Origin of the sequence: Nitrosopumilus sp. b2 (assembly GCF_014078535.1) — an archaeon.
Lineage (GTDB): Archaea > Thermoproteota > Nitrososphaeria > Nitrososphaerales > Nitrosopumilaceae > Nitrosopumilus > Nitrosopumilus piranensis.
This window is the reverse complement of the sequence record NZ_MU078702.1, coordinates 287,273-401,581: the sequence shown is the minus strand read 5'-3', so window position 1 is coordinate 401,581 and position 114,309 is coordinate 287,273. Positions and strand designations below refer to the sequence as shown.

The following is a 114,309-nucleotide window of genomic DNA, read 5'->3' as shown; positions in this document are numbered from 1 at the left end:
GAGTAGTATGGACACTAAAACCAGAACTTACAACCTAGGTATAGATTTTGAACGATATTCCAATCTCAGAAAAGATTCCTGAATTAGATATTGCAATCAAGGCAGCTCAAGAGGCAGGAGATGCAATTTTGGAGATTTACAAAGGTGAATTTGAAGAATTCATCAAAAAAGATGATTCTCCAATTACAGAGGCAGACCTAAAGAGCAATGAGATCATCAAAAAAATTCTTTCTCAAACAAAGCATAAAATTTTATCTGAAGAGGACAATGATGATCAGAGTAGATTATCTGAAGAAATAATTTGGATAGTGGATCCATTGGATGGTACTTCAGATTTTATTGATAAAACAGGTGAATTTACTGTAATGATTGCACTTGTAAAAAATAAAAAACCAATTCTTGGTGTAATAGGTTGGCCCACTGAAAAAACATTATTTGTGGCACAACAAGGAAATGGTGCATTTCGATATTCAAATGGAGAATGGAAAAAAATCTCAGTAACTTCGATAGAGGAAATCCCAAAATGCAGAACTATAGGTTCAAGACATCATTTATCAGACAAAGAAAAGGCATTTATCAAAAAATTAGGAATTGATGATTTTACTAGCATAGGTAGCTCATTAAAAGTTGGAAAAATTGCATCAGGTGAGGCTGAAGCATACATCACAACTACAGATAAAATGAAAGAATGGGATTCAGCAGCATCATATTGTATAATTTCAGAGGCAGGTGGAAAAATGACAGACATGTTAGGAAACGACATCACATACAACAACAAAGAAGTACATCATCAAAATGGAATTCTAGTTACAAATGGAATTATTCATCAAACAATAGTTGATGAATTTAAAAAATTAGAGTAGATTTCTTGATTTAAGAAATTCCTTTACTTTGTTTGCGCTATCAGCAAGTGATTCATTTTCTGTATCAACTATGAGATCAGCTTTTTCAGGAGCTTCATAAGGATCGTCAATTCCTGTAAATCCTTTGATTTCTCCTTTTCGTGCTTTAGCATACATGCCTTTGACGTCTCTTTCTTCACACTTTTCTAATGAACATTTGACATAGCATTCTGCAAACTGATCACCTGCATCAATAATCTTTCTGGCATTTTCTCTGTTTTCAAGATATGGTGAAACTAAAGATACTGCACTTGGAACACCATGTTTTAACAATAGTTTTGCCAAGTGAGCAACTTTTTTGTTGTGCTCATCACGCCCTGCTTTTGAAAAATCTTTTGGAGAAAACCATTCTCTTAATTCATCTCCGTCAAGCATTGCCAAATTTGGAATATCTTTTTGCAAGTCTTTTACGATGGTAGTCTTTCCAGAACATGGAAGACCAGTCATCCAAAGTACAAAAGGCTTCATGAGAGAAAAACTTCAAGTAGCCCATAAAGAGCTTACGTTAGTTTTTGAACCAAGGTTGATTCTCCAAAAAATCAATTTCTTTAATCATATCCTCAACCTTCTTGACAACTGCAAATATTGATCTGTATTGCTCATACATGTCTGTTTCTTCTTCTTTTGATAATACATTAGCTTCTGCATCATCAAAAAATTTATTTTCTTTATTTAGATGATCGTTTAGAAATATTGCATATGTTTTAAGATATCTAGAAACAGGTTCTCTTGCATCTTGTCCTGCTTTCCATCGTTTTAGATGATGATGAATTTTTCTTGCAACATTTCTTCCAAACTCATGTTCAACTAGAAATTTATGAATTTCATCTTTTAGAGAATCATAGCTTGCAACACATGGAAAATAGGAGTCCTCTTCTCTAGAGTGGTGAATTGTATCTACAAATTCAGATATGATGATAGTAATCTTTGTAAGATCAGAAAGCGGAATATCAGCTCCATCTTTTAATTCTTCAGCACATTTGAAAACAATTTTTTCAAGACGTCGTACCTGTACATGATCTGCTCTAAGTTCGTTTGTAGCACTCATTCAAGAAAAGATTGTTTAGGTTGATTTAATGTGTATCTAAAATCACTACAAAGCCTAAAATGATAAACCCAATCTAGTTTAATTTTTATCCCAAGATATCGAGATGCAATCAGAATTGAATCCCATAGTATTATCTATCTTAAATTTGATTAGAGGACAATTTGGAGAAAATCCATTGGCTAATTTGGATTCAAGTTTTATTTTAGAAAAATTTACAGAATTACAAAGTTCGGTTGAAATAATATCTATTCAAGATGATGGAATTATTGCTCCAGCTCATGTAATTTTGCTTGCCGCAGGTGTTGTCATATTTCTTGGAGTTGCAGGTGAGGCATTTTTTAAGAAAACCGGAATTCCCGATGTTGCATTCTTAATGATTCTAGGAGTAATAATAGGACCAGTTTTAGGTTTGATTCAACCTGAGGCCGTAATTCAAGTGGTGCCATACTTTGCAGCACTTGCATTGATAATTATCATGTTTGATGGTGGTTTGAATTTAGATATCAAACATGTCATAAAGACTGCTCATTTTTCATCTACTCTAGCTATTCTCGGATTTATTTTATCTGTTGCAGTAATAGCAATTGCAGCTCATTATGCATTAGGGTGGTTATGGTTGGAAAGTATTTTGTTGGGTTCAATTGTAGGTGGAAGTAGTTCTGCAATTGTTTTTGGATTAGTTAGAAATGTCAAGATATCTGAAGAAGCAAAATCAATGCTAAGTTTTGAGTCGGCTCTGACTGATATTTTGGCTACAATTATTGCATTCATTTTATTTGAAGCAGTACTTGCAGGAACCTTTGATCTTCAAACATTACAAGAGACTATTGGAAGAGCAGTTGTTGTAGGTCTAATTCTAGGATTTGGTGTTGGAATTCCTTGGATGTATGTATCAACAAAGCTTGGAAATGCTCAACACGCATACATGCTCACATTGGGAATTTTGTTTGTCTTGTTCTTTTTGGCAAACTCATTTGGTGAATCAGGTGCTTTGACTGCACTAGTATTTGGATTAATGCTTGGAAATAAGAATCACCTTTCACGAATACTGAAGTTTAAGCTACCAAGAATTGAGATGGATGATCCAACTCACAACCAACTCACGTTTTTGGTAAGAGCATTTTTCTTTGTATTTGTTGGATTAATGGCTAGTTTTGGACAAATAGAATATGTTGTGTTTGGAATATTAATTACAATTGTAGTTTTCTTTGGAAGAGCAATTGTTGCAAAAGTGACATTAACAAAAAGATTCTCCAGATTGGATAGAGCTGTTACAAATTCTATGATTCCAAGAGGATTGGCTGCAGCAGTACTTGCCACATACCCAATAACTATGGGTCTCTCAAATGCAGAAGCATACCCACAGATTATTTTCTTTATCATTTTATCATCTGTAATTATTACAACAATTGGAATGGGAAGAGCAAAAAACATCCCCCCTCCAGAATCTAAAGAAGGGGGATTTGTAAAGCCACCTGAAGATTCTGATGAGGGTGTATCTTTAGATGAATCAGCAAAGATTGAAGATTTGGGGGATGAATCAAATGAAGGCGGATTTGTAAAAAAATCTAATTCTCAAGAATAACTATGCAGAACTATCAGTTTTAGAAATTATAGTTCTAATGATTCTTTGAGACCCTTGTACCTGTTTCTGATAGTAACTTCAGTCACGTTTGCAGCCTCTGCAATATCTCTTTGAGTTTTATCCTCGCCATTTTTGACACAAGACAAGTATAATGCGGCAGCTGCTAATCCCATTGGATCTTTTCCTGCTGAAACTTCGTTTTCTTGAGCTTTTTTGAGTACTTTGACTGCATATCTTTTTGTTTTTTCTGCAATTCCAATTCTACTTGCAATTCTTGCAACACATTGAATTGAATCAGTTACTGGCATTTTCAAGTCAAGTTCTTTAACAAGCAATCTATAGCATCTTGCAATATCTTTTCTTTTGATGTTTGCTGCTTGTTCAACATCTTTTAGATTTCTTGGTGTTTCTGTATCACGACATGCAGCATATAGTGCTGATGCCATCAAAGCTGAAATCGAACGTCCCCTAACTAGTCCTTTGTCTAGTGCTTTTCTGTAAATATAAGCTGCCTTTTCAATTACAGCATCTGAAATTGCTAATTTGTCTTTTAGCCTGTTTAATTCGCTAAATGCCTGTCTAAAGTTTCTATCAACGGGTTCATGAACCTGACTTCTACTATCCCAAGTTCTTAATCGCTCAATGGTACTTTTCATAGATGCTGTAAGTGGTCTTCCAGAAGCATCTTTGTTTACTGGATTAATTATTGTAGCAAGACCCATGTCATGCATAGTCAATGAGGTAGGAGCTCCTGCTCTTGCTCTATCACCATGTTCATCTTGTGTAAAGGATCTCCATTCAGGACCTGCTTCTTGTAATTTCTCAGTGATTACAAATCCACATTTAGAGCAAAACATTTCTCCGGATTCATTATCAGTAACTAGTTTTCCCTGTGCACATCGTGGACAGAGTTCTTTTGTTTTACTTACCATGATTATTTCTAGAATCCTCCGTTGGTTGGTATTTATGAATCAACAAGTTTTTTGCAAAAATTTTGAGCCTAATAATAACACAGAATAGGGATTATGGAGTTATTTTAGGTAGGAAATGAAGACAATTTGGGCTATCCCTCTACTAATTGGAGTCTTTGTGCTAATTCCAAATGTTCATGCAGAAACTCTAGTTCAAAATCTCGAAGGTGGGATGGATATTGAGATTACACATCCTGATGAAATTGTGTTAGGACGAGAAGGGATTATCTCTATTTTAGTAAAAAATAACGGATGGGAAGAAAAACAAGATATTTCATTTCAGTTCTTGGTATCAGAGATTCCAGGATTGGGAGTAGATCCAAAAAATGTTAGAATTGATAAATTAGCTGAGGGTGGATCATATGGAGAAAATGTCAATCTAAAAATAACAAATGATGCTAGCCCAGGAATTCATTTTCTTAATATAAAATATTCTCAAGTTCTTGTTTCAAATAATGAAACACCACAAAAACCATTCTTTCATGACATTGCAATTCCAATTATAATAAAAGAAGATCCAAATGTAAAAATTCATACAAAGACTCCTGAATCAATTTTTGCAAATGCAGAATTTCCTATTGATGTCGAAGTAATATCTGAAGATATTGATATTACAAATGTAAAAATCAAAATTATTCCACCCAAAGATATCGAGTTTAGAGGAGAAACATTACATTCCTTTTCTAAAATACAAAAAAATACACCTATAGGAATAACATCACGAATTATCACACCAACTGAAGAAGTAAACACGGAATACAAGATTCCGTTTGAAATTATTGTGCAATATACAGATGATGTTGGAGAACAAAAAGAAGATTCACAAACTGTTTCAATAGTTCTACGGCCTAGAACATTTATGGAATTGACAACTGATGGTGGTATATGGATTGGAGATTTTTTTATTGCGCCCTATGTTAGTCTTGGAACAATTATAGGAATTCCGGCAGGCACTATCCTATCACTATTAGTAAGAAGAAGGACATCACCAAAAAAACGTTCAAGAAAGAAAAAAGTCTAAGACTCTAGTTTTTCTTTTATTAATTGAATATATTTTTGACTATATTTTGTAAATAATTGAATTTTAAGTTGTGATAAAGCCATAGCGCCAGGTCTGCTATTTACATGGGCCTCTGCAGCTTTTTGTTGCTCTAGTAGTTTTTCAAGATTTTCTTTTGATTGTGATTCTAGTTTAGATTGTAAGGTTGCAAGTTCATTTTCTAAATTTTTTTGTGTATCAGGGATTGCAGGTGGTTCAGCACCAATGATTTCTTTTGTTGTGATACTTCCAAATACTTTTTCATCTAAATAATGCAACAGCCAAAAATGGATTACTAGTATTATAAATTTAATTTGAAAGAAATTCAAAAACTGTGTTGCAGTGCAATCAAACCTTTTATTTTTGAATAATTTTAGATTTCATTGATGACATATTGTATTGGTAAATGCAAAGAGTACAAAGCCCTAAAACCATCTCAAATTGGAAGATATGCTGCAGGGCAAAAGAGATGTAATTATTGTGAAGTGTTTGTAGAATATGATGGATTGGCGTGTCCATGTTGCAATAGACAATTAAGGTGTTTACCTAGAAGTAGAAAAGGAAAAGAAAAGTATCTATCTCAAATTGTTTTAAAAAAACAACTACTGAATTGAGATTGTTTTCTTTTTTTGTGGGTTTAGATTTTGGTAGTGTTATATCTAAAACCCCATCACTAAGATCTACTTATAAGAAATCAATACTAGTAAAATTATGGCAATACCTTCAGATATAGAAGAATTTGTTGAAAAGCACATCAAGTTAATGATATCTCAGACAGAGTCATATTTGCCATTTATCAAAGTTGCATTTCCATACTCAAATAATATTGCAGATGGAGTATACAATTTAATCATTGGAAGTGCTTTGTCTGTATTTGTCAATCAATATGCAATGAGAATGAAAAATCCAACTGTAGAAGATTTTTCAGATTTTGGAAAGATTGCATTAAAGTATAGAGATCAAATTGATCATTTTTTTGCATAACTATGACAATTCGCCTAGAAAATGAACAGTATCATTTGTAACAATTACAGTTCGATCTTTTGGGACATGAAATAGTTTTTTTGAACCATTGGATTGGACAATTAATTTTGAAAATGGATCTTTGAGTGATTTGTACAGTATACCTTTATCGCCTAGTGATTGTGACCAATGAGTACCTTGAACAAATGAAATTGTTTGAAATTTTACGACTTGATATGAGTAAACCATTACTAATCAATTAGAGATTATTGCACTCATTAATGATTTTCCTCCAATTAGTGCTCCAATAGATAATCCAATATTGGCAACAATATTGGCTGCAAGTGTTCCATACTGATTATTTTCTAATAAATTAGTAGAATCAAGCGCAAATGAGGACATTGTTGTAAGAGAACCACAAAATCCTATTGCCGCAAAAAGAGAATATCTTCCATCAAGATTCCATTGTTGTGAAACAACAATAAACGCACCAAGAATAAATGCGCCAATCACATTTACTATCAAAACGTTTAGTGGTAATGTATTGAAAATCAAAGGAGATTCTGTAATTTTGTATCTTAGAAATGCGCCAAGAACAGAACCTGCTGCAAGGAAGATAAACTCTAATCCTTTCATATCTGAATCAAAATACCAGACATTATTAGTGCTATTTGAGACATTTTAGGTTCAAAACGCCTAATTTCGTTTTGGTGTGGAATACATGTCTATAGTTTTTATAGGTTCAATATTTGTCCCAGACTGAATGACCCTCAAACTAAGATGCGAAGACTATGGTTTTGAATGTCAATATGAAATTGATGAAGAAAAATCTGTCAGCACAATTGAGAAACTAAGAAATCATTTTGAAGAAGAACACGGAATCGATTATACTGTAGAAGCAGTTACACAAATGATTCAAAATCGTGGCCATTCTTTAGAATCAATTAGAAAATAATTTCTTTTTCATTTTTAACATTTAATACAATGTATGATGTATAACTTTCAGGAAGTTATTTTTCTAAAAAGATTAGGAATTTTTGGTTTGCAAAGTTTAGTTTTGATTACAAATTTTCCTATAACACTTTGTTTTTATTTTATGTTGACCAATAATAGGCAACAGTGGTAGAAAATTATTCAAATGATTATGATGTCAAGTGTAAACTAGACGCTTGCAAAACCTACCCTGCAATAACAGATTCTGAAAGAGGAGAAATTGTTTGTGGGGGTTGCGGTCTTATCCTAGTGCAAAACTTAGCTGACGCATCATATGAAAACAACGGTTACACTCAGGAAGACTTTATGAAGCAAACGAGAACAGGTCCTGCAACATCACTAACGATGTTTGATAAAGGACTATCAACTATAATTGGAAACAACAAAGATTCTTCAGGAAATGCATTATCAAGTAAAACAAAATATGAATTCAATAGACTCCGAACATGGGATCAAAGGAGCAAATCAAGAAAAACTGCTACTTTGAGCAAGGCATTTACTTTGCTTCATTCAATGAAGACAAAGTTGGGAATACCAGACAATGTTGTGGAGAGTGCTGCCTATATTTACAGAAAAACAGTTAGTGCAAAATTAACACGAGGTAGAACAATGACATCATTGATTTCAGCCTCTTTGTATGCAGCATGTAGAGAAAACAATATTCCACGAACATTAGACGACATTGCAGATGCTGGTAATGTAGAAAGAAGAATACTTTCCCGAGATTTGAGAACCATAATCAAAAGGCTTGGATTGAATCTTAATCAGTATGACACATCCTCATTTATCTCAAAAATTTCAAACAACATGAATTTGAAAGAAAAGACCAAACGAGGAGCGTTTGAAATACTAAAGTGCTGTGAGGAAAAAAAGATCACTGCTGGAAAGCATCCAGTTGCACAGGCTGCTGCATCATTATACATCTCATGTATAATTAATGGTGAGAAAATCAGTCAGAAAAAATTCTCATTAGAGGCAGGAGTAAGTGATGTTACAATACGAAACAGAGCTATGTTGATTAAGAAAACATTAAAGCTTAATGAGTAAAAAGTCCAAAATATCCTACATGTTAATTGTAGGAGAAATTATTTTTTCATAAAATACTTCTTTTAGTTGATTTACTAAATCCATAATTACACGAAGTTGCTCCATTGTAATTTCTTTTAGACTCTTTATCTTTTCTTGTAATTCAGATATTTGGGCTTGCAAACCCGATTTTTCATTCTTTAGAGTAGAGATCTGGCCTTGAAGATTCTTGTTTTGTTGTTTGAGTTTTTCATTTTCTTCAGTTAGCCTTTGAATTTTTTCTGATTCAGTTTCTTCAGGAAATGGATTAGGGGCAGGTTCTGGTTCTGGTAGCGGTATTGGTTTGGGTTCTGGTGAAGGTCCAGGAATTTCTGGAGGTTCTGGTTCTTGCTCAGTTTCAGCTGCAAACAGTGGTTGCATGCCAAATGACATCACTATAACAGATAATCCAAACACAAAACTAATTTTCATTTTTTATCCCAAAAAGATTAAAGTAATTTTGTATATGAATATGATTATTCATTGTTAATAATGAAAATGAAGGTTACTTGTAGAAATCAGGCTCTTGATCTCTTTTTTGTTTTGGGAGATCATCCATTACGGCTTGAACCACTTCGTTGTGATTGTATGTTAAGTGTCTAAGAAATTTTGCAGATTCATCTGCCCTAGTTTTTTCATCAGCAAATAACATCTCGGGACTGCTTAGCTCTGCCATCATGGTATTACATTCTTGGCATGGGTCAAAATCAAGATACAGTTTCATGTTTTTTCTCATTTTCTTTAGTATTTAGACTATTTTATGGAAGTAGTGGGTGGGGCCTCTTTCTTTTGAGGCTTTACTTTATCGATTGCGTCAATTAGTTCTTGCTGAGATATCTTGATATCTTTTACATTTTGTGTGTTTCCGCTAACATATTTCTTAAGTGCTGTAATTGCTGCTCTATTTGCAACTGCTGCAATCTCTGCACCACTGAATCCATCTGTCAACTCTACAAGTTTTGCAATGTTTACATCACTTGCAAGAGGCTTCTTTTTGGTATGAATTTCAAAGATATGTCGTCTTCCTTTAGAATCAGGATTTGGAACTTCAATGATTCTGTCAAATCTTCCAGGTCTAAGTAGGGCTTCATCTACAATATCTAACCGGTTTGTTGCACCAATTATCAATACGTTATGTAGTTCTTCAAGACCATCAATCTCAGTTAGAATTTGAGACACCACACTTTCTGTTACATGTGATTCAGAACCGCCGCTACCTCTTCGTGGTACAAGTGCATCAACTTCATCTAAGAAAATTATACATGGTGCAGCTTGTCGTGCTTTTCTGAAAATCTCTCTGACTCCTTTTTCGGATTCACCTACCCATTTTGAAAGCAATTCAGGTCCCTTTATGCTGATAAAGTTAGACTCGGTCATTTTTGCAAGTGCTTTTGCAATCAATGTCTTACCAGTTCCAGGTGGACCATGGAGTAAGATTCCTTTTGGTGTTTCAACATCAACATAGTCAAATGCTTCTTTGTGTTTAATTGGCCATTCAATTGCTTCACGCAATTCTTCTTTTAGTTCATCAAGACCACCAACATCATCCCAACCAACATCAGGAATTTGCACTTGGACTTCGCGTAGTGCACTAGGTCTTACCTCTTTTAGTGCGTCCCTAAAGTCCTCACTTGTAATCTGAATCTTTTGAAGAAGTTCTGATGAGATTTTTTCTTCATCAAGATCAATTTCAGGAAGAATTCTGCGAAGTGATCTCATGGCAGCTTCTTTGGATAATACTTCTAAATCAGCTCCAACAAATCCATGTGTCGTCTTTGAAATTTGTTTTAGATCAACTTTTTCATCAATTGGCATTCCACGTGTATGTATGGATAGAATTTCAAATCTTCCTTCATCATCAGGAATTCCAATTTCAATTTCTCTATCAAATCTACCTGGCCTTCTAAGAGCTGGATCAATAGAGTCTGGTCTGTTTGTAGCTGCAATCACCACCACTTTACCTCTAGATTTCATTCCATCCATCAGTGTCAATAATTGAGAAACAATTCTCTTTTCAACTTCTCCAGAGACTTCATCTCGTTTTGGGGCAATAGAGTCTATTTCATCAATGAATACAATACTTGGAGAATTTTCTTCAGCTTGCTTGAAAATTTCTCTAATTTTTTCTTCACTTTCTCCATAATATTTACCCATGATTTCAGGACCACTTAGAGAGATAAAGTGGGCATTAGTTTCTCCTGCTACTGCTTTTGCAAGAAGGGTTTTTCCAGTACCAGGTGGACCATATAGTAGGACTCCTTTTGGCGCTTCTACACCTATTTTATCAAATAGTTCAGGATGTCTCATAGGTAGTTCAATCATCTCACGAATTTTTTGTACTTCATTTTTGAGACCACCTAATTCATCATAGGTTATTCTTGGAACAGATGCATCAACTGCCTTTGTCATTGTTCCAAGCTTGAATGCAGTGCTTTCAGTAACAATTACTGGTTTTGATGGCTTTGTGCTAGTTACAATAAATTGAACTCGTCCACCCATCTGCGTATTAAGAGATAGTGTATCTCCAGTTGTAAAAACGTGATTAAGATAATTATAAGTCATATACTCTTGTAGTCCTTCGGCTGAAATTTTTTCAGTAGGAGATAAAACAATTTGTTCTGCATTTGCAGCTGAAACTGATTTTAATGAGATTTTATCACCAATACCTGCACCAATATTTTGCCTTGTCATTCCATCAATTTTGATAATTCCAGTTCCATAATCTTCAGGATTTCCTGGCCAAAGTTTTACATGTGTTTTTTTATTATATGTTAATTCTAAGATTTGTCCAGTATTCCAATTTTGATCTTCAATAATTTTCGGATCAACTATGGCTCTTCCTCTACCAACATGTTGTTGTGGAATTTCATCAACTTTTAAAATAATTTCACTCATTTTCTCACCTCAAAAATTTTTGGGGGGTTTATTCAACCTCCACCTTTTTACCCGTAGGTTTTTCTTCAACTAATTTGAAGACTAGTTGTAGAATTCCGTTTTTGTAGGAAGCCTTTGCAGAATTCTCATCAACTTTGTGTTGTAGTGGAACTTTTGCATGATATTTCTTATCACCATGTTCTGCAGAAAGATCTACAACCTTGTTGTCAACAACAATTTTGACATCAGTCTTTTCAACTCCTGGCATCTCAGCTATGAGTTTTACGACTTTGTCTTTTTCATCAACAATTGTGTCAACGATTGGTTCTCGTGCATCAGAAGTTGGAAGTTGGCTTGGTTTGACATTTCCATATTCCTTTACAATTGGTTTCCCATCTGGACCTACGGTCATGGTGTAACCATAGTAAAATGGACCCGATTCAGAACCATTTCTATTGAATTCCTCAAAAATGTCATCTGTATCAAAAAAAGATCTTGACATTTTTTTGAAGATTCTATCAATTTCGCTATCAAAGAACATTGTCATATTCACCTATAATATGTAATGTATATGACATTATATAAAGATTATTGGTATTTCTTTGATTTCTTACATAATGCTATTATAACTGACATTATATAATAATCTTAATGAGAGTTGCCAGTATGTCTGTGCCTGAAGTAGTCAGAGAGATAATCACTAGAAATCGTTCAATTTATGATTGTATGAAGATGGATTTGATAAATTACACAGCATTAGCAGTAAAGATCCAACCAGAGATAGAAAGAATTCTTGGAAATCGTGTTAACCTCAATACAATTGTTGTAGCAATTAAGAGATATGCAGATTCATTTGAAGTTAAAGAAGAGGTAAAGGAAGAGTCGGTTTTGAAGAATGCTAGATTGGCATTAACTGATGGAATAATGGATATTAAATTTTCAATTAAAGATTCTAATCAAATGGATCCAATGGTGATTTTGGATAAATTCTCAAAGATTACTAATAATTATGAATTTTTTAGAATGTCTGACTCCTTTAGGTTTCTCACAGAAGATATGGAAGACATTAGGCAAATTTTTGATAATGTTTCAGATAGAGAAAATGTGTTCAGTACAGGTCTTGCAAAAATTAAGATCACAATACCAAATTCACAGAATCAGTCAGATGTGGTTTCTTATGTCGCAGAAGTTTTACATGCAAATGGCATCGAACTAGTTAATGCTTTTTTCAGCCAGGATAACATCATAATTATTCTGAATGAAAAAGACGCATCAAGGGCATATGAGATTTTACATTCAGATATTATGAGGGCCTAATAACAGGTACGCACTCATATTTTATGAGAAATAAACTCATAGGATATATTCAGTATTTTTATGGGTAAAGCAAATGGCCCGAAATAAGAAGAAAATTGTTATTCTAGGAGGGGGTTTTGCAGGCTTGCAATGTACTAGGCAATTAGAGGAATATTTCAAAAATGAGTCAGAAATTGAGATTGTTTTAGTAAGTGAAGATAATTTTCTTTTGTTTACTCCAATGCTGCCCCAAGTAGCATCTGGAATGATTGAAACTAGACATATTGTAATGCCAATTAGAACAATTACAAAAAAAGCAATTTTCTATGAAGGCAGAGTCAAAAATATTGATCCCTATGGGAAGATTGTAAATTTGTGGGGAAGTGGAAATAAGAGAGGCATTTCACTTCATTATGATTTTCTTGTTGTAGCATTAGGAAGTGAAACCAACTTTTTTGGAATGAGTGATCTTGAGAAAAATGCCTACCAGATGAAGACGCTCAATGATGCAGTCATGGTTAGAAATAGAATGATAGACATGTTGGAGCAGGCAGAAAATGAAACTAATCCAATTCTAAAACATAGTCTTCTAACATTTGTTGTTGTTGGAGGGGGGTTTGCAGGGATAGAGACAGCAGGAGAAATAATGGATCTTTTGTTAGATGTTAGAAAATATTACCCAAATATCAAAAAAGAAGATATTCGAGTTGTTGTGTTAGAGGCATTACCAAACATTTTACCTGGTTTTTCTGAAAGCCTTGCAAAATTTGCACAAGAAAAACTAACAGAACATGGAATTGAAATAAAGTTGCAAACAGCTGTTACTAGTTTTAATGGTGATGAAGTCATGATAAAGAGGTTAGATGTTGATAAAGATGCAGTAGATGATTCGATCGTAAGTTCAATTCAATCAAAGACTGTAATATGGACTGCAGGTGTTACACCGGTTAATACTATCAAAAGATCATTATTCAAAACAGACAAAGGAAAAATTATCATTGATAAGAATTTGGAAGTAAATGATTTTCCAGGTGTTTTTGCAATTGGGGATTGTGCATTATTTATGGACCCTAACACTCAAAGACCATTTGCACCAACTGCACAAATTGCAGAAGCTCAGGCAAAGATTGCAGCAAAAAATCTTTATGCCCTGATAAGAAATAAGGAAAAAACAGAATTCTTGTATAAATCAAAAGGCCAGATGGCAATTATTGGAAAGAGAACAGGTATTGCATCATTTTTAGGGATGAATATTCACGGTATCTTTGCATGGTTCCTTTGGAGAAACATTTACCTCTCCAAAATTCCAACATGGGATAAACGATTTAGAGTATTTTTAGACTGGACAGCTGATGCAATTTTTGATAGAGATATTTCTAGACTAAAATTCATGAGACGTGAGCCAGAAAAAGAATACAAAGTACTTGATGAAGTCGATGATGTTTGGTAGTTAGTTTAATTTTCTAATTTTATAGATGATTATTGCAGGTGCAGCAAAATACATTCCAATATTCATTAGAATAATGCTTACACCATAAGAGATCATTTCTTGTTCAGAATTAATTTCAACATAATTTAGTAGTGAAAGAGTAGACAACATCGGAGTGATTGATAATTTTACAATTTCTTTGAATAGTGGGGATTCACGCTCTAAATCAGATATCATAGGAGAAAATGAATAGTACAGTTGGTTAAATCCACTCATAAATGTAGTTCCTGACTCTGTTGCAAGAATAGTGTTATCTCTAAGTTCTCTTAGTTTTTGAACCTGTGGCGCCATTTCAGAACCAAATGTAGCAGTTGCAATTAGACACCCACCATTTTCATCAGATCCATTAGTTGGGGATTCCTCAGATAATTTTTTAAAAGAATTTATTGTTTCATCAAATCTTTCAAGTTGAGAATCAAAATCATCTATTCCATTACTATATGAAAAAGTGTAATAATCATCTGAATCATAAATCATCACTTCCTTAAATTTTACATTGTAAGTTTGATTGTTAGCAGAAAAGATCCCTTCTGCATTAATTACATATGCATCATTTCCATTAATTGTAGTTTGTTCCTTTGAGATTAGATTCAATTGTCCCGTTTCAATAACTTGGGTTAATTGTTCAATTTTTTCAGAAATTAGATCATCCATACTTTTTTGATTAGTAGGGATAATTGTAAGAGAAAAGACAGGGTTCATTTCTCCAATTTTAGGCCCTACTGCAACAAAATCAGGTGAGTTTTCTTGTGTTTTTTCTGGTTGTTGTAAGAGCCAGCCTTCAGGCATATTAAACGTAATATCATACTCTTCACTTTCAAATTGTTGGTTTCCAGTAGGTGGTAAAACACTAGTTTGTATTCGCTCAGGCTCTGTTAATTCAAGTATATCAGGAATTTCAGAACGTGGCACAACTGAAACTTTGGTAATTCTAACTTGTTCTGGATTTAGAGGAATGTCTTTATCCCCAGTAGGAACAGATGCAATTTTATCAAGTGTTTCAAAGCTTTCCTCAGTTACAATTCTTCCAAATACACTATATTGTTCATCAAGAAAATTAGAATCTTGATGAACTATAAAAAACTGTGAGCCTCCACTATTTGGATCAGCAGATCTTGCCATAGAAACAATTCCACGATTATGTTTTATTGTGTTAAATTCAGCATCCAATCTTTCTTCTGGACCGCCAGTTCCCCATGTACTTGGATCACCATCAATAGTATTTGGATCACCACCTTGAATCATAAATCCTGGAATTATTCTATGAAAAAGTGTATTGTCATAAAATCCTCCTTGAGCTAATTTAATGAAATTTTGTACATGATTCGGAGCATCGTTTGGGAAAAATCCTATTACAATTTTTCCAAGTTCAGTTTCAATAACTACTACTGGATCCATTATTTGTATATGATTAAGTTCGATTTGAGCCCAACCTTGAGTTCCAAATCCAATAAAAAATAATGAAATAGTTATTGTAAGAAATATCTTATTCAATATTTTTTGTCTAGGTGCCTTACTTAAAAGCCAATTGTATTAGTTTTTAACAAAGTCAGATAGATTAGACGATATGCAACCTGATGAAAAGATTCAGGCACATATTGTCTCAGTGTGGAGAGAATCAAGGAAATTTTTCTCGGTTGGGGGCAAAGAAGGGATGTTAGTTCTAACGGATAGACATCTAATGTTTATTCATAAAACTGAAGCTAAGATGAAATGGTGGAAGGCAATTACTCAAAGACAAGTAATCAATTTTATCAAATCAAAAAATACAATGATTCGTCATGATGGATATGATGAAGAAGAGTTGATGAATGATGTAGAGGACGAAAGAAATGTAGAGTTAGTGTTCGATGATATTTCCAGTATTAGTTTTGAGGAAAAAACTTGGGGTAGTGTTTTACAGTTAGAATATGAAAAAAATGGGAAAAAAGAAAAATTTCAGTATTCAATTGCACAAGATTGGGTAAAATATCCTGCAAAAGAGCCTACAAAATACATGAAGGTAGACTGGGCACCATTTGTGCAATATATTAAAGACAGGCAGAAGTTTACAAAGTAAAATTGGGAAAAGTTTTCGCTTTAGGTGTAGGTCCAGGCTCACCGAAATATGTAACTGAAATTGTCAAAGAGATTATTCAAAAATGTGACATTGTAATTGGTTACAAATATACTCTAAAAACAATTGAGCATCTTCTTCAAGACAAAGAGGTTCATGAAATTACTATGAGTGATCAGGAAAAATCATATCAAAATATTCTTCCAAAATTAGGAGATAAAACTTTGGTAATACCATTTACTGGTGACGTAAATTTTTCAGAATCTGAAGTTGTTGATAGATTAATTGAAATTTTTGGTAAGGTGGAGATTATTCCAGGAATCAGTTCAATCCAAGTAGCAGCATCAAGAGCACAAGTACCACTTGATAAATCCAAAGTAATTACAATGCATGTAACAACCCAAATTGAAGATAAAAAACTAGAGCTACAAAAAGCATTGATTGATGGATTTAGTGTTGTTTTAGTTCCAAGACCTTGGCCAAAACAACCAGACAAACATTTCATGCCTTCAGAAATTGCAGTCTACCTTCGTGAAAATGGCTTTGATACTGCAAAAATAAAGGTCCATGTTTTTGAAGCCATAACCACCGAAAACGAAACTAATTTTGAGGGAACTGTAAAAGATTTGGAAGGAAAAGAATTTTCGGATTTGTCAGTAATGGTATTTAATCAAACAAGTCTAGATTCATACATTAATTATAGATGGCAATGGGAAAACTAATTTCCTAGATTCTGACCTTGTCTAAGAAGTAAATTATCTGAATCGGGAAATACATATGCTATAATTCTCATCCAACTATAATCTGGATCAATTAATCTATAGAATCCTGTTTCACCAAATGTTATGTTGACTGATTTTCCTGGTGCGATCATACCAGTATCTACTCGTTCATCAACAACAAAATCACAATTGTAAACTTCTGAACGTTCGCCAAAAGTACTAAATCCTTTAGCGAGAGATGTATCAACATCTCGACAAATATTTCCGTTATTAAGATCTCTTTCTGAGCCTACTATAATACCACTAACTAAACTGTGGGGTACTACATCATCATTTACAATTTTAATTGTTGTACCAGGTCCAATTGATATTCTATCAGATGAAAAATACCCTAATCGTTGTGCATTTGAACCGGTAGTAGATAATCCAATATAACTATCAGAACCGCCTTGTAAAGAGGCTCCTTTGATAATACGAATTGTAACTTCGTTTGATTCCTCAGATGTTTTTACTACATCAATTTTAGACAATGAAGAAAGTTTTGTAGTATAAATTATCTTGTGAGTTTCATCAGGTGTTGTAATTCTCCCAGTAAAACCATAAACTGCTGCATCTTTACTTTCTGCAACCAATCTTCCAAAGAAGTTTATCGTAGTATCAAATCCAGTAGAGCTTTCTATGTTTCCATTAATTCTAATATAACGGCCTTCGCGCAAAAATTTTCCTTCTAATTCTGTAATGATAAATTCATCATCATTAAGTGTAACAAATCCATCATCGATTACAAAGTTGATTGAACTTCCACGTTGCACTTGAGAGGATAATCCTAGATCAATTTCTGTAAATTTAATTTGTTCTTCAGTTACAGCAAAGCCAGAACCCTCTAAAAGAAAGGGTTGATTTTCAGAAATTTCTGCAAATGATTCATTGAAAAGATATCCTGAGAAAGCTATGAGTAGTGTTAGTAACAATACAGCTAACTTCACAATAGATTTGTCTTCTAATTTGGTTTATAATTTGCTACTAAATTATTTTAGACTTAATAGGCAATTACTGAAGGAATTAGAGGTCAAATCCAGGCATTTGAAGACCTTCTTCTTGAGCAAGTTCAATCATGTAAAATTCTAGATATCCTCCTGCCAAAAGCAATCCAATTACAATTCCAATCTCGATTATAGTGGGCTTGATGAATTGTTTGAGATCATGTTTTTTGAAAACTGCTCTAATTAGGATAAAACTTCTAGAGATTCCCAAAGAATATGCTGTCAACTCCATCAATCCAAAGGGGGATAAAAATAAGATGGCCAATGGAGGGACATTTTCTAAAATCGGAGCTGTTGTGGTAATAGCTGCAAATGCAAATCCGGTAGACCAAGCTGAAAAGAGTCCCCAACCAATACCAAATCCTGGAATAAACATTGGAAGTGCAATTGTCGTGTTATGAGTAAATATTCCAAATGCATCAATATCTAGGATCAGCTCTTCAAATTCAGACATGAAGGTGTTTGCCTCTTCTTGGCTTACTGTAGACATTGAACCAGTTTGATACGCACCTGTAAAAAATCCCATAAATATGAAAAATAATAAAATTCGAAATTTATTCACAATACAATACAATTAGAATGATATTTGAGGGTTCGGCGTAAGCGCAGATTTAATTAAACCAAATCATATTTTTTGATATGAAAAAGGAATTGTCCTTTGCCTTAAACTATGCACTAAATAAGGGATTCCAGATTCATCCTGACGCCTTTAAAATATTAGAAAATGTTGATGTAAAAAAACTAGAGAGAGTAATCAAAGAAATTGTTAGAGAGAAAACAAAACAGAAATTGTTTCAAATAAGCCAAGATGATTTAGAGACGTATCTTGGAATCAAAGATGACCCATCATTAGAAAGTGAAGTGCAGGTATTGTTAGACCCAACAGACAAAATAACCACTGGGGAGGGGGTAAAGGGTTACAATGCGTTATTTTCTAGCAGATTTAACAAATTAAAACGAATAATTTCAGATAGGCCAGAAGCTAGGATGTTAAAGTCTCTGACTTTTGTAAAAAATGAAAGATCCAAAGATGACATGTATGTTTGTGGATTGGTAACTGCAAGAAATAGTGAGAGAAATGTAACAAAATTGGTTTTAGAGGACCCATCAGGCTCATTTGATGGGATTATTTTTGATAATGAGTTACAAAAGACTGCAGACACCCTTTTGTTAGACCAATTTGTTATGGCTAGAGTTAGTGTAGGAAAAAACTCTGGATTCATCATAAAGGATTTGATTTTGCCAGATATTCCTGATCAGGCTACCAACAAGTCCGAGTCTGAGGCATATGCAGTGTTTTTATCTGATTTGCATATTGGGAGTAAATACTTCATGGAGGAGGAATTAACAGATTTTTTTTCATGGATATCCAGTTCTGATCCTACTGCAAGAAAAATTCGATTTATTTTGATTGGAGGAGATGTGGTTGATGGGGTTGGGATCTATCCAAACCAAAACAAGGAATTGGTATGCCAGACCATTGAAGCGCAGCTCAAAAAGGTTGAAGAGTTGATTGAAAAGATCCCAAAAAACATTAAGATAATCATAATGCCTGGAAATCACGATCCTGGAAGAAGGGCTCTCCCCCAACCAGCAATTCCAAAAAAATACAACTCAGGATTGTGGGATAGGGAAAATGTCATTATGGTTGGAAATCCGGCTGTTGTATCGCTAAATGGTGTTAAGGTGATGATGTTTCATGGACAAAGTATTGATGATATTGTAAAGACTACACCGGGTCTAAGTTATGACAAGCCAACAAATGTAATGAAGCATTTGTTAAGAGCAAGACACCTAAGTCCAATTTATGGCAGTCAGACCCCAATTGCACCAGAAATGCAAGATCTTATGGTTATTGAGGATGTTCCAGATATCTTTCATGTAGGGCATGTCCACAAGGCTCAGTTAGATATGTACAAAGGAATGTTATTGGTAAATTCAGGATCTTGGCAAAAACAGACACCTTTTCAAGCCAGTGTGGGAATGACCCCAAATCCAGGCATTGTGTTGCTGGTTAATTTGAAGACTTTCCAGGTTTTCCATCAAAATTACAATTCTAATTTAGACAATATCTTGCAAAGTTAGATCATCTTTGAAGGTCTTTTTTATCATTTCAGATGATACTGTAAGTTTGTATTTTTTGGTTCTGCCATGAATTCCTTGATGTACCAGTCTCCCAGAGATAATTCCAGAAAGTTCAATCTCACTTAACATTTGTGTAATTCTTCTTTGTGTTAATTCATCTCGTCCAACCACCTTACAGAGATTTTTGTATGAAGAGTAAATTTCACCAGTAGATGAGCCGTTAGCCTTCATTATAGCAAGTATGACTAGTTTTTCATGAAGTGGATATGATTTCAGAGATGTTTCCTCTTTATTTTCTTCAATTTTTAGGGATGCGTCACGAACATGGTTTTCAGTGACTTTATCAGATTGTTGTCTTTCAGCCAACTCACCTGCAACTCGAATTAGATCGATTGCTCTTCTGGCATCACCGTGTTCACCACCTGCTAGAGCAGCACATAGATTCAGGGCAGATTCATCTACAGAATTAGCCTCAAATGCTTCAGATATTCTCTCCTCTAAGATTTTTTTTATTTGTTCAACATTATAGTTTGTAAAGACAATCTCTTCTTCTCCAAGACTACTGATAACCCTAGGATCTAGTTTCTCTTTGAAGGTCAAGTCATTTGAAATTCCAATCAAAGTTAATGAGCCATTATTGAGGCTTTCATTGGCCCTTGTTAGTTGGTAAAGTATATCTTTTCCAGTCTTTGAGACTAACTCAGCAAGATAATCTATCTCATCAATTACAAAAACAACATTGATTTCTTTTTGTTCAATATTGTTTAGAATTCGTTTGAACACCTCACTAATGGCCAAACCAGTTGAGGGTAGATCCTTATCAATTAAACCTAATTGACGCCCAAAACTAACCAATAATCCGTAAAGGGTAGTCTCTTTTTTTGAGTTTGAGTAGATTAATTTTATTGGGAAATTTGACTTTTCAACCCTTTCTTGTATTTTTGAGATTACTTTTTTAACAACTAGAGTTTTTCCAGTTCCAGGTTTTCCATAAACTAAAAGGTTCGATGGTCTTGATTGTTTTAGAATAGGAAGTAATGATTGTGTTACTTGTTCTTGTTCATTGTTCCTATGTTGGATAGTTTTTGGAATATAGGTAAAATGGAGGATCTCTCTATTTTTAATTATTGATTTTCCAGTCTCAGCTGCATCTAACAACCTATCAATTGGATCCGACATATACTCACACACCTCTATTTCCTATCAATAATCTCATAACCATATCTAAATTAAGAGAGTATAGAATAGAATAGTAATTGTAGTTTAGTTTGTAATTAATTATTTTTAGTTAGTTTTTGTTTTTTTCAAAAAAAAAAATAGAAAAAAGAAGAGTGGAAATATTGGTGTGTGGGTTCTTATAGGTTAACAAATTGTTAATTTGGTGTTAAAAAATCACTAAAAAACCTCATTTTAACCCCTTTATTTCCATTCCAGGCGTTAAGATTGACGTTAACATTGTGAATATCTAAAATCTACCCCTTTATTTCCACTCCAGGCATGAAAAACACTAATTTTAAAGGGTTTAATCATTATGGTTTGTTAATAATAAAATAATGGACAGGCGTGACTCAGGCAGTCAACGTTAACAAACAACTTAGTTAACAAAATTTCGTGGATCCTTTGAACTGTTAATATTAGATCGATTAGATCCTAACATGGCCAAAAAACGTATTCGTATTGATATGGAAGATACTGATGGTGCACGTTATGATATTAAATTAGAAGGTAATGTGACCAGGGAAAAAGTCCTAAAAATATTTGAAATGATGGATTTGATGAATATTGAAGAAGAACAAGAAACAACAAACATAGATTCTGTAGGTTCAAAAATTTGGTATATTATAGATAAATTCTTCCCCATGGGAAAATTCACATCAACTAATATTTTGGAAAAATATGAAGATGAGTTCAACGAACCTATTAAACTTAGTATAATCTCCACCTATCTCTCGAGATTTTCATCAAAAGGCAGGGTGGATAGGACCAGAAATGGTAGAGAATGGACCTATCAGACCATAAAAATTACCCAAAAACAACAATAAATTATTCAAGTAATATTGATTTTTCTAACAATAAGACGATCTTTTCCAAGAATTAATTTTACATATTCGCCTTTTTGAATATCCATATACTTTCTAAACTGTTTTGGGATGGAAATTGTTCCAGCAGAAGTAATCTTTACCAAAACTTCATTCTCTTGAACTGACACATTATCATTATAAAATAATAATATATATAATTTAATAGATTATATAATTATTAATTAATAATAAAAACCTGTTATTTTGCCTAAAAACAACACAAAATAACTACCAAAATACTCGAAAAAATTCTTAAACAACTGCTGGGCTTGCCTCAACTTCCCCAATCTTTGCCATTCCCTTTTCAGTAATTGAATAGGTGTATGGTTTTGTTTCAGTGTTTCTTTGTACAAGACCTTCTTCAAATAATTTTTTCATCAATCTTGAAGTGTGTTCTCTACTCTTCTTTAATGTGATTTGTATGTCACGTGATGTCATGGATTTGTTTGTGATAAGATGCAACACATAATTGGTAGGGTTTGTGTGCTCAATATTAGGAATTTTAGGCGTGGAAGCTGGCTTTTCAGGAGTTTTTTGTGATACTTGTGATGTCTTAACTTTCTTCTCTTGTACTTGATTATTTGCTAATTTCTCTAAAAATTGCTTCAATTCCAAATTTGGATCCTCTGTTTTTTGCTCAATTCCTTGGATTTCTAGTGCATCTAGGCGTATTTTCATATCAATTAACTGTCTTTCATAGTATTCTAAACGCTCTGATTGTGATGCATCTACCATTTCACTCTTTGATTTGATGAATGGACGAATCTTATAGTATCCATACAAACCTCCTAAACCTACAATGAAGGCTAAAATCACACCTAAAATCACTTCTGGATCAGGAATTTCAATTAACATCACACATTTTATGCCTATATCGTGATTTATCGTGATAGAACAACATTATTTCACACTTTAGATTAACAAACTCACATACATAATCACAACCAACTTAACTCATACAGAACCATAATCATCACAAACATCACATACTACATGCCTGTCTAACGAGCCTATCTATCACACTAATCACTTCATCTTCTCTTTCTGGGAATATGTCACTCTCATTTATCACACTAATCTGCTCAGAAAGTTTGGATATCACATCTATATCATCAGGCAGAATTATGCCTAAACCACGCAAAAGTATGATTGAATAAAATAATGCAACTAATTTCTCTCTTGATTGCCCAACTTGTCTGTAATACGCACCTTTAGAGATAGAAAATTCTGATTCTAGAAGATTCTTCTGATTTAGAATAATTTCAATTTGTCTCTCTGTAAACAAAGATTTTTTGATGATTTTCCTAATAATATTGTTAAAATTAGATTCTTCAAACTTTGTCAAAGCTATACAAATATGTATAATGGCATTCCAATTAAACTTTAAAGAGCCACACACGAATCACTTCTATGGCTGGAGATAAAGTTGAGACATTTCTAAAATCAGAATTAAAAAAGAAAAATGCATTATTGTTTGTTTTAATAGATTCAGAAGTATCAAAACTAGAGGCGTCAAGCAAACTTGCTAAGGATGTTGAAAAAATAGGTGCAACTGCAATATTGGTTGGAGGTTCTTCTGCAACAGACCAAATAGAAATGGCAAAAGTTGTTAAAGGAATCAAAAAAGGCATCAAAATCCCAATAATCTTGTTTCCTGGTAATGTCACAGGAGTAGTGCCTGAGGCTGATGCAATACTCTTTAGTTCATTAATGAATTCCGAGAACCCATACTTCATATCACAAGCACAAGCCTTGGGTGCTCCAAATGTCCTGAAATTTGGTTTAGAACCTCTTCCTACGGCATATTTGGTGATTGGAGATGGAACCTCTGCATGGTTTGTTGGTTCTGCAAGAGGAATTCCATTTGAGAAACCCAAAATTGCTGCAGCATATGCATTGGCAGCTCAATTTCTTGGAATGAGATTTGTGTATCTTGAAGCAGGCTCTGGTGCAAAATCTAGCGTTACTCCAGAGATGGTCAAAACTGTAAGACACACATTTAATGGATTTTTGATTGTAGGTGGGGGGATTAAGGATGTCAAAACTGCTCAAAACTTGGTCAAAGCAGGTGCTGATGCTTTGGTAATAGGCACATTTCTTGAAAAAGGTGGAAGTCTCAAAAAACTACAGGAAATAGCAAAAGCAATTCAAAGAAGCAAGTAATAGAACTCTATTATGTCTGAAAACGACACAATTTCTCGTATAAGTGGCATAAAAATGCCTGATTATTATCTTGATTATTACTCGAATTTATCTGCAGAAACGTACTCAATTTTTGAAGCTGCAGCATCTGCTAAATCAAGTCTAGTGGACTCATCAGGTATAATTGAGCCGAAAATCGCATTTGATCTAGCAGATCGTGTGGCTAAAATGCATGAAATTGACATTGCCGAACCCTTACGTGAACTTCTAAAAATTAATGGAAAAGAACTTTCAGCACTGATTCTCTCAAAAGAGATTGCACAGGGAAAATATTCTTTACCTGATTCTACTTTGGAAGAAAAACTTGATCTGGCAGTTCGGGTTGGATTGGCAATTGTAACAGAGGGTGTCACCATAGCTCCTTTACAAGGAATAAGTGAAGTAAAAATAAAGAAAAACAAGGATGGTTCTGATTATCTCTCAGTTTCTATTGCAGGCCCAATGCGTTCAGCTGGAGGGACAGAATCTGCAGTTACAATGTTGATAGCTGATCATGTTAGAAAGACTGCAGGACTGTCAAAATTTCAAGCCAACTCATTTGATGATGAAACAGGTCGATTTGTAGAGGAATTAAGAATCTATGAAAGGGAGGCTAGTAGCTTTCAATTCCATATATTAGATGAAGATATTGAACATGTGATTTTAAATCTGCCAGTAGAGTTAGACGGTGTAGATACAGATCCTTATGAGGTTGTAAATCACAAATCTATGGTACGAATTAAGACTGATCGGGTACGTGGAGGTGCCTTACGTGTCCTAAATGATGGTCTAATTGGAAGATCCAAAAAACTACTAAAAAGAATTGAAATGTACAATCTTGATGGTTGGGAATGGCTCAATGACCTTAAAGGAGCTGTTCAAACAGGTGAAAAACAAGAAGACGCAGCTACTAAAAGAATGCATGAAGTAATTACAGGAAGATCAGTCTTATCCATGCCTAACAAACTGGGTGGATTTCGATTAAGATACGGAAGAGCATGCAACACCGGCTTTGCAGCAGTTGGGATTCATCCCGTAATAGCAGAAATTCTTGATCATACCATTGCAGTTGGAACTCAAATCAAAATTGATATTCCAGGAAAAGGCTCTACTGTTGCGTTTGTTGATTCAATTGAAACTCCCACTGTCCGCCTGAAAAATGGAAATGTTGTAAAGATTCGGGATGTGAAACATGGAATTGAAATTAAGAATGATATTGAAAAAATACTTCATCTTGGAGATATTCTGATATCCTTTGGAGATTTTCTAGAAAACAATGCTCAACTTGTACCATCAGCATATGTGGAAGAATTTTGGATAGAAGAATTAAAACAAAAAATTCAGAAATACGAGCCTGAAGATCAGTATCTAACTCAATTTCTCAACAAAGTTCCCACCATAGATGAGGCATTAAAAATCTCCCTTGATTTTGATATGGCTCTTCATCCACACTATCTGTATTTTTGGGATAAAATTTCCTCTGAAGAACTCAATCTACTTTTAGAACCTAAGAAAATCAATGAAACATCAATCGAATACCATATACAAATAAAAAAAATTCTTGAAAAATTAGGAGTTCCACATGTAGTTGAAAATGACAACATCATACTTGAAAATCTTGAGGCAAAAATTTTCTTTAATTTGTTATTTAGAGAAAAACCAGAAATTGACGAATCGTCAATCCCTCAGATAATTTCAAAATCCTCTGGAATCAAAATTAAAAACAAATTTTCTACCTCAGTTGGGGTAAGAATTGGAAGACCAGAAAAAGCTGCCCCAAGACAGATGAAGCCACCAACACATGTATTATTTCCTATTAGTGATAAAGGGGGACCAACAAGAGATCTTCTAAAAGCATCTAAAAATGAGCACTTTTTCACAAGTATCTACAATAGGCATTGTACTCAATGTAACCAACCATCAATTGGAATAAAATGCTCAAAATGTGGTATAAAAACAACTGTTACCTATAGATGTCCTCGTTGCAGAGATACGCTTGAAGAATCTTTTTGTAACAAATGTAAACGAAATGCTTTAGCTTACTCACATAAGGAATTCCCATTAAAATCAAAACTCCTTGAAGCACAAGAAAAGATTCGTTTACGTGCACAAGAACCATTCAAAGGAGTAAAGGAACTAATCAGTCAAGATAAGATTGCCGAGCCTTTGGAAAAGGGACTTGTAAGACAAAATTTTGGTCTTACAGTATTCAAGGATGGAACTGTTCGATTTGATGCAACTAACTCGCCTCTAACTCAATTCAAACCATCTTGGATCGGAACCTCAATTGAGAAGCTCAAAGAATTAGGATATTCACATGATATTAATGGTGACCCACTTGAAAATCCTGAACAGATAGTTGAACTCCGTATGCAGGATGTAGTAATTCCCTATGAAAGTGGCAGGTATCTTGTCTCTATTTGTAAATACATTGACACACTTTTAGAAAAATTCTACGGCAAGACTCCATTTTACAATGTAAAAAATTCTGAGGAATTGATTGGGCATCTAATAATCGGTTTGGCTCCTCACACGTCTGTTGGAATTGTTGGTAGAATTATTGGATATTCTGAAACCCATGTCTGTTTTGCAACCCCTAACTGGCATTCTGCAAAAAGAAGAGACGCAGATGGAGATGCTGACTCGATTATGTTGTTGATGGATAGTCTTTTGAATTTTTCAAGGCAATTCCTTTCAGATGCTATAGGCGGATTGATGGATGCTCCACTGCTTATTCAACCTCTTGTTTTACCACACGAGTCTCAACCTCAAGCACACAATCTTGAGGTTACAAAATCACTTCCTCTAGAATTTTTTGAATCAACGATTCAACAAGTCAAAGCACCTGACATCTCTTCTGTTGAAATTATCAAATCTCGACTTGAGACAGAAAGACAATTTTATGATTATTATTTTACACATTCAACATCATCTCTTACCACTTCAAAATCTCGCAGTGCATATTCTACTCTTGGTTCAATGTTGGATAAATTTGATATGCAAGTTAAAAATGCTGAATTGATTGATGCTGTAAATACCTCAGAAATTGTTTCAGATGTCATTTCAACTCACCTTGTTCCAGATATTATGGGCAATCTAAGAGCATATGCTAGACAAAATTTTAGGTGTACTGGTTGTGGCAAATCTTACCGCCGAATGCCCTTAATCCAAACCTGCGTGTGTGGGCACAAACTAATTCCTACAATAACTCGTGGTTCTGTAGAAAAATATCTGAAACTTGCAAAAAGACTTGTTGACAAATATGATGTTAGTGAATATCAGAGAGGAAGAATTCATGCACTTTCTGATGAAATTGAATTAGTATTTGGAAAGAGCCCTGGTGATCAATCACTTCTAACTGACTATGCTTGAGTTATCGTAATTTGACGTATTCATATGCGCCCAACTTGTTATCAAAACAGAATTTTACCTTTTGGTAATTCTTTCTAAATGATTTTACTTTGGAAAGCAATTTCTTTGAATCTTTCTTCTCTATTACTACTTGTTTGATGAAAGATGCAATCTCTTGCATCTCACTCTTTTTCATTCCAAGTCTGGTAATCTCTGAAACCCCTAATCTTATACCACCTGGATGGAAGTAATTCCTTCCAGCCTTAATGTCTCCTGGAATCAATTGGCGGTTTACAATTATGTTGGCTTTTTCCAAGTCGGCTTCAACTTTTCCACCATCAGAATAATCTAAAACATTGACAGCAATCTGATGTGATTGTGTAAACCCTCTGCTTTCACCTAATACTTTGAATCCAGCATCACTTAATGCATCTGCAAGTGATTTTGCATTTTTTATAACTTGTAAAGCATAGTCTTTTCCAAACTCTAAAGCTTCTGCAAATGCTACCGCTTTTCCTGCCATATTGTTGATGTGGTGACTGCTTGTAAGACCTGGGAATGTAGCTTTTTTGATTGGTTCTTCATGTTTTTCAGAACCTAGAACTAATCCTCCTTGAGGTCCAAACAAAGTCTTATGAGTACTCATTGTTATTGTATCTGCTCCTTCACGAAGTGGATCTTGGAACTTTCCACCTGCAATCAATCCTGCAACATGAGCTGCATCGTAATTGATGTGCATATCATAACTCTTTAGAAAGTCTGAAAGTTCTTTGACAGGGTGTGGGAACAAGAATAACGATCCTCCAAACATTGCTATTTTTGGGAGTCGTTTATTCTTCTCAAGCTCTTTTACTTTCTGTTTTGTCTTATCCACATCAATAGTCATCTCTTGTGCATCAAATGGATAGAATTCAATTTCTAAACCATGAACCAATCCTGCAGTTCCAGAATGTTCTTTTTTACCATGCGAGATATGGCCTCCAGCTGGAATAGATGGGGCTAACATAACATCCCCTGGATTTGAATAAGCAGAATATACAGCAAGATTTGCAACAACTCCTGAAATTGGTCTAACATCTGCAAATTTTGCCTTGTAGAGTTTTTTAGCTAATTTCATACATTCAAACTCTACCTCATCAATGTAGATGCACCCAGCATAGACCCTTTCTCCAGGCCAACCTTCGGCATATCTGTTACCAAAATCTGAAATTATGGCTTCCCTGACTGCAGGACTTGGAATATTCTCACTGGCAATTAATGGAATTGAATTTTCAAACCATTTATGATGCTCCTTTAATTTTGTAAAAATTTTATTGTAAGATTCTTTATTTTGTGATTTAGCCATATTTTGCAACTTGATTTTCCCAATTTAAAAACACCGATGGCTACTCCAAATCTACTATTCTTGATCTGGAAGGTATAAAAGGGGAATCTGGAGTTTTTGCATCAATGGGTATGCAAGCTACTTCAAAAGGAAACATGCCAGTCGTATTGCTCAAAGAAGGCGGTTCAGAAACTAAAGGCAGAGATGCACAAAAAAACAATATTGCTGCATCAAAGATAGTCGCTGAAATTGTTCATACTAGTTTAGGCCCTAGAGGCATGGATAAGATGTTAGTTGATTCATTAGGTGATGTTACTATCACAAATGATGGAGCAACAATTCTCAAAGAAATTGATGTTCAACACCCAGCTGCAAAAATGCTTGTTGAGATTTCTAAAACAACTGATAATGAAGTTGGAGATGGAACAACTTCTGCTGTAGTTTTGGCAGGAGCTTTACTTGAAAATGCAGAATCATTAATTGATCAAGACGTTCATCCAACAATTATTGTAGATGGATATAGAAAGGCTGCAAGAAAAGCCAAACAATTCCTTGAAAGCATTTCAGACACAATTTCTGCAAATGATAAAAATATTCTTAATAAAATTGCAAAAACTTCTATGCAAACTAAACTCGTCAGAAAAGATTCTGATCAACTTGCTGATATTATTGTAAAATCAGTTCTTGCTGTTGCAGAAAAGGACTCTGAAAAATATAATGTTGACATTGATGATATTAAAGTTGAAAAGAAGGCTGGAGGTTCTATCAAAGACTCTATGATTGTTCAAGGCATTGTTCTGGATAAAGAAATTGTTCATGGAGGCATGCCAAGAAAAATCAATGAGGCTAAAATCGCTTTAATTAATACTGCATTAGAAATCAGCAAAACTGAAACTGATGCTAAAATTAACATTTCAAACCCACAACAATTGAAATCATTTCTAGATGAAGAAAATAGAATGCTAAAGACAATGGTTGACAAAGTCATTGGTTCTGGTGCAAATGTAGTTTTGTGTCAAAAAGGAATTGATGATATGGCACAACATTATCTTGCAAAGGCAGGAATTATTGCAGTTAGAAGAATTAAAGAAAGTGACTTGACAAAACTTGCAAAAGCAACAGGTGCAAGAATAGTTACAAATCTAGATGATCTTTTTGAAAAAGATCTTGGTATTGCTGATCTTGTTGAGGAGAGAAAGATTGAGGAGGACAAATGGGTATTTGTTGAAGGATGCAAACATCCAAAATCTGTGACCTTACTTCTTCGTGGCGGTTCACAAAGAGTTGTTGATGAAGTAGAACGCTCTGTTCATGATGCATTAATGGTAGTAAAAGACGTAATTGAGAAACCAGAGATTGTAGCAGGTGGTGGAGCTCCTGAAACATATGCTGCTACAAAACTGCGAAACTGGGCTAAATCATTAGAAGGTAGAGAACAATTAGCTGCAGAAAAATTCGCAGATGCTTTAGAATCTATTCCATTAACACTTGCAGAAAATGCTGGAATGGATCCAATTGACACTCTTACACTATTGCGTTCAAAACAACAAAAGGGTGAAAAATGGACTGGTATTGATGTAATGAAAGGAAAAATTGCTAATATGAAATCTAGTGATATTATTGAACCTCTTGCAGTAAAACTTCAAATTGTTTCTGCATCTGCTGAAGCTGCTTGTATGATTCTAAGAATTGATGATGTAATTGCTACCCAAAAATCTGCTGGTGGACCACCTGGTGGTGGTGAAGGCGGAATGCCACCTGGAATGGGTGGAATGCCACCTGGAATGGGTGGAATGCCTGACATGGGCGGAATGATGTAAATTCTTTTAGAAAATTTCAAAAGTTTATTTCATAACCAATTTTACGAACAACATTGAGTAAAACATCATCAAGATTTCTTACTGGCTTCAAGTATGTTTACTTGGTTGTGTTTTTTGCATTATTGGCGGGATTTTTCCATCCTCTAATTACTAACACTAGTTTTGATAGTGTTGTTGTAGGAGTTTTGGTGTTGTTTGTAGGTTTAGCAGGTGGTGTGTTATTGTACAAATCTGCAACATCCGAGAAAAGAAGAGAAATATTTCTTGGAGGAGGATTTGCACTAATGGCAATTTCATTGTACTATATTTTCCAGCTTACTGGAAGATTCTAAACATCAAAGTAGAGATAAAATTCATGAGGATGTGGTCTGATGGAAATCTCACGCTGATCCCTTCTTTCTAATTCTATGATTTTATCAATTACATCATTTGTATAAATTGGATTAAGGAATTTTCTATCACTTTCTAACTCGTCTAGTGCTTCTCCTAGGCTCTTTGGAAGCACGCCAATACCTCTCTTTGCCCTGTCTGATTTTGTCATTTTAAAAATATCATCACGAACCTGATCACCCGGATCCATCTTCTTTTTGAGTCCATCCATTCCAGCTGCAGTAACTGCAGCAAATACGAGATATGGATTAGAAGAGGGATCGGGTGCTCTAAACTCTAATCTCTTTAGATTTGAATATTGTTTCCCTCTGAGATGTTTTGGGACTCTAACAATAGCTGAACGGTTTCCAGAACTCCATGCAATATATGCAGGAGCCTCATAACCAGGTACTAATCTATGATATGAGTTAGTAGTTGGATTACAAATTGCTGATAACGCTTTTGCATGATTAATTATCCCACCACAAAAGTATCTTGCAGTTTGACTTAATTCATCTTCATCATCTGGATCAAAGAAGGTATTTTCTTTTCCTTTCCACAAACTTACATTTACATGCATTCCTGAACCTGAATCCATTGCAATTGGTTTTGGCATCATTGTTGCAACTTTTCCATATTTCTGTGCAACATTTCTAATTACATATTTGTAAGACTGTGCTGCATCAGCTGCATTTGTCATGTGATCATATTTGATATCTATTTCACACTGACCAGCAGTTGCAACTTCATGATGGTGGTTATCACACAAAATCCCAAAATTGTTCTTGAGAATGTTTACACATTCATTTCTATATGGTGTAAGAGTATCTGATGGTGTACTTGGGTAATACCCCTCTTGTAATCCCATTGGATAGCCATTACCTTCTTGACTCCATGGTGCCTCTTTAGATTCAATTGAATATGATTGTCCTTTGTATGGTGTTAGAACATCCCAATGTACTTTATCAAAAACAAAAAACTCTACCTCTGGACCCCACGTACTAAAATCAAATCCTTGTGTTTTGATATACTCTTCAGCTTTCTGAGCAATTCCTCTAGGATCTCTTGATAGTCTACCTCGGTTTTCTCCCCAATAGACATCACAAAGTAGTCTAGCTGTTTTGTTTTCTGTCATCCATGGAATTATTGCAAATGTATTTGGATCAGGTTTTAGAAGTAAGTCAGAGTCATCAATACTAGTAAAACCGATAATAGATGAGCCATCCAATTTTGGTAGCCCATCTCTCATTTGTTCAGGAGTAAATGTGTCTGCTGAAATTGTGGTATGATGAAAATGACCAGTAAGACCAGTAAACTGTAGATCGATAAATTGAATTCCTTCATGTTGAATTCTTGAGAAAACTTCGTCAGGCGAATACGTTACTTGGATTGCTTTTCCGTGACTGACTTTATAGGGCAATTTTATACTTCAATCAAACACAAATACATCCAGCATTTAAGGATTAGGTAAGAAATGTCCGAAACAAATCAAATTGATATCAACTCCCTTCATCATACAGTATTACGAGAAACTGAAGATGATTCTTTACAAGAAATTGATCCAAATTTTTACAGAAATCTATCTGACTTTATAGGAAATTTAAAAAAACAAGAATTTGATGGTGTTGAAAATGAAATAAAAGATACTATGGTAGAAATGGCCACCGAGCTAGCATCTTTGCTGATAAATATTAGATTAGAAAAAATTTCAAAATTGAAAGACTTGGAAATTGGTTTTCTTCTTGATGAAGAAAAATTCATTCTTGATTCACAAGAAGAAGAAAATGATAGAAAAGAAATGATTCTATCAGCAACAATTAATGGAAAATCCAAATTTTTAGAGTCTTTATCACAAAACCATAAAACAAAGAGAATTGCTGTAAGATTTTTGCAAGAAGTTGATGAAATTGTAGGGGCTGACCTTGAAAAGTATGGTCCATTCAAGACTGAGGATATTGCCACTATTCCATACGAGAATGCACAGGCACTAATTGCTAAAAATGCTGCAACAAAAGTTAGGTTAGAAGATTAGATAGAAATTATACCTAATCCATTTTCTAATTATATGTCTCATACAGGTGTTGATGTAATTGATTTTCTATTTTATACAATTTATCCAGTAATTGGAATTTTCATTGTTGAAGGAATTAGTAGAGTAGTAAAAGCTCCTAAATGGATAAAATTATGGACTCAAGCTGCTGTGTCAATTGGTTTTGGAGTCTATTACTGGTTTATTTTACCAGCGCCTCAAAATTTCCCATTAACTGCATTGGTGATGTTTGCACTTGCTATTGCACTGATTTATCAAGGAAGACGTGCAAAGATATCTCCTGAAAAAAGCCCATACTAATTAAAAACGACCAAAAATTCTTCTAAAAATATTTGGCTTATTTCTTCCACCATCTCTGATAACTTTTTTTTCACCAAATCGTTTTGCTCTAATTTGACTTAGTTTAACACATCTGTGTTCTTCAGGAAGTCTGTGTTCAGAACAAAACGGATCCTTACAATAATTGCATTGAAATGGCAAATCTGTTAAATCTCCACAATATGCACATTTTTCTGACTTCATAATTTAATTCACGATTTTTCTTTTAATAATGTTGCCAGTATTTTACAGGAACCATTTTACATGTCTAAACATTTTTACAATGTCAAAAATCAATACAATTAATTGATTAAAGATAAGGTAGCAATAATTACTGGAGCTAGTAGTGGTATTGGATTTGCAACTGCTTTAGCATTATCAAAAGCAGGTGCTAAAGTGGCAATTGGTGCCAGAAGAGTAGACAAACTAGAAGAACTTGCAAAAACAATAACTGAAAATGGAGGAGAAGTATTTTACCAAAAATTAGATGTTACAAAAAAATCAGAATGTGATAATTTTGCAAAAGCAGTATTAGAGAAATGGAACTCTATTGATATTCTAGTAAATAACGCAGGACTAATGCCATTGAGTTTCTTCAAAAACCTAAAGGTAGACGAATGGGATCAAATGGTTGATGTGAATATTAAAGGTGTATTGTATTCTACTGCAGCTGTAATTACTCACATGAAAGAAAAAAAATCAGGCCATATTGTTAATCTCTCATCTGTAGCAGGAAGAATTGTATTTCCAGCTGGTAGTGTTTACTGTGCAACAAAACATGCAGTTGCTGCATTTAGCGAAGGATTAAGACAAGAATTCAGTGTTCGCTCAAACATTAGAGTAACAAGTATTGAACCAGGAGTTGTAGATACAGAACTTAACAACACAATTACTGATGAATCATTGAAGGGATTTGTTGAAAATACAAAAAAGATGGAAGCATTACAAGCTGTAGATATAGCAAATGCAATTTTGTTTGCAGTAGATTCTCCATCTTACGTTAATGTTAATGAAATTTTGATAAGGCCTACAACTCAAGAACGTTGATTTGACAGACATTCCGCACATTGTCATTTTAGGTGGAGGCTTTGGTGGACTTTCAACTGCCAATGAACTAAGAAATTCCTTACCCTCCTCCCAGGTGAAAATCACCATTATTGACAAAAAAGATTGGTTTATGGTAGGATTTGCAAAATTGTGGATAATTAATGGCACAAGAACATTTGAAAACTCTATTGGCAATTTACATGAATTAGAAAAAAAGGAAATCAATTTCATACAAGATGAAATCTTGTCAATTGATCTTCAAAACAAAAATGTTAAAACCAAACAAAAAGATGTCTCATATGATTTTCTTGTAATTTCATTAGGTGCAGTTTTAGCTCCACAAAAAATTCCTGGATTAGTTGAAAATGGATTTAATTTGTATGATCACAACCAGCTTTCAGATATTCATAACAAACTTGAAAATATTGAATCTGGAAAAATTGCGATCTCTATAATGGGAATGCCATACAAATGCCCTCCAGCACCATTTGAGGCTAGTTTGTTGATAGATTCTATGCTTAGAAAACGTGGTGTGCGTGATTCCATTCAAATTGACTTTTACAGTCCTGCCCCAATTACTTTACCTGCAGCTGGTCCAGAAGTTAGTAAAGAAATTCTCGAATTAGTAAACTCTGAAAAAATTGTTTTTCATAATTCATCTAAAATAAAATCTGTTGAGCCAAACAAATTAATTTTTGAAAATGCTGAAGCTGATTTTGATTTACTTGTAGCTATTCCACCACACATTGCTCCAAAAATAATTTATGATTCGGGACTAGCTAAAGAACCCGGATTTATTCCGATAGATAGAGACTGCAAAACTCCTTTTGAAAATGTGTTTGCAATTGGTGATGTTACCAGTTTAGTAGTTACAGAAAATAAGGCAGTACCAAAAGCAGGCATTTTTGCTGAAGGCGAAGGTATTGTTGTTGCAAAAAACATTTTGTCAAAACTTCAATCAAAAGAAGAATGTGAATTATTTGATGGAAAAGGAGGCTGTTTTATTGAATCAGGTCGAGATACAGCTTCAATCATTGAAGTTGACATGTTTTCACATCCAGAACCCTCTACTAGTATTTCTGAACAAACTTCTGAAAATCTTTCAAACAAACATGAATTTGAAAAAGAAAGATTATCAAAGTGGTTTTAATCAATCAGAATTATCTTTTTCTCTTGTTAGGTGCTCTAAAACAGCCCTAACTTCCACACCCAAATCTTGATCGTTTTTAGAAAGATTTAGTTTTTCAGGAATACTGTTTTTGAAATCTTCAGCTTCTAACTCTATACTTCTTTTCTGAATGCAATCTGTATGATCTTGTCCAGTTGCAGAAATTTTGTGGCAAATATTACAAATCTTCATAACTTTTGTTTGTTAATACGACGATTTAATAATTTCATTTTGTGCCTCTGAAACAAGGGATCGTCGTCTAGCTTGGTATGATACTAGTCTGGGGGACTAGTGGTCGCAGGTTCAAATCCTGCCGGTCCCATTACAATTTCAAAATTTTCGAGAGATTTTCAAAATTTTCGAGAGATTTTTGTTGCTTGTATTGCTTTAGAGCCCCAATAATTTTTTCTTTAGGTGGATTTTTGTAAATTTTTTGTACTTTTTTTGCAATTCCTGAACCAATAAAAATTGCCTGAGTAATTGATGTAACGTTTGATGGCCTTCTCTTAACACTAGAACTTTCAAAATCTATTAGGGTAGATTTAGTTTTTCCAACAATAATATGTTTTGAGATATTACTTAATTCACCATGATCAAAACCTATTTGATCCAAGTTGTAACAATCTTCAAGAATTTTTCTTATTACAGTTTTTAATTTTTTTGCACTGCCTATTCCTTTTAATGAATTTATCCAATCGATAATTTTTATCCCGTCAATGTACTCCATTATCAAAAAATTTTTGCTCACATCAAGCATCTTTGGACCTACTTTTACTGAATTTACTATCTTTAGCAAATCAGCTTCACTTCTCATTTCTTTTCTTTGCGAATCGGTTCTTCTAATTTTTAATGCAACTTCTTTACTACCTTTTTTTGCAAGAACAACTACGCCCACATATCCTTTTCCAAGAATATTTAATTTTCCAAGTGTCATGGGACCAGTTAATGAAATTGATTTAATCCTTAATTTTTCTAATTCATTTATTCGAGATTTTATCTGGCGTCGTGTTGCTTTGGGATATCCGAGAATTTTTGAGTATGGCTCATCAGTAAATTTCTTAATTGAAATGAAGGAGTGTGCCATCTGTTGAGATCAACTCACTTGCGACCTCTTTAATTGATTTGCTTAATCCCTTTTCTCCAACTGAAATTTTAAAACCTCGTTTAAAGTCTGTTTGCAGACCTTTTGGTATGCCTGTTTGAAGGTTATTTCTCAAGAATTCAGTCATGAATTTAACGGCATCAACATGTTTTCTCTTCTCTAAAGAAATAATTTTTTTATTATTTCCAACCCAGATTAATTCCGCAGTTGAGAGATTTTTAGAAATAAAACTCTTGGAACTACCTTCTCTAAAAACCTCCGGCCCAGTTTTTGCATAAACATCAGGAATCTTTGTTGTTCCTAAAAAGAAAAAGAGGTAAGCATCTTTTTGTTGATCTGTATAGGCTCTACTTCTTAATACTGTAAAACCAGCTATTTCTAATTGTGTACTCAATGATGAAGTAGCTCTTTTGATCTGTCCCCAAATTATATCTGGACTCCTAACTTTAAAACTAAATTTTATTGATAACAAATTTTCCCAATACTTCTTTGAAATCTTTGGACTTTTTTCCTTAAAAAATCTCAAATTTGGATTTTCTTTAAAGGCCCTGCAAACAAGAATGAATTTTCCAATATTTTCATTAGAAATTGCTGCAGCTAAATTCCTATTACTATCTACTGGATCTATTATTGTTAAAGATGTATCAAATTTCTTTGTAGTTTTTCCAATAACCTGATTTTCTTCAATTTTAGAAATTGATTTTATAATATTTTCAAAACTTCCAAAGTGTAAAACTAAAACTTCTGAAACATATCCACTGAATCCTTGTTTTGCAATTTCTGCACCATAAATTCCATTTGATTTTAGAAATGCTTTCAAAATTCTAACTTCATTTTGCATTTTTGGTGTTAATGATTTTGACATGAATTTTGTATGAAATGTTGATCTGTCTGCGGCACTTTTCCATTCTCCAATTTTTACATCATAAAATGGAACTACATTTATCTTGGTATCTTTTATTTTAGCCTCAACATATGGGTGTTCAGAGTACCTTACATATGGAGAATATTTTTTTAATGAGTCAAAACCAATTTTTTTAGAAATTTTTTCAAATTTCTCTTCTGATGTTGATTTTTTGAATCTCACAAAAATATCTACGTCTGCATCTTTTGATAGCCATGTACCTTTTGCAAATGATCCTCCAAACTCCAAATCAATAATTTCAGAAAACTTTTCAGTCTCTTTTTTGACTAGTTGTAATGCTAATTCTGCAATTTGTTTTTTTGATTTTTCTGTTGCCTTTGTTGGAATAACACTTTTCATCACACTGGAAATAACTTTCTTCATTTTTTAGCAATTACCTCCATTATATCAGAATAAATTGGCCCACTAGTTGTAAGTTCACTTTTTTTCAATTTAATGCTGGAAATTTTCTGTATTCCAAAATCCATATTTTTTTGTTCATTCAATTCTTTTGTTATGTCTCCAATCTTCTTTTTAATCCTAAATATTGTAATATGTGGTTTGAATGGCTTGTCAGAAATCAGTCCTAGTGGTTTTAATGCATTTTCCACCTTTTTTGCTAATTCTACTAGATTTTTCCCACCTTGTTCATCAGTTCCAATCCAAATCACTCGTGGAAAATTAGGCCTGGGAAATGCCCCTATACCCCTCAAGTTTATACTAAATTCAGAAAATTTTATTGCTTGAATAGCTTCACTAACCTTTTCTTTTACATCTTCAGATATATCGCCTAAAAATTGTAATGTAAAATGTAATTGTTCTGGGACAATTGGTTTTGCATTAATTTTTAGATTGTTCTGAAATTTTTTTACAGAATTTATTACATCACTATTTGAAATCTCAACTGCTACAAAAGTTCGCATTACAACATTCTTTGATGTATCTTTATAATAATTTCCGGTAGCTTCATAGACGAGTTTACTTTTTGATATACATGACAAAATTAATTGTATGCTTGACTGGCATGCCTGGTGCTGGCAAATCCACAATTGCTGAGGGACTCAAACCAAGAGGATATGATATTATCAATATGGGAAATGCTGTACGTGAGGAGGCCAAGAAAAGAAATTTGGAACCTTCAAGATCCAATCTTGGAAAGTTAATGCTTGATCTTAGAGATAAAAATGGACCTGGTGCAGTAGCTGAACTAGTAAAACCCCAAATTGAATCATCAACTTCTAACGTAATTCTAATTGATGGTGTTCGTTCAAATGATGAAATTGAAGTTCTTAAAAAATTTGGGAATGTAAAATTATTAGCTATTCATGCATCAACTGATACTAGATTTGACTTTTTACAAAAAAGAGGAAGATCAGATGATCCTCAAACCAAGAAACATTTTGAAGAAAGGGATAACCGTGAATTAGGTGTTGGAATTAGTAATTCAATTGCATTATCTGATTATGCAATATCAAACATTGGTTTAACAAAAGATGAATTAATAGAGTCAGCATATCAAATTATCCAAAGTTGGACGGAATGAAAATTCCAAAAATCAATTGTAAAATTGAGATGTTTTGTTCAATAAATCCTTCAGAAGATCCAGAAAAAACAAAAAAATCAATATCAAACATATTTCCATATTCTACAATTAAAATTGAAAATTTTTCAATTTCAGCAGAATCCAAAGATCTCAATTCTTTAGAAAAAATCCACGAAGCAGTTCATTCAAAGCAATCTCAAAAAACCTATCGAAGAAATCTTCAAAAAAATCTATACAATGATTCAACTTGGTTTTATCTAAACAAGCAAGCCGCTTTTGTTGAAAAAATTGTTATTTGTGATGAAGCCGAAGAATCTCCATTAGGGCCAATTAAAGTAATTCTTTCTTCTCCAAAAATTGATGAAATTATTGATTGGTTTGTGTATGGAGAATAAATTAGCTAAGAAAATTCAATCATTTTTGACTATTTTTTTTAGTATGAATCTAAAATCTGTTTTTTTGAATTATTAGAAAATGTTCATAAAATTAGGCATAATCATAGGGATAGTTGTTCTTGGAGGGATGATCTTCTCAAATGAAATTGATACATTATTCCCATCTACATCTGCTACAGTAGTTAATTCTCTAAAGGATGATGTATCAAATTTTGGTGCCAAAGCTTCTGATTCCGTAGAAAAGAGAATTGATGAATCAGTTGATAAAATTGTTGATAACACAAACAATGTTGTATCTGAAGAAATTAGTGAAGCTGGAGAAAAAATCAGTGATGAAATTTCCGAAACTAGAGAATCTTCCCAAAAAATCCTTAGTGAAAAAATTTCTAATCTAAATCCTCTTGAATCTATTAAAAATATTTTTTCAGACAATACTGCAACAAAATCTACATTAGAGTCATCTTATCAATCAGAAAATAAAATCACACAAAATCAATTTCCATTAATTTATGAAACATTATCGTTATCCACAACACAGCAATCAAATGATCAAATTCTTCTTCAATATTCTGATTCAAGTGGAAAAACACAAAATGTTGATGTAGTTATTAGAACTAACGAAAAAGAGATTTTTTCTGGAACATTTTTCACTTCCTATTTTGAAACAATTGTACATGATATTTCGAGTATTCCATATTATGTAGATATGATAGTAGAACATGAAGAGTATGGTACTGTTACATCATCCGTGTTTAATCCTGGTGATTCTTCTGATTTACAAATTAATGGAATATTTTCACAATCCTAACCTAATTTTCTCTAAACAATGAGATTAGTTTTGGTAATGTATTTGCACTAGTATTTCTTATAGCAAGATCCATCTCCAATGACATTTCAGTATCTTCTGGATTAACTTCTATTAACAATGCATTATTTTGTTTTGCATATATTGGCAGTGTATTTGCAGGAGACACTACAAGTGATGTGCCGGCAATTACCATCAAGTCACATTGATTCGCATGAATTATTGCTTCTTGCCAAACATCTTGTGGCAGGGATTCTCCAAACCAAACAACATCTGGCCTGAGAATATTTCCACACTTGCATAATGGAGGACTATCAGAAAAATCAGTCATTATCTCATCCTTGAAATCACAAACAGTACACTTTATTTTTATAATACTGCCATGTAACTCTAGTACTTGAGTACTTCCAGCCTTTTGATGCAGTCCATCAATATTTTGTGTTAAAATTACAACATCAACATATTTTTCTAGGTCTGCTATTGCTTTATGGCCTTCATTTGGATGTGCTGAAAAAATATTCTTTCTTCTTTCATTATACCACTCCCAAACTAGTTTTGGATTATCATAAAATGCATTAATCGTGGCTAATTTCATAGCATTATAATTTCTCCATAACCCATCCTTGCCCCTAAATGTTGGAATTCCACTTTCTTGTGAAATTCCTGCACCGGTAACAAAAACAATTTTCTTTACATCTCTAATTTGGTCTTTTATTGAATCAAACATCATTTAATTTCAATTTCTAGAAGATCTCTAGCAGTTATAACAGAATTATGAATTTCTTTTGCTTCATTCAAATGTTCAACCTCATCTTTGTATCTGGCAGAAAAATGTGTGAGAATAAGATTCCTCACGTTTGCATTCTTTCCTAATGTTGCTGCCTGTTTTGCAGTTGAATGACATGTGTCCTGAGCTTTCTGTTTTTCTGTATCAAGAAATGTAGAATCAAAAACAAGATAATCACACTCTTCAAAAAATTTTTCTAATTCTTGTGTAGGCATTGTATCTCCTGAAATGCCTATTTTTTTACCACGACGTTTTTCACCTAAAACTTGTTCTGGCTTTATTGTCTTTTCATTAATTATGATCTCCTTTCCATTTTGTAATTTATTCCATAAATCTCCTTCAGGTATGCCTAATTCCTTAGCTTTTTTAACATTAAACCTTCCTGGTTTGTCTTTTTCTTCAAATAAATATGAGTATGCAACAATTGAATGATTTGCTTTACATGCTCGTATTGAAAATTTCTCATTTTCAAAAATTTTTTCATCTTTTATTGTATTTATTAAAACTGGAAATGATAATCCAAAATTTAATACTTTGATATTTGCAGCAATGAATTCTTCGATTCCACTTGGTCCAAAAATTTCTAATGTTTCAGTTCTATTTTGCATAGACATTGTTTGTAATAACCCTAGAATTCCTACACAATGATCTCCATGAAGATGTGTTACAAAAATTTTCATTTTTTTATTCCATCCTAATCCTGATTTCATATAGGAAATTTGTGCAGCTTCACCGGCATCAAACATAAGAATCTCTCCTTCTCTTTCAAGACAAATACATGACAAACCTCTATTTTCCGTGGGTTGAGCAGCTGATGTTCCCAGAAATACAAGTTTCATTTAATCAAAATTGTCCTTGTCAAGCTTTTATGCCTATAGATCTGATATTTTTTTAATCCTCTTAGTTTCAGATTGTCTCCAAATTCTTTTTTGTACATAATAGCCATCTTCTTTCTTTTTGGCATTATAGCCACAAATTTCTTTATAATTTCTTCAGGTTTTTCTGATGTTTTTGATGTTTTTCCGTATGGAAAATCAGTAACAACACCATCAAATTTTTCAGATATGTTCTTGATTTCTTGAAAATCTGAATGAATTACTTGTGATTTGTATCCATTTTCTTTAAGATTTTTTTTAGTAATTTCTACCATCTTCTTATCAAAATCTAATCCAATTGCATGAATTCCCATCGATTCTGCTTCTAAAAGCGTTGTACCTGTTCCACAAAACGGATCACATACAGTTTCTCCTTCTTTTAACCCAATTAGATTAATCATTGCCCTTGTCAATTTCCAGTCTAATTCATGTGGTTGAGTTATTGCTTTTCTTGGCCTCTTTTTTTCTTTGAATCTTTTTGAGAATCCAAAAAAGTTCTCTTTTTTAGTAAAAATTAGGTATACTGTAATATCTGGATTTTCAAGTTTGACTTTAGCGTTAGAGAATTTTGATATCATATCTCCCATAGAATTCTCTAATTCTGGAATATTGAACTGATTTGAAGACAGGTTAATAATTCTACAAACAAAAGTTTTGGCATTTTTTAATATTTCAAAATTTTCTTCATCTAAGAATAGTCCTGACATTTTTCGTAATATTTGCCCTGATACTTTAACAAATGATGCTCGTTTTGAAATTTCATACCAGTTAGTTTTTGATTGAATTACTACTAAATTAGAAATAACTTTAACTTTAGAAAATCTATCAAAAGTTTTAGCTATTGCAATAATTTCATCTATTGCAATTTCTAATTGATCTTTAGATAATACAAAAAAACTTTCTGGCATTATACTATTGCCTTTGCAATTGTATTTGATACATCAACTATTGATGTTTTTCCAGGAATTGTATTTGTACTTACAATCTTAGTGACTCCTGATTTTTTTATTTTTTTTCCAGCATCATTCATTAAAAGAGCATGAGTACATGCAACAAATACTCTGCCACACTTTTCTTTTTTCAGAAATTTTGTTGCATTAATTATACTGCCACCTGTACTTATCATGTCATCAACTAAAATTAGATCTCTTCCAACTACATCTACCTTTTTAGTTTTAATCTCTACTTTTCCTGTTTTTCTATCTCTCTTTTTATCTAGAGCAATGTAGTCTATTTCCATCTGTTTTGCAAATTCTTTTGCTCTCTCTTTTCCACCTTGATCAGGCGAAACAATTAATGGATTTTTTAGGCTCAATTTCTTAAAATATATGGCTAAATCTGGAATTGCTGAGATATTTTTTGTTTTTATCGTAAAATGTTTAAGCCCAATTAGACTGTGAATGTCTACTGCAATAATTTTTGATGCTCCTGCACCTTTGAATAATTTTGCTAAAACCTTCATTGTGATTACTTCACCTGGCAAAAATTCTCTATCTTGTCTTGCATATCCCATATATGGAATCACAGCAATCACTTCAGATGATGTTTCTTTAACTTTTGAAATCATTGATAATGCTTGAATTAGATTGGTATCAACGGGTGGATAAAATGATTGTACTACAACTGATTTTATTTTTGATATGTTTCCTTTCAATGTGATCTTGCTCTCTCCATCAGGAAAAACTCTTACGTCTGATTTCACTAGATTTGCATTTACTTTTTTTGCTAATTTTTCCCCCAAATCTTCTGATGCTTTTCCACATATTACTGATAATTTTGTCAACAAGAAATTGTGATCTGTAGGGATTCTTAAGTTTTGAGAAGATTAGTCTTCTCCACTGCCGCGACCAATATCACCAACACCATATTCATCAATAACTCCCTTTCTTTGTTCTGTAAGCCTATCAATTTCCTCTTGTTCACGTTTTTCATCTCCTTGATATACAGTTCTAATTGGCCATGGAATTCTAATATCATATTTTTTGAATTCTTCATACATGATCATTCTCATTTCAGTTTTAGCCTTGAATTGAGCCCCATAATCTCTTACATAAAGCCATAATGAAAAATCTAATGATGAATCATTGAATTGATTAAATCTTACAACTGGCTGAGCTATATCTACATGAATATCCTTATCACATCCACAACTTGGTTTGTTTTCATCGAGATATGGACATCTTAATTGTACAACGAGGTGTCTTTGTTTATCATCTACTATCTCTTTCATCCCGCGCTTTCCAACTTTAACAAGAATTGCTGCAACTTGTTTAGGATCATTAAGATATGAAACACCTACTTCTACTATTGCAGGTACCATCTTGATCTCTTTTGAATAGTTGATAATCTGAGAATTTACTAATTGTCTTGTGGGAATTACTGCAAAAGATTCGTTTAGTGCATTTCTGATATAGGTTACTCTAGGCGTAATTTTGTGGACATACCCATTATATCCTGTATCTAACAATATTCTCTCTCCTTCAGAAAATATCTTATCTTTGCGAATCAAAATATATGCAAAATAGTTCTGCATTGTTTCTTGCAATGCTAAACCAATTCCAATTGCTAGTCCTCCTGTGGCAGTAGCAAGTACAATAAGATCTACTCCCCACCAACTAATAATGCCAACAATTACGGCAACAAAAATCCCTAGAGGTAAAATCTGTGAAATTGATTTTGGAAGATTTTTTCTCTTTCTTGTTGCATATCCAGGAGGTCTTCCACCTGGAATAATTGGATCATATCCGTTTAGTCTTTTTTCTTCTCTCCATGTGTCTATAGGATAAATTTCTTCATCTTCTTGTCCAGTTTTTAGTTTTTTCCCTGATTGATTATGTCCTGAAACGCATTTCTTAAAGTAATCTTGATATTTTTTTCTTTCAGCTTCTTTCCATTCTTCAAATGGATTTTTTACAAGTTCTTCATAACTCCCAATAGGCAATCCTTTAGTTGTCCTAAACTCTTCAAGAAATTTTCTCCCCTCATCAGTTTCTAAGTGTTTTTTAAAATCTTCTTCAGAAATATCTTCAGGAGTATTTACAGGTGGAACCCATCTGAAAAGTTTATGAAATAAATCTCCATCATCATCTTTGAATCCTCTCATCTCTTTCCATGCTTCAAAATCTTCTTTTTCTTCAGTTGATTTTTGTCGTTTGTTAAGTGCTATTGGAATCAGATGAGCTATTGAATAGCCTATTACCAAAATGTTAATGCTGTTAAGTATTTTCGCAAATGTCTCTGCAGGACTTAATCTATCAATACTTTCTATTGATTCTTCTGCATCTTGGATAACCTCTTCTAACTCTATCTTTGCTTCTTCAAAAATATCAAAAGACTGTATATAGAAATTCATAGTTGTAATTAGAATTATAGCAAAAAATGGTAATACTCCTACTTGAATAAATCTAGAAAGATGTGGTCTGACATAGTAAAATTTTTGAGATCTTACCCATTTTGAAAAAACGCGATAAACTGAAACAATTGCTATAATTCCAACAATTAACACAAAAAATGCTGCTTGAAGAGCCTCAGAAGACGCAATTAATTCAGTTACACTCTGAAATTCATTAGTTTGCCCTGCAACTGCATCAATAATCTCTTCAGCCATGTATCTCTTAATCTCCTATTCGTAGAATAGAAAGTTTAACCCATATTATCATTTTTGATAAAAATTTGATTGATTTTTCACCAAATTTGAAAATTTTGTGCGTAATTGACGTGTAACCTTTAACAATGGAATGTGTATTACTTACTAAGTGACCTATCAAGAATCTGTTTGGGATGAATCGCCCTCGCTAAAATCATACACACTATCTAATTTTCGTACTCTCCCACAAATTGAAAAACTTTCTGAAGAAACTCGATTTGAAATGGAAGTAGTAGGAAATGTTTTACCATTTAAGGCAAACAACTATGTTGTTGAGCAATTAATTGATTGGGATAATGTTCCCACTGATCCAATGTATGTACTAACATTTCCTCAAAAAGGTATGCTAAAACCTGAACATTATTCAAAAATGGAAAATGCATTAAAAAATAATTCTGATAAAAAAGAAATTGCAAATATCGCTAACGAAATTCGTTTACAACTTAATCCTCATCCTGCAGGACAAATGGAACTAAATGTTCCAACTCTAAAAGATGGAACAAAGTTGTATGGTATGCAACATAAATACAAAGAAACTTGTTTGTTCTTCCCAAGTCAAAGTCAAACTTGTCATGCGTACTGTAGTTTTTGTTTTAGATGGCCACAATTTGTTGGTATGGATGAAATGAAATTTGCTATGCAAGAAGGAGAGCAACTTGTTCAATATGTTTCAGAGCATCCAGAGATTTCAGATGTTCTCTTTACTGGTGGTGATCCAATGATTATGAAAGCAAAGATGTTTTCAAAATATGTGGATGCTTTAATCGAATCAAAACTACCAAATCTTAAAACAATTAGAATTGGAACAAAAGCTCTTTCTTATTGGCCTTACAAATTCTTGACTGATTCTGATTCTGAAGAAATGTTAGATGTTTTTAGAAAGATTACTGATAGTGGATTACATCTTGCATTTATGGCACACTTTAATCATCTAAACGAACTATCAACTGATGCTGTAAAATCTGCAATTAAAGCGGTAAGAGACACAGGCGCTCAGATCAGAACACAATCTCCACTTTTAGCTCATATCAATGATGATGCAAAAATGTGGGCAAAAATGTGGACTAAACAAGTTCAGTTAGGCTGTATACCATACTACATGTTTGTAGTAAGAGATACAGGAGCTCAACATTACTTTGGAGTTCCACTTGTTAGAGCATATGAAATTTTCAGTCAAGCATATTCTTCTGTTAGTGGACTAGGAAGAACTGTTCGTGGACCTAGCATGTCAGCAACTCCTGGAAAAGTTCAAGTTGTTGGAACTACGGAATTTAATGGTCAAAAATTACTGGTTTTGAGATTTTTACAAGGACGAAACCCAGATTGGGTTAAAGAGTCATTTTTTGCAAAATATGATGAAAATGCAATTTGGTTAGATGATCTAAAACCTGCATTTGGTGAAAAATTCTTCTTTGAAGATGAATTAAATGCCATCAAAGCATCAAAAAGCAGTTAATTTTATAATTTACCTGACCATCTTGACAAATCTATCTTACTTGATAACATTAGTAAATTGATTTTCTAAAAATATCGTTGAACGCAGATCAAGTATTACAAACTATCAAAGATGAAAAAATTTCATTTATTGATTTTTGGTTTGTTGATATTTTTGGTGAACTGCATAATGTTGGAATGCCGAGCTATGCAATTGATAAAAATAGCTTTGTAAACGGTCTTGAAAAATTAGATGCAAGCTCAATTGTTGGATTCAAATCTGTAAATAATTCTGATATGATTTTAATGCCTGATCCCACTTCATTTAAAATTCTTCCATCTGATTATGATCCTGGAAATAGAAAAAATGCTAGAATATTTTGTGATTTGTATGATGGAAGTACAGATGAAAGCTCAAGATACAATAGGGATTCAAGAGGTATTGCATACAAGGCATCAAAGAAACTCAAAGAGTTTGGATTTACCCATACAAATTGGGGTCCAGAAATAGAATTTTTTGTATTCGATACTATCAATGTTTACCCATCTCCATATGCTGCAACACATTCGTATGGAGGCTCTGGTTATTCTATTGAATCTAAAGAATCTCCATGGGCTAAAGGAAATGTAAGTACTGCTATAGATATCAAAGAAGGATACTATCCATCTCAACCTAAGGATACTCTTGAGGGATTTAGAAAAGATGTATGTGATGATTTGTATAACTATTTTGGAATTAGGATAGAGGCTGAACATCATGAAGTTGCAACTTCTGGTCAATGTGAAATTAATCTTGAATATGATGAAATGATTCAGATGGCTGATCATGTGATTGGAGTGAAAAATTTAGTTAAAGTAAAAGCTAAACGAAAAAATAAGGTTGCAACATTTATGCCAAAACCAATTTTTGGTGATAATGCATCAGCTATGCATACTCACCAAAGCTTGTGGAATGGCAAATCAAATGTAATGTATGATAAAGATGATGAACAAGCACAAATGAGTCAGACTGGAAGATATTACATTGGAGGAATTTTGAGTCATGCATCAGCATTATGTGCAATTTCAAATCCTACAACAAATTCATACAAACGTCTAGTTCCTGGATTTGAGGCACCAGTCAATGTTTGTTGGGGATTGGGTAATAGATCAGCTGCAATAAGGGTTCCAATGTATAATCGAAACCAAGAAAAAAGTAAGAGGCTTGAATACAGAGTTCCTGATCCTACTGCAAACATCTATCTTCTAGAAGCTGCATTATTGCTTGCAGGCTTAGATGGAATTAAAAATAAAATTGATCCTGGTGATCCAATTGAAGAAAATGTCTACAAACTCTCTCCAGAAAAGAAAAGAGAATACAAAATTGGTTCATTACCTGTCTCATTAAAGGGAGCTCTTGATTCTTTGTCATCTGATTCAAAATTCCTTGAAGATGTTTTCACAAAAGATTTTCTTGATGTCTATTCTGAATTAAAATACAAAGAATATGTTGCGTTTGCCCAAACTCCTACTGCATGGGAAGTTTCAATGTATGCTGATGCCTGATTGGTACAAATATCGAATTTATGATTAAAATTCATTTTAAGAAATATGATATAACATTTTTAATATCAAATTAGATTTTTTTAGTATGAAACTAAGCATTTTACTTCTATTGCTAGTTATTCCAGGTATGATTAGTGTCGCATATGGGCACACTATTGATGCTGTGGGGGAATATCGGGTAGAGATTGGCTGGATGAATGAACCAGTTGTTTCTGGTGATACTAATGCCATTGAATTCTATGCTAGTCCTCTAATACCATGTCCTGAAATTTCAGAACCAAGAAAATGTGCAGAATCGCAACAATTTCAAAATGGAATTGAAGGATTAAAAAAAACTCTAAAGATGCAATTAATTTACAAAGATGAAATGATTACACTACCACTTTCACCTGATCATGACATTCCTGGAAAATATTATGCATTTGTTAACCCAACTGTATCAGGATTTTATCAAGCAAATGTGTTGGGCGCCATTGAAGACACTCCAATTAGTTTATCAATGCATCCACCAAAAGTTGCAGAACGAGCATACATTGAATTTCCTGAACCTTCTGATATTACTGTACAACAAATGATTGATGGACATACTGCGCTCATTGAAAATATTGGAAATCTAAAGGACTCTGTCAGTAATCTAGAAGAAACAAGACAACAAATGGATGTAGGTTATGCAGGAATTGGTGTTGGTATAATAGCAATAGTAATTGCAATTATTGCGCTTACAAAATCTAAAAACAACTAATCTGACTCTACAAAACTATTTCTTCTTTTTAAAACAAAATACAAAATTGCTCCAATTCCTATAATGGCTAATCCTACAAGAACAACCTCAATTTCAAATTGTAATGCCATGTAAACAGTAGTTACAAATCCAAATAATGGTAAAATTGGAAATTTACCAATATTGACTGGAACTTTGAATGGTCTTTTTAGTACTGGTTCTGTATATCGTAGAACAATTACTGCCAAATTAATTGCTGCAAATGTAATGACTACTGCAAAAACTACAATATTTGCTATAATTACAATATCTCCAACAAAGGCAAAACCAATTGATGTGACTAAAATTCCTATTACTGCAATCCATGGTGTATTTGTTTTGGGATGAATTCTGGCAAAAAATCGTGGCAATGAGTTACTTTTTGCCATTCCATACAGGATTCTGGCACCTGCAACTAGTGTAATTAGAACAGTACTTGCAGTTGCAAAAAGAGCAATTAGAGATAAAGTAAAACTACCATTTGGACCCAAAGCAGCATGAGCTACATCAGCTAATGGTGCAGATGATAATGCTAACTCTTCCCAATTTAGAATTCGTACTGCTGATAAGGAAACTAGTACGTAGATTATTCCAGTAATTACAACTGATAAAACTATAGCCCTCGGAATTGTCTTTTGGGGTCTCCGAACCTCTTCTGCAACATTTGCCATATCTTCAAACCCAATAAATGCAAAGAAAATCAAAACAAATGCTAGAATTATACCTGTCATGCCACTTGGTGTTTCAAAATAATTAATTGTTTCAACTGGTTCTATTGAAAAACCAAGAAAAATAATAAGAACAAGTCCTGCTGTAGTAACCAATGCAAAAATAGTATTTGCCCATGCAGATTCTTTTATTCCTATAAAATTTACAACCGATAAAATTATGATTAGAAAAATCGCTCCAATTGTAATTGGTAAATCAATAAACTGAGTTAGATATCCGCCAAATCCTAGTGAAACAGTAGCAGCAACTATAATTGATGTAATTGCTGTTAACCATCCTATAATAAAACCAAAAAAATTATTCTTGAATGCATTTTTTACAAATGTATATTCTGCAGCAGCTTTTGGGTATAAAGCTGATAACTCTGCATAACTTAATCCTGCAAAAATTGCAACAACTGCACCTAACAAAAAAGAAACCCACATTGAATTACCTGCAAATCCTGCAGCTTCTCCAATTAAGACATAGATTCCTGCACCTAGAATTAATCCTACACCATACATGGTAAGGTGAAAAAGTCCCATGTGTCGCTTTAGTTCAGACATCGCTTTCCTAATTTATCAGAGAATTTAATCCGTATCCTACCAAATAAGCAACAAATGCTGCTGTTCCACCTATGATTAACGTATAGGTTCCTGAACGAACTTTTGATTTTTTTACAATTTTTCCTTTTATCATCCCTACCATAAAAAATGCGATACTTACTGAAATGATGGAATATACAAATGCCTCCGAATTTGCTTCAACTCCGACAATAATGAAGATCATAAATGGTATTAATGGAATTAATCCAATTACATTAAACCCAAAAAATGTACTAAAAGAACTATCTAAAGGATTCTTTTTGTCTTCAATTAACCCTAACTCCTCCTTCATCATGGTATCCAACCAAACTTTTCTTCTAGATGTGATAATTCTTACAACTTCTTCTAACAATTCATCTTTGAATCCTTTTTCTCTGTAAATGTCTCTGATCTCATCTCTTTCCTGCTCTTCTAAATTGTCAATTTCCCATTCCTCTTGTTTTCTTTTCATTTGAATAAACTCATTTCTGGCTTTTGATGCCTGATAATTTGCTGCTGCCATTGAAAATCCATCTGCAAACAAATTTGCAAATCCTAAAATCAAAATAATTCCGGGAGATAATCCAGCTCCTACAACACTTGCAACTATTGCAAAAGTCGTAACTGCCCCATCAATAGAGCCATAAACAAAATCATCAAAATGCCACTTCATGTTATGTTATTATTGCTTTAGTTACATCACTTTTACTAATTATTCCTGCAATACTGTTGTTTCCATCAAGAACAACTAGACCACTAACGTTATTCTCTAATAATACATTACAAGCTTTTCCTAAATCTTCATTAAATTTGATAGTGATTAGTCCCTTACTCATCACATCTCTAGCTAATGAAATATCCCCAAATCCTTCTTCGGATAGAAATCCACGTCTAACATTATCAAAATTTGTGCCTGAAAAATCATCTTCACTACCAAGCTCAATTGATATTCTAAATAAATCTCTAAATGAAATTACCCCTACTGGTTCTTCTTGTTGATTTTTTACAATAATCCTTGAGATCTTTTTTTCTAACATCTTCCTTACAACCTTATACAATGGTGCGGCAGTATGGGTATATTCATAATCATGAGTCATAAAATCAACAACTTTGTTTTTTCCAGATAATTTTTCAACAAAATATCTTACAAGATCACTTTTTGTTACAATTGCTTTTACTTCTTGTTTTTCTCCTATCGCTAATGAGCTAATACCTTTTTCAATCATTATCTTTGCAGCATTTTCAGGAATAATATCTTGTTCAACAAATTCAATTGGATTCATAATCTCTGTAACGGGAATTTCTTCTAATCCTCTCCTTGTTGTTTCTGAAAACAAAAACAGCCCTATGTCTTTTTCAGTAATTATGCCAATATGTTTTCCACCATCATTAACAATTAATCTGCTAATTTTTGTGTCTAGCAACATTTTGATTGCATCAGAAATTGTAGAATTTTTAATAATTGAGATCGGTTTATTTGAAATTGAAGCAATTGTCAATTTTTAACTTACAAGATTTTTTGTATAAAAACTACGGAGATAATTTCCAATTCTGATTATAATTTCTAATCTCAACTTTGGAAATATTGTCTATTTTTATATTCTATGGATGAAACATTCAGACATGGCAAAGTTTGCAAAAATTCTTGTTCCACTTGATGGTTCTGCAAACGCTACTCGTGGCTTAGACAGAGCAATTGAGATTGCAAAAGGAAGTGGTGCCGAAATTACTGGCTTCTATGTATTTCACTTGCCTCTTGCTGCAGGAATCAAATACACACAAAAAATGAAAGACGAGGCTCAAAAAAAGGCTGTAAAAGCCATTGGTCCTGCAATGAAAAAAACCCAAAATGCTGGTGCCAAATTCAAGTATCATACTGGCGGTGGCCATACTGGAACTGAGATTGTCAAATATGCTCAAAAAGGAAAATTTGACATGATTGTAATTGGTGCAAGGGGCATGGGTGGTGCAAAAGAAGCATTTCTTGGTAGCACATCAAATTATGTTATGCACAAAACCAAGATTCCTGTCTTAGTTGTGAAATAGTATTTTTTACCATTTTTTATTTTCACATACTTGATATCCTGTAAATGTAATAACCTAAAAGTATAGGAATCATGAAAAATTATTTGGATAATGTAAGATATGGTTGAAAGTAATTATGATATTTTAGGAATTGTTGAAGGAACTAGTGAAAAAGAAATTCGTGATGCATTTAGAAGATTAGCTTTACAATATCATTCTGATCGTGGTGGAGAAAACGAGCAATTTATAAAAATCAAACAAGCATATGAAGATCTAAAAATTGGTAAAAAATATCCTGAAACAGACATTGAAAAAATAAAAAACTCAAGAGTATATTCTGATGAATCTGAGGCTGATGTAAGAAGGAAAAATCAGATTCTAGGACAACAATTGTCTAAAGAAATGAAAGCCGCTGAAGAATGGGCAGCAGCACATAACAGAGCAAATTCAACTGCTTCAAGACTGTTTGGATCAAAAACTCTTGGTGAAATTGAATTGGAAAGAAAAGCTAATGGTGCCTTGTCAATTAAAGGAAATTTCATGGCTGGTAGTTTAACATATGATGGCCCAATTACTATGCAGGGAAGTATTACCAGTCCATCCTGGACTAAGGAATATCAAACAAATATTCATCTTAGAAAAGGAGATTTCAAATTTGTTGATCCCATAGAAAACAAATACAAAATTGAAAATGGAGCAAAAATTACTGTTGATAATGGAAATGTTGTAGTAGGAAATATTTTTGGTAGAAAATTTAGAGTTGAGGATCCTGAGGGAAAAGTTGGTGTATATAAAATTCTAGAACACAGAACTGAAGTTTCTGCTCCAAATGGTAAAATTGTTGCTGAAAATGTAGTTAATACTGTATCGCTAAATGCTGACACAGTAATTGTTCTAAATATAGAAGATGATGTAATAATTTCTGCACGTGAAATTCTATTTTATGGAGACAAATTTACCTATGATTCAATTATAAAACTAAAAGAAGGTGGTTCAATTCGATTTTTTGAAAATTTTTCCATTCAAGGATTAAGCGGTGATGCAAAAATCGAATTAGAAAATGGTAAGAAAATCAGATTATTTGATCTTAAAACTAAAAAAATCAAAGATTTAGCTGACGAATTTGTATCTAACAAAGAAAATTATGCAAGTGATGCAACCATGGTTGGTCATGGATTTACCATCACATATGAAATGCTAGATAATCTCTCAAAAAAACCAACAAAAAAACAGAAATCAGGTTGGGCATCAAGATTTGGATTTAAAAACTAATCAGATTACCTGCAATATTACAAAATTTAGCTAGATTCTGTCCCAAAATCATCTAATTTTTTTCTTCTAACCTCAAAAATATTGTAACCATATTTCTGTTTTAATTCAATTATACATAATTCTGTAAACTCGTATTCTGAAAAATCTTTAAAAATATTATAGATGTTTTGATCAACTACCAAGCTGTTTTTGGGGCATAATGAATTAATTTTAAAACATCGATTTACTGTGGGACCAAAAATATCGCTAATTTTAGAGGTAATACTTTCAGCTACCTTCACAGGACCATACGTTAAACTAATCTTGTAATCTAATCTAGGTAAATCCTCTTTTTGTAATTGTTCTTGTAATCTTCCATAAGATTCAACCATAGATAAACAACATTCTAAAATATTTTGTACTGATGTAGAATCATTAGTATCAACATTTGCAAATCTAAACATCAATGCATCTCCAATATTTTTAATGACTTCACCTTTGTGTTTAAGAACAATTTTTGCCATAAAATTTAAAAATATCTCATATAGTTTTGTAATATCTTCATCTGATAGTTTTGATGATATTCTAGTAGAATCTGCCATGTCAATTACTCCTACACAATCATTTTCTACATGCTGTGAAAATTTTAACAACGTGTCTCCCTCAAGCTGTTTGATGACTTCCTCTTTTTCTTTAATTTCAATTAATGATTCCTGTAGTTTTTGTGCCATTGAATCAAATGCATTAGACAGTTCTCCTATCTCATCTCTTGTTCTGATATTGGTTCTGACATCAAAATTACCATCAGCAATTTTATTTGCAGCACTTTTCAATTTGATTAGTGGTCTTGATAATGATTTTGACATAACAAAAGCTACAATTCCCATTACAGCAGTTATGGCTATACCTGTTAGCATTATTCTATCTTGAAGAATTTCTATTGGTTTTTCTACTTCACCTTCATCAATTTCTGCAAGCAAAACAATTCCTAAATCTTTAGCACAATAAGATGAACCGTAAATGGGAATTCCTCTATAATCAGGATAAAATCCTAGATTTTCTTCTCCTTGATTGAAGCATTTTTGCACAGCTAAAGTATCCACTCTTTGCTGAAATACAGCATTTTCAAAAAATCGGGATTCAGATAGCATTACAAAATCATCATTGACAATGTATACTTCACCTGTTTCGCCTAATCCACTTCTATTAAGCAAAATATTATCAATTGCAGAAGTTCTCATTCTAGAGATAATGACTCCTATTGGTTCATCTCCAATCTTACTATCTGATACATAAACAGGAGATACAACAATCATTTTTTTACCAGATTCTGAGGGTTCAAAATCAACAAAAGATTCCTTTAGTCCTCTTTGAAAATACTCATCTTGAGAATAATCTTGATTAGATATTCCTGAAAGTGAGAAAAAGATACTCCCATTTTTGCCAATTATCTTGACGTCTTCAAATCCAATTGAAAATCCGATAAGTTTCTGAAATGCCTGCACCTGAATTAGAAAATCCCTACGTTTTTCCTCTTTAACAGCTTTAAGTTGTATTTCTGGAACGTTATTCATCTCAGTAATCAAAAATTGAATCATAGGATCATTTGCTAGAATTTGATTTTGTTCAATTCTTGATTCAAAAAGCAATCTCAGAGTTTCCCCACGTACTGTGGATTCACCAAATAATTGATCTCCTGTTCTCTGTTTTAGAATTTGATCAGCATAATTAAAACTAAAAAATCCTGTAATTGTTAATCCAATTACGGACACAATCATTACCAACAAAATGAGTTTTTTATCTAGATTAAATGAGATTGACAATTTCGTTCTATGTTAATTTTATGTAAATATCAAGGCTTCTAGTATTTCTAAGTATATTACGTTTACAAGTAATTCTTCAAGTTGATAATTACTACTATGAATGAAAATAACCTTCAGCATTTAATTATGAATTCTACACTTTTTTTAAATATGAAATTTCTAATACTGCTTTCAATTCTTGCTATTTTAGGCTCAACATCTTCTGCTTATGCTGAGGAATACATTATTGATATTCCCTTTGGAGCATACAATCCTGAACTAAATACACCGGCAGAAGTTTGGTATGATCCACCATTAATCAATGTGATAGTTGGAGATACTATAACCTGGTATAATGATGATAGAGAAGCCCATACTGTAACTAGTGGTGATGGACCAGGAAGATTTGGTTGGATGGATAATAGAGATTTTGGAAAACCTGATGGGATATTTGATAGTGGTAGATTTCTTCCAGGAGAATCTTGGTCATATCAATTTGAAGAATCAGGAAACTTTTCATATTTTTGTACAATTCATCCGTGGATGGATGGAATGATAATTGTTGAAGAAAAAATTCCTGATTACCCTCATGATGCAACAGGAAAAGAAATCAAATTTCCTCTCTTACAATATACTCCAGATGGAGCTATTGAAGTTAATCTGGCATGGGATCCTCCAGTAATTAAAACACATGAAAAAATTCAATTTGTATACCAATTCTATGATCCTCAAACAAACTCTAATCTTGCAGAGATGAAGTATAATTTTGTGATTTTCCAAAATGGACACGAAATTTTTCGAGATGAAGGGCTAAGTCAGATAGGTGGAGATTACAGAAATTTTGTTTTTACCGATCCTGGTTCAATTATTGTTAGAATTGAAGGTATTCAAACCCCTTCACTTTTAGCTGAAGAAAGCGTAACTGTATTTGGTGATGTACAAAGTAAAGAACAAAGATCAGTAGATTTTACTGCTGCAGTTTATGCTAATCCTGAAAAAACATCTCATGAAACATATCATATCAAACCTGCACAAAGATTGACCACATATTATGAATTGATGATTTTCATTATACTTGTTCCAGCTGTAATGTTTATTGTTGCACTATTTTGGTTAAAGAAGAAACCAGATGTGTCAAAAACCAAGTCTGGGGCTGTTAAAGTCTAAAATAAGAAAAAGAAATTAAAAGTTGAACTAATCTAATCGATTAATTCGGTCCAACCTTTGACGAAGACTGAATCTTTGTGGAGTGGAACTGGTTGTCCAACAGTAAAGTCCATTGGTCTCATCCAAAAGATTGCTTTTGTTGGGCATACACCGATGCATGCACCATCAGAAATACATCTTTCTGGGTAGAAGACAAATGCTTTACCTCTCTTCCAGCCTTCAACTGGTTTTACTCTAAGGACATCTGGACCAAGTGTTGTACAGATTTCTACACATAGTGCGCATCCGATACACATTTGTTCGCTTATGTCTGGAATAATTCCTACTGGCATAACAAAATAGAATCTTGATTTGGTATTAATATAATTTGCCTAAAAATATCATGTTATAACGGCGTTTGAAATTTTATAACACCGTTTGAATTTTTGATCGCACTTTATACAAAATCTAGTATTTGTTCTAGAATTTGAAAATTTTTGAATCTTCATTTTCTTTGTTTATAGAATGAATAACCAAGTTATTTTTAATCTTCTTTAGAAAATAAACTCCTGTTTTTGCAGATCTTAGGATTTGTTTGCCTCCTGGCGTAAGAATCCAACCTTCATTTTCTTTTTTCCTTGCCATGCCAGTAATTAGAACAGATGACTCTACTCTTTTTCCTAATGAGGAGAGCAACATTACACATGAATTAATGAATATTGCAGATTCTAAATCATCAAACATATTGTAGACTCCGTTAAATGAATCAATAATTACAAAAAATTTTTCTTTTGATATTTTTGAAATTATTTCTGTTAATTTTTCTTTCCAATTTTCTTTTGTTGGATGAAAAATTGTTACATTATTTCTTTTCTGAATAATTCCTGACTCGACATATCCAGTATAAAGTAAATCCATATCTACAAAAATTACTGGACTTTCAATAGAATCAATTAACTTTTTGAGAAATTCTGCTTTGTGAAAAGGTTCTGAACAAAGTACTATGCTAGGAATTTTTTCTCGAAATTCATTTTGAATGTGAATTAATTTGCTATCTAGAATCTGGTCAGGATTTTTATCCAACAATCATTTAGCATTTTACAGATATAATAATGAATTTAGTCTCAAAAGATATTTCAGATGATTTTCCAAATTCAGGTAAAATCTACCTAAACAATGCATCTGTTTCTTTAATGCCTGCTCAAAGTATTGAAGCAATGAGAGAATTTCTAATTTCATACAATTCCATAGGTCCTGATTCAAAGGAATCAGAACCATTTGTTACTGAAAAACTAAGGAATATGAGAAAAATAATAGCAAAAATTATTTCATGCCAACCTGATGAAGTTGTTTTAACTCAGAGCACAACTGATGGAATCAACATTGTTGCAAATGGCCTTTCATTTGATGAAAAATCAAATATAATTATTCGAGGAATGACACATGAACACCATTCAAATTTCTATCCATGGCTAAAATTAAAAGAAAAAATTTCTATAAAAAATCTCCCTATTGACAAAGATGGTCTTTTCAAACTTGAAGATTTGGAATCATTTGTTGATGATCATACAAAATTGGTTGCGCTAAGTCATGCATTATACAATACTGGTTCAATTTTACCAATGGACAAAATAATAAAAATTCTAGATGATAAAGTACCTCTTTTTGTTGATAGCGCACAAACTGTAGGGTGCATTGATGTTGATGTTTCTAAAATGAATTGCAATTTCATGTCTTTCAATGGTTCAAAATGGTTATGTGGTCCTATGGGTACTGGCTTGTTTTATTGTAATAGAAAATCAAGTGATCTACTAGAACCAAAAACTATAGGTGGAGAATCTGCAATTATCTATGATGATACAAATCTTGCATTCAAAGAACTTCCTGATAAATTCCAAACTGGATTTAGAAATTATGTTGGAATTGTTGGATTAGAATCATCTGCAAATTACTTGCTAAACTTTGGACTAGAAAATATTCGTAAAAAAAATCAATACCTGTCAAATCTTCTTAGAGAAGAACTATCTAAACTACCAAAAATTATTTTATATGGTCCTGAAGATCCTGATTCTAGAACCAGTATTGTATCTTTTAACATCAATGGAATTGATTCACAAGAACTAGTTGATAGACTTGAAAAACAAAACATAATCTTGGCTGTAAGAGAAATCATGGAACAAAAGATTGTACGAGCATCACCCCATTTCTTTAACACTGAATCGGAAATTCTATCAGTAATTGATGCGATAAAGAATCTATAGATTCTCTTGTTCTTCTATAACCATCATAGTTAATGTAGATTGAACTTTTGTAATTTTTCTAACCCTATTGGTAATAATTGAACGCAGTTTTTCAGCATCATCTGAGGATAATTTTAAGACTATGTCGTATACCCCGTATACCCCCTGAACTTCATAAGTCACATCTTCTTCTGTAAGAATTTGCTTTACTTCATTGATGATTGATTCATCTGATCCTAAATCAGAATTTAGTAGAACGTACGCAGTGGTCACACGAAATTTTTAATCAAACAGTATTTAACTTTTCATAATTCAAAAATTGATTAATCAGCACTTGATATTATTAATGTGAAACCTATAGATCTCACACTTACAATATCAAAATCTATTCCAAGTTTTCCTGGTTCCCCAAAACCACAGTTCATTTTTTGGTCTAGTCTAAAAGAAGATGGGTATAATCTTGAGCTTTTATTCCTTAGCTCCCATACTGGAACCCATCTTGATGCACCATTTCATTTTGTTAAAAATGGCATCAAAATCGACCAAATTCCCCTTTATAGATTAATGAGCAAAGCTATACTGATCAGACTAAAAAAACCAAAAAATTCTCCTATCACAAAATCTGAAATTCTCCAATTTGAGAAAAAAAATGGAAAGATCCCTGACAAATCATCTGTTTTCTTTTTTACTGGTTGGCAGAAAAATCTCAAAAAAAATAACTACTTTACAGAAAATCCTGGATTAGAATCGTCAGCTGCTAAATATCTTGCACAAAAAAAAATAAACCTTGTTGGAATTGATTCGCCTAGTATAGATCTTGGACAAGATGAATCATTGTGTTCATCATATCTTATCTAAAAATAATATATTGATAGTAGAAAACTTGGCAAATTTGAATAAAATTTCATCAAATGAATTTAACTTTACAATTCTTCCGCTGAAACTAAAAGATGCAACAGGCTCACCTGTAAGGGCAATAGCATTTTAAATTATGTCATTTCGTAATGCTAAAAATATGGTAGGTAGTGATATCTATCATGAGTAAACCTGGTAATCTTTGGAGGAAAGTTCATGGAAAAATTACAAAAAAACCTACAAACTTTTCATGGTTGATTGAAGAAAAATTAGCAGGTTCAGGCATGCCTACAAGTTTTGATGAATTTGATTGGATTGTAAATCAAGGTGTAAAATCAATTGTAACAATGACTGAAAATGCTCTCCCACAAAACTGGATACAAAACATAGATTATCTTCATGTGCCAACTCCTGATTTTACAGCTCCTGATATGGAAAAAATAGATTCTGCAGTTGATTTTATTCATGAACAAATTACAAATGATCAATCAGTTATGGTTCATTGTGCAGCTGGAATGGGAAGAGCAGGAACTATACTTGCATGTTATTTTGTCAAATACAAAAAATTCTCAGCCAAAGAAGCTATTCAAAAAATTCGTACAGAAAGACCCGGTTCTATTCAATCTGAAGTACAAGAATTAGCTATTGGTTTTTATGAAAAACATGTAAAAAATTAGTTTAAACAAAGTCTGCAACTAATTTTCCATCGACAATTTTGATTTTCAAAGTTTTATTTTCTTGAAAAATCATGGTAAGTCCACCATCTGAATCAGGATCTTCTACCTTTACAAGTTCTAACATTTTGATTGCATCATATTTTCCCATTCATATTCACCTATTCTGGAATTGATACGGTCTCGATTTTCCCGTCATTTGCTTTGATGAACAGGAATCTGTTGTCTTTAAAGATAAAGGTAATTCCTCCTTCCTTATCAGGATCTTCAACTTCAAGAATTGGTTGTCCTAACAGACCATCATATTTTGCCATGTTAATTCCATCAAAAAGTTCCTTATATCCCTAATTGATTTTGATTTCAATATCTTTGGAATTATTCTTGACACTTCCTGGTTCTGTATAATCATGTTTTTGCCATGATGCAAATGCCTCAGCACTAATTTTGTGTGTGCCTTTTCCCAAATCTTCAGCCTTGAAAACAAATTTTTCATCAAAGTCAAATAATTCCTGTCTTACTTCTTCTTCTGAGAGTCTAATGAATGGCTCAAAATTTTTGGCTACTTGAACCCAAATTCTTCTATCTTTCATAGGATTGACAAGTTTAGGATTTCTTGTCCAAAATATGGATGCCTTTCTATAGGTATCAATTGTTCTACCCAGTTCTTTTTTCCTAAACCCACCTGTAGTCAATTTAACACCATATTTCATTTTGAATGAAACATCATTGTTGTTGTATGCTTTGGTCCAATTTGTCTCATTAAATGCGTCTCTTAAGCCACCTTCAACTGAAAATTGAACATTTATCTCAATATTTTCATCTGAAGAGTATTCATCCTTGGTTTTTACCAATTCTATGTCTGAAATCCTACTTTCGCCCATTTCTACTCTCATAATGATTTATATCCGCAATAAGTGCTTTTTCTGAATACATGAACGCACAAGTGATCAGTTCAGAAGCCAAAGAAATCAACCTTTCAATCACTGAGACCGATATAGGAATTTTATATCTAATTCAACATGAGCTTCTAAAAGAATCAAATATTGATTTTGCAGGTGTCATTGTAAAACATCCACTTACTAACGAATGTTGGATGAGAATTAATTCTAGTTCAAAACCACTAGGTGAAATAAAGAAAGCTACAGATTCAGCAATAAAAATGGCAGATGAGTTCAAGCAATTATTTAATTCAAAACTTAAGGTAAATTAGAATTGAAGTTTTGCCCCAAATGTGAGGTCAAATTAAAAAAAGGTACTTCCGGCCTTCAATGCTCAAAATGTGGTTACACAGAAGGACAAGAAGAAAAACAGACCAAAAAAATTATTGAAAACCAGGAACATGAAGAAGCTATTTTAGCTTTTGAAGGAAATGAAGGAGAAGAATCTCATCCAACAATTAAAATTGAATGCGAAAAATGTGGACATGATGAAGCAGTTTGGTGGATGCTTCAGACAAGAAGTGCAGATGAACCAACAACACAATTCTATCGTTGTACAAAATGTAAGAATACTTGGCGTAATTACGCATAACGTTTAACTGGAACATAAAGTCAACAAAATTGATTTGACTTTTGGAGCAAAAACAAATGGTTCTGATGATCTCAAGGCAATCATTTCTGCAATTTCAACACTTGTTGAAGAAGCAACATTTGTTGCAACAGCTGAAGGAATTTCTTTTAGAGGAATGGATCCATCTCATGTTGCTTTAATAGATATTTCATGGCCAAATTCTGCATTTGAAAAATATGAGTGTGATAGTGACATAAAATTTGGAGTAAGAATAGATGAATTCTCAAAACTTATCAAAAGAGCAGACAAAAAAGATAGTATAGAAATTAGTATTTCTGAGCAAAACATGTTACTTGTTACTGTTGGAAAAAATAAAAAATACAAAATGCGACTAATTGAAAGCTCTGCAACAGATACACCACTTCCAAAAATTCCTTATGATTCTAAAATCATGTTATCTTCATCAAAGTTTGATAAGATTTTAGGTGATGTTCAAGTTGTATCTGACTATTTGACAATACACACATCTGACTCTAAAGGAGATTTTTCAGGAAAAGGAGACTCTGGCGAAGTTGTTATTGATTTGGATAAAGACGATGAAGATATTGAAGAGATTTCTTCTAAAGAAGATAGTGTTGGAACATACAGTCTAGAATATCTAAATCCTGTAGTCAAAGCAGTAGGAAATACTGCAGGCGTTATTACATGTGAGTTTTCAAGCGCAAAACCCCTTAGAATTGAATTCAAAGTAGCCAATATCGGTAGAATTCACTTTTACTTAGCTCCACGTGTGGAAAGTTAAAGCATTTAAAGATTAACTAATTCAGGTATTTTGAATTGAGACTTGTAATAAAATATGGTGGAACATCCATTTCATCTGCAAAAGATATCAGGGCAGTAGCTAATCATATAAACACTTTATCAAAGAAAAATGAGATTGTAGTTGTGTGTTCTGCAACAAGTGGAACAACAGATGATCTAATAGACATATCAGAATCAATAAAAAAAGAAAATAAATCAAAAGCTGAACAACTTGCATCAAAAATAACTAATCGTCACAAACAACTAGCAAAACAGACAATTAAAAAATCTGATTTACGAAAGAAATTATTAAAAAATTTTGATGAGGATTTTACAGAACTAATGGCATTAATTGATGGTATGGTGTTACTAGGAGAAGTAACACCTAGAACAATGGATTATCTTTTCTCATTTGGAGAAAGATTGTCCATAAAATTAGTTTCAATGACAATTAGTGATTCAGGTAAGAAATCAGTACCTCTGACTGGAAAAGAAGTGGGAATTGTTACTGATTCTAACTTTGGTGAGTCTAAACCCCTAATTGATACAACTAGATTAAGAGTCTCAAAAACAGTTGATAATCTATTTGCCAAAAAAATAGTACCTGTAGTTGGAGGTTTTGTTGGAGCAGATCAACATGGACACATTACTACTTTTGGAAGGGGCGGTTCTGATTATTCTGCAACCATTATTGGCACTTGCATAAAGGCAGATGAAATTTGGTTAATGAGTGATGTAGATGGTCTAATGACTGCAGATCCAAAAATAGTCAAGAATGCAAAATTACTCAAAGAGGTTTCCTATATTGAAGCAATCGAGATGGCATTATTTGGTGCAAAGCAGATACATCCACGCACATTTGAGCCTCTATTATCAAAGAAAATTCCAATGAAGATCAGAAGCTCATTTAATTTAAAAAATGAGGGAACTCTAGTAACAGCTTCCCCCTCATCATCTGTAAAAAACACTGTAAAGTGTGTTAGTAATGTTAGAAACAATGGGTTAATCGATATTCGAGGTGGAAGTATGGTTGGAACACCTGGCACTGCTGCAAAAATTTTTGCGACATTAGCAAAAGCTGGAATTAATGTTATGATGATATCTCAAAATCCTTCTGAGTCTAGTATAACCATTGTGGTAAAGAATGCAGATCTTGATAAAGCTGTGAGCTCACTAGAAATGGAACTTTTGGGAAAAATTATTAAAAAATTAGAAGTGACAACAAATGTAGCAATAATTGCATTAATTGGTTCAGGAATGCGTGGAACTGTAGGAGTCGCCTCTAAAGTTTTTGGTGCAATTGAGAAAAACAAAGTAAACGTATCAATGATTACTCAAGGTTCATCTGAACTAAATCTTGCATTTGTTGTTAAAAATTCTGATACAAATGCAGCTGTTCGTGCATTACATAATGCATTTGCATTAAACAAAGTCAATTAAGACAAAATCATTTAAGGGAATAATCTCAATGGATTTTATTGAGAAAACTAATTGCTATATTGATTATTGTAATTTTTGCAACAAGTATTGTTTCTATTTCTTCAATATCTGATCAGTTTGTTGATGCAGGCTCTAGAAAAAAAATTCATTTTACACAAACCTTCTCTTCAACTCCAGATCCTGGTCAGGGGCATGAAAATCACCAATTATCCTTAATTTTGTCACCTAATGAGGGAACAATCTATGATGGCTCTATGACATTTACCTCTAGTGAGCCTGTACAAATTGTTGTTTTACATGAAATTAATCCAAATGATGCAAAAGGTCAACCTACATGGAGCATTGATGGAGATACTGTTTATGGATTATCTTTAATAGACTTGCAAGAAAAATCTGGCTCTTTTGAATTTACAGGTGCAGCACTTGGATTACACTCATCAAACTCAAAACCATTTACATCAACTGTAAGTGTTGATGGGTGGATTAGAGGCCAGCCAACTGAAGTTATTATGCAAAAAATTCAACTAGAAAAAGAAGATCCTAAATCATTACTCTCAAGAGCAAATGTGCCAGCCACAATTCCAATGCATAAAGGAATCTATGGTGGAGAGAAGGTCTTGTATATCATTACAGATGGTAGTGATGAAAAATATGCAAAAAATCTATCAGAGAAACAAAAATGGAATGTAGAACTTGCACCTGCATTAGCTGATGTTCCAGAAGATACTCTTCAAAAAATATTCATTTTTAAAAATGGAGTTAAAGGAGATGGATTTTATGGATTCCAAGACGAAGTATTCTCTAGTACTCCTCAACAGGAATCAGAGTATAGTGCATTATCATCTGTGATTGAAGTAACTTGGAAAACAGGTCAAAAAGAAATTGTCTTTGAGTCTGCAGATGCTGTAATTGCAGCTAAGGAAGGTGGAAGAATTGAATTCAAGGAAACAGGAATTGTTCTTAATACTCCGCAAATTATTTGGCCTGATGGGCAGATGCAAGTTCGCTCTGACAAGGAAATCACTGATGATATGGAATATGGGGGAGGACAAATTACTGAAATTAATGAAGATGAGATGACTGTAACATTTGTTGCACATAGAGGATGGGGTCCTGATGGAAGAACAATCTATTACATTGTAACTGATGCGACTCCTTCTGGTCCTGCTAAGATGATGGGAGTTGTTTCATCACCAACTTCTGCAAATCTAATTGCACATTCTGGAGCAGTTGATCTTTTTCAATTCAAAAATGGAATTAAAGGGTCAGGACCGCTGGGATTTCAAGCTGGGATTGCCAGCGCTGCATTAGGTGATGAAAATTATAGCCCAATGTGGAGAATTTATCTAATTGAATGGAATGATTCTGAGGATGCAAAAATTCTTGAAACAAAATCTGATATTGATTCGTTTCGAGGAGATGATTTGATTACTGTTAGTATAGCCCGACCAACAAACAGTGATCATATAGTTAATTGTCCATTTATTGATCCCTTCCAATAATTCACTAAAAGGATAAATTACTTGGAAGACGATTTGTTTTAAAATTGACTGGAAAACTGTACATTGTAGGTGTTGGTCCTGGACACCATGATCATATGACCTTTAGAGCAAAGGAAGTGATTGGTGAGAGTGATACCATTGTTGGTTATGAAACATATGTGAATCTAGTTTCAGATCTTATTGAAGAAAAAACAGTTCATCGTTATGCAATGACACAAGAAGTTGAAAGGGCTCATCAATGCATTGATCTTGCAAAATCAGGAAAAATTGTATCCCTTGTCTCAAGTGGCGATCCAGGAATTTACGGAATGGCCGGATTAATTTATGAAACTCTTGCTGAAAGCGGTTGGGATCCTAAAGATGGACTTGAGGTAGAAATAGTTCCAGGCGTATCTGCACTTAATTCTTGTGCATCTATTGTTGGTTCACCACTTATGACAGATTTTGCAGTTGTTAGTATGAGTGATCTACTGGTCCCATGGGAAATTATTGAAAAGAGAGTAGAGTCTGCAGCTAAAGGTGATTTTGTTATTGTAATTTACAATCCTGCTAGCAAGAAGAGAATCCATCAGTTACAAGACACTAGAAAGATTCTCTTGCAATACAGAAAACCTACAACACCTGTTGCAATTATCAAGGGCGCATTTAGAGAATCTGAAACAATAGTTATGACTGATTTAGAAAATCTGCCAAATCATTCAGACAAACTAGGAATGATCAGTACTGTAATTATTGGAAATTCATCTACATACTCTTACAAGGATTTAATGATAAATCCAAGAGGATACAAATCAAAATACAATCTAGAAGAACAAACTAATCCTGATCTTAAGGTTCAGTAACTTTTCTTAATGGCCTCATGTAATTCTTCAGTTAGATTTAGCTTGTCTCTAATTGGAGATATTATTTTTACCAAATAATTTCCAACTGTTTGTTTCAAATCTCCTGGATGTAATTTTTTTCCAGCAAAATCTGTTTCAAGTTGATTATAATTTTGATATGATACATTTCCACCAAATTTTTCAGGTCTTTCTACATTCATCTCATTGAATTCATGAAAAATCACTGTCTTTGCAATTTCTAATAGCGGATTATTCTCTACATTTGTCTCTTCACACCAGGCTTTGTTCATCTTTTTCTTGATTTCATCATCTGTATTGTGAATAAAAACTCCAGAATTTGGATCAGATTTGCTCATTTTTCCTAAAATTTGTGAATCACTAGTATCTGCAGGCTTGGAAAGTCCTGGCAATAATTTATGGTGAACAGCTACTGGTACTTTCCATTTCATTTTAGGAAATATTTCTCTGACTAACATGTGGATTTTTCTCTGATCCATTCCAGCATGTGCAATATCTACATTCATAGAATGGATATCAACTGCTTGCATTGCTGGATAAAGTAATTTTGCAACATCTATTTTTTCTTCATTTTCAGAACGACCCATTATTGTCAAAGTTCTCATCGTCCTGGCTAATGACATATGTTTTGTAAATTTCACAAGTTCTGACCAGTATTCTGTTTTTTCTTCATAAAGTTTTGATCCTAAAATAATTTCTGCATCAGGACAAACTAATTTGAATGCATCTTGATAATATCTTGAAACTTTAGAGATTGTTTCCCAGTCTCCCCCTAGTTTATCGTTGATTAATGTGTGCCAATCTGCAAGAAATACTGTACACTTTACACCGGCCTTTGCAAAATCATTAATCTTGAATCCTGTACTGATTAGACTACCAAGATGTAAAAAACCAGAAATTTCTAAACCAATGTAATGTTTTGGAGATGAATTTATTTTGAATAATTCAATTAATTCATCACGTGTTACAACTTCCTCAGTTGGAGGCTTTTCAATTAAATCAACTTTTTTAGTTATATCCAAATCAAATCAACTTTTGACTAGTAAACGTATAAAGTTATTCAAAGAGTTTTTGAAAAATTTAGAACCTTTGAATAGAAGATCATTTGATCATAATTATGACTCTTGAAGAAGGATTGGAATTAATTGAAAATTACAAAAAAGGCCTTGAAAATTTTTTAGAGACACTACCTGAACAATCAGTACAATTAGGTACGGAAATGGTCAAAACTTTGACTATGAATTCAAAAAATGAAATAAAAAACTTGGTATCTATAGAAAAAGCCCTAAAACGACCTCCAAAATATGAATCAGGTCTTTCTGAATAATCTAAAAACTACTTGCAATTTTTTTTATGTTTTCGCAAATCTTCTTGCGTGTTAAACTCTGTTCCACAAACTCTACATTTTTCTTTTTTCTTGTTATGTGCTACTTCTTGATGTCTTTTTAATCTCTCTGAATCTGAAAGAATTGTTCCGCATTTTTTACATTTTAACTCATTTTTATTTCCACCAAATAATCCCATGATATTTTTTGGTTATACTAGAAGAAATAGTTTTTACAAAAAATTTACTAAGTATGCTAAGTCTCTGATTCATCTAATGGTTTTCTAGGTTTTGTACTTAGATAGAATGCATGTGTACTGATGATAAATGATGCAAGAAACATTTTGATTGCAAAAATTGTATTCCACGGACGTTCTGGATCTGGATATGCAATTGACAGTCTATCAATATCTGGAAGAACCCCATCTGTAATACCTGCAGAAATTTGTGCTGTTAATATTGAAAAGTTATAGAGCACCTCAAATAATGTAATAATTGCAAATCCCAATAACATCAGTTGAAGCAATGCCATTTTTGTTCCAACAATTTTATTTCCTGCTGTTCTTTTCCATCCAATTCTAGAAACACAATACCATCCAATTATTGTAGAAAAAAATATCCATGTTGATACTCTTGCAAAATTTTCAAATGGAATAGTTGTATTGTGTATGGCCTCACCCATTACATACGTGCCACTTTCCATCCACTCAATAGTTGTGACATATACTCCATACACTAAAGATGATGCCATGATAAATCCACAAACATAGAAAATATACAGAAAAACTTTGTACCCTTTGTCTGTTCTTTCTAGATGACGTGGTTTCATTATGCCATTGCCAAATTTTGAAATATAAAAATTCATGCGTACTGATGGTCTTTATACATTAGTAGTAAGGACAAAATTTGTGAAAATTCCAATTAACACGCCTATTTTAGGTAAAGAAGAACTTTCAGCAGTAACTTCTGTAGTAAAATCAGGAGGACTTACCTCTGCCTCTAAAAATGGTGGAAAGAATGTACAAGAATTTGAAAAACTCGTTAAAGATTTTGTAAAAATAAAATACGCTGTTTCAGTTAATTCTGGTACTGCTGCACTGCAAGCAGCACTTTATGCACTTGATATTAAACAAGGTGATGAAGTAATCGTACCTTCTTTTACATTTGTTGCTAGTGCAAATGCCATAGCATCTACAGGAGCAAAACCTGTTTTTGCAGATATATTAAAAGAAAATTTTACAATTGATCCAGAATCAATTGTAAAAAAAATTACTAGGAAAACTAAAGCAATAATGCCTGTACATTTGTATGGCCATATTTCATCACTTGATAGAATCAAAGAGATAACAAAAAAGCATAATCTATCAGTAATAGAAGATGCAGCACAATCTCTTGGCTCGACTTTTAAAGGAAAACAAACTGGCACATTTTTTGAACTCGGATGTTATAGTTTCTATCCTGGAAAAGTAATAACTTCTGGAGAGGGGGGAGTTGCAGTTACTAATAACAAAAAACTTTACGAAAAATTACTGATGATTAGAAATCATGGAATGATTAAAGGATATGATTCTAAAATATTTGGATTAAATCTAAGACTTCCTGAAATTAGTGCTGCTATAGCTAAAATTCAAATTAAGAAACTACCAAAATTTATTCAACAAAGAAGACGTAATGCAAAACTATTGTCAGACTTGTTATCTAAAACAAAAATTAAAACTCCTTTAGAAAGAAAAAATGAAAAATTCAATTGGGCATTGTACACTATTACCACAAAAAATAGAAATTCTGTTCTAAAAAAATTAAATTCAAAAGGAATTGGAGCTGCAGTTTATTATCCAGTGCCTGTACATAAAATCCCTATTTATAACACAAAATCAAAATTAACAAATACTGATTGGGCATCAAAACACGTTTTGTCATTACCTATTCATCCAAATATATCTACCAAAAACATTGAATATATTGCAAAAACTGTGCGTGATTTAGTACATGAATAGCCTTGGAAATCTAATTGGAGAGATATGTAAGGTTGTTCTACCTATCAAAGAAGAATTTTACATTGGAAATGTCAATTCACAAATTGCTATATGTACACTATCGAGCGTATCTTTGATTGATGATCTTAAGGATCATGGGGCATTATCTAATGTAGCAATTATTGGCAGATTATTTTCAGAAAATAAAGGAATTGATAGTATAATACAATATATCTATCAAAATAAGAATATTAAAAAAATTATTCTTTGTGGAAAAGAGGTTTGGGGACACAAATCAGGTCATTCTTTATTACAATTACACAAAAATGGAGTTGATGAAAATTTTAGAATAATTAATTCTACTAGCCCTGAGCCATATCTTACAGTTTCTAAAGATGCAATAGAGTACTTTCAAAAAAATATCACAATAATTGATTTGATAAATGAAACCAATCTTGAAAAAATTTCTAAAAATATCTAAATTTCTTAATATCCGTTTCTCTGTCTTTCTCTATTGATCTCATTTTTCTTTTTGTATTCAGCTACAATATCATCTGGTGTGAGATTTAATTCAAGTGATGCTTGAACTACAAAGTGCCAAATATCTATTAATTCTTCTCTTGCTTCTTCCTCATTAAATTTACTTGGAGTTTTCCACCATTTCCAATTAGTTGTTCTTTGCAATTCTACTGCTTCATGCATTATAGCAGTACATAATGCTGATACTCTTCCCTCCGAATCTTTTGGATATCTATCAAGTTTCATCATCTCTGATAATCCTTTTTGAAGTTTGAAAATGGTATCTAATCTGTCTTCAGTTACTTCTTGTGACAACGATAAATTAATTTGAAAAATTATTGAACTTAAGTCTTTTTTAGAATCTGATCATTTTTTCATATATCTTGACTCTTTTTTTAATGTCGCCATTTTTGATCTTTAGCAAACCATCTAATCCATATCTTTCAACTGCAAATGAACCCAAAACATTTCCATAGACTACTGCTTTTTTAATCTCAGACAGACTAGTTGATTTTTTACTTGCCAAATATCCTATCATGGCACCTGCAAAAGAATCCCCTGCACCTGTAGGATCTACTACATCCTCTAATGAAAAACCAGCTGTTGGAAAAATTACATCATCATAAAACATGAGTGAACCATGCTCTCCTTTTTTAATAATTACATATTTTGCCCCCCACTGCATCATCTTTTTTGCACATTTTATCAAATTGAATTCTTTTGTAAGGAGTTTAGCCTCTTCATCATTAATTACAACTGCATCTACAGATCTTATCATCTTTATTACCGCATCCCTTTTTGTAGAAATCCAAAAATCAATGGTATCACACATTGAAAATTTTACTTTATCAAACTTTTTAATTAAAGAAGTATTTTGTTCGGGATCATTGTTTGCAAGATATACAAATTGAGATTTTCTATATGCCTCAGGAACTGTTGGTTTAAAATCTGCAAGAACATTTAGTTCTGTCTTTAATGTTGATCTAGTACTTAGTGTGTTGTCATATTTTCCGTCATAACGAAATGTTTTTCCATCTTTGATGGATAATCCCTCTAAATCAAGATATTTTGATAGAGTTTTGTGATGTTGTTTTGGAAAATCTTTTCCAACAACTGCAATTAGTCCTGTATCTACAAAATTGCTTGCAGAAATTGCAGCAAAAGTTGCTGCCCCTCCTAAAACATTCTTTAGTGTTTTTTTTGGTGTCCTAATTGTATCTAGTGCTGTTGAACCAAAAACAGTAAGCATTTGTGAAGAAATTATCCTTGATGTATAAATTCTCTTGCTTGCTCTTCTGTTGGATAGTAAACAAATGGAATTTCAATAGATGTAAAGAACATGTCATATTTTGTCAGTCCTGTAATTTTTACAGATTGAGACTCTTCATTATCTGAATCTGTATGAAAAGTTCCTTTTACATAACTACTATCTAATGGTTGTAATGTGAATGGTTCTAACTGACCTTTGCCTATCATTTGATCATCTGCAATAACAAAGAATTCAGTTGTACCTGAAGTCAGTATCAGTAACGATGGATTTACAAATTGTAATTCTATATTGTAGTTTGATCCTTTTTCATCTTCGTTTAATAATTCACTCTGAGTAATGTTTACTTCTATTTGAGATGCTGAAGCATACTGCGAATATCCAAAAATAATCATTCCTAGAATGAAAAGAACAACCAAACCACCCTTTTTCGATGAATTCATGACTAATTTTGAGAAAATTATATTTTAACGCAAAAGGGAAAAAATCCCAATAAATTGTGTAAAAGATTTGATCTACTCTTTAAGCTCCTTAGAGCTAACAAAATAAATCAAAATTATATGATTATTTGCTGATGGCTAGAATTAAACTCAAGTTAGGAGAGAACGAAATTGAGGTTGACTCTAGAGATTTTTATGTTGATAATCAAACATTAGGGGAAATTATTGAAAAAATATCAAATCATTTACCTGAAAATCATGCAAAAATTGTTTATGAGCCTGAATCTGCACCAAAACCTGTTGAAAATCCTACCCAGTTTGGATTGGAATCTTTAGAAGATGCAGAAACATTTGAACCTGAATTTAATGAACCAACACATATTGCACCAAATGAAGTAAAATCAAAACTACGTATTTTGGAAACTAGTAGATTTTTTGATTCTCCTCGTACAGTGACAGAAACTGTTGAACAACTACGTGAGTATGGTTGGGCTGCAAGTCCATTAGATGTATCAAAAGCATTAGCAAAAATGGCATCAAACAAAGAAATTTTGAAAAACTCTCATGAGAATAGAGCTCATTATTTTGTTGAAACCTTAGTACCTAACTAGAAAAACTACATTTTTGACAATTAGAAAAAGTTTCTCCATCTAGATGATCAAAATGTGTATTGCATTCATTACATGTATGATGTATGTCAAAATACCCATCTTTTTCTACTTCTCCAATCTTGTTGGATTCAAGATTTGTGCTTTTACATTTGATACAATGACACCCACATTCAATTTTCATTATTTTTCTCCGACAATGTATGTATACTAAAAGCATCTATACAAATTATTGGAAAAGAAACGGGAAATCCCAATTGAAATTGATGATCACTTCAAATTGTTTGGAAAAGAACCCTGGGAAGTAGATTATGGTGAAAAATGCCCCGTTTGTGATGTTAGGATTGATGAATATGGGTTTTGTTCATGTGGGTCTAGCGGAGATTAAATTTTTTCATAAATGGCAATACAAGAATCATCAAAAATCCTATCGCTAGAGGTGCAATTATTGGAAATTCAGGAATCACAGTAGTCCCTATGATTGTAACTTCTCCTGATGTTTCAGGAATTACGCTAACCCAAACATGAGTCCCATTATTGATATATTCATGAAAAAATGTTTTTTCATCATCTAGGAAAACTGAATACGGTCCCCACAATAATTCTAATGGAATAATTGTATTTACAAATCTATTTTTTTCAGATACATCATAAGTAATGCTTTTTGTTGGTTGGTCAAAAACAAATTCATTCACCTTCGAATTACTTATTATTGCAACTATGAATTCCTTATCCTCCCATTTTATTTTTTCAAAACTTTTGAATTCATCTGTTGAATACTCCAAAAGCATTTGACACCCATGACATGCTATTCCTTTCTTATCTCCAAGAAAAACAGGTCGTTCATTACTGAATACAAAATCTACTTTCTCAGGAAAAATGAATGAAGTTGTTTCAAGATATCTGAAATCCCATGTCCAAACTCTTTCCTTTAGATAAAGTACATCAGAAATATTGTATTTAACAATTGAATTTTCTATTGATGGTTGAATTAATACTACGTTTTTATCATTAGTTGAAAACTCTAAATTCTCACCATGCTCATTTGTTACTGAAAGATTTGATATTGTACCATTAATTAATTCAAGATCTACAGGTAAATTTGATGGTTTTACTACGTGTTTTACCTCAACATTGCCATTTGAACTTATGAACACTTCTACAGATTCTTGTTCAGCTTTTTCTCCAAGAGAAATTTGTGCATTAGCTAATGGTATCACAAAAATTAATGACATTACAACAAAAATTGAAATAATTTGTGTTTTCATTTATTCCACAGTTACACGAGTCATTTGTGCTTTTTCTAAAGGGCAATCGTTGCCATCTCTTTGAAGATTTACGATTTTGTCTGCTACTTCCATACCCTCAGTAACTTCACCAAATACGGTATATTGTCTATCTAGGAATGTACTATCAGTTGTTACTATGAAGAATTGTGAGCCTGCACTATCTGGATCTTGTGCTCTTGCCATTGAAACAATCCCTCTCAAATGAGATCTAGAACTAAATTCTGCTTTAACATTATATCCTGGACCGCCCATCCCCCATGAACTTTTGTTATCTGTTTTTGTATTAGGATCTCCTCCTTGAATCATGAATCCTGGAATTACTCTATGAAAAAGTGTCCCATCATAAAACCCATCTTTAGCTAATTTTTCAAAGTTTCTAACTGTTTCAGGAGCCAAGTCAGGTAGAAGTTTAAATGAAATCTTGCCAAAATTTGTTTCAATATTTGCTGTAATCATAAAAAACACTCTGTACTATTATCATAAGAGTCTTTTGCGAAAACACTTATGATAATTCTTATGGTTTGAATAACTATCTTGAAAAATCTATAACTATCAGTACGTTTTTCGTTGATGTTTAAACCTCTTGAATACTTTGATTTTTTGTAATAGAAAATATGAATTTGTTATAAATTAGATTTTGGAAATTTCAAAAGTTATAGTCTTATATAGAACAATTAAAATTTAGAATTCGTTGAATCGCACAAACCAGAGTACGATCATTAAAGAAGCAATTAATTCTTATCTTGACAAAGGGGTAACTGACAAACAAGACATCTATACAAAAGTAGTTGATGAGCTTGGTGTTCCAAGACCAACTGTCAGAAGAGTTGCACGAGATCTGAGAACCGAATTATTACAAAAAATACAAATTCTGCAATCTGACATGCCTAAGGCAACAACTGCTTCCGAAGAAGACGAATAAAATCGGCTCTTTTTTCTTTTTAATTATTATTATTTTGTGAATTTTACCATTACTATTATAAACAATGAATTTTTCAAATCAATTATGGGATACTTGGGAAACCATTTAGCTACAGTTGTAACTGCTGTTTTTGCAGCCGTGTTAACTGGACTTTGGCCATACTTTGTAGACTTTGCACCTTTATTGAATTTCATATTCATTATGGCAGTCCCAATTACCTGGTTCCTAGCATTTACTTGTTGGATATCGCAAAAAAGTGCAGATTACATGCATAAACATGCACATCATAGCGAAAAAAAAAGCTTGAGTAACACACAAACAATTCAAACTACAACTACTGGTACCCAAGTTAGTCTGTCAGAAATTAAACAAGTTCAAAATGAATTGTCTTCTGAATTAAACAGTCTAAAAGAAACTGTAAAAATAAAAGACAGTGAAATTGAAAGACTAAATCAAGAAATTTCTAATCTTCAAACACTTGTACAAATTGAATCACTAAAAACTGAATTAGCAAACCTGAAAATGTTAGCATCTAAGAAAAAATAAACTCAACTAATCCTCACAGTGACAACTAACTACACCATGATTACTCTTGCAACCAGGGCAGCTAACTGCTCCTCCAAAATGACATTTACATGAACACAATTCTGTTGGATCTTTTTTGTCATTCAATTACCTCTTTTGTATGTCTTGTTAGTATTTGACTTTTACATGTTTAACATGAATAAAATATCTCAAAAATTTCTAATATGCGATTTTTTATCTTTCTAACTAATTTGAAAAAAACTTTAGTTATTAGATTTAAAGAAAATTTTCAACTAAAGAAATAATTTCAAAATTATTCAAATGATATTTTTTCAATTCTATGTGATGATTTAGAAAACTTTTTGAAAACAATTCAAACTATCTGCCATTAAATGATAAGTGTGTTATACAAAATAGGTTTGGATTATTTTTGTAATTTTGTTGCCATTTCCAAAGTTTCATCCACCATTCCCTCTAGTCTATTTTTGGCATCTTCATTCAAAATATTATTTTTATCAATAGATTCTGTAGTTAAAAAAACAGCCTTTGGATTTGTAATTACTCTAAAATATGATAATAACTGGGTAATTAGTGTCTGAACATCAATAAAACCAATATTTCCTGCAGCCAAAATTGCCATACCTGCAACTTTTCCACCAGTCTCTTTGTAATTGATGTATTCAAACAAATTTTTTAGTGCTGAACTAAAGAATGAATTGTAAATTGGTGATCCAATTAGCCAAACATCCGCATTTGTGATGTCTTTTGCCGCATTTTTTGTTGTATCGTTATAATCTTCTTCTGGTCCTTTGTAACACTCAATCTGGCCTTCAGATAGATTAATGAATTTTGTATCTTGATTTTTTAATTTAGTATATTCATAAACATATTTCATTAAAATCTGTGTGTTTGCATTTTTTCTTGGACTACCAGAAATAACTACAACTCTCATATCTTCAGCCATTTGTCTTTCTATTTAAATTTCCATAACAAAAAACTAAACGGGCTTGGAGGGCTTCGATCCCTCGACCTGTAACTTAGGAGGCTACCACGCTATCCATGTTTCGCGTCAAATTGACTCTGCGCCACAAGCCCAGCAAAAAAAACATTCTTAATTATTTAAGCGTAATTAAGATTTTCTTTGATCATATTTTGAACGCTCTTCCAATTTTCATTTTCATGTTCATTCCATTTTTCAAAATACACCACATCTTTTAGTTCAAGTCTTGGGAGCCAACCTGCAGTTTCAAGATCTGGTTTTTCTGCAAAATCATCTACATATCCTAAACACAAATACGCTACAGGAACAACATGTTCTGGTAGCTCTAAATTTTCTTTTAGTGTTTCATTTGATAGAATACTTACCCATCCTAGACCAATCCCTTCTGTTCTTGCTGATAACCACAAATTTTGAATTGCACAACACACACTATACAATCCTGCCTCAGGAATACTAGATCTACCAATTACAAATGGGCCAAATTTTGAAGGATCATATGTCACACACAAATTCACCGGCGACTCTAAAATTCCTTCCAGTTTGAATGAAAGATATTTTGATCTCTTTGGTTCTTCTACTAATTGTGATGATCGCTTTTTCTCATCTTCAAAGGATTTTTTGATTTTCTTTTTTGTTCCAATATCTTTTATCAAAATGAAATTCCATGGCTGTGAGAATCCTACAGATGGTGCGTGGTGTGCAGCATGAAGAATTTTTGAAAGAACTTCATCTTCTATAGGTTTTGATGTAAAATGAGATCTAACATCCCTTCTTGAATAAATTGCCTTGTAGAATCCTCTTTTCTCATCTTCAGTAAAATTATCTTTCAACTAATTCACGCCTTTCCTCTTTTTATTCATCGTTTCTTTTGTTAAACGTTAATAATGCCACCATTTAGTTTTGTATTTCAATGGGCCGGTAGTCTAGCTGGTTAGGATACCGCCTCGACACGGCGGTGATCGTGAGTTCGAATCTCTCTCGGCCCACTTTTTAATTAAAAACCAGTACTGAACTCTTTATCAATAGTACTCCACGAAGTCTGAGTGGTAAGAACTCCTTCAGCAGTAAAATTGTTGATTTTTCCATTTATCATGTCCTCGTAAATTTCAGGGTTTATTTCAGATTTTATTAAAACAAATGTACTCTTCAAAGGTATTTGATCACCTGAAGAAAATACTGCTCTTCCTGGTAATGCAACATCCATTGCAGAATATTGCCCTGAACCCAATTCAATTCCATTAGTAAAAAGTTGATAATCAATAATTCCAACTGTGAATGCTTTTTCACTTGGATTTTTTATAAGAAATGTAACATCAAACTTTGCTTCATTCTTTAGATTATCTACACCTCTTAATTCAACACTAAATAATTCAATTTCTGCTTGTTCTAATTGAGCATTATCTAAACTAGCATAGAAAACAATTCCTCCCATCAAAGCAAGAACACCTGCTATTGCAACATAGACTGTCATTTTACTCTGTAATGCCATTTCAATGTATCAAATTACGTACAACTAAAAAAGGTTGTCAAGATCCAAATACATAATATTTCATTGAAAATATGATTAACCATGACAGCATTAGAACAAGCAATCATAACTTGGATTCATCTTGTTGCAGCTGCAATATGGGTAGGTGGTTCATTATTTATTGGAATAGTTTTTTCTCCACTTCTTAAAACTATGACAAATTCAATTGAAGAAAGAATGCAAATCATGATTCGTGTTGGAAGACGATTTAACAAAGTAGCTGTTCCTTCACTAATTATATTGATGGCAACTGGATTGTATAGCTCACATGCATTGTTAAGTAAACCAGATCTTCTTACTGCAACAAGTTATGGAACATTTCTAATAATCAAAATACTTCTTGTCATTGCATTAATTATTACATATGCTGTGCATGTCAGAGTAATTAGAAAAGATGTTGAGGAAAAAATAATGTCAAATCAAATACCCGAGCCACAAATTCAAACACTAAGAAAAAAAATTATCATTCTTGGAGAAATTACCGTAGTTTTATCAGTTGCAATACTATTTTTTGCAGCCTTACTTGATGCTGGAGTATGATATTCCTTCAATAATTACCTCAAATCCACTAGGTAGTTTTCCTACTCCATACTTACAACCTGTAATTTTTGATGTTACAAACAAGTTTGTCTCCAAATGTTTTGTAATTTCTTTTACTTGAAATCTAGTTTTACCGCTAGCCAGACTTGCTGGAACTACAAGCATGTCTGCTAAATTTTTGTCTACTGCTAATTGATTTTCTAAAAATCCATTACAATCTATATCAAAACTTTGTATTTTTTTATCAAACAATGAATCGATTCCTATTATTGAATTCTCATCTATGTTGTAAATTAGTAAAGATGCTCCTGAATCTATAGCATTTTGTTCTTTAATTTCTGTTTCAACAACAAAATTTGCCTTAGATAATTTATCTTTAATCTTGTTAATTTCATTTTCAATTTTTTTTGATGGAATTTTTGAATATGTGCAGATAACTTTTGCTTGATTTGTTTTTCTCTTTAATAATGAAATAGATTTTATTTTTGATGGATAAACTTCTAAATTTATCTCACCACCTCCCTTTGGATAATAACCTCTTTTTTTTAATTCAAGTGAAAATTTTATTCCCATTCTTGAATATGCTTCTTTTAGAATGTGTTTAGTATAATCTATTGTAGGACTCCATTTTACATCTGTGCCACCTTTGATAGTAAGTTCCAGTTTCTTTTGTGAAATTGCTACTACGGGAATTAAAACTTGTAAAATTAATGAAATACTTCCTGCAGTTCCTACATCTTCAAACAATTTTGAATTTTCAACTTGTCCTGGAATAAATTTTAATTCAGCAGAACCAATTTTATCACCAATAACCTCACTATTTGAAATTTTTTTTAAAATTTTAATTGCAGTAAGATGTTGTGGTTTTAATCCAGGTACTTTTCTATTCTTTCTAATATTCTCAATATGGATTGGTTGTTTTGTAATGCATGCAAGACTGATGGCAGAACGAATTATTTGACCTCCTCCTTCACCAAACTCTCCATTAATTTTTAAAAAATCCACAACTTTTTCTTTCTATCACTCTTTATGATAGTTTTTTAAAAAGAAATTTTCTATCTTTCAGTATGAATGGTTTGTTAATAGGCAGATTCCAACCCTTTCATTTGGGACATCTTGAAGCATTACGATTTGCTTTATCAAAAGTTGATAAATTGTGGGTAGGTTTAGGAAGCTCAAACAGATCTCCTGAGAAAAATAATCCTTTTTCAGCAGAGGAACGCAAAGAAATGATTCTATCATCAATTGATGATTCTATGAAAGAAAAAATCTCAATCTACTTTATTCCAGATTTAGATAATCACGTAAAGTGGATTGACAAAATTGATACCATAGTTCCAAAATTCGATATAGTTTTCTCAAATGATGATTTAACAAATCATCTTTATTCAAAACGAGATGTCAAAGTAATTCCAATTCCTTTTTTAAAAAGACATGAATTATCTGGAACAAATATTCGAGATCTGATTATCAGCGATCAAAATTGGAATGATTTGGTTCCCAAAGGCACAGAAAATTTTTTGATAAATAATAATGCCAAGGAACGTCTAAAAAATCTCTAATTATAAATAAACCCCGTATGGTACTGAGTGGTAGATAACATATGGAATATCTTTCAATGCTTCCAGGACCAACAAATGTACCTAATCGTGTTATGAGAGCAATGTTGGCACCAATCATTAACCATAGAAGCGATGATTTTGTTGAATTATACACTGATGTAGTTGACAAAACTCAACAAGTCTTTGAAACTAAAAACGATATTGTTGCATTATCTGCATCTGGAACTGGTGCTGTTGAAGCAGGAGTTGTTAATCTAGTAAAGAAAGGTGATAAAGTAATCATTCCAGTTAATGGTGAATTTAGTAATAGACTATCTCAATTAATTGAAGGCCAAGGAGCCAATGTAGTTAAACTTGAAACTCCTCCTGGACAAAATGCAACATTTGATCAAGTCAAAGAGGCATTTGACAATAACAAAGATGTAAAGGCATTCTATGTTGTACATAATGAAACCTCAACAGGAACAATGGTAAATTATCTCGATAAAGTATCTGATTTAACCTCTAGAAATGATGCATTCTACGTAGTAGACTCTGTGTCTCTATTAGGAGGTGCACCACTTCCAGTTGACAAATGGAATATTGATGTATGTATGACAGGAGCACAAAAAGCAATTGCGGCACCACCAGGAATCTCTCCAATATCTGTTAGTCCTAGAGCTAAAAAATACATGCAAGAAAACCCACCTGCTACAATGTACTTTAATCTAGCAAGATACTTCAAATATTATGATGAGGAAAAACATACTCCTTTCACACCCGCATTACCTTTACTTTATGCATATAGAGAAGCATTAGCAATTTTACTTGAAGAAGGACTCCAAAACGTCTTCAATAGACACAAAGTTTGTTCAGATGCATTATATTCTGGACTAAGTGCTATGGGATTGTCTCCATTTGCAAAAGAAGAAGATCGTTCAATCTCTATTGTTGCATTAAACTATCTTGATGGTCTTGAAGATAAAACATTTAGAAATACTCTTGCAAACAAATTCAAAGTTCTTGTTGCAGGAGGATTTGGAAATCTTAAAGGCAAAGTCTTCAGAGTTGGATGTATGGGCGAAGTTAATCCATATCATGTTATGAGAACAATCTCTGCAATTTCATCAACATTAGCAATGATGGGATATGAAGTAGATGCTCAAGCAGGACTAAAAACTGCTGAAGAGAAACTCAAGTCTCTCTAAAACCCTGTTAACTTAATATAAGGAAATTCGAGACCGATCACATTGACTTTCAATAAAGGTTCACTAATTTTAGTTGATTATACGGCAAAGGTCAAAGATAGTGAAGAAGTGTTTGATACAACAATTGAAGAGGATGCAAAAAAATATTCTATTCATGAACAAAATGTCAAGTATCAACCAAAACTAGTTTCAATAGGCGAAGTTTCGTATCCAGTTCTTAAAGGACTTGATGAGGCACTTGCAAAAACAGCTGCTGGTGATAAGCTTACAGTTGAGGTTACACCTGACAAAGGATTTGGTGAAAGAGATTCTGGCAAAGTCAGAATGATTCCAATTAGAAAATTGGGTGAAGACGCAGAAAAAGTTTCAGTTGGTGATACAATTGAAATTGATAATAAACGAGGAATTATTCGTTTTATTGGCTCAGGAAGAGTTCAGATTGATTATAATCACAGATATGCAGGAAAAACAATTCTATTTGATGTTAATGTTCTCAAATCACTTGATTCCTCAAATGACAAAATTGATGGCATTCTAAAAAACAGACTTCCAGTAGAGGATTCAAAAATTTCATTTGATCTAAAAGATAAAGAAGTAAACATTACTGTCCCAGAAGAAATTCTTCGTGCTGATGGCTTACAAATTATGAAACACTTTATTCAATTAGATATCTTCAAATTTGTTCCTACTTTGGAGAAAGTAAACTTTGTTGAGACACATGTCAACAAACAAACTCAGGAAAAAAAACCTGAATCAAAAGAAAAAGCACCTGAGCAAAAGACTGCTTAAATTAAATTACTTTAGTACTCTTTGCAAGACTTTTTGCTTTTCTTTCTGTCATCTCTATTTCTTTTAAAATTGTGTATCTCTCAGGTCTCAAATCTTGTGCAATAACTAACGCATCTATAATTTGATCCTCAGTTAGTCCAATTTGTTTTGCTGTAGTTGGTGCTCCTACATTTTTCAATGTTTTTATAATTTTTTTCCAATCTTGCCCCTGTAGTTTTGCAATCATTATAGAACCAATTCCACATTTTTCTCCATGTAATCCCTTTCCTGGTGCAATTTTATCTAAAGCATGCGAGAAAAGATGTTCAGCTCCTGAACACGGTCTACTGCTTCCTGCAATACATGAAGCAACCCCTGCACTAATCAATGCTTCAACAATTACCCTTGCATCTAATCCGTTTTTTGCATATTTGCTTGAATTATCTATTACCATCATAGCACTCATCATAGCTAATTCTGCTGAATAAGTTCCATAATATTCTCCAGTTTTTTGATGACCCAATTGCCAATCCTTGACTGCAATAATATTTGCTACTAAATCCCCACAACCACTGGCAAGCAATCTTGATGGTGCCTTTTTAATAATATCTATATCTACAAAAACTCCTAGTGGTGCAGTTGCAACAATAGAATGTGGTTTGTCACTTTTGACTGAAACAAAAGGACTTGATACTCCGTCATGTGATGCAGCAGTTGGTACACTAACAAATGGTATTCCTAAATTAAAAGAGATTAGTTTTGCAGTATCAACAGAACGTCCACCGCCAATTCCTGCAATCATATCGCTATGATCTCTTTTTACATCTTTTTGGATTTTATTTAGAGTGCTAATTTGATTATCTTTTGATGTATGCCATACAAACTTGATTTTTTTTATTTTCAGCGATTTTTCAATTCTTTGTCTAAGAATTTTTTTAACATGAATTCCTGAAATCAGAGAAATTTTTTTTGGTTTTGTTAAATTATGTAAAAATTCTCCAAATTCATTGATATTTTTTTCGCCTACCACAATCTGTCTAGGTAATTCCATTGTATGCGATTTCATGCGATCTTGATTTTTTGTCATTATTTATGATTTCCAGAGATCAAAAAGTTATTTAAAAGGGTGAAATGCCATTTACTTTATCTTAATAGGTGTATTTTTTGTCAAATAATGTCGAAGAAAAAATTCTGCACGGGACTACCACTGTAGGTATACAAGCAAAGGATGGTGTAGTTTTGTGTGCAGATATGAGGGCTAGTGCAGGATATTTTATTGCAAACAATAACACCATGAAAATTCAAAAAATTGATGAGCATGCAGGATTGACACTTGCAGGTGGTGTTGCAGACGCACAAAACATTGTTGATATTTTACGTTATCATTCTAATCTTCATAGAGTTGAAAAACATGGACCAATTTCAATTCATTCACTTGCAAGACTTTGCTCATTGATCTTCCATCAAAATAGGGGTTATCCATTTATGGCCGATATTTTGGTTGGTGGTTTTGATGCAGAAGGCCCTGCATTGTTTAACATCGATATGTTTGGTTCAGTTGAAAAAAAATCATATGTCACAACTGGTAGCGGTTCACCAGTAGCTTATGGTTTACTTGAGGAAGAATACAAAGAAGATCTTACAGTTGACGAAGCAAAAAAAATTGCTTTAAGAGCTGTAAAAGCCGCAATAGTTAGAAACATTGGTACAGGCGATGGAATTAACATCGCAATAATGGATAAAGATGGATTCCGTCTTTTGACTGAAGAACAAAAGAAAGCAGTCATTGAGCTTTAGTGATTTAATGCAAAGAAAACAACAACAAAAAGAATTACCTCCTAGCAGCCAGAATATAATGGCCACCATACTGCAAAGTATACCCAAAGAAGCAAATGTTACAAAAATTGAATACGAAGGACCTAGAATTGCACTTTATACAAACTCTCCTCGTTATCTGATGGAAAATAATCAAACAATTTCAAATCTTGTAAGTGTTATCAAAAAACGAATTGTAGTTAGAACTGATGAATCAATTAGGAAACCTGAAGACGAAGCTAGGAAAATTATTGGAGGACTGGTACCTGATGATGCAAAATTACAAGCCACACTATTTGATACTGCGACTGGAGAAGTCTCAATTGAGGCAAAACGACCATGGCTGTTGCAGAGAAATGCAAAGGAATTCAATCATGCTGAAGTAACTGAGAAGACAGGCTGGAAAATACGTATAAGAAAGGCTACTACTATACCATCTCGTACTATTCAAACAATTAATGCAACTCTCAAACAAGCTTCTGCTGAAAGAAGTAAGCAACTAAAGCAAGTTGGAGATGAAATTTTCAGACCGAGACTAACTCAAAGAACAGAAGTTTCACTTTATACTCTTGGTGGATTTGGTCAAGTTGGCCGTTCTTCATTATTATTATCTACTCCTGAAAGTAAGATACTCATTGATTGTGGAATAAATCCTGGAGCCCGTTCCCCAATGGATGCATTTCCTAGACTAGACTCTTTGAATATAACACTAGATGAACTTGATGCAGTAGTTATTGGTCATGCACATTTGGATCATACTGGATTTTTACCTACACTGTGTAAATATGGATACAAGGGACCAATCTACTGTACTGAACCAACATTACCTATGATGAATCTAATTCAATTAGATGCAATCAAAGTTGCTGCCGCCCAAGGAAGAACCCCAATCTATTCTGAACGTGATGTAAAACAGATCATGAGACAGACAATTACTTTACCATATGGAACTGTAACTGATATTTCTCCTGACATTAAATTAGTTCTTGCAAATGCAGGTCATATTCTTGGTTCTGCGTTATGTCATTTCCATATTGGAAATGGTGATCACAACTTTGTTTATTCTGGTGATATTAAATTTGGAAAAAGTATATTGTTTGAAGCTGCTAGTTGGAATTTCCCAAGAGTTGAAACTCTACTCATAGAAAGTACCTATGGTCTTAAAGAAGACATTCAACCAAGCAGACAAGAAGTAGAATCTGCATTCATTAACGCAGTAAATAATACTCTTGCAGATGGCGGTAAAGTTCTAATTCCAATTCCAGCAGTTGGCCGTGCACAAGAAATCATGATGGTAATCGATCATTACATGAAATCTGGAGAGATGATTGAGGCTCCAGTATTTACTGAAGGAATGATTTCAGAGGCATCAGCAATTCATGAATCATATCCTGAATACCTTGCGCGTGAACTCAAGCAAAAAATTCTAGAAACTGATGATAATCCGTTTGATTCTGAATATTTCACAAATATTGAGCATGCAGATGCTAGAGAAGAACCTATGAGAGAAAATTCACCCTGCATAATTTTAGCAACATCAGGAATGTTGGAAGGTGGACCTGTCTTAGAATACTTCAAAAATATTGCACCTGATAAAAAGAGTAAGGTATTGTTTGTGTCTTATCAAGTAAATGGAACTTTGGGAAGAAGAGTCCTTGATGGATCAAAACAGGCAACAATGTTGGGAAAAGAAGGCAAAGTTGAAGTTGTAACGATCAATTGCGGTGTAGAAAAATTAGATGGATTTAGTGGACACAGCGACTACAACCAACTAATGTCGTTTGTACAAAGACTAAGGCCAAAACTACGAAGAGTTTTGGTTAATCATGGTGAAAGAAAGAAATCAGAAAATCTTGCTATGAATATTAGAAGAATGCACAGAGTTCCTGCCCATTATCCTCAAATTCAAGAAGCAATAAAATTATTTTAGATCGTATTCTGGTTTCCAGATCTTTATGTTAGATGGAGCGACAATAATTCTTTCTTCTCCCAACCTTGCAATATCTGCACCAGCACTTTTTGCAATAGAATACAATTCTTCAACAACCTTTCTAAGCTGATCCACATCTTTTTGAGCTAGTGGTGTTACTCTTAGAATCAAAATCATATCTTTTTTGATATCTTCTTGAATCGAATGAACATCACTGATATCTCTAATTGTGATAGCCTTTAGAAATGTCGTATTTTCTTGTTTTTGCATTCTAACTAAAAATGTAATCTACTCCCTCAAAAACTCTTCCTTAGTTTTGACTAATTTTTTAAAAAATTCACGCCTAAATTCTAAATTTAATGTAATCTTCTTCTTCTATACTTTCAGCCTTAATTTCTTCAGTGGTATCTCCGCTTTTTATTGAAACAATCTCTAATTGATTTTTTGGAGCGTCTGAATATCTTAATGTAACAGATGATGCAAATTTTGTATGTTCTTTTGCAGTTTTACCCCGTAGAATCGATGTTGGTCCAACATGTTCTTTTGCTTCAAGCAAAATATCATCTCGTAATGCAATTGCTTTGATCATTTCATTTTCATCTTTATTTCTCCCAACAACTAATTTTGTTTCCTCATCTAATCTAAAATGTCTTCCAATTTTTAACAAATCAATATCATTAATTGTTGGAGTCTCTACATGTGAAAAAAGATCTTTAGCTTTAATTCCAAACTGTGGTTCAGTTAATAAACACCCCCCACCTGCATTCGGTGGATTCTCAATTCCATATTTTTTTGCCATGTCTAATTGATTTCTTCTAGTTCTACCTCTAATCATCCCTAAGTTTTCTCTTTTGATCAAACCTTCTTTTTCAGGAATTGTTTCAGGTAATAGTGCAGCAGATAACGGTCTTACAATTTTTCCTACAAGATCTGATTCCTTTTCTATAGTTCGTAATGCTGGTCCATGTTGACTCATTGGACGTTGGCCTAACACTTCTCCTGACACGATAAACTCTGCACCAATCTCTTCCATGTGTTTTTTTGCAGCATCAAACATCATGGCTCTACAATCAATACATGGATTGAATCCTGCACCAATTCCATGCTTTGGATTCTTTAGCATCTCGATATATTCATCACCTAGATACACTGTCTTTAAATTCACATTAAGATCGTCTGCTCTTTCTCTAATCTCAAAACCGCATCCTCTTCCACAATCAAAGTCACAAAATGGAGTCTTTATTGCAACTGCAGAAACATCAAATCCTTGTTCTTGCATCATTCTAACAGCAAGTTGACTGTCTAGTCCTCCTGACAATAATGCAACCACTTTTTTCTTCTCTTTTTCTTCAGTCACAGCGATCTAGACTGAATTTCCATATACAAACTTTGCATCATACATAAATTGAGAAACGAGTGTTTTTTGTGTGTGAAACAACGTAGAAAGAATCTACTAAAGCATGCTCAAAAGATCGGTTGTGATACTTTGGTCACTTTTGAGCCTGAAAACCTCTTTTACATGACTGGATTTTGGGGTGAGGCAATAGGCTTACTGGAAAAAAATGGAAAAACAACCATAATTGCCCCAGAACTTGAGGTGGGAAGAGCCAAAGATGAATCTGAAGACTGTGATGTTATTACAGCAGAACGAGGAACTGGTCTTGTATCTTCACTTGTAAATAAAATAAAGAAAAACCGTGTTTGTACTGATTGCCAAAATTATTCCGTTATGACCTCATTGAAAAAATCTATCCCAAAAATAAAATCCTCCACAGAGCCATTTTACAATTCTCGTATCATCAAAGATGACAATGAAATCAAGGTTCTCAAAAAAGCATCTAAAATCATAGATGAAATGTTCGAAATATGCTCAAAAAAGATCAAAGTAGGTCAAAAAGAGTCAGAATTGCAAACAATTTTGATGACTTATGCCATGGAACAACAAATGTTTGATACTGGATACAAATCTACTCTTAATCCCTTGATTATTGCAGGAGGACCAAATGGAGCTTTACCTCATGCTCAAGTAACACAAAGAAAATTCAAAAAAGGTGATCTTGTTGTAACTGATCTTACATTAAGATATAAGGGATATGTTTCTGATGCGACTAGAACATTTGCAATAGGAAAAATTTCACCTCAAGCAAATGAAGCATATGAAATCGTTAAAGAATCTCAAAAACTTGGACTCAAAGCTGTTAAACCAAATGTAAATTGTAAAGACGTTGATTTTGCATGCAGAAAATACATTGATGACAAAAACTATGGTCAATACTTTATTCATTCAACTGGACATGGAATTGGATTAGAAGTGCATGAGCTTCCAACTGTTTCATACAAAAGTGAAACAAAACTTAAAGAAAACATGGCAATTACAGTAGAACCTGGAATCTATATTGAAAATAAATTTGGAATTAGAATCGAAGATTCTTTGATTGTTAAGAAAAATCCTATTGTTATGCACAAATTTACTAAAGATTTAGTCACAATTTGAGCCTAAGAAAATGTAACAACATCAATTACATGTTTAGATTCAGGATTGTTTGGTGTAATTGTATTAGTTTCAACATTAACATTCCAATCAAAATTCATTTCTCCCTTGTATGATTTAAAATTCAAAATTACATTATATTCATCTAAATTTACATTTATTGCAGACAAATCAAGAACAGTCTTCTTGTGTCCATAGATATTTTCATCTGGATATTCTTCATCTATTTGATTTTTTATCACTTCTTTTACTGAGAGCTTAGATTCTACTCCAGCATTATAATTTAGCAAAGTATCTAGAACCATTTGCTCTTCTCCTGATAATTCTGGTAGACTGTTTTCAAAATTCTTCTCTGATAATACACTCTGAGCTGAAATTACAATTAATGCAACGGCTGCAAGATAAAATGGTGCTCTTTTTTTGAGAAATGCTTGTAAGCCTGATTTCTTTGGTTTCTCTTCTTCTTTCTTTTTTTTGTCTTTGGCCATTTTCTTTTCCTAATTTTCTAGTGTTTTGCTGTTAAAATTAAAACTTCCCAAGGAAATTGAATTATTCCATTCTTTTTTGTGTAGGGCTTTGTGTTTTCTTTTACCATCTCTTTGAGCTCTTTTTTTTGAGATCTATCCAATGAATTTAGTTTTTCTTTTATTGGCTTTGCCACATATCTGAGATAATTACCCCAGTATTGTTCAAAGGTACCTGGGCTATGTGGAAAGTTGTAATCTTTTACTGTTATTTTTCTAAAACCTGCTTTCTTTATCTCATCTCTGAGTGATTTTTTTGTACCAAACCTATCAAAATCAGGAGTTCCAGGTGGAACATAATTTGGGATAAATTGTGTTACAGCCTCAAAAATACTATCAAAATATGGAACTCTATTAGGATGCCCATGTACAGATATTCCTAATTTGCCTGATTCCTTGAGGCTATTTTTCATATTTTTTAGAGCCTTTTGGGCATTTGGGAAAAAAAACAATGCATATTGACATGTAATAATATCAAATTTCTCTTTAAATGAAAAATTTTCAGCATCAGTATTTACAAATAAAATATTTGAAGATTTTTTATTCCATTTTTTTGCAACTTTAATTGCAGTAGTTGATGTATCTGCACCAACCACAAATCCTAATTTTCCTACTTTTTGATTTAATAATTTTGTAACAACACCTGTTCCACTTGCAACATCAAGAATACGATCTCCTTTCTTCACATCAATTAATTCAACTAATTTTTTTGTACTTTGAAATGGTCCTTTTTTAGATGTTGCCCATCTTTTGTGATACCTTGGTGCAACTTCATTCCAAACTGACATATTTTGTTTTTTATAATCAAAATGTTTTACTTTCAATTTTCTTTAAACTCTTCTAGATCTGATTTTAATGTTCTTCCTGTCTCATGAAAATATTTATGCTCTATCTCTTTTAGCTTTTTAGCTAGTTCGAAATTATCTGTATGTTTCTTTTTTTGTTTGTTTGAAATTTCTTTGTATTGTGAAATCAGTTTTTTTAATTCAGAATTTTTCATTTTATTTTCTTTTCAATTTCTTTTCTAATTAATTTTACAATCTTCTCTTTTTTCTTCCATCCTGATGTTATTGTTTTTTGATTATCTACAATTATGATTTGATTGTTGTTTGGATTCTTTTGATACTTTGTTCCAATATCATTTGCAATAATTAGATCGGCATCAGATTCTTTTAATTTTGTTTTAGCTGATTTGATTAGAGCACTTTTTGATAGATTAATTTCTGCCTTGAATCCAACTAGCATGGTATTTTTTTGGATTTTTTTTACTTGATCAATTATTTTTGGTGCTTTTTTGAGCCTGATTGTAAGTGATTTTTTGTTGCTCTTTATCTTTGATTTTGATGTATTTTCAGGAGTATAATCTGATACAGCTGCTGCCATTATCACAATATCGTATTTTTTCTTCAGTTCTTTTTTTGTAGCATCAAGCATCTCTTTGTTTGTTGCAACATTGATTACTTTGGCACCTCTTGGTGGGTTTTCATTTCCTGGACCATAAATTAAAGTGATTTTGGCTCCAGCTGAAATTAATTCTGAAGCTAATGACACTCCTGTTTTCCCAGAACTAAGATTTGTTATCACTCTAACTGGATCAATGTATTCTATTGTTGGTCCTGCAGTCATTAGCACTTTTTTATTTTGTAATGTAGATGAGAAACCAAATTTCTTTAGTACAAATTCTAAAATATCTTCAGGTTCTGGTGCCTTTGCTTTTCCTTCAATCATTTTAGGCTTAAGAAATTGGATCTTATTTTTTAGAAACTCAATATTCTTTTTTACTGCTAAATTGTTATACATTGATTCGTGCATTGCTAAACACATCAAAATTGGAATCTTTGAGCCAAATCCAACTGTTAGAACTGTTGAAATCGGCGTATCATCAATACCATTTGCAAGTTTACCCAAGGTATTTGCAGTTGCAGGATAGACAATTACTAAATCTGATTGATTATAATCAGCTAATTTTATGTGCTCTAATTTACCAGTAAGTTTTGTAATTACATTGTTTCCTGTAGCCCATTTGAAATAATCTGGTTGAATCAGCTTTGTTGCTGCACCACTAGCTACACATGTTACATTTGCGCCGTGTCTCATGAGCAACCTTGCTAGCTCTATTGCTTTGTATGCTGCAACACTACCTGCAACACATAATACAATTTTCTTACCTGTCAACTCTACACCGTGAGATGATACAATATCTAATGACGGGTGATCATTTACTTTCTTTTTAACTACCAATTTGTTCACGCAATTTTTTCAATTCATCAGGATTCATTGAAAACCAATTTTCTTCTGCAGGAAATGTGCCTGATTCTACATCACTCTTGTAATCTTCAAGTGATTTTACAATATCCTCGGATAGATTCATGTATCTTTTTGCAAATTTTGGTTTTATCTTGTCATACATTCCAAGCAAATCTTGAACAACTAGTACCTGCCCATCACAATTTGCTCCAGATCCAATTCCAATCGTAGGAATGCTTACAGTTTCAGAAATAATTTGTGCAACTTCATGGCTAACCATCTCTAATGCTATGCTAAACACTCCTGCCTCTTCTATCTCCTTTGCATCTTGAATTAATTTTATTGCTGTATCTTTTGTTCTTCCTTGCACTTTGTAACCTTCTGAAAGCATTGTAGTTTGGGGTTGTAATCCAATATGTCCCATTACAGGAATTCCAACATCAACAATAGCACTAATTGTTTCAGCCATTATTGAACCACCTTCAAGTTTGACTGCATCAGCTCCTGCTTTGACTAGTTTGCCTGAATTGTTAATTGCATCTTCGATACTTACTTGATATGACATAAATGGCAAATCAGCTACAAGTAATGCGTTATTTCTTGCTCTACTAACTGCTTCAGTAAACATACACATTTGATCCATTGTTACAGGGATTGTGTTTTCATAACCAAGCATTACCATCCCTGCACTATCCCCAACTAACAATACATCAATTCCAGCTTTGTCACATAATGATGCTAAAGTGTAATCATAACCTGTAATTACTGATACTTTCTTTTTCTCTTTTTTCATATTTATGATATCTTGTACTGATTTATGCAATTCGTGCTTTCCTTGTAAGATTATTTTTAATTTGAATTACATTCTCTGTTAGATTTTTTTTATTATCAAAATTTGTAATTATTTTTTCAAGACTTTTTTCTTTCTTTTTTGCCAATTTTTTAGATTCTGCAATTAGCAATTCTATTGCTCGTGTTACATTGTCTACAATTGTAATGTTGGCAGTTTGTGAAGTTCTTGAAAGTGGATTTAGATCAAATGTAATTACTGTTTTTCCTGCATTTCTAAGTGCCATAGTTCTATCTCCGTCCTCTAAAGGAACAACTACAACATCAGCTACAAAAATTCCATTTTTATCTACTACCCTTCTAGCAGAATCAATTCCTGGTAGTCTTGTTGAATTTGCAGAATTTGTACCAAGAATCTCCTTTGCTCCATTTTTCTTTAGTGTTTTGATGATGGCTTGCTTTCTCTTCTCATTTGAATAAAATAGATTTACCTCAAGTTTTGCCTTGATTTGTTTTGATAATTTGATGACCTCCTTTGGGCACAGGGCTGCAATATTTCCATTAATTGAGATTACTGGTCTTTGAGCCTGGAGAAGTTGTGCTGCTGCTGCCTTTATGGCATGTTTTGCGGCCTTGGTTGTTTTCTCACCAAGCAAATAATCAAACGCCTCTCCTCTACCTTGTGCCAAAAGCCCTTCTTTTGCAACTAGGCCCTTGTCAAAACCGCTAACTAACTTTTCACGAATTAAAAGTGACTTTGCTCTTGGATGCGATTTTGGAATTAAAGTCATGAAAACTCAATTAATTATTAAGAACTCTTGCTCCAATATCATCTAATTCTGATTTTATTATTACTCCATCAGAATATTCTTGTAAAATTTCTAAAACTTTATTTTCATCTTTTTGTGGAATCATTGAAAAAACTGTCTCACCAAAAAGTGCAATTCCACATTTGATATTGTTTTGAGTTAATTCATCAACTATTTTTTGCATTCTAGGTGTCATTACATCTACATATTCTGCAAATTCTAAAGACATATCTTGAAAATGTTCATAATCTTTTGATTCTAGTAATCTGTTAACCATTTTTCCACCTAGACCATTAATTTGAGATAATCTCTCTTTGATGAATTTGTTTGTTGATATTGGTGAAAAGCAAATCATAATGATTGAAATTTTTTCTGTAGAAATTTTTTTAACTGTTCCAATTCCTGGTGCACCTGGCTTTACACGAATTTCAAATCCTCCATGAAATGATGCTAAGACATCACCTAATCCAGTTTTACAATTAACTTCTGCATTATGCGCAATTTTTCCAATTGTGTTTTTATCTAACTTTGTATCAAGAGCTTGATCTAATGCAAATGATAATGATAATGCAACAGCACTGCTAGAACCTAGACCGTATCCTACTGGAATTGAAATCTCATGTTCAATATTAAAAAACTTGTCTTCAAAATTTCCAGTTTTTAGAAATTCATTTAGTACAAATTCTGAAACGTCTGTCTTATCAGATTGATAACCTTTTGTTGTAATTCTAAAGTTTGAATTATGATTATTTTTCTCATTAATCTTTACTCTAGTTGTAACTCCTTGTTTTATTGAGAAACCTGCTCCCATTGAGCCTAGATTTTCTAAATCTTTTTGCTTATTATCTAAATGAGCCTTGAAGAAACCTGTAATGTGTGCAGGACAAAATGCTACTCCCTCCATGATCTGAGTTTAAATTTTGCATAAAATATAAGAATATGGCTTAAATTAATTAAATTAGTATAAATTGACTAAATTCATTCGACGCCTGCAAAGAATAGGAAGTAGCATTCTGGTATCACTTCCAAAAGAATGGGTAGATGCAAACAAACTAGACAAAAGTAGTCAAGTCGAACTTGATACTGGTCAAGATAGCATTTCAATTTCTGCAAATAGAGAGACGCGTCCTACAAAAGAACTTGTAATCTCTTATCCACTTCCAAAAGAAGAAAATATTGTAGCTGACATTACAGGTGCTTATCTGTTAGGGTATGACATTATTGAAATCACCTCTGATTCTACTATTCCAGGTGAAGATAGAGAAAAGATCCGTAATTCTATGAGACGACTTGTTGGAATGGAAATAATTGAAGAAGATGCATCACACATAAACATGCAATTTCTTTTAGATGCTACAACACTTAATCCTGAAAAAATTCTCAAACGTATGAGTTCAATTGCTCTTGGAATGTATGATGATGCATCAAAGGGATTAATTTCTGATGATAAATCAAACTTGCAAACATTATCAAAACGTGATGCAGAAGTAAATAGACAATATTTCTTACTAGTTAGATTAATTCGCAGTACTCTTGTTGACAAGAGATTAGCTAATGCATTTAATCTAGAAAACATTGATGTTCTTGATTATCGGGTTGCAGCAAATCTACTTGAGAATGCTGGTGACTCAATTGTAGAGCTCTCTGATTTTATTTATAACTCCTCATTATCAAAAGAACAATCCAAAAAGATCTATGATGTTGTAAAAGACTTTAGCAAATTAGCAGAAAAATCAATTGATGCATTTACAAAGCCAGATAGGCTTTTAGCAATCGAAGCAATATCATTACATAAAAAATTTGAAGAAAAACTTGGTAAACTCAGAACTACATTAGGAAATAAAAAAGAGATTCCAATAGATTTTCTTGATATGATCTTTATGTTTGAAAGAATAACTCAATCTTGGGCTGATGTGGCAGATCTCGTTCAACCAATCTATAATGAATAATTAGTATAGTTTCTTTTTTGCAGCATATGTCAAAACTGCACATATTGTTTTTGAGTCCTGAATCTTTCCAGTTTTTATCATATTGAGTAATTTTTTCATATCTATTTTTACTACTGATAGAATCTCATCATCATCAAGTCTCAAATCAACAATTTTCTTCAATCCTGAGGCTACAAAGCAGTGAATTACCTCTGAATTGTACCCAATTGATGGATAGTATGTGATTAGAGGCGTCATCTTCTTTGCTCTATATCCTGTCTCTTCTTCTAATTCTCTGAATGCACATTTGATGGGTTTTTCTCTTTTTTCCAATGTTCCTGCAGGAATCTCTAGAACATATCCATGTGGGAATCTATGTTGCTTTACAAGAATAACTTTCTTGTCTTCATCAAAAGCAAGCATAGCTGCAGCTCCTCTATGCTCTATCATTTCTCGTTTAACTTTTCTTCCTTCTATTTTTCCATCATAAACACTAAGACCTAAAATTTTTCCTTCATAGATCTTTTTCTTCTTCATATATTTTCATCAAAGTGTTATTATTTAATTTGTTTGATATGTGAGGTGTAGTTTGGGGGATTTTTTAGACTCTTTAATTGCTCTTTGAATCCAATTTGTGTAAAACAAAATCTTTTTTGGAATAAACAAGTCTGTAGATTTTACATTTTTTATGGTTCTGACTTTTTGTGTTAATTCGTCCATTTTAAAAATACTATTGCTGTACATAAATAAGACAATTTGATTTTTTGCAATAAAAGGAATTTGTAAATATGATTCTGAAAAATTATTATTTAGATTTTCCAAAGTTTCTTTCAAATCTCCATTAATCCAAGTAAGTACTGCATGGGGAATAAATTCCTCAATCTTTGTAGGATCATAAATTAAAGTGAATTGAACTCCATCATTGTCATGTAATTTTTCTAGACATCTTGTTATTGTTTTAGTTGACAGATCTGTTTTCTTTGCAAGTTGTTCACTTTTTTGTCTTGGTTCTTTTATTAATTCTCCTAAAATTTCTAAATCTGTTTTTGTTAGATTGGAATTAAATCCTGGATTTTCTGCCTCAAAAATTGATAAAACTCTAATATCTTTCATTAATTTTTTTGCAAGCTCAATTTTTTGCTCCAAATCTTCTTTAATCACAATACTACATACTGTAATTCCACCAACACATGGAACTACCAAAAATGGTTCGCCAACTAGACTGACCTGCTCTAAAATTTCTTGAATATTTTCCCCTGATACTACAAAATACAGTATACCATTGCCTAAAATTGGAGGCTCTACTTTGATAAAGAATTTTTCAATAACTCCTTTTTCTTCCATCTTTTTTATTCTGACACGTACTGCACCTCCAGAAATTCCTAATTCCTTTCCTATCTGCCTGTCAGATTCTCTGCAATTGTTAAGTAATTTGCTCAAAATTTTCATATCTAAATTGTCCATTATGTTATCTCCAATGTTATTCTGCAATTCATTAATAACTAATATCATATAAAATTGTCTATACTGTTAGCACTAGATATCATATACATTAAATATTAGACTATTTTATTGGAACCGTGGAATATCGATTAAGACTAGCAAAAAGAATGTTGTTTAACAAAAAGGGGAGTTTGATTGGTGCTGTTTTAGCTGTTACAATTGGAATTTTAGTAATTCATGTAAATTTTGTAATTTTTCAGGGATTGTTTGATGCAATTGTTAGAGACATTAGCGATTACAGAAATGGTGATGTACTTGTAACTGATGAAGCAGACTATATCGATAAATCAGATTTGTCTATTGTAAATTGGTTTGAAAGAATTCCATATGTTGAAGCAGCGACACCGCGGCTTTCATCAACTGCCGAAATGAATATGACAAAAAATGGAAAATTAATTGAAGAAACACGAATCCCCATAGTTGGAATTGATCCATTTAGAGATGTTAGAGCGTCAACTGTGCATGAAACTATTTCAGAAGGAAACTATGTTTTTTCAAGAAACTCTATTGTGTTAGGTTCTAATGTTGCAAGAGATCTTGGTGGAGCTCAAGTTGGTGACAGTGTTAAAGTTCTGGTAGTTGATAGATGGGGTGAAGATCAAATTCGAAGATTTACCGTTTCAGGAATTGCAAAGTCACCTGGTGGTCAGGGCTTTGATTATACTGCAGTTGTTCATATTGATACTTTACGTGATATGATGAATCGACAAGGTGATACAGGTTCTTTTATGGTAAAACTAAATGATCCTACAAAAGCATTTGAAGTAAAAGAATTTTTCCTGCGTTCATTTCCTAATGATGATTTTAGAGCTGAAACAATAGAGGAATCAGCTGAAGAACAACTTGCTGGATTCAGATCTGGTATTGCAATGATCAACATGATTGGTTATTTTGGGATGATGTCTTCGGCTTTTGCGATTGTAACAATTCAGATGATGCTAGTAAATGGAAAAACTCGTGAGATTGGTGTAATGAGATCTATTGGAGCTAAAAGAAAAGATATTCTAGTCATCTTTATTTTCCAAGGAATGATTATTGGAGCAATTGGTGCTTGTGTAGGAACTGCTGCAGGATTGGGCTATACATTTTATGCTGATGTTACAAAGATGTCATTTAACAATAGTTTGCCACTTGAAGTTAGCTACAACTGGGAAAAGATTATTCAAACAGCCTTGACTTCGTTTATTTTGGCAATTATTGCGTCACTCTATCCGTCGTATAGGGCAACTAAGCTATTACCTGTGGAGGCGATGAGAACTGTCTAAGGTATTAGAGATTAGTAATTTGACAAAAATCTACGGAGAAGGTGAAAATAAAGTCAAGGCACTTGATAATGCAACTCTTTCAGTTCAACAAGGTGAAATTGTTTTAATTGTTGGAAGTTCTGGTTCGGGAAAATCTACATTGCTTAACATGATTGGTTTACTTGATCGTCCTACAACTGGAAAGATCCTAATTGATGGAGTCGATACTACTACTCTTAATGATGATAAGATTTCTTCATTTAGAAATAAAAAATTAGGATTTATCTTTCAATTCTCAAATTTGCTTTCTGATCTAACCGTTTTGGAAAATGTATTGCTTCCAAGACAAATTGGAGGAACAAATGTTACTGCTGAAAAAGATGCAAAAGATCTACTAAAAGCAGTTGGCCTTGAGGATCAGATCTATAAACGAGCAAACAAAATTTCAGGCGGTCAAGCTCAAAGAGCAGCTATTGCACGAGGATTAATCAATAAACCCTCAATTGTTTTGGCAGATGAGCCAACAGGAAACTTGGACTCTGTTACATCTGACACAATAGTACAATTGATGAAATCTATGGCAAAAAAACTTAATCAAACATTTGTGATTGTAACACACGATCGTCAACACTTTGGTGATGTAGACAAAGTCATTACAATAAAAGATGGTAAGGCCTTTGAAGGCGATATGCCATCTGAAATGGAGGTTTTAGTATAATGAATCATAAACCATTCTTCTTGTTATTTGCAATTTTGATGGTACCGCTTTTTGTAGGAAATTCTTTTGCCCAAATCCAATCTGGTGGCTTTGGAGATTCACCTTTTGAGAGAGATTTTGGTGATGTCAAATTCCTAGATGCATACTTTGGTACACTAAATCAGAAAATAGAAGTTGAGGCTGGAGATAGTAATGTTCCATTTACTGTTGTATTTGCAAATGTTGGAACTCAAGATATTACAGGAATTAAAGGACAATTGTCATTGCCTTTTGGATTTTCTGCATCTGATGGGCCAGGTTCAATAATTAGAGCTGACAGCGATTCAAATTCATTGGCAGGTGAAAACTTTCATCTTACATTCTTTGTAAATATCGATAAGAATGTGAATATTCAACAATATCCTGGAACAGTAAAAGTTGATTATTCAAGATTAAGAGAATCAGGTGTTAGAACGGCATTTGAAGACTTTTCGTTTAAGGTAACTGGTGATAGTGTGATCAATGTGAAAGCATTAGATCCATTCCTTACATCTTTGCGAACAAACAACGTAATAATTGAAATTTCAAATGATGGAACTGCTCCGTTATCTAGTGTTGATATTGTTGCATCAAATACACAAACAGAACGTGCATCGACTACAGCCTCTACTACTAATGTGGAAAATGTTGTGATCTTGGAATCAAATTGGGATGTCGGAAACATTGATCCAAAATCTGCTAGACATCTTACTGCAACAGTGTACGTGCCAGAAGGACTAAAAGGTGATACATTGAGAATCCCTCTGTCTATTTCATATTATAATGCTCATGGTGATCAACATGTAATTTCAAAAATTGTTGATTTTTACATTAAAGGATTGATTGATCTTACTATTTTCAATGTTGATGTAATTGAATTGTCTGGAACACAAATGATTATTGGAGAAATTATTAATGAAGGCAATGAAGATGGCTTGTTTGGTTTTGTATCTGTTGAGCCTCGTGGTGATTCTAACATCAAATCAAACACTCAATTCATAGACGAGATTGAAGTTGATGCACCCGTACCATTTAACATTCCAATTGAATTTGATGGCGAGCCAAAATACGGGGAACATGATATTACAATTACCGTTAGATACAAGGATGGCATTAGAGATGAACTCTTTGTTACTAAAGATACAACAATCTTTGTAAATGAGCCTACAAATAATGGCGAATCAGGTCCAGACTCTACAATGATTATTATTCCTATAGCAATTGCAATTGGTGTGGGAATCTACATAATGCGCAGGCGTAAGAAATCAGCAAACGAGGCCAGCGATTAAATTTTTAATAATTATCTGGAGAATTAAGGTCAATTCAAAATGAGATCAAGTATTGTTGCTATCATTGCAGCTTTGGCAATAGGTGGTATTGTTGCAATTTCAGGTTTTGTGACAAATCAAGAGATCATGGAGATTCCTGAAATATCTAATCAATATGACAAATTAGAAAAATACAAAAATGAATTAGAAAAAATTAATCAATACAATTTACAAGTATTAGAAGATCTGGAGAATCAAATAAAAAATTCTGATAATGAGCAGATAGGGCAAATTAATAAAGAAATTGAAGTTGTAAAGCGAGTAATTAATGACAACAAAGCAGAACTTGAACAAGTTATTCAAAAATTAGCTGAAATGAAACCTAGTCCATAATCTGAAAATCAGTTCAAAACTTATATCATAATTATATTATATTAAATTGGGAATCGATATGACAAAGGGAATATTTTTATTTCTAGTTGGTAGTATTGTAGGATTTATTACGACTCCGTTATTGTAATTTTTCTAAATTCATATAGTGATCATCAACATTATCAATATTGGAAACTCACAGAAAGCTCACAATAATTGGAGTTGTCTTGTTGGCTCTGACATTTTTGATTAATAATTATCATCAAGAAAATCATCCTGGAGTTGGATTCAATTATGCGTACATTCCTGGAATTGGAATGCTCATAGCATTTGGAATTAGTTTTATAATTTTTACAAAAGATAGGCTCAAAGATTAGTTAAAATTTTTATGGATATGCAACAGATTCTATAAGAATTGAATCTAATTCAGAAATTTTTATTCTAGTTTGTTCCATAGAATCTCTTTTTCTAATTGTGACTGTATCGTCATCTAACGTTTGATGATCAACTGTGACTGCAAATGGAGCTCCGATCTCATCTAGCCTTCGATATCTTCTACCGATTGCTCCTGAGTGATCTAGAAATGCATCAAATTTTCTTTTTACGGATAGGTAAATCTCATCTGTTTTCTCTTTTAATCCATCTTTTTTCACTAATGATAAAATTCCTACATGTATTGGTGAAAGATATGGCTTTAGTGATAAAACCACTCTTTCATGTTCTTTATCATCTTTTAACGAATGTTCTAATATTGTGTAAAGACTTCTATCAATACCCATTGAAATTTCGAATACATGTGGTAAGACTTTATCATCATTATCCATAACTTCAAATTTTTCCTTACTTTTATTTGCGTGACTGGATAAATCATAATCTGATCTATAATTACATGCAACTAATTCTAACCATCCTATTGTTGTTTCGACCTCAAAGTCAAAAGCAACTTCAGCATAGAATGCTTTTTCTTTATCTCCTAATTTTCTGAATCTACTTTTTGATATATCAATTCCAGTTTTTTCATAAAATTCAGTCAGTATTCCTAAATAATATGCCACAAATTTGTTGGGGATGATTCCCGAATCAATTGCATCTTTACATGTCATAGCAACTGGTTTTGAATCTGTTTGGATTCTGATTATCGTATCTTGAATTTCTGTAAATTTTTTGACCTCTTCTAGTTTAGAAGGATTACAAAATACTTCAATTTCTGCCTGATAAAATTCTCTTAATCGTAAAAGACTTTGTCTTGGAGCAATTTCATTCCTAAAACTTTTACCAACTTGTGCAATTCCTAGTGGAAGTTTTCCTCTCATAGTTTTGTATAATCTAGGAAAATCAACAAAGATTGATTGACACGTCTCTGGCCTGAGATATGCTTCTTCCTCTTCAGGCCCAATTCCTACTTTAAACATCATATTGAAATTTTTTGTCTTTTCAAAATTTCCTTTACATTTTGGACATTTTATATTATTTTGATTAATTGCATTATCGAATTCTTCCAAATTTGCACTTTCAGGTATTTCAATTTGAGTAATTTCTGCAATAGTTCTATCAGCTCTAAATGTGGAATTGCATTTTGTACATTTTATTATTGGATCGGCAAAATTTCCTAAATGCCCTGAAGCTTCAAAAACTGATTTTGACATTATCTGAGAACCATCAATCTCAAGCATTCCATCTCTTCTGATCAATTCTCGTCTCCACAACTCTAAAAATTTATTTTTCAAACCAACACCTGTTGGCCCGTATTCCCAAAACCCAGCTTGTGCATCGGCATAAACCTCACAACTAGGAAAATAAAATCCACGTTCAAGTGCTAATTTCATCACTGTTTCATAGTCCATATCTAGTCACTAAACCCATTGAATAAATTTCTACGCAAATTCTTTTGCCTTTCTAATATTCTCAAAATCATCTCTATCATCATCTATGGGAGTTTCTAAAACAATTGGAATTTTTTTCTTATTTGCAAACTTTACAATAGCTGAAATTCCTTTCTCACCAATTCCTCCTAATCCTAAGTGATAATGTCTATCGAGGTTACATCCAATGTCTCCTTTTGCATCGTTTAAATGAAGAATTTTTAAATTATCTATTCCTACATATTTATCAAATTCTACAAAAGTCTTTTTGACTGCTTGTTCAGTTCTCAAATCATATCCTGAAACAAATGCATGGCATGAATCTAAACATACCCCAAATTTTTTTTTAGGTTTCAACTTTTTGAATATCTCGCCGAGTTGTTTGAAATCTGAACCAACAGAATTCTTTTGTCCAGCTGTATTTTCTAACAAAATCATTACATCATTATTTGTTTTTCCTGCCATTGTTAATCCCTCAACCAATCTCTTTATTCCAGCTTCTTCACCTGTTCCCAAATGACTACCAAGATGTGTCACCAAGTATGGAATTCCTAATTGTGCACATCTGTTAACCTCATCTATCAGAATTTTTACTGATTTTTTAAACCCATCATCTTTTGGAGTAGCTAAATTTGGTAAATATGGCATATGTGCACAAGTTGCAAATCTATCAATTTTACTTTCTTTTAATTTTGATTTGAATTTAGTAACATCCTCTTTAGTAAGATCTTTTGCATTCCATCCGCGTGGATTTCTAGTAAAGATTTGAAAGGCAGAACACTCTCTCTCAATTGCATTATCTATTGCTTTGTCAATTGAACCTGAAATTGATACATGACAGCCAATTTGCATACTTTTCCATTTTTTTCAAACATAATTTAAACCAGCATAAAAATACTGAAACCAGATTTTTAAGTAAACTAAACAAATTACTATTATGCTTGCATTAGGACAAGATGAAATTGCGAAATATCCCTTTTTAGCTGATGCTGGCCAATATCTTAAGGATAAGGGATTTACTCTGGAACAGTTTGGGACTGATCCAGATCTAAAAGAACTGATAGACAAGGCATATGAGAGAATTCGAGTTGCAGCAGATGGAAAAATCTACAAATCTGATCTTATTGAGGATCAAGTTTCAAAAGAGGCTGCACTTCCAAGAGAGGTTTTCTCGTTCCTCTTAGCCATAGTTTTGTTAAAACTCAGTGGCATGCATACTCTAATCAAGAGATTTTCACTTGCCGAAGCAAGAAGGGCTGAAAAATATCTTGAGAAAGATTTGGCAAATATTTCTGATGAATCAAAAAAGCAATTGGCAATTAAAATAATCGATGATTTATTTTCTGTTCAAATAGAAAAATTAGATGATTATTTTATAATTCCAGTATCAGACTATCTAAAACATTCAATAAATTTTCATGAAAGAGAATGGAAATTAATCAATAGACATATAGAAAATGGACAAGTATTTCTTACTCCTCATGAAACAGTTAGATTAATCAGAAAAGAGTTAGGTACATACATTAATTCAAAAATAGTAAATGCAAAAGCACCTACAATGATACCTGGTTTTGAAGACTCTGTAAACAAACTTGTTATGCTATCAAAAAAATTCTCAACTTTTACAGTAACCACTGGAGAATATCCACCTTGCATCAAACATGCAATTGATGTGCTTGAAAAAGGTGAAAATCTTCCTCATTCTGGCAGATTCATGTTAGCAACTTTCCTTCTTTCAAAAGGGCAATCGATTCAACAAATTGCACCATTGTTCAAAAATGCACCTGACTATAATGAGCGTGTTACTCTCTACCAACTTAATCATCTATCTGGAACTTCAGGTAGTGGAACCCAATATTCTTGTCCTTCATGTGAAAAATTAAAAACGCAAAGTCTTTGTTTTGCAACATCGGAGTGTGATAACATAATTTCTCCATTACAATTTGGAAAGAAGAGAAAATAATGAATGAAATTGACATAAAATTTTTAGAAAACGTGTTCAAAAAATATTATTTTGAACATTTTGATCTAATTCGAGTACCTGAACGAACATCAGAAAGAGAATTTGGTTATCAAAAATTTAATTCTGGAATGACACGTCATATTTCAGTTAAAGATGACAAAGAACTACATTTGTTACTAATGCAAAACATCCCATCTGATGTATACTGTTCAAATGCATATTATACATTTCCAAACTTACCCATGAATGAAAAAGATTGGAAGGAGGCTGATCTTATTTTTGATATTGATGCAAAGGATCTAAATTTATCCTGTAGAGTAAACCATACAATTTCAATTTGTAATGTATGTAATGAAATTTCAAACAATTGTGAAAAATGTTTAAAATGTAATTCTACAAAATTAGAAAAAAAATCTTTACCCTGCAAGAATTGCATAGATTCTTCAAAAACCGAAGTTTTGAAACTAACTGAAATTTTAATAAATGATTTTTCAATAAATAAGGATGACATTCATGTATATTTCTCTGGTAATGAAGGATTTCATATCTATGTATATAATTCACAATTTCAACAAATTGGCTCTAGAGAAAGATCTGAGCTTGTAGATTATGTCATGTTTAACGGTGCAATCCCTGAAAAGTTTGGAATGAAAAAATTTAAGCCTAATAGAAACTCTTTTCCAGATTTTGGTGGATCTGGATGGAGAGGCAGATTTTCCAAATATGTATTTGGTTCAAAATCAAAGAGATCAAAAATTATTTCAGAATTAATTTCAAATGGATATTCATCATTTCAAAAAACTTTAGATGATGTTTCTAAAAATATTGGTACAAAAATTGATCCTAATGTTACAATGGATATACACAGAATCTTTCGTTTACCTGGTTCCATTAATAGTAAAAGTGGTCTTACAAAAATATATTGCAAAGACTTGAAAAAATTTGATGCATATGCTGATTCATCCTTTCTTAGTGAAGATATTGTAGAAGTGCTAGCAAATTGTCCAATTGAGTTTAAATTAAAAAATAAAAGATTTGGACCATACAATAATGAAAAAGTAAGTGTACCAACGTTTACTGCAGTCTATATGATTTGCAAAAAACTAGCTACAATTGCTTGATTTTACTGGTAAGACATTAATTTACCGAGTCACAACAAAATTTGATTTTGTATAGCGCCTCTACTGATAAGCAGACACCCCCACCAGATGCTGGAAAGTATATCCGATTAGGCATCATTGCAATAATTGGTATAGTAATTTTTGCCATAGTAGGTAATCAAGCAGTTATTTTATCGATGAATTTCACCGAATTTGGCGATCAATTTACAAAACCTCTCTATTACACATTGGTATCTACCATAATTTTATCTGCAATAGCATTAGTTCGTATAAATATTTCAGGTAGATCTTCGATTTTTTGGTATGCCATTAATACCGCCATTGGATTTTTAGGCAAAAGTGGACAACAACCAATATCTAATGTAGTCCCAAGTTTTAGAGATTACAAATTAAACTCATCACAATTTGTAATATGGCAAATTACCAAAATCTTCCTTTTTGGTGCATTCTTTGCAAATATCATGTTTGGATTTGCTGCAATGTCCTTTATTGATGGAAATTATCTTGGAATAGAAAATCTACCAAAATTATTTTCATTACCGTTTGTTACTCCTGACACTGATCCAAACTATGCTGCAGAAAATGTTGTTCCTATGATACCTGCACTAGTAATTTTGATTCCTCCTATACTTGCAGCCATTGGATTGCGTTTAGTTTTGTATGTTGGACTCCATAGAATAATTAATGTAATTACTTCATTTCTTCAAGACTCTAATGAAGGAAAACCAAGATATCTAAATTATGTTTCAACTATTGAAGGAATAATCGGTATTGGAATTATTTGGGCAGGCTTTAATCTATTTTTCACTGATCAAATTGATTACAATACGAGATATGTTATTGGTGGAACGCTTGTAATTGGTTTTGCATTAATTGCATTTTCAATAGTTGATAGAATTAGGGCACGTGTTCTAACTCATATGTTTAAGCGAGATGTATACATTAGAATACTTACAATTATTGCAATTGCAATTATTGTTGCGGGAGTTGTTTCTGTAAATAATAGTATTGCAGATGCAAAGAAAATTGAATTTCTTGGACCTTACACTGCTCAACAAATTGGAGTTAATCGATATCTTGGAGAACTAAACAATGTTCAAGAAAACATTCATGATGTTAAGTTAACTTCTGTTTCTCCAAATAATATTAAAAATTATGTTTCACAAAACAGTGATATTCTTGATGTAATTCGAGTTTGGGACTGGGAGGCAGCTTTTGCCAAATTAAAGCCTGAAATTGGTCTTATTCCATATGTAGACTTTGAAGATAATGATATTCTTAGATTTAACAATACGTTGTATTGGACAGCTTCAATGAAACCTATCCTTCCAACATCTGTTAGCCTTGAAAATAGATGGTATAATGAGCATCTTGTATACACACATGTTCCAGAAGGATTCCTTACTTTGGAAGCTACTGATGGCCAAATTGTTGACAGTGGAAAATTTTTCAAACAAAGAGAAATTTATTATGGCGAAGGTGGATTATTTGAGCAAACGTGGTCTGGTTATCCAAACTCTAGAGGTTCTACTAGTGCAGAACTTGGTGGAGTATCCTATTCGGGACTAGGTGGATTGGATGTTTCACCTCCATTAAGTTGGATATTTGAGCCAAACTTTTTGCTTTCATTTCCAGCTGAATCTGTTCATATTATGAGATACAAAGATGTTCATGACCGAATGGAAATATTGTATCCTTATTTCCTCTATGATTTGTTTGGTAAAGAATTAGATTCACTTCCTGTAACTGATGGAGAAAATTCGTATTGGTTAATCCCATTAATTATTGGATTTGATACTAGAGATGTTCCATGGTCTGTTGGAAATCCATACTTGCGTTTGGTAGGCTATGCTTTAGTTGATTCTTACAATGGTGATATCCAATTACTAAAAACAGGAGATGATTTCTTTACAGAAATGTTTGCAAGTCAATATGCTGAACAATTCCAACCAATGCCAGCATGGTTAGAAGAACAAATTAGATATCCTGTTGAATTGTTTAATTGGAAAACTGAAATGTATAACATCTATCATGTAACCAATGTTGAAACTTTTATTCAAGCAAACGAATTTTATGAAATTCCTCGTGGTCTAGATACTTATTATGTTCAAGCAAAGCCCCCTGGATTTGATAAAACAGAATTCCTAGGATTACTGTCTCTAGAACTACGTGGCTCACAGGGTAGAAATCTTGCTGGATATATGGTAGTTGAGAATGATCTTACTAATTTAGGAAATTTGCAGTTCTATGAGGTTCCATTAAATTCTACAACTAAATTAATTGGTCCTACTGCGGTTAGAGAAGCGCTTGACAGAGATCCTGAATTTGCTCAATTAAAGACATTATTGAGAAATCCAAGAATTGGTGATAATATTTTGTATCGTGTAGGTGCCCATGATGTTTACTTTATTCCTGTTTATACTGCTGGTGCTGGTGGTGTAGTTGCACAATTAGGAACAATTGCAGCTGTTGGTGCTGCATTTAATGGTGAATATTTTGTTGGACTTGGTGATACTCAAGAAAAGGCATTTGAAGCATATTTGAAGAAGGTTTCAGGTGTTGCAGGAACTGTGACCGTTGCTGATGTTGATTATATTGAATTAGATAGAGATGATAGAATTGAAATCATCAAATCCGTATTTAGAGAAAATAAAATTACTGTTGCCGAACCAACATCTATACAAATTCCATTATCATTTAATGAAGGAGAGATATTCTTCTTTACTGAAAACGATCGTGAGGAAACTATAGAGTTCTTGTCACAATTCATTGATGACTTTGTAAAACCAATGAGTGATAGAGTATTCATGTGGCAAGAAGAAAATAATCTTAACATTGGAACAATATTTGTTAAAGATGGAATATCTGAAATCCATTATGTCTCAATTGAGGTAGGCAATTAATTGCTTCTAGTTGTTAATAATGGTTCTATTTACACAAAAAATCTAACAAACTTTCTTTTTCAGAAAAATATTTCATTTGAAATACAAACCCCAAATGCTTTTGATCTAGATTCATTATCTAATTATGATTCTTTTATTTTATCTGGAAGAAGAAAAAATGAAAAAAAGATTAATGAAATAAACTCTAAAATTGTAAATTATTCTATCAAAAATAATTCTAAATTACTTGGTATTTGCTATGGTGCAGAAATTTTGGCCCTGACCTTGGGTGGTACAATTAAAAAAAGCAATTCTTTTCAAAAAGGGAATGAAACTATAAAGATCTTTGAAAATGATCTAATCAAAGATGATTCATTATTAGTTTTTGAAAGCCATAATTTTGAGATCTCAAAATTACCTCAAGATTTAGTTTCTATTGGAGAATCAATTAATTGTAAGTATGAAATTATTAAACATGTAAACAAGCCTATTTTTGGAACTCAATTCCATCCTGAAATGAGTAACGATGGAAATAATTTAATTGAAAAATTTTGTATGCTCTGAATGATTTTAATTACTCTAAAATTTAATTGATTTATGGAACAAGAAGATCATGAGTTACTTTTACCTTTAGTTGAGGAAGAAAATATTTGTCTTCCATTACCTGTTAATGTTGTCTCAAAATATTGGAATGTTGAACTACCCATGGCTGAAGCTATTGAAACTGCAAAAAAATATGCAGGATTTAATGGAAGTATACTAATTGAAGGAATTGAATCTGCAGAAAGACATGGATTAATGTGTAAAATTGTTCATTCTTCTTTAAATGAACTAAAAAAAATTATTGATTCTGGAATTCCTCCAATAGTTATTCTTCCAGGAATACCTGAGGTTACTCAACACGCATCAATTATTACTGGTTACAATGATGAAGAAAAAACAATTTTGCATTATATTCAAACCGGAAATCAAGAAGGAGAAATGCAAGAGGGTGCTATTCCTGAAGATATTTTCCAACAAGAATGGTCTGAAGAAGGTAAATTATTGATAATAATTGCACCTCAAGATATTTTATCTTCTATAAAACTTGAAAATGATTCTTTTGATAAATCAAATCGATTATGTTTTGAATCTGAACGACAGAATATACTAAAAAATTATTCTGAAGCATTAAACTCACTAAATCAAGCAATTGAATTGAATCCAAATAATTCTACTGCACTTCATCTTTTGGGTACTATAATGAACGAACAAAAATCTTCTGAATGCATTAAATTTTATGAAAAATGCTTGGAAATCAATAACAGATCTTATTTGACCTATAATGGCCTTGGAAATTTTTATCTTAAAACAAATAATTTTGAAAAAGCAGAAAATTGTTACACAAAAGCAATTGAAATTAATCCAAAGCGTTCTGCTAAAATCTATAAAAATCGTGCATATATTAGAGAAAAACAAAATAAAAACAATGATGCAAAAGATGATCTCAAAAGTTATTTGAAATATTTTCCAAAAGCTCCTGATAGAGGAATTATAGAACAAGCAATTCGTGAAATATGATGCGGAGTGCGGGATTTGAACCCGCGGCCTTCAGCTTGGGAAGCTGACGTCATACCAGACTAAACTAACTCCGCTTAAGCCATATTCATTAACTATGATTAAATATCTTAATCAACAAATTAGAATATGGATGCAAGATGTCCTGAATGCGAAAAAGTTGCAGTTTTGGATGATAATGTAACAAATGTAAGATGCCCTCATTGTAATTTTGAAGCAGATTATGACACGTATCTGGGAATCATGAAAGATCATGCAATTAACATGTCCTCTGAATATATTCCTGATAGGCCTGGACTGTAATCTACCAATAATTTCCTTTATCTGAACAATCTAGATGTGATCCACAATTTGGACAAAACATATGGCAGGCTTGCATGTCCACCATCTTGTTATCACATTTAGGACATCGTATGTCTTCAGCCATATTCTTCTATGCCGTTATTAATTTAAAAATAATGTCCAAAGGTTAATTAGTCGTTTTAGATTTTTTTCGAATACTTGGCAAACTTCAAGATCACCATTTCAGATATTAAAGGAAAATCCATGTCTAAAGAACTCAAAGATAGTGATGCTAATCCTCTATTAGGTCTTGAATTAGGACATGAAACTGATGCTTCTGTTGTTGGTTTAACTGGAAAACTAAAACTTACTGGAGGCAGTGATAAATCTGGTGTTCCAATGAGAAATGATATTCATGGAGCTGCAAGAAAATATGTTCTACTTTCTAAAGGTGTAGGTTTACAAGATGCAGAGAAAGGACAAAGAGTAAGAAAATTAATGCGTGGAAATACTGTTTCTGAAGAAATCTATCAAATTAATTGTAAATTTGATGGTGAATTACCTGTTGAATCTCCTACAGAAGATAATGCAGAGTCTACAGAAGAAAAACCTGAAGACAAAAAAGAATAACTTAACATATACCAGTTCTACATTTTGACTCATGCATTGGAGAGATACACTTCCTGATTGGTATGTTAAAAAGTATGGATACCAACCATGTGTCAACATTGGAACTGCAGGTCATGTAGATCATGGAAAAACTACTCTTATTCAAGCATTAACTGGTTCATGGACAAGTGTTCATAGTCAAGAACTAAAACGTGGAATTACAATTCGTGTTGGTTACTCTGATGCAGCATTTTACAAATGTAAAAATTGTGAAGAACCTTTAGGATATTCTACAACACCAAAATGTAATAACTGTGGTGGAGAAAGTGAATTATCTAGAGTTGTTAGTTTTGTTGATAGTCCAGGCCACGAAAGTTTGATGGCAAATATGTTATCTGGCTCTGCATTAATGGATGGAGCATTATTATTAGTAGCAGCAAATGAGAAAGTTCCAAAACCCCAAACAAAAGAGCATCTTTTAGCACTTCAAACCCTTGGAATTCAACAGATTGTCGTTGTTCAAAATAAAGTTGATTTATTATCTTACAAGGAAGCCCTTGCAAATTATCAAGATATTACAAAATTTGTCAAAGGAACACATGCCGCAAAAGCACCTATTATTCCAATTTCAGCTCAGTCTGGTCTAAACGTTGATGCACTAATTGGATCAATAGAATCTAGTATCAAAACTCCTGACAGAGATGAGAAACAAGATACAGTTATGCATGTTTTACGTTCATTTGATGTAAACAAGCCTGGTACTAAACTAAAAAATATCAAGGGTGGTGTGATTGGTGGAAGCTTAACTCAAGGCATTTTTAATATTGGTGATGAAATTGAAATTAAGCCTGGAATATTGAATGAAAAGAAAAAAATCTATGAACCATTAGTGACAGAAATAACTTCTTTAGGAACTGCTGCAGGAATTGTTGAATCAGTAAAACCTGGTGGATTGGTTGCTATTGGTACTAAGCTAGATCCTTCAATGACTCGTAGTGATTCATTTATTGGTTCAGTTATTGGAAAACCAGGAACGCTCCCTGAAAATTCTACAAAATTAATACTAGATGTGACATTATTTGATTCAGCAGTTGGAACTACTGAAGATATTAAAGTTCAACCAATACAAACAGGCGAGTTACTCAGAGTAAATATTGGAACTGCACCATTATTAGGAAAAGTATCTAAAGTAAAATCCAAAAATGTTGAGATTGAATTAAGGAGGCCTGCCTGTATTTTTGAAGGTGGAAACGTAGCACTAAGTAGAAGAATTGATGAAAGATGGAGACTAATTGGTGCAGGAATAGTTGGTTGAAGTAATATGTGATACCAGTTTTTTGATCAATCTTGCTACTAAAAGAATAAAAAATATTGATAATCTTGCTGTAGAAATAGGTACAATTTCTTTTGTTGTTCCAGAAGTTGTAAAAACAGAATTGCTGAAATTAAATACGATATCCGAAAAAAAATATGATATTGAAAAAACATTAGATTTTATCAAAAATTTGAAAACAATCCAATTGTCGGGTTCTTTTGCAGATAAAGAATTATTAGAATATGCAAAATCCAATAAATCTATTATTGGTACAATGGATAAAGAATTAAAAAAACAAATAAAAAATGTTGGTGGTTCTATATTGTCTTTTTCTAATGATAAAATAATTTTAGAATCTTAGAAAAATTTAACTTTAGCTTTAATTTACTAAATATATGAAGTTAGAAAGTTCATCTTTTAAAAATGGTGATACAATACCAAAAAAATTTGGTTACAAAAATGGAAATGAAAGTCCTTCATTAATTATTAGTGATGTTCCAAAATCAACAAAATCTCTGGCTTTAATTATGGATGATCCTGATGCAATGGGAGCTGTTGGCAAAGTTTGGGTTCATTGGGTTTTATGGAATATCTCCAAGGATGTAGGAAAAATTGATGAAAATTCTATACCTGAAAATTCAATTGAAGGAGAAACTGACTTTGGAGAAATTGGTTATGGTGGACCTGCCCCACCTGACAAAGAGCATACTTATATCTTCAAGTTGTATGCACTTGATACTACACTTGCTCTAGGTAAAGGCTCAACTAAAAAAGATCTTGAAAATTCTATGAAAGATCATATTATTGATGAAGCAAAATTGATTGGCAAATATGCTCCACAATAAATACAAATTTTTAAAAATTAAATTTTACATAAAGTGTAATAAGTACAGACTATTGTAAAAAAACATTGAATTCTAATCAATCTTTATGTTCTATTGGAAAATTTGACTTAAAACTCATTCATCTTCTAATAATTGGAATTCTTGTATTGTCATTTTCAGTTTCTTTTCTAATACGATCTCAACCCGCAGATTTTGGTTGGGAATTACACGAATTTGATCCTTTTTTTAATTATAGAGCAACACAATATATTGTTGAAAACGGAATTGATGAATATTTTCAATGGAATGATGACTTAAGTTGGTATCCTACTGGAAGAAATGTCTCTGATACTTCTCAAGTTATGTTACACCTAACAGCAGCTATAACTTATTGGATTTTTGGTGGAGGTGGAGATCTTTATGATTTTACAATTTTGTTTCCAGTTATCTTTGGTTCCTTAACTTGCATAGTTATTTTTGCATTAGTTAGAGTAATTGGTGGCACCACAGCAGGACTGTTATCTGCATTATTTTTTTCAATTTCTTTTCCAATAATTATTCGTGGGCAAATAGGTTGGTTCAAATCAGAACCATTAGGGATATTTTTTGGGATTTTAGGTGTCTATTTGTTTTTGAGTGGACTTTACTCAAAAAATAAAAAAATTGTAATATCCAAACTTGTTGGTGCTGGTATTTTTATAGTATTTGGAATGTCTGCTTGGGGAGGAGATCAATTCTTCATTATACCCTTAGGAATCTTCTTTTTTACATTGCCTTTTTTGAGGGCAGATCATAAATTTTTAATTTGGACCATCCCCATTTTTACAATTACTACTCTAGTTGTTTCTCTTGGATTTGAAAGATTGGGAATCAATTTTGTTATGGGGTTAGGAGGCATATCTTTAATCATCCCTACAATTTTTCTTGTTTGTTGCATAATAATTCAAACCAAAAGCAGTGAAAAATCTAAAACTCGAAATGGATTGTTTTTTTTAATTGCTGTTCTAATAATTGGTTCAATATTTCTTATATTAGGTAGCGATTCAAATGTAATTCCACTTCCTTCTTATAGATATCTAAATGCAATAAATCCATTTTTAACAACAACAGATCCACTTGTTGATTCTGTCGCTGAACATGCAACAACTTCAATTCAGCAATCATTTCTTTTCCATTCGGTTCTAATGATTTTTGCTGGAATTGGAATTTGGTTACTTTTAAAAAATATTAAAAAATCTTATCCAATAAAAAATGATATGATTTCTTTTTCTTTAATTTTTGGTATTTCTGGTGTTTACATCAGTTCAGCATTTATTAGATTAGAAGTTTTTGCATCTATTGCAATAATTATTCTATCTTCTTTAGGAATTTCTATTTTGATAAAAGAATTGTTTTCAAGAAAAACTGAAAATAATAAACTAAAAACTTTTTCCATAAAATTATCTTTTGGAATTGGACTAGTTATATTATTGATGATTCCTTTGATATTTCCTGCAAATTCAACCATTTTTGCATTAACTGATGCTCCGCCTACAATACTAAATGGTGGTACACAATTTCAAATAGTTAATAATGATTGGAATGATTCTTTGGAATGGATAAAAAATAACACACCTAAAGATTCTGTTATTGCTTCTTGGTGGGATTACGGATATTGGATACAAACTAAAGCTGAAAGAGCAACTTTAGCTGATAATTCAACAATCGATTCAGCAAAAATACAAAATATTGCTAAAATTCTTTTAGATAA

The 114,309-nt window shown here is 32.7% G+C and carries 137 protein-coding genes, 4 tRNA genes and 1 pseudogene (2 of these 142 only partly in view); 73 read left to right on the top strand and 69 right to left on the bottom strand.

All coding sequences use genetic code 11. From position 1 onward, the window contains the following. Together C6989_RS02355 and C6989_RS02350 are read left to right on the top strand one after the other, a co-directional pair. Positions 1-38: the 3' end of a hypothetical protein gene (locus C6989_RS02355; RefSeq protein ID WP_148704082.1), read on the top strand. It extends 169 nt beyond the left edge of the window; the window shows 38 of its 207 coding nt (coding positions 170-207); its start codon lies off the left edge, out of view; it ends in the stop codon at positions 36-38. Positions 39-47: 9 nt separating this feature from the next. After that, the gene (locus C6989_RS02350; protein ID WP_148702506.1) at positions 48-863 is read left to right on the top strand and encodes a 3'(2'),5'-bisphosphate nucleotidase CysQ family protein; all 816 of its coding nucleotides are present in this window, start codon (positions 48-50) and stop codon (positions 861-863) included. Here C6989_RS02350 and cysC read toward each other — a convergent pair. Then, positions 855-1,370: an adenylyl-sulfate kinase gene (gene cysC, locus C6989_RS02345; protein ID WP_148702505.1), complete on the bottom strand. Its 516-nt coding sequence runs from the start codon at positions 1,368-1,370 to the stop codon at positions 855-857. The two genes, C6989_RS02350 and cysC, sit on opposite strands and share 9 nt — an antisense overlap. 37 nt (positions 1,371-1,407) lie before the next feature. Further along, positions 1,408-1,950, bottom strand: coding sequence for a hemerythrin domain-containing protein (locus C6989_RS02340; protein WP_148702504.1), 543 nt, complete (start codon positions 1,948-1,950; stop codon positions 1,408-1,410). 115 nt (positions 1,951-2,065) lie between these two features. On the opposite strand from C6989_RS02340, the gene C6989_RS02335 reads away from it, so the two are divergent. Further along, positions 2,066-3,535 carry a cation:proton antiporter gene (locus tag C6989_RS02335; RefSeq protein WP_148704081.1) on the top strand — a complete coding sequence of 490 codons (1,470 nt, stop codon included), beginning with the start codon at positions 2,066-2,068 and terminating at the stop codon, positions 3,533-3,535. Between the two features lie 26 nt (positions 3,536-3,561). Here the strand turns inward: C6989_RS02335 and C6989_RS02330 are convergent, their stop codons facing one another. Then, positions 3,562-4,467 carry a transcription initiation factor IIB gene (locus tag C6989_RS02330; protein WP_012214407.1) on the bottom strand — a complete coding sequence of 302 codons (906 nt, stop codon included), beginning with the start codon at positions 4,465-4,467 and terminating at the stop codon, positions 3,562-3,564. A gap of 115 nt (positions 4,468-4,582) precedes the next feature. On the opposite strand from C6989_RS02330, the gene C6989_RS02325 reads away from it, so the two are divergent. Further along, complete coding sequence (locus C6989_RS02325; protein WP_148702503.1) at positions 4,583-5,527, top strand: COG1361 family protein; 945 nt, start codon at positions 4,583-4,585, stop codon at positions 5,525-5,527. Here C6989_RS02325 and C6989_RS02320 read toward each other — a convergent pair. Further along, positions 5,524-5,823, bottom strand: coding sequence for a hypothetical protein (locus C6989_RS02320; RefSeq protein WP_148702502.1), 300 nt, complete (start codon positions 5,821-5,823; stop codon positions 5,524-5,526). The genes C6989_RS02325 and C6989_RS02320 overlap by 4 nt on opposite strands. Before the next feature lie 108 nt (positions 5,824-5,931). On the opposite strand from C6989_RS02320, the gene C6989_RS02315 reads away from it, so the two are divergent. Both C6989_RS02315 and C6989_RS02310 read left to right on the top strand, forming a co-directional pair. Beyond that, positions 5,932-6,159: a hypothetical protein gene (locus C6989_RS02315; RefSeq protein ID WP_148702501.1), complete on the top strand. Its 228-nt coding sequence runs from the start codon at positions 5,932-5,934 to the stop codon at positions 6,157-6,159. A gap of 97 nt (positions 6,160-6,256) precedes the next feature. After that, entirely contained in the window at positions 6,257-6,529 is a 273-nt protein-coding gene (locus C6989_RS02310; protein WP_148702500.1) for a hypothetical protein, read from the top strand. Here C6989_RS02310 and C6989_RS02305 read toward each other — a convergent pair whose 3' ends face one another. Together C6989_RS02305 and C6989_RS02300 are read right to left on the bottom strand one after the other, a co-directional pair. Beyond that, a complete protein-coding gene (locus C6989_RS02305) occupies positions 6,530-6,757 on the bottom strand; it encodes a hypothetical protein (protein ID WP_148702499.1) in 228 nt (75 codons plus the stop codon). A gap of 6 nt (positions 6,758-6,763) precedes the next feature. After that, positions 6,764-7,144 carry a fluoride efflux transporter FluC gene (locus tag C6989_RS02300; RefSeq protein ID WP_182126249.1) on the bottom strand — a complete coding sequence of 127 codons (381 nt, stop codon included), beginning with the start codon at positions 7,142-7,144 and terminating at the stop codon, positions 6,764-6,766. A 127-nt stretch (positions 7,145-7,271) separates the two neighbouring features. Here C6989_RS02300 and C6989_RS02295 point away from each other — a divergent pair, with 127 nt between their 5' ends. Then, positions 7,272-7,463, top strand: a complete 192-nt coding sequence (locus C6989_RS02295; RefSeq protein ID WP_148702497.1) for a DUF1059 domain-containing protein — start codon at positions 7,272-7,274, stop codon at positions 7,461-7,463. A 164-nt stretch (positions 7,464-7,627) separates the two neighbouring features. Beyond that, entirely contained in the window at positions 7,628-8,548 is a 921-nt protein-coding gene (locus C6989_RS02290) for a transcription initiation factor IIB (protein ID WP_182126248.1), read from the top strand. A gap of 15 nt (positions 8,549-8,563) precedes the next feature. On the opposite strand, the gene C6989_RS02285 is transcribed toward C6989_RS02290, so the two are convergent. The 4 genes from C6989_RS02285 to hsp20 all read right to left on the bottom strand — a co-directional run bounded on the left by C6989_RS02285 (position 8,564) and on the right by hsp20 (position 11,987). After that, on the bottom strand, positions 8,564-8,998 hold the full coding sequence (locus C6989_RS02285) for a coiled-coil domain-containing protein (RefSeq protein ID WP_148702495.1): 435 nt from the start codon (positions 8,996-8,998) through the stop codon (positions 8,564-8,566). 73 nt (positions 8,999-9,071) lie between these two features. After that, positions 9,072-9,290, bottom strand: coding sequence for a hypothetical protein (locus C6989_RS02280; protein ID WP_048083098.1), 219 nt, complete (start codon positions 9,288-9,290; stop codon positions 9,072-9,074). Positions 9,291-9,319: 29 nt separating this feature from the next. Next, on the bottom strand, positions 9,320-11,461 hold the full coding sequence (locus C6989_RS02275) for a CDC48 family AAA ATPase (RefSeq protein ID WP_182126247.1): 2,142 nt from the start codon (positions 11,459-11,461) through the stop codon (positions 9,320-9,322). 28 nt (positions 11,462-11,489) lie between these two features. Beyond that, positions 11,490-11,987: an archaeal heat shock protein Hsp20 gene (gene hsp20, locus C6989_RS02270; protein WP_182126583.1), complete on the bottom strand. Its 498-nt coding sequence runs from the start codon at positions 11,985-11,987 to the stop codon at positions 11,490-11,492. A gap of 104 nt (positions 11,988-12,091) precedes the next feature. Here hsp20 and C6989_RS02265 point away from each other — a divergent pair, with 104 nt between their 5' ends. Beyond that, positions 12,092-12,757, top strand: a complete 666-nt coding sequence (locus C6989_RS02265) for an ACT domain-containing protein (RefSeq protein ID WP_148702492.1) — start codon at positions 12,092-12,094, stop codon at positions 12,755-12,757. Between the two features lie 73 nt (positions 12,758-12,830). After that, a complete protein-coding gene (locus C6989_RS02260; protein WP_148702491.1) occupies positions 12,831-14,186 on the top strand; it encodes an NAD(P)/FAD-dependent oxidoreductase in 1,356 nt (451 codons plus the stop codon). Here C6989_RS02260 and C6989_RS02255 read toward each other — a convergent pair whose 3' ends face one another. Then, positions 14,187-15,719 (bottom strand): peptidylprolyl isomerase, encoded by a 1,533-nt coding sequence (locus C6989_RS02255; RefSeq protein ID WP_182126246.1) that lies wholly within the window; start codon positions 15,717-15,719, stop codon positions 14,187-14,189. Positions 15,720-15,792: 73 nt separating this feature from the next. Here C6989_RS02255 and C6989_RS02250 point away from each other — a divergent pair, with 73 nt between their 5' ends. Both C6989_RS02250 and cbiE read left to right on the top strand, forming a co-directional pair. After that, positions 15,793-16,284: a hypothetical protein gene (locus C6989_RS02250; RefSeq protein ID WP_148702490.1), complete on the top strand. Its 492-nt coding sequence runs from the start codon at positions 15,793-15,795 to the stop codon at positions 16,282-16,284. Between the two features lie 2 nt (positions 16,285-16,286). After that, complete coding sequence (gene cbiE / locus C6989_RS02245; RefSeq protein ID WP_182126245.1) at positions 16,287-17,003, top strand: precorrin-6y C5,15-methyltransferase (decarboxylating) subunit CbiE; 717 nt, start codon at positions 16,287-16,289, stop codon at positions 17,001-17,003. Here cbiE and C6989_RS02240 read toward each other — a convergent pair. Both C6989_RS02240 and C6989_RS02235 read right to left on the bottom strand, forming a co-directional pair. Beyond that, positions 17,000-17,989: a cupredoxin domain-containing protein gene (locus tag C6989_RS02240; protein WP_182126244.1), complete on the bottom strand. Its 990-nt coding sequence runs from the start codon at positions 17,987-17,989 to the stop codon at positions 17,000-17,002. The genes cbiE and C6989_RS02240 overlap by 4 nt on opposite strands. 76 nt (positions 17,990-18,065) lie before the next feature. Continuing rightward, positions 18,066-18,608 (bottom strand): stage II sporulation protein M, encoded by a 543-nt coding sequence (locus C6989_RS02235; RefSeq protein WP_255464616.1) that lies wholly within the window; start codon positions 18,606-18,608, stop codon positions 18,066-18,068. Between the two features lie 77 nt (positions 18,609-18,685). Between C6989_RS02235 and C6989_RS02230 the strand changes: the two genes are divergently transcribed. Continuing rightward, on the top strand, positions 18,686-20,131 hold the full coding sequence (locus C6989_RS02230) for a DNA-directed DNA polymerase II small subunit (protein WP_182126243.1): 1,446 nt from the start codon (positions 18,686-18,688) through the stop codon (positions 20,129-20,131). On the opposite strand, the gene C6989_RS02225 is transcribed toward C6989_RS02230, so the two are convergent. After that, a complete protein-coding gene (locus C6989_RS02225) occupies positions 20,108-21,310 on the bottom strand; it encodes a Cdc6/Cdc18 family protein (RefSeq protein ID WP_148702484.1) in 1,203 nt (400 codons plus the stop codon). The genes C6989_RS02230 and C6989_RS02225 overlap by 24 nt on opposite strands. A gap of 476 nt (positions 21,311-21,786) precedes the next feature. Here C6989_RS02225 and C6989_RS02220 point away from each other — a divergent pair, with 476 nt between their 5' ends. Next, the gene (locus C6989_RS02220) at positions 21,787-22,173 is read left to right on the top strand and encodes a hypothetical protein (RefSeq protein WP_182126242.1); all 387 of its coding nucleotides are present in this window, start codon (positions 21,787-21,789) and stop codon (positions 22,171-22,173) included. A 5-nt stretch (positions 22,174-22,178) separates the two neighbouring features. Here C6989_RS02220 and C6989_RS02215 read toward each other — a convergent pair whose 3' ends face one another. The 3 genes from C6989_RS02215 to C6989_RS02205 form a co-directional block, all read right to left on the bottom strand. Then, the gene (locus C6989_RS02215; RefSeq protein WP_148702482.1) at positions 22,179-22,340 is read right to left on the bottom strand and encodes an AbrB/MazE/SpoVT family DNA-binding domain-containing protein; all 162 of its coding nucleotides are present in this window, start codon (positions 22,338-22,340) and stop codon (positions 22,179-22,181) included. 124 nt (positions 22,341-22,464) lie between these two features. Then, positions 22,465-23,067, bottom strand: a complete 603-nt coding sequence (locus C6989_RS02210; RefSeq protein ID WP_148704077.1) for a winged helix DNA-binding protein — start codon at positions 23,065-23,067, stop codon at positions 22,465-22,467. Positions 23,068-23,194: 127 nt separating this feature from the next. Continuing rightward, on the bottom strand, positions 23,195-23,557 hold the full coding sequence (locus C6989_RS02205) for a hypothetical protein (protein WP_182126241.1): 363 nt from the start codon (positions 23,555-23,557) through the stop codon (positions 23,195-23,197). Positions 23,558-23,622: 65 nt separating this feature from the next. Between C6989_RS02205 and C6989_RS02200 the strand changes: the two genes are divergently transcribed. After that, on the top strand, positions 23,623-24,375 hold the full coding sequence (locus C6989_RS02200) for a phosphoglycerol geranylgeranyltransferase (protein WP_182126240.1): 753 nt from the start codon (positions 23,623-23,625) through the stop codon (positions 24,373-24,375). 12 nt (positions 24,376-24,387) lie between these two features. Continuing rightward, a complete protein-coding gene (locus C6989_RS02195) occupies positions 24,388-27,765 on the top strand; it encodes a DNA polymerase II large subunit (RefSeq protein ID WP_182126239.1) in 3,378 nt (1,125 codons plus the stop codon). Between the two features lies 1 nt (position 27,766). Here C6989_RS02195 and C6989_RS02190 read toward each other — a convergent pair whose 3' ends face one another. Then, on the bottom strand, positions 27,767-29,089 hold the full coding sequence (locus tag C6989_RS02190; protein ID WP_182126238.1) for a serine hydroxymethyltransferase: 1,323 nt from the start codon (positions 29,087-29,089) through the stop codon (positions 27,767-27,769). Positions 29,090-29,193: 104 nt separating this feature from the next. On the opposite strand from C6989_RS02190, the gene thsB reads away from it, so the two are divergent. Together thsB and C6989_RS02180 are read left to right on the top strand one after the other, a co-directional pair. After that, complete coding sequence (gene thsB, locus C6989_RS02185) at positions 29,194-30,888, top strand: thermosome subunit beta (protein WP_182126237.1); 1,695 nt, start codon at positions 29,194-29,196, stop codon at positions 30,886-30,888. 53 nt (positions 30,889-30,941) lie between these two features. Next, positions 30,942-31,220: a hypothetical protein gene (locus tag C6989_RS02180; RefSeq protein WP_148702476.1), complete on the top strand. Its 279-nt coding sequence runs from the start codon at positions 30,942-30,944 to the stop codon at positions 31,218-31,220. Here the strand turns inward: C6989_RS02180 and glnA (C6989_RS02175) are convergent. Continuing rightward, positions 31,217-32,677: a type I glutamate--ammonia ligase gene (gene glnA / locus C6989_RS02175; protein ID WP_148702475.1), complete on the bottom strand. Its 1,461-nt coding sequence runs from the start codon at positions 32,675-32,677 to the stop codon at positions 31,217-31,219. The two genes, C6989_RS02180 and glnA (C6989_RS02175), sit on opposite strands and share 4 nt — an antisense overlap. Before the next feature lie 54 nt (positions 32,678-32,731). On the opposite strand from glnA (C6989_RS02175), the gene C6989_RS02170 reads away from it, so the two are divergent. Continuing rightward, a complete protein-coding gene (locus C6989_RS02170) occupies positions 32,732-33,289 on the top strand; it encodes a DNA replication complex subunit Gins51 (RefSeq protein ID WP_148702474.1) in 558 nt (185 codons plus the stop codon). Between the two features lie 33 nt (positions 33,290-33,322). Beyond that, positions 33,323-33,607 (top strand): hypothetical protein, encoded by a 285-nt coding sequence (locus tag C6989_RS02165; protein WP_148702473.1) that lies wholly within the window; start codon positions 33,323-33,325, stop codon positions 33,605-33,607. On the opposite strand, the gene C6989_RS02160 is transcribed toward C6989_RS02165, so the two are convergent. Next, positions 33,608-33,829 carry an AN1-type zinc finger domain-containing protein gene (locus C6989_RS02160; RefSeq protein ID WP_148702472.1) on the bottom strand — a complete coding sequence of 74 codons (222 nt, stop codon included), beginning with the start codon at positions 33,827-33,829 and terminating at the stop codon, positions 33,608-33,610. It lies immediately after the preceding gene. Between the two features lie 102 nt (positions 33,830-33,931). Between C6989_RS02160 and C6989_RS02155 the strand changes: the two genes are divergently transcribed. Next, complete coding sequence (locus C6989_RS02155; protein WP_148702471.1) at positions 33,932-34,672, top strand: SDR family oxidoreductase; 741 nt, start codon at positions 33,932-33,934, stop codon at positions 34,670-34,672. 1 nt (position 34,673) lies between these two features. Beyond that, positions 34,674-35,822 (top strand): NAD(P)/FAD-dependent oxidoreductase, encoded by a 1,149-nt coding sequence (locus tag C6989_RS02150; RefSeq protein ID WP_182126236.1) that lies wholly within the window; start codon positions 34,674-34,676, stop codon positions 35,820-35,822. Here C6989_RS02150 and C6989_RS02145 read toward each other — a convergent pair whose 3' ends face one another. Continuing rightward, on the bottom strand, positions 35,823-36,032 hold the full coding sequence (locus tag C6989_RS02145) for a hypothetical protein (RefSeq protein WP_148702469.1): 210 nt from the start codon (positions 36,030-36,032) through the stop codon (positions 35,823-35,825). It abuts the gene before it with no gap. A gap of 56 nt (positions 36,033-36,088) precedes the next feature. Between C6989_RS02145 and C6989_RS02140 the strand changes: the two genes are divergently transcribed. Next, positions 36,089-36,162, top strand: a tRNA-Pro gene (locus C6989_RS02140). On the opposite strand, the gene C6989_RS02135 is transcribed toward C6989_RS02140, so the two are convergent. From C6989_RS02135 to thpR, 3 genes are read right to left on the bottom strand one after another with little or no spacing between them, the layout of a single operon-like run. Continuing rightward, positions 36,163-36,924: an RIO1 family regulatory kinase/ATPase domain-containing protein gene (locus C6989_RS02135; protein WP_148702468.1), complete on the bottom strand. Its 762-nt coding sequence runs from the start codon at positions 36,922-36,924 to the stop codon at positions 36,163-36,165. After that, positions 36,899-38,230: a CCA tRNA nucleotidyltransferase gene (gene cca, locus C6989_RS02130; protein WP_182126235.1), complete on the bottom strand. Its 1,332-nt coding sequence runs from the start codon at positions 38,228-38,230 to the stop codon at positions 36,899-36,901. Before cca ends, C6989_RS02135 begins: the two co-directional genes overlap by 26 nt. Continuing rightward, a complete protein-coding gene (gene thpR / locus C6989_RS02125; RefSeq protein WP_182126234.1) occupies positions 38,227-38,769 on the bottom strand; it encodes an RNA 2',3'-cyclic phosphodiesterase in 543 nt (180 codons plus the stop codon). Before thpR ends, cca begins: the two co-directional genes overlap by 4 nt. Positions 38,770-38,840: 71 nt before the next feature. Between thpR and C6989_RS02120 the strand changes: the two genes are divergently transcribed. The 3 genes from C6989_RS02120 to C6989_RS02110 all read left to right on the top strand — a co-directional run bounded on the left by C6989_RS02120 (position 38,841) and on the right by C6989_RS02110 (position 40,592). Further along, positions 38,841-39,389, top strand: coding sequence for an AAA family ATPase (locus C6989_RS02120; RefSeq protein ID WP_182126233.1), 549 nt, complete (start codon positions 38,841-38,843; stop codon positions 39,387-39,389). Continuing rightward, positions 39,386-39,784 (top strand): RNA-binding domain-containing protein, encoded by a 399-nt coding sequence (locus C6989_RS02115; RefSeq protein ID WP_148702464.1) that lies wholly within the window; start codon positions 39,386-39,388, stop codon positions 39,782-39,784. Before C6989_RS02120 ends, C6989_RS02115 begins: the two co-directional genes overlap by 4 nt. Positions 39,785-39,863: 79 nt before the next feature. After that, positions 39,864-40,592, top strand: coding sequence for a hypothetical protein (locus C6989_RS02110; RefSeq protein ID WP_182126232.1), 729 nt, complete (start codon positions 39,864-39,866; stop codon positions 40,590-40,592). 1 nt (position 40,593) lies between these two features. On the opposite strand, the gene C6989_RS02105 is transcribed toward C6989_RS02110, so the two are convergent. The 5 genes from C6989_RS02105 to C6989_RS02085 are packed head-to-tail and all read right to left on the bottom strand — an operon-like array spanning position 40,594 to position 45,858. After that, a complete protein-coding gene (locus tag C6989_RS02105; protein WP_182126582.1) occupies positions 40,594-41,316 on the bottom strand; it encodes an SIR2 family NAD-dependent protein deacylase in 723 nt (240 codons plus the stop codon). Next, complete coding sequence (gene rnz / locus C6989_RS02100; RefSeq protein ID WP_148702462.1) at positions 41,316-42,215, bottom strand: ribonuclease Z; 900 nt, start codon at positions 42,213-42,215, stop codon at positions 41,316-41,318. Before rnz ends, C6989_RS02105 begins: the two co-directional genes overlap by 1 nt. Continuing rightward, entirely contained in the window at positions 42,212-43,159 is a 948-nt protein-coding gene (locus C6989_RS02095) for a TRM11 family SAM-dependent methyltransferase (RefSeq protein WP_148702461.1), read from the bottom strand. Before C6989_RS02095 ends, rnz begins: the two co-directional genes overlap by 4 nt. Then, entirely contained in the window at positions 43,159-44,034 is an 876-nt protein-coding gene (locus C6989_RS02090; RefSeq protein WP_182126231.1) for a ribose-phosphate diphosphokinase, read from the bottom strand. Before C6989_RS02090 ends, C6989_RS02095 begins: the two co-directional genes overlap by 1 nt. Positions 44,035-44,076: 42 nt before the next feature. Then, on the bottom strand, positions 44,077-45,858 hold the full coding sequence (locus C6989_RS02085; protein WP_148702459.1) for a mechanosensitive ion channel family protein: 1,782 nt from the start codon (positions 45,856-45,858) through the stop codon (positions 44,077-44,079). Between the two features lie 148 nt (positions 45,859-46,006). Between C6989_RS02085 and C6989_RS02080 the strand changes: the two genes are divergently transcribed. From C6989_RS02080 to C6989_RS02070, 3 genes are all read left to right on the top strand, one after another. Next, complete coding sequence (locus C6989_RS02080) at positions 46,007-47,353, top strand: KamA family radical SAM protein (protein WP_182126230.1); 1,347 nt, start codon at positions 46,007-46,009, stop codon at positions 47,351-47,353. 77 nt (positions 47,354-47,430) lie between these two features. After that, complete coding sequence (gene glnA / locus C6989_RS02075) at positions 47,431-48,876, top strand: type I glutamate--ammonia ligase (protein WP_148702457.1); 1,446 nt, start codon at positions 47,431-47,433, stop codon at positions 48,874-48,876. An 85-nt stretch (positions 48,877-48,961) separates the two neighbouring features. Further along, positions 48,962-49,618 carry a hypothetical protein gene (locus C6989_RS02070; RefSeq protein WP_148702456.1) on the top strand — a complete coding sequence of 219 codons (657 nt, stop codon included), beginning with the start codon at positions 48,962-48,964 and terminating at the stop codon, positions 49,616-49,618. Here C6989_RS02070 and C6989_RS02065 read toward each other — a convergent pair. Genes C6989_RS02065 through C6989_RS02055 form a run of 3 tightly spaced genes read right to left on the bottom strand, consistent with a single transcriptional unit; the run spans position 49,615 to position 52,427 of the window. Further along, positions 49,615-50,910 (bottom strand): APC family permease, encoded by a 1,296-nt coding sequence (locus C6989_RS02065; RefSeq protein ID WP_182126229.1) that lies wholly within the window; start codon positions 50,908-50,910, stop codon positions 49,615-49,617. The two genes, C6989_RS02070 and C6989_RS02065, sit on opposite strands and share 4 nt — an antisense overlap. Before the next feature lie 7 nt (positions 50,911-50,917). Then, positions 50,918-51,601: a VIT1/CCC1 transporter family protein gene (locus C6989_RS02060; RefSeq protein WP_182126228.1), complete on the bottom strand. Its 684-nt coding sequence runs from the start codon at positions 51,599-51,601 to the stop codon at positions 50,918-50,920. A 1-nt stretch (position 51,602) separates the two neighbouring features. Beyond that, on the bottom strand, positions 51,603-52,427 hold the full coding sequence (locus C6989_RS02055) for a CBS domain-containing protein (RefSeq protein ID WP_148702453.1): 825 nt from the start codon (positions 52,425-52,427) through the stop codon (positions 51,603-51,605). Between the two features lie 124 nt (positions 52,428-52,551). Here C6989_RS02055 and C6989_RS02050 point away from each other — a divergent pair, with 124 nt between their 5' ends. Together C6989_RS02050 and C6989_RS02045 are read left to right on the top strand one after the other, a co-directional pair. Then, the gene (locus tag C6989_RS02050) at positions 52,552-52,974 is read left to right on the top strand and encodes a universal stress protein (RefSeq protein WP_148702452.1); all 423 of its coding nucleotides are present in this window, start codon (positions 52,552-52,554) and stop codon (positions 52,972-52,974) included. Between the two features lie 99 nt (positions 52,975-53,073). Beyond that, positions 53,074-54,225, top strand: coding sequence for a J domain-containing protein (locus tag C6989_RS02045; protein WP_148702451.1), 1,152 nt, complete (start codon positions 53,074-53,076; stop codon positions 54,223-54,225). 26 nt (positions 54,226-54,251) lie between these two features. Here the strand turns inward: C6989_RS02045 and C6989_RS02040 are convergent, their stop codons facing one another. After that, positions 54,252-55,982, bottom strand: coding sequence for a HAMP domain-containing protein (locus C6989_RS02040; protein WP_255464652.1), 1,731 nt, complete (start codon positions 55,980-55,982; stop codon positions 54,252-54,254). Positions 55,983-56,177: 195 nt separating this feature from the next. Between C6989_RS02040 and C6989_RS02035 the strand changes: the two genes are divergently transcribed. Continuing rightward, positions 56,178-57,173 carry a cupredoxin domain-containing protein gene (locus C6989_RS02035; protein WP_182126226.1) on the top strand — a complete coding sequence of 332 codons (996 nt, stop codon included), beginning with the start codon at positions 56,178-56,180 and terminating at the stop codon, positions 57,171-57,173. Between the two features lie 32 nt (positions 57,174-57,205). Here the strand turns inward: C6989_RS02035 and C6989_RS02030 are convergent, their stop codons facing one another. Together C6989_RS02030 and C6989_RS02025 are read right to left on the bottom strand one after the other, a co-directional pair. Continuing rightward, positions 57,206-57,505, bottom strand: a complete 300-nt coding sequence (locus C6989_RS02030) for an ATP-binding protein (RefSeq protein WP_012216147.1) — start codon at positions 57,503-57,505, stop codon at positions 57,206-57,208. A gap of 127 nt (positions 57,506-57,632) precedes the next feature. Further along, entirely contained in the window at positions 57,633-58,238 is a 606-nt protein-coding gene (locus C6989_RS02025) for a hypothetical protein (RefSeq protein WP_182126225.1), read from the bottom strand. A gap of 26 nt (positions 58,239-58,264) precedes the next feature. On the opposite strand from C6989_RS02025, the gene C6989_RS02020 reads away from it, so the two are divergent. Then, positions 58,265-59,413, top strand: a complete 1,149-nt coding sequence (locus C6989_RS02020; protein ID WP_182126224.1) for an aminotransferase class V-fold PLP-dependent enzyme — start codon at positions 58,265-58,267, stop codon at positions 59,411-59,413. On the opposite strand, the gene C6989_RS02015 is transcribed toward C6989_RS02020, so the two are convergent. Then, positions 59,408-59,665, bottom strand: a complete 258-nt coding sequence (locus C6989_RS02015; protein WP_148702447.1) for an Lrp/AsnC ligand binding domain-containing protein — start codon at positions 59,663-59,665, stop codon at positions 59,408-59,410. The genes C6989_RS02020 and C6989_RS02015 overlap by 6 nt on opposite strands. A 75-nt stretch (positions 59,666-59,740) precedes the next feature. Between C6989_RS02015 and C6989_RS02010 the strand changes: the two are divergent. Further along, positions 59,741-60,380 (top strand): annotated as a pseudogene (locus tag C6989_RS02010) (cyclase family protein). 49 nt (positions 60,381-60,429) lie between these two features. Then, positions 60,430-60,924: a dual specificity protein phosphatase 23 gene (locus tag C6989_RS02005; protein WP_182126223.1), complete on the top strand. Its 495-nt coding sequence runs from the start codon at positions 60,430-60,432 to the stop codon at positions 60,922-60,924. A 1-nt stretch (position 60,925) separates the two neighbouring features. On the opposite strand, the gene C6989_RS02000 is transcribed toward C6989_RS02005, so the two are convergent. From C6989_RS02000 to C6989_RS01990, 3 genes are read right to left on the bottom strand one after another with little or no spacing between them, the layout of a single operon-like run. Next, a complete protein-coding gene (locus C6989_RS02000; protein WP_182126222.1) occupies positions 60,926-61,072 on the bottom strand; it encodes a hypothetical protein in 147 nt (48 codons plus the stop codon). A gap of 10 nt (positions 61,073-61,082) precedes the next feature. Continuing rightward, on the bottom strand, positions 61,083-61,235 hold the full coding sequence (locus tag C6989_RS01995; RefSeq protein WP_014964094.1) for a hypothetical protein: 153 nt from the start codon (positions 61,233-61,235) through the stop codon (positions 61,083-61,085). A gap of 30 nt (positions 61,236-61,265) precedes the next feature. Further along, positions 61,266-61,802 carry a hypothetical protein gene (locus C6989_RS01990; protein ID WP_182126221.1) on the bottom strand — a complete coding sequence of 179 codons (537 nt, stop codon included), beginning with the start codon at positions 61,800-61,802 and terminating at the stop codon, positions 61,266-61,268. A 50-nt stretch (positions 61,803-61,852) separates the two neighbouring features. Here C6989_RS01990 and C6989_RS01985 point away from each other — a divergent pair, with 50 nt between their 5' ends. Genes C6989_RS01985 through cobJ form a run of 6 tightly spaced genes read left to right on the top strand, consistent with a single transcriptional unit; the run spans position 61,853 to position 67,015 of the window. Continuing rightward, the gene (locus C6989_RS01985; protein ID WP_012216139.1) at positions 61,853-62,131 is read left to right on the top strand and encodes an RpoL/Rpb11 RNA polymerase subunit family protein; all 279 of its coding nucleotides are present in this window, start codon (positions 61,853-61,855) and stop codon (positions 62,129-62,131) included. Positions 62,132-62,133: 2 nt separating this feature from the next. Beyond that, positions 62,134-62,451 (top strand): transcription factor S, encoded by a 318-nt coding sequence (locus C6989_RS01980; protein WP_182126220.1) that lies wholly within the window; start codon positions 62,134-62,136, stop codon positions 62,449-62,451. Between the two features lie 34 nt (positions 62,452-62,485). Continuing rightward, positions 62,486-63,232, top strand: coding sequence for a proliferating cell nuclear antigen (pcna) (gene pcn / locus C6989_RS01975; RefSeq protein WP_148702442.1), 747 nt, complete (start codon positions 62,486-62,488; stop codon positions 63,230-63,232). Positions 63,233-63,267: 35 nt separating this feature from the next. After that, a complete protein-coding gene (locus C6989_RS01970; RefSeq protein ID WP_148702441.1) occupies positions 63,268-64,671 on the top strand; it encodes an aspartate kinase in 1,404 nt (467 codons plus the stop codon). A 38-nt stretch (positions 64,672-64,709) separates the two neighbouring features. Next, a complete protein-coding gene (locus C6989_RS01965; RefSeq protein ID WP_182126219.1) occupies positions 64,710-66,173 on the top strand; it encodes a DUF7482 domain-containing protein in 1,464 nt (487 codons plus the stop codon). Between the two features lie 44 nt (positions 66,174-66,217). Continuing rightward, the gene (gene cobJ / locus C6989_RS01960) at positions 66,218-67,015 is read left to right on the top strand and encodes a precorrin-3B C(17)-methyltransferase (RefSeq protein WP_148702439.1); all 798 of its coding nucleotides are present in this window, start codon (positions 66,218-66,220) and stop codon (positions 67,013-67,015) included. Here cobJ and C6989_RS01955 read toward each other — a convergent pair. Then, positions 67,009-68,055, bottom strand: coding sequence for a tyrosine--tRNA ligase (locus C6989_RS01955; RefSeq protein ID WP_182126218.1), 1,047 nt, complete (start codon positions 68,053-68,055; stop codon positions 67,009-67,011). The two genes, cobJ and C6989_RS01955, sit on opposite strands and share 7 nt — an antisense overlap. A 95-nt stretch (positions 68,056-68,150) precedes the next feature. Between C6989_RS01955 and C6989_RS01950 the strand changes: the two genes are divergently transcribed. Then, a complete protein-coding gene (locus tag C6989_RS01950) occupies positions 68,151-68,360 on the top strand; it encodes a hypothetical protein (RefSeq protein WP_182126217.1) in 210 nt (69 codons plus the stop codon). Positions 68,361-68,368: 8 nt separating this feature from the next. Here the strand turns inward: C6989_RS01950 and C6989_RS01945 are convergent, their stop codons facing one another. Together C6989_RS01945 and C6989_RS01940 are read right to left on the bottom strand one after the other, a co-directional pair. Beyond that, positions 68,369-68,557, bottom strand: coding sequence for a C2H2-type zinc finger protein (locus C6989_RS01945; RefSeq protein WP_148702436.1), 189 nt, complete (start codon positions 68,555-68,557; stop codon positions 68,369-68,371). Positions 68,558-68,613: 56 nt separating this feature from the next. Next, positions 68,614-69,186, bottom strand: coding sequence for a hypothetical protein (locus tag C6989_RS01940; protein ID WP_148702435.1), 573 nt, complete (start codon positions 69,184-69,186; stop codon positions 68,614-68,616). Between the two features lie 34 nt (positions 69,187-69,220). Between C6989_RS01940 and C6989_RS01935 the strand changes: the two genes are divergently transcribed. Both C6989_RS01935 and C6989_RS01930 read left to right on the top strand, forming a co-directional pair. Continuing rightward, positions 69,221-70,354, top strand: coding sequence for a DegT/DnrJ/EryC1/StrS family aminotransferase (locus C6989_RS01935; protein WP_182126216.1), 1,134 nt, complete (start codon positions 69,221-69,223; stop codon positions 70,352-70,354). Then, positions 70,347-70,814, top strand: coding sequence for a tetrahydromethanopterin S-methyltransferase subunit A (locus C6989_RS01930; protein WP_148702433.1), 468 nt, complete (start codon positions 70,347-70,349; stop codon positions 70,812-70,814). Before C6989_RS01935 ends, C6989_RS01930 begins: the two co-directional genes overlap by 8 nt. A 5-nt stretch (positions 70,815-70,819) precedes the next feature. On the opposite strand, the gene C6989_RS01925 is transcribed toward C6989_RS01930, so the two are convergent. The 3 genes from C6989_RS01925 to C6989_RS01915 are packed head-to-tail and all read right to left on the bottom strand — an operon-like array spanning position 70,820 to position 72,562. Further along, positions 70,820-71,167: a dUTPase gene (locus C6989_RS01925; protein WP_148702432.1), complete on the bottom strand. Its 348-nt coding sequence runs from the start codon at positions 71,165-71,167 to the stop codon at positions 70,820-70,822. Positions 71,168-71,207: 40 nt separating this feature from the next. Continuing rightward, complete coding sequence (locus C6989_RS01920; protein WP_148702431.1) at positions 71,208-72,101, bottom strand: PfkB family carbohydrate kinase; 894 nt, start codon at positions 72,099-72,101, stop codon at positions 71,208-71,210. An 11-nt stretch (positions 72,102-72,112) separates the two neighbouring features. Beyond that, positions 72,113-72,562: a hypothetical protein gene (locus tag C6989_RS01915; protein WP_182126215.1), complete on the bottom strand. Its 450-nt coding sequence runs from the start codon at positions 72,560-72,562 to the stop codon at positions 72,113-72,115. A 131-nt stretch (positions 72,563-72,693) separates the two neighbouring features. On the opposite strand from C6989_RS01915, the gene C6989_RS01910 reads away from it, so the two are divergent. Beyond that, positions 72,694-73,170, top strand: coding sequence for a hypothetical protein (locus tag C6989_RS01910; RefSeq protein WP_148702430.1), 477 nt, complete (start codon positions 72,694-72,696; stop codon positions 73,168-73,170). On the opposite strand, the gene C6989_RS01905 is transcribed toward C6989_RS01910, so the two are convergent. Then, the gene (locus tag C6989_RS01905) at positions 73,163-73,351 is read right to left on the bottom strand and encodes a hypothetical protein (RefSeq protein ID WP_148702429.1); all 189 of its coding nucleotides are present in this window, start codon (positions 73,349-73,351) and stop codon (positions 73,163-73,165) included. The genes C6989_RS01910 and C6989_RS01905 overlap by 8 nt on opposite strands. Before the next feature lie 48 nt (positions 73,352-73,399). Here C6989_RS01905 and C6989_RS01900 point away from each other — a divergent pair, with 48 nt between their 5' ends. Beyond that, entirely contained in the window at positions 73,400-73,555 is a 156-nt protein-coding gene (locus C6989_RS01900; protein ID WP_182126214.1) for a hypothetical protein, read from the top strand. Here C6989_RS01900 and C6989_RS01895 read toward each other — a convergent pair. Together C6989_RS01895 and C6989_RS01890 are read right to left on the bottom strand one after the other, a co-directional pair. Beyond that, on the bottom strand, positions 73,542-74,435 hold the full coding sequence (locus C6989_RS01895) for a hypothetical protein (RefSeq protein ID WP_182126213.1): 894 nt from the start codon (positions 74,433-74,435) through the stop codon (positions 73,542-73,544). The two genes, C6989_RS01900 and C6989_RS01895, sit on opposite strands and share 14 nt — an antisense overlap. Beyond that, positions 74,436-74,912 (bottom strand): peptidylprolyl isomerase, encoded by a 477-nt coding sequence (locus tag C6989_RS01890; protein ID WP_148702427.1) that lies wholly within the window; start codon positions 74,910-74,912, stop codon positions 74,436-74,438. It abuts the gene before it with no gap. A gap of 235 nt (positions 74,913-75,147) precedes the next feature. Between C6989_RS01890 and C6989_RS01885 the strand changes: the two genes are divergently transcribed. Both C6989_RS01885 and C6989_RS01880 read left to right on the top strand, forming a co-directional pair. Then, entirely contained in the window at positions 75,148-75,378 is a 231-nt protein-coding gene (locus C6989_RS01885; RefSeq protein ID WP_012216121.1) for a hypothetical protein, read from the top strand. Positions 75,379-75,462: 84 nt separating this feature from the next. After that, on the top strand, positions 75,463-75,924 hold the full coding sequence (locus tag C6989_RS01880; protein ID WP_148702426.1) for a hypothetical protein: 462 nt from the start codon (positions 75,463-75,465) through the stop codon (positions 75,922-75,924). A 403-nt stretch (positions 75,925-76,327) separates the two neighbouring features. Here C6989_RS01880 and C6989_RS01875 read toward each other — a convergent pair whose 3' ends face one another. The 3 genes from C6989_RS01875 to bluB all read right to left on the bottom strand — a co-directional run bounded on the left by C6989_RS01875 (position 76,328) and on the right by bluB (position 77,733). Beyond that, positions 76,328-76,867: an NADPH-dependent FMN reductase gene (locus tag C6989_RS01875; protein ID WP_237087686.1), complete on the bottom strand. Its 540-nt coding sequence runs from the start codon at positions 76,865-76,867 to the stop codon at positions 76,328-76,330. 38 nt (positions 76,868-76,905) lie between these two features. Continuing rightward, positions 76,906-76,998, bottom strand: a tRNA-Arg gene (locus C6989_RS01870). A 24-nt stretch (positions 76,999-77,022) separates the two neighbouring features. After that, positions 77,023-77,733 carry a 5,6-dimethylbenzimidazole synthase gene (gene bluB / locus C6989_RS01865; RefSeq protein WP_148702425.1) on the bottom strand — a complete coding sequence of 237 codons (711 nt, stop codon included), beginning with the start codon at positions 77,731-77,733 and terminating at the stop codon, positions 77,023-77,025. Between the two features lie 82 nt (positions 77,734-77,815). Between bluB and C6989_RS01860 the strand changes: the two genes are divergently transcribed. After that, positions 77,816-77,889 (top strand) — tRNA-Val (locus tag C6989_RS01860). Positions 77,890-77,897: 8 nt separating this feature from the next. Here the strand turns inward: C6989_RS01860 and C6989_RS01855 are convergent. Continuing rightward, a complete protein-coding gene (locus C6989_RS01855) occupies positions 77,898-78,374 on the bottom strand; it encodes a hypothetical protein (RefSeq protein WP_148704073.1) in 477 nt (158 codons plus the stop codon). A gap of 99 nt (positions 78,375-78,473) precedes the next feature. On the opposite strand from C6989_RS01855, the gene C6989_RS01850 reads away from it, so the two are divergent. After that, positions 78,474-78,971, top strand: coding sequence for a CopD family protein (locus C6989_RS01850; protein WP_148702424.1), 498 nt, complete (start codon positions 78,474-78,476; stop codon positions 78,969-78,971). Here C6989_RS01850 and rtcA read toward each other — a convergent pair. Continuing rightward, entirely contained in the window at positions 78,951-79,976 is a 1,026-nt protein-coding gene (gene rtcA / locus C6989_RS01845; protein ID WP_148702423.1) for an RNA 3'-terminal phosphate cyclase, read from the bottom strand. The two genes, C6989_RS01850 and rtcA, sit on opposite strands and share 21 nt — an antisense overlap. Positions 79,977-80,038: 62 nt before the next feature. Between rtcA and C6989_RS01840 the strand changes: the two genes are divergently transcribed. The 3 genes from C6989_RS01840 to C6989_RS01830 are packed head-to-tail and all read left to right on the top strand — an operon-like array spanning position 80,039 to position 82,509. Further along, positions 80,039-80,533, top strand: a complete 495-nt coding sequence (locus C6989_RS01840) for a nicotinamide-nucleotide adenylyltransferase (RefSeq protein ID WP_148702422.1) — start codon at positions 80,039-80,041, stop codon at positions 80,531-80,533. A 41-nt stretch (positions 80,534-80,574) separates the two neighbouring features. Beyond that, entirely contained in the window at positions 80,575-81,720 is a 1,146-nt protein-coding gene (locus tag C6989_RS01835) for a pyridoxal-phosphate-dependent aminotransferase family protein (protein WP_148702421.1), read from the top strand. A 42-nt stretch (positions 81,721-81,762) separates the two neighbouring features. Then, positions 81,763-82,509: a peptidylprolyl isomerase gene (locus tag C6989_RS01830; protein WP_182126212.1), complete on the top strand. Its 747-nt coding sequence runs from the start codon at positions 81,763-81,765 to the stop codon at positions 82,507-82,509. A gap of 1 nt (position 82,510) precedes the next feature. On the opposite strand, the gene C6989_RS01825 is transcribed toward C6989_RS01830, so the two are convergent. Beyond that, positions 82,511-83,575 (bottom strand): sn-glycerol-1-phosphate dehydrogenase, encoded by a 1,065-nt coding sequence (locus C6989_RS01825; protein ID WP_148702419.1) that lies wholly within the window; start codon positions 83,573-83,575, stop codon positions 82,511-82,513. 77 nt (positions 83,576-83,652) lie between these two features. Between C6989_RS01825 and psmB the strand changes: the two genes are divergently transcribed. Then, positions 83,653-84,285, top strand: coding sequence for an archaeal proteasome endopeptidase complex subunit beta (gene psmB, locus C6989_RS01820; protein ID WP_148702418.1), 633 nt, complete (start codon positions 83,653-83,655; stop codon positions 84,283-84,285). 7 nt (positions 84,286-84,292) lie between these two features. After that, positions 84,293-86,233: a beta-CASP ribonuclease aCPSF1 gene (locus tag C6989_RS01815; RefSeq protein ID WP_148702417.1), complete on the top strand. Its 1,941-nt coding sequence runs from the start codon at positions 84,293-84,295 to the stop codon at positions 86,231-86,233. On the opposite strand, the gene sepF is transcribed toward C6989_RS01815, so the two are convergent. Continuing rightward, positions 86,225-86,503 carry a cell division protein SepF gene (gene sepF / locus C6989_RS01810; protein ID WP_014964061.1) on the bottom strand — a complete coding sequence of 93 codons (279 nt, stop codon included), beginning with the start codon at positions 86,501-86,503 and terminating at the stop codon, positions 86,225-86,227. The two genes, C6989_RS01815 and sepF, sit on opposite strands and share 9 nt — an antisense overlap. A 73-nt stretch (positions 86,504-86,576) precedes the next feature. Next, a complete protein-coding gene (locus C6989_RS01805; RefSeq protein ID WP_148702416.1) occupies positions 86,577-87,590 on the bottom strand; it encodes a DUF814 domain-containing protein in 1,014 nt (337 codons plus the stop codon). Between the two features lie 72 nt (positions 87,591-87,662). Here C6989_RS01805 and C6989_RS01800 point away from each other — a divergent pair, with 72 nt between their 5' ends. Further along, the gene (locus tag C6989_RS01800) at positions 87,663-88,727 is read left to right on the top strand and encodes a M24 family metallopeptidase (protein ID WP_182126211.1); all 1,065 of its coding nucleotides are present in this window, start codon (positions 87,663-87,665) and stop codon (positions 88,725-88,727) included. A gap of 2 nt (positions 88,728-88,729) precedes the next feature. Here C6989_RS01800 and C6989_RS01795 read toward each other — a convergent pair whose 3' ends face one another. The 7 genes from C6989_RS01795 to C6989_RS01765 are packed head-to-tail and all read right to left on the bottom strand — an operon-like array spanning position 88,730 to position 93,997. Further along, on the bottom strand, positions 88,730-89,212 hold the full coding sequence (locus C6989_RS01795) for a hypothetical protein (protein ID WP_182126210.1): 483 nt from the start codon (positions 89,210-89,212) through the stop codon (positions 88,730-88,732). Positions 89,213-89,229: 17 nt separating this feature from the next. Continuing rightward, the gene (locus C6989_RS01790; protein ID WP_148702413.1) at positions 89,230-90,072 is read right to left on the bottom strand and encodes a methyltransferase domain-containing protein; all 843 of its coding nucleotides are present in this window, start codon (positions 90,070-90,072) and stop codon (positions 89,230-89,232) included. Next, entirely contained in the window at positions 90,069-90,248 is a 180-nt protein-coding gene (locus C6989_RS01785; protein ID WP_182126209.1) for an RICH domain-containing protein, read from the bottom strand. Before C6989_RS01785 ends, C6989_RS01790 begins: the two co-directional genes overlap by 4 nt. Further along, complete coding sequence (coaBC, locus tag C6989_RS01780; RefSeq protein ID WP_182126208.1) at positions 90,245-91,489, bottom strand: bifunctional phosphopantothenoylcysteine decarboxylase/phosphopantothenate--cysteine ligase CoaBC; 1,245 nt, start codon at positions 91,487-91,489, stop codon at positions 90,245-90,247. Before coaBC ends, C6989_RS01785 begins: the two co-directional genes overlap by 4 nt. After that, positions 91,479-92,318: a 3-methyl-2-oxobutanoate hydroxymethyltransferase gene (gene panB, locus C6989_RS01775; protein WP_182126207.1), complete on the bottom strand. Its 840-nt coding sequence runs from the start codon at positions 92,316-92,318 to the stop codon at positions 91,479-91,481. Before panB ends, coaBC begins: the two co-directional genes overlap by 11 nt. Continuing rightward, the gene (locus C6989_RS01770; protein WP_182126206.1) at positions 92,311-93,075 is read right to left on the bottom strand and encodes a 4-phosphopantoate--beta-alanine ligase; all 765 of its coding nucleotides are present in this window, start codon (positions 93,073-93,075) and stop codon (positions 92,311-92,313) included. The genes panB and C6989_RS01770 overlap by 8 nt, the downstream gene beginning before the upstream one ends. A 10-nt stretch (positions 93,076-93,085) precedes the next feature. Further along, entirely contained in the window at positions 93,086-93,997 is a 912-nt protein-coding gene (locus C6989_RS01765; protein ID WP_182126205.1) for a pantoate kinase, read from the bottom strand. A 64-nt stretch (positions 93,998-94,061) separates the two neighbouring features. Here C6989_RS01765 and C6989_RS01760 point away from each other — a divergent pair, with 64 nt between their 5' ends. Further along, positions 94,062-95,042, top strand: coding sequence for a PhoU domain-containing protein (locus tag C6989_RS01760; RefSeq protein WP_182126204.1), 981 nt, complete (start codon positions 94,062-94,064; stop codon positions 95,040-95,042). On the opposite strand, the gene C6989_RS01755 is transcribed toward C6989_RS01760, so the two are convergent. Further along, a complete protein-coding gene (locus C6989_RS01755) occupies positions 95,043-95,558 on the bottom strand; it encodes an NUDIX hydrolase (RefSeq protein WP_182126203.1) in 516 nt (171 codons plus the stop codon). Positions 95,559-95,582: 24 nt separating this feature from the next. Then, complete coding sequence (locus tag C6989_RS01750) at positions 95,583-96,485, bottom strand: winged helix-turn-helix transcriptional regulator (protein ID WP_182126202.1); 903 nt, start codon at positions 96,483-96,485, stop codon at positions 95,583-95,585. 146 nt (positions 96,486-96,631) lie between these two features. On the opposite strand from C6989_RS01750, the gene C6989_RS01745 reads away from it, so the two are divergent. The 5 genes from C6989_RS01745 to C6989_RS01725 all read left to right on the top strand — a co-directional run bounded on the left by C6989_RS01745 (position 96,632) and on the right by C6989_RS01725 (position 100,521). Beyond that, positions 96,632-97,789: an ABC transporter permease gene (locus C6989_RS01745; RefSeq protein ID WP_148704072.1), complete on the top strand. Its 1,158-nt coding sequence runs from the start codon at positions 96,632-96,634 to the stop codon at positions 97,787-97,789. 19 nt (positions 97,790-97,808) lie between these two features. After that, positions 97,809-98,486, top strand: a complete 678-nt coding sequence (locus C6989_RS01740) for an ABC transporter ATP-binding protein (RefSeq protein WP_148702404.1) — start codon at positions 97,809-97,811, stop codon at positions 98,484-98,486. Further along, on the top strand, positions 98,486-99,793 hold the full coding sequence (locus C6989_RS01735; RefSeq protein ID WP_148702403.1) for a COG1361 S-layer family protein: 1,308 nt from the start codon (positions 98,486-98,488) through the stop codon (positions 99,791-99,793). The genes C6989_RS01740 and C6989_RS01735 overlap by 1 nt, the downstream gene beginning before the upstream one ends. A 39-nt stretch (positions 99,794-99,832) precedes the next feature. Then, complete coding sequence (locus C6989_RS01730) at positions 99,833-100,165, top strand: hypothetical protein (protein ID WP_148702402.1); 333 nt, start codon at positions 99,833-99,835, stop codon at positions 100,163-100,165. 167 nt (positions 100,166-100,332) lie between these two features. Continuing rightward, positions 100,333-100,521: a hypothetical protein gene (locus tag C6989_RS01725; protein ID WP_148702401.1), complete on the top strand. Its 189-nt coding sequence runs from the start codon at positions 100,333-100,335 to the stop codon at positions 100,519-100,521. Positions 100,522-100,530: 9 nt separating this feature from the next. On the opposite strand, the gene glyS is transcribed toward C6989_RS01725, so the two are convergent. Both glyS and C6989_RS01715 read right to left on the bottom strand, forming a co-directional pair. Beyond that, positions 100,531-101,988 carry a glycine--tRNA ligase gene (gene glyS / locus C6989_RS01720; protein WP_148702400.1) on the bottom strand — a complete coding sequence of 486 codons (1,458 nt, stop codon included), beginning with the start codon at positions 101,986-101,988 and terminating at the stop codon, positions 100,531-100,533. 30 nt (positions 101,989-102,018) lie between these two features. Next, on the bottom strand, positions 102,019-102,858 hold the full coding sequence (locus tag C6989_RS01715; RefSeq protein WP_148702399.1) for a deoxyribonuclease IV: 840 nt from the start codon (positions 102,856-102,858) through the stop codon (positions 102,019-102,021). An 85-nt stretch (positions 102,859-102,943) separates the two neighbouring features. On the opposite strand from C6989_RS01715, the gene C6989_RS01710 reads away from it, so the two are divergent. The 5 genes from C6989_RS01710 to C6989_RS01690 are packed head-to-tail and all read left to right on the top strand — an operon-like array spanning position 102,944 to position 109,532. After that, the gene (locus C6989_RS01710; protein ID WP_148702398.1) at positions 102,944-103,969 is read left to right on the top strand and encodes a DNA primase; all 1,026 of its coding nucleotides are present in this window, start codon (positions 102,944-102,946) and stop codon (positions 103,967-103,969) included. Next, a complete protein-coding gene (locus tag C6989_RS01705) occupies positions 103,969-105,090 on the top strand; it encodes a DNA primase small subunit domain-containing protein (RefSeq protein ID WP_182126201.1) in 1,122 nt (373 codons plus the stop codon). Before C6989_RS01710 ends, C6989_RS01705 begins: the two co-directional genes overlap by 1 nt. Before the next feature lie 47 nt (positions 105,091-105,137). Beyond that, entirely contained in the window at positions 105,138-107,993 is a 2,856-nt protein-coding gene (locus C6989_RS01700; RefSeq protein ID WP_148702396.1) for a UPF0182 family protein, read from the top strand. Continuing rightward, positions 107,994-108,536, top strand: a complete 543-nt coding sequence (locus C6989_RS01695) for a glutamine amidotransferase-related protein (protein WP_148702395.1) — start codon at positions 107,994-107,996, stop codon at positions 108,534-108,536. A gap of 33 nt (positions 108,537-108,569) precedes the next feature. After that, the gene (locus tag C6989_RS01690) at positions 108,570-109,532 is read left to right on the top strand and encodes a tetratricopeptide repeat protein (protein ID WP_148702394.1); all 963 of its coding nucleotides are present in this window, start codon (positions 108,570-108,572) and stop codon (positions 109,530-109,532) included. Here the strand turns inward: C6989_RS01690 and C6989_RS01685 are convergent. After that, positions 109,533-109,606: transfer RNA gene (locus C6989_RS01685), tRNA-Gly, on the bottom strand. Between the two features lie 52 nt (positions 109,607-109,658). Here C6989_RS01685 and C6989_RS01680 point away from each other — a divergent pair. After that, a complete protein-coding gene (locus C6989_RS01680; RefSeq protein WP_182126200.1) occupies positions 109,659-109,832 on the top strand; it encodes a zinc ribbon domain-containing protein in 174 nt (57 codons plus the stop codon). Between the two features lies 1 nt (position 109,833). On the opposite strand, the gene C6989_RS10145 is transcribed toward C6989_RS01680, so the two are convergent. After that, complete coding sequence (locus tag C6989_RS10145; protein WP_255464615.1) at positions 109,834-109,956, bottom strand: hypothetical protein; 123 nt, start codon at positions 109,954-109,956, stop codon at positions 109,834-109,836. Positions 109,957-110,030: 74 nt separating this feature from the next. On the opposite strand from C6989_RS10145, the gene C6989_RS01675 reads away from it, so the two are divergent. The 5 genes from C6989_RS01675 to C6989_RS01655 all read left to right on the top strand — a co-directional run. Further along, the gene (locus tag C6989_RS01675) at positions 110,031-110,441 is read left to right on the top strand and encodes a S6e family ribosomal protein (RefSeq protein WP_148702392.1); all 411 of its coding nucleotides are present in this window, start codon (positions 110,031-110,033) and stop codon (positions 110,439-110,441) included. 31 nt (positions 110,442-110,472) lie between these two features. Next, entirely contained in the window at positions 110,473-111,735 is a 1,263-nt protein-coding gene (locus tag C6989_RS01670) for a translation initiation factor IF-2 subunit gamma (protein WP_182126199.1), read from the top strand. Continuing rightward, positions 111,728-112,096 (top strand): PIN domain-containing protein, encoded by a 369-nt coding sequence (locus C6989_RS01665; RefSeq protein ID WP_148702390.1) that lies wholly within the window; start codon positions 111,728-111,730, stop codon positions 112,094-112,096. Before C6989_RS01670 ends, C6989_RS01665 begins: the two co-directional genes overlap by 8 nt. A 34-nt stretch (positions 112,097-112,130) precedes the next feature. After that, positions 112,131-112,580 (top strand): YbhB/YbcL family Raf kinase inhibitor-like protein, encoded by a 450-nt coding sequence (locus tag C6989_RS01660; protein WP_148702389.1) that lies wholly within the window; start codon positions 112,131-112,133, stop codon positions 112,578-112,580. A 65-nt stretch (positions 112,581-112,645) separates the two neighbouring features. Continuing rightward, positions 112,646-114,309, top strand: partial view of an STT3 domain-containing protein gene (locus C6989_RS01655; protein WP_182126198.1) — the 5' portion only. 475 nt of this gene lie beyond the right edge of the window; 1,664 of the gene's 2,139 nt are visible here — the first part of the coding sequence; the start codon lies at positions 112,646-112,648; its stop codon lies off the right edge, out of view.

Excerpts from the sequence above, each read along its gene's own strand:
- C6989_RS01950 (WP_182126217.1), top strand. The coding sequence starts at position 68,151 with ATGACTCTTGAAGAAGGATTGGAATTAATTGAAAATTACAAAAAAGGC.
- C6989_RS02170 (WP_148702474.1), top strand. The coding sequence starts at position 32,732 with ATGTCCGAAACAAATCAAATTGATATCAACTCCCTTCATCATACAGTA.
- C6989_RS02045 (WP_148702451.1), top strand. The coding sequence starts at position 53,074 with ATGGTTGAAAGTAATTATGATATTTTAGGAATTGTTGAAGGAACTAGT.
- C6989_RS01930 (WP_148702433.1), top strand. The coding sequence starts at position 70,347 with ATGAATAGCCTTGGAAATCTAATTGGAGAGATATGTAAGGTTGTTCTA.
- C6989_RS01660 (WP_148702389.1), top strand. The coding sequence starts at position 112,131 with ATGAAGTTAGAAAGTTCATCTTTTAAAAATGGTGATACAATACCAAAA.
- C6989_RS01915 (WP_182126215.1), bottom strand. The coding sequence starts at position 72,562 with ATGAATTCATCGAAAAAGGGTGGTTTGGTTGTTCTTTTCATTCTAGGA.
- C6989_RS02220 (WP_182126242.1), top strand. The coding sequence starts at position 21,787 with ATGGCCAAAAAACGTATTCGTATTGATATGGAAGATACTGATGGTGCA.
- C6989_RS02315 (WP_148702501.1), top strand. The coding sequence starts at position 5,932 with ATGACATATTGTATTGGTAAATGCAAAGAGTACAAAGCCCTAAAACCA.
- C6989_RS02210 (WP_148704077.1), bottom strand. The coding sequence starts at position 23,067 with ATGTTAATTGAAATTCCTGATCCAGAAGTGATTTTAGGTGTGATTTTA.
- glyS (WP_148702400.1), bottom strand. The coding sequence starts at position 101,988 with ATGGACTATGAAACAGTGATGAAATTAGCACTTGAACGTGGATTTTAT.
- C6989_RS02340 (WP_148702504.1), bottom strand. The coding sequence starts at position 1,950 with ATGAGTGCTACAAACGAACTTAGAGCAGATCATGTACAGGTACGACGT.
- C6989_RS02250 (WP_148702490.1), top strand. The coding sequence starts at position 15,793 with ATGCAACCTGATGAAAAGATTCAGGCACATATTGTCTCAGTGTGGAGA.
- C6989_RS01785 (WP_182126209.1), bottom strand. The coding sequence starts at position 90,248 with ATGAAAAATTCTGAATTAAAAAAACTGATTTCACAATACAAAGAAATT.
- C6989_RS01935 (WP_182126216.1), top strand. The coding sequence starts at position 69,221 with ATGCGTACTGATGGTCTTTATACATTAGTAGTAAGGACAAAATTTGTG.
- C6989_RS02300 (WP_182126249.1), bottom strand. The coding sequence starts at position 7,144 with ATGAAAGGATTAGAGTTTATCTTCCTTGCAGCAGGTTCTGTTCTTGGC.
- C6989_RS02135 (WP_148702468.1), bottom strand. The coding sequence starts at position 36,924 with ATGGCACACTCCTTCATTTCAATTAAGAAATTTACTGATGAGCCATAC.
- C6989_RS02020 (WP_182126224.1), top strand. The coding sequence starts at position 58,265 with ATGAATTTAGTCTCAAAAGATATTTCAGATGATTTTCCAAATTCAGGT.
- C6989_RS02000 (WP_182126222.1), bottom strand. The coding sequence starts at position 61,072 with ATGGGAAAATATGATGCAATCAAAATGTTAGAACTTGTAAAGGTAGAA.
- C6989_RS01890 (WP_148702427.1), bottom strand. The coding sequence starts at position 74,912 with ATGATTACAGCAAATATTGAAACAAATTTTGGCAAGATTTCATTTAAA.
- C6989_RS02280 (WP_048083098.1), bottom strand. The coding sequence starts at position 9,290 with ATGAAACTGTATCTTGATTTTGACCCATGCCAAGAATGTAATACCATG.
- C6989_RS01905 (WP_148702429.1), bottom strand. The coding sequence starts at position 73,351 with ATGAAAATTGAATGTGGGTGTCATTGTATCAAATGTAAAAGCACAAAT.
- C6989_RS01735 (WP_148702403.1), top strand. The coding sequence starts at position 98,486 with ATGAATCATAAACCATTCTTCTTGTTATTTGCAATTTTGATGGTACCG.
- C6989_RS02260 (WP_148702491.1), top strand. The coding sequence starts at position 12,831 with ATGGCCCGAAATAAGAAGAAAATTGTTATTCTAGGAGGGGGTTTTGCA.
- rnz (WP_148702462.1), bottom strand. The coding sequence starts at position 42,215 with ATGAAACTTGTATTTCTGGGAACATCAGCTGCTCAACCCACGGAAAAT.
- C6989_RS01715 (WP_148702399.1), bottom strand. The coding sequence starts at position 102,858 with ATGCAAATTGGCTGTCATGTATCAATTTCAGGTTCAATTGACAAAGCA.
- C6989_RS01730 (WP_148702402.1), top strand. The coding sequence starts at position 99,833 with ATGAGATCAAGTATTGTTGCTATCATTGCAGCTTTGGCAATAGGTGGT.
- sepF (WP_014964061.1), bottom strand. The coding sequence starts at position 86,503 with ATGCAAAAACAAGAAAATACGACATTTCTAAAGGCTATCACAATTAGA.
- C6989_RS01770 (WP_182126206.1), bottom strand. The coding sequence starts at position 93,075 with ATGACTTTAATTCCAAAATCGCATCCAAGAGCAAAGTCACTTTTAATT.
- C6989_RS02305 (WP_148702499.1), bottom strand. The coding sequence starts at position 6,757 with ATGGTTTACTCATATCAAGTCGTAAAATTTCAAACAATTTCATTTGTT.
- C6989_RS02030 (WP_012216147.1), bottom strand. The coding sequence starts at position 57,505 with ATGCCAGTAGGAATTATTCCAGACATAAGCGAACAAATGTGTATCGGA.
- C6989_RS02230 (WP_182126243.1), top strand. The coding sequence starts at position 18,686 with ATGAAAAAGGAATTGTCCTTTGCCTTAAACTATGCACTAAATAAGGGA.
- C6989_RS01825 (WP_148702419.1), bottom strand. The coding sequence starts at position 83,575 with ATGACAAAAAATCAAGATCGCATGAAATCGCATACAATGGAATTACCT.
- C6989_RS02310 (WP_148702500.1), top strand. The coding sequence starts at position 6,257 with ATGGCAATACCTTCAGATATAGAAGAATTTGTTGAAAAGCACATCAAG.
- C6989_RS02200 (WP_182126240.1), top strand. The coding sequence starts at position 23,623 with ATGGCTGGAGATAAAGTTGAGACATTTCTAAAATCAGAATTAAAAAAG.
- C6989_RS02105 (WP_182126582.1), bottom strand. The coding sequence starts at position 41,316 with ATGTTTGATTCAATAAAAGACCAAATTAGAGATGTAAAGAAAATTGTT.
- C6989_RS01895 (WP_182126213.1), bottom strand. The coding sequence starts at position 74,435 with ATGAAAACACAAATTATTTCAATTTTTGTTGTAATGTCATTAATTTTT.
- C6989_RS01755 (WP_182126203.1), bottom strand. The coding sequence starts at position 95,558 with ATGAAGAAGAAAAAGATCTATGAAGGAAAAATTTTAGGTCTTAGTGTT.
- C6989_RS02145 (WP_148702469.1), bottom strand. The coding sequence starts at position 36,032 with ATGAAGATTTGTAATATTTGCCACAAAATTTCTGCAACTGGACAAGAT.
- C6989_RS01705 (WP_182126201.1), top strand. The coding sequence starts at position 103,969 with ATGAATGAAATTGACATAAAATTTTTAGAAAACGTGTTCAAAAAATAT.
- cysC (WP_148702505.1), bottom strand. The coding sequence starts at position 1,370 with ATGAAGCCTTTTGTACTTTGGATGACTGGTCTTCCATGTTCTGGAAAG.
- C6989_RS01795 (WP_182126210.1), bottom strand. The coding sequence starts at position 89,212 with ATGGCCAAAGACAAAAAAAAGAAAGAAGAAGAGAAACCAAAGAAATCA.
- C6989_RS01920 (WP_148702431.1), bottom strand. The coding sequence starts at position 72,101 with ATGCTTACTGTTTTTGGTTCAACAGCACTAGATACAATTAGGACACCA.
- thsB (WP_182126237.1), top strand. The coding sequence starts at position 29,194 with ATGGGTATGCAAGCTACTTCAAAAGGAAACATGCCAGTCGTATTGCTC.
- C6989_RS01875 (WP_237087686.1), bottom strand. The coding sequence starts at position 76,867 with ATGGCTGAAGATATGAGAGTTGTAGTTATTTCTGGTAGTCCAAGAAAA.
- C6989_RS02115 (WP_148702464.1), top strand. The coding sequence starts at position 39,386 with ATGAAAATTCCAAAAATCAATTGTAAAATTGAGATGTTTTGTTCAATA.
- C6989_RS02065 (WP_182126229.1), bottom strand. The coding sequence starts at position 50,910 with ATGTCTGAACTAAAGCGACACATGGGACTTTTTCACCTTACCATGTAT.
- C6989_RS01995 (WP_014964094.1), bottom strand. The coding sequence starts at position 61,235 with ATGGCAAAATATGATGGTCTGTTAGGACAACCAATTCTTGAAGTTGAA.
- C6989_RS02050 (WP_148702452.1), top strand. The coding sequence starts at position 52,552 with ATGGCAAAGTTTGCAAAAATTCTTGTTCCACTTGATGGTTCTGCAAAC.
- C6989_RS01910 (WP_148702430.1), top strand. The coding sequence starts at position 72,694 with ATGGCTAGAATTAAACTCAAGTTAGGAGAGAACGAAATTGAGGTTGAC.
- C6989_RS01855 (WP_148704073.1), bottom strand. The coding sequence starts at position 78,374 with ATGACAGTCTATGTTGCAATAGCAGGTGTTCTTGCTTTGATGGGAGGA.
- C6989_RS01940 (WP_148702435.1), bottom strand. The coding sequence starts at position 69,186 with ATGAAACCACGTCATCTAGAAAGAACAGACAAAGGGTACAAAGTTTTT.
- C6989_RS02265 (WP_148702492.1), top strand. The coding sequence starts at position 12,092 with ATGAGAGTTGCCAGTATGTCTGTGCCTGAAGTAGTCAGAGAGATAATC.
- C6989_RS02330 (WP_012214407.1), bottom strand. The coding sequence starts at position 4,467 with ATGGTAAGTAAAACAAAAGAACTCTGTCCACGATGTGCACAGGGAAAA.
- C6989_RS01680 (WP_182126200.1), top strand. The coding sequence starts at position 109,659 with ATGGATGCAAGATGTCCTGAATGCGAAAAAGTTGCAGTTTTGGATGAT.
- C6989_RS02160 (WP_148702472.1), bottom strand. The coding sequence starts at position 33,829 with ATGAAGTCAGAAAAATGTGCATATTGTGGAGATTTAACAGATTTGCCA.
- C6989_RS02295 (WP_148702497.1), top strand. The coding sequence starts at position 7,272 with ATGACCCTCAAACTAAGATGCGAAGACTATGGTTTTGAATGTCAATAT.
- hsp20 (WP_182126583.1), bottom strand. The coding sequence starts at position 11,987 with ATGACAATGTTCTTTGATAGCGAAATTGATAGAATCTTCAAAAAAATG.
- C6989_RS02040 (WP_255464652.1), bottom strand. The coding sequence starts at position 55,982 with ATGATTGTGTCCGTAATTGGATTAACAATTACAGGATTTTTTAGTTTT.
- thpR (WP_182126234.1), bottom strand. The coding sequence starts at position 38,769 with ATGCGAACTTTTGTAGCAGTTGAGATTTCAAATAGTGATGTAATAAAT.
- C6989_RS01745 (WP_148704072.1), top strand. The coding sequence starts at position 96,632 with ATGTTGTTTAACAAAAAGGGGAGTTTGATTGGTGCTGTTTTAGCTGTT.
- C6989_RS02225 (WP_148702484.1), bottom strand. The coding sequence starts at position 21,310 with ATGTCGGATCCAATTGATAGGTTGTTAGATGCAGCTGAGACTGGAAAA.
- C6989_RS02095 (WP_148702461.1), bottom strand. The coding sequence starts at position 43,159 with ATGCCAGAAAGTTTTTTTGTATTATCTAAAGATCAATTAGAAATTGCA.
- C6989_RS01990 (WP_182126221.1), bottom strand. The coding sequence starts at position 61,802 with ATGGGCGAAAGTAGGATTTCAGACATAGAATTGGTAAAAACCAAGGAT.
- C6989_RS01815 (WP_148702417.1), top strand. The coding sequence starts at position 84,293 with ATGCAAAGAAAACAACAACAAAAAGAATTACCTCCTAGCAGCCAGAAT.
- C6989_RS01670 (WP_182126199.1), top strand. The coding sequence starts at position 110,473 with ATGCATTGGAGAGATACACTTCCTGATTGGTATGTTAAAAAGTATGGA.
- C6989_RS02285 (WP_148702495.1), bottom strand. The coding sequence starts at position 8,998 with ATGAAAATTAGTTTTGTGTTTGGATTATCTGTTATAGTGATGTCATTT.
- C6989_RS02120 (WP_182126233.1), top strand. The coding sequence starts at position 38,841 with ATGACAAAATTAATTGTATGCTTGACTGGCATGCCTGGTGCTGGCAAA.
- C6989_RS01945 (WP_148702436.1), bottom strand. The coding sequence starts at position 68,557 with ATGGGATTATTTGGTGGAAATAAAAATGAGTTAAAATGTAAAAAATGC.
- C6989_RS01985 (WP_012216139.1), top strand. The coding sequence starts at position 61,853 with ATGAACGCACAAGTGATCAGTTCAGAAGCCAAAGAAATCAACCTTTCA.
- C6989_RS01750 (WP_182126202.1), bottom strand. The coding sequence starts at position 96,485 with ATGGACAATTTAGATATGAAAATTTTGAGCAAATTACTTAACAATTGC.
- C6989_RS01765 (WP_182126205.1), bottom strand. The coding sequence starts at position 93,997 with ATGGAGGGAGTAGCATTTTGTCCTGCACACATTACAGGTTTCTTCAAG.
- C6989_RS01880 (WP_148702426.1), top strand. The coding sequence starts at position 75,463 with ATGGGATACTTGGGAAACCATTTAGCTACAGTTGTAACTGCTGTTTTT.
- C6989_RS02035 (WP_182126226.1), top strand. The coding sequence starts at position 56,178 with ATGAAATTTCTAATACTGCTTTCAATTCTTGCTATTTTAGGCTCAACA.
- C6989_RS01850 (WP_148702424.1), top strand. The coding sequence starts at position 78,474 with ATGACAGCATTAGAACAAGCAATCATAACTTGGATTCATCTTGTTGCA.
- C6989_RS02195 (WP_182126239.1), top strand. The coding sequence starts at position 24,388 with ATGTCTGAAAACGACACAATTTCTCGTATAAGTGGCATAAAAATGCCT.
- C6989_RS02325 (WP_148702503.1), top strand. The coding sequence starts at position 4,583 with ATGAAGACAATTTGGGCTATCCCTCTACTAATTGGAGTCTTTGTGCTA.
- C6989_RS01835 (WP_148702421.1), top strand. The coding sequence starts at position 80,575 with ATGGAATATCTTTCAATGCTTCCAGGACCAACAAATGTACCTAATCGT.
- C6989_RS02070 (WP_148702456.1), top strand. The coding sequence starts at position 48,962 with ATGAAACTAAGCATTTTACTTCTATTGCTAGTTATTCCAGGTATGATT.
- C6989_RS01690 (WP_148702394.1), top strand. The coding sequence starts at position 108,570 with ATGGAACAAGAAGATCATGAGTTACTTTTACCTTTAGTTGAGGAAGAA.
- C6989_RS02165 (WP_148702473.1), top strand. The coding sequence starts at position 33,323 with ATGTCTCATACAGGTGTTGATGTAATTGATTTTCTATTTTATACAATT.
- cca (WP_182126235.1), bottom strand. The coding sequence starts at position 38,230 with ATGAAGAAAGTTATTTCCAGTGTGATGAAAAGTGTTATTCCAACAAAG.
- C6989_RS10145 (WP_255464615.1), bottom strand. The coding sequence starts at position 109,956 with ATGGCTGAAGACATACGATGTCCTAAATGTGATAACAAGATGGTGGAC.
- C6989_RS01840 (WP_148702422.1), top strand. The coding sequence starts at position 80,039 with ATGAATGGTTTGTTAATAGGCAGATTCCAACCCTTTCATTTGGGACAT.
- C6989_RS02110 (WP_182126232.1), top strand. The coding sequence starts at position 39,864 with ATGTTCATAAAATTAGGCATAATCATAGGGATAGTTGTTCTTGGAGGG.
- C6989_RS02275 (WP_182126247.1), bottom strand. The coding sequence starts at position 11,461 with ATGAGTGAAATTATTTTAAAAGTTGATGAAATTCCACAACAACATGTT.
- C6989_RS02060 (WP_182126228.1), bottom strand. The coding sequence starts at position 51,601 with ATGAAGTGGCATTTTGATGATTTTGTTTATGGCTCTATTGATGGGGCA.
- C6989_RS02005 (WP_182126223.1), top strand. The coding sequence starts at position 60,430 with ATGAGTAAACCTGGTAATCTTTGGAGGAAAGTTCATGGAAAAATTACA.
- C6989_RS02190 (WP_182126238.1), bottom strand. The coding sequence starts at position 29,089 with ATGGCTAAATCACAAAATAAAGAATCTTACAATAAAATTTTTACAAAA.
- C6989_RS02085 (WP_148702459.1), bottom strand. The coding sequence starts at position 45,858 with ATGGCTGAAGAGATTATTGATGCAGTTGCAGGGCAAACTAATGAATTT.
- C6989_RS01710 (WP_148702398.1), top strand. The coding sequence starts at position 102,944 with ATGCTTGCATTAGGACAAGATGAAATTGCGAAATATCCCTTTTTAGCT.